At 59.7% G+C, this 113,148-nt stretch carries 105 protein-coding genes and 1 pseudogene; 60 read left to right on the top strand and 46 right to left on the bottom strand.

Annotated elements, in window-relative coordinates:
• The first annotated feature begins 574 nt into the window (after window positions 1–574).
• The 4 genes from rhtA to AC1DQM_RS26370 all read left to right on the top strand — a co-directional run bounded on the left by rhtA (window position 575) and on the right by AC1DQM_RS26370 (window position 3,386).
• The gene (rhtA, locus tag AC1DQM_RS26355; protein ID WP_477747066.1) at window positions 575–1,462 is read left to right on the top strand and encodes a threonine/homoserine exporter RhtA; all 888 of its coding nucleotides are present in this window, start codon (window positions 575–577) and stop codon (window positions 1,460–1,462) included.
• A 170-nt stretch (window positions 1,463–1,632) separates the two neighbouring features.
• The gene (locus AC1DQM_RS26360; protein ID WP_018929955.1) at window positions 1,633–1,914 is read left to right on the top strand and encodes a hypothetical protein; all 282 of its coding nucleotides are present in this window, start codon (window positions 1,633–1,635) and stop codon (window positions 1,912–1,914) included.
• 99 nt (window positions 1,915–2,013) lie between these two features.
• Window positions 2,014–2,754, top strand: coding sequence for an SDR family oxidoreductase (locus AC1DQM_RS26365; protein ID WP_064616805.1), 741 nt, complete (start codon window positions 2,014–2,016; stop codon window positions 2,752–2,754).
• Between the two features lie 35 nt (window positions 2,755–2,789).
• Window positions 2,790–3,386, top strand: coding sequence for a 2-hydroxychromene-2-carboxylate isomerase (locus AC1DQM_RS26370; protein WP_477747067.1), 597 nt, complete (start codon window positions 2,790–2,792; stop codon window positions 3,384–3,386).
• 46 nt (window positions 3,387–3,432) lie between these two features.
• Here the strand turns inward: AC1DQM_RS26370 and AC1DQM_RS26375 are convergent, their stop codons facing one another.
• The 4 genes from AC1DQM_RS26375 to AC1DQM_RS26390 form a co-directional block, all read right to left on the bottom strand.
• On the bottom strand, window positions 3,433–5,241 hold the full coding sequence (locus AC1DQM_RS26375; RefSeq protein WP_477747068.1) for an aminopeptidase P family protein: 1,809 nt from the start codon (window positions 5,239–5,241) through the stop codon (window positions 3,433–3,435).
• A gap of 56 nt (window positions 5,242–5,297) precedes the next feature.
• Window positions 5,298–6,464 (bottom strand): cysteine desulfurase family protein, encoded by a 1,167-nt coding sequence (locus AC1DQM_RS26380; RefSeq protein WP_111454973.1) that lies wholly within the window; start codon window positions 6,462–6,464, stop codon window positions 5,298–5,300.
• A gap of 205 nt (window positions 6,465–6,669) precedes the next feature.
• On the bottom strand, window positions 6,670–7,281 hold the full coding sequence (locus AC1DQM_RS26385) for a LysE family translocator (protein ID WP_019582476.1): 612 nt from the start codon (window positions 7,279–7,281) through the stop codon (window positions 6,670–6,672).
• A gap of 101 nt (window positions 7,282–7,382) precedes the next feature.
• Window positions 7,383–7,652: a hypothetical protein gene (locus AC1DQM_RS26390; RefSeq protein WP_018929961.1), complete on the bottom strand. Its 270-nt coding sequence runs from the start codon at window positions 7,650–7,652 to the stop codon at window positions 7,383–7,385.
• A gap of 311 nt (window positions 7,653–7,963) precedes the next feature.
• Here AC1DQM_RS26390 and AC1DQM_RS26395 point away from each other — a divergent pair, with 311 nt between their 5' ends.
• The 9 genes from AC1DQM_RS26395 to AC1DQM_RS26435 all read left to right on the top strand — a co-directional run bounded on the left by AC1DQM_RS26395 (window position 7,964) and on the right by AC1DQM_RS26435 (window position 14,842).
• Window positions 7,964–8,422 (top strand): VOC family protein, encoded by a 459-nt coding sequence (locus AC1DQM_RS26395; protein ID WP_018929962.1) that lies wholly within the window; start codon window positions 7,964–7,966, stop codon window positions 8,420–8,422.
• 261 nt (window positions 8,423–8,683) lie between these two features.
• A complete protein-coding gene (locus AC1DQM_RS26400) occupies window positions 8,684–9,895 on the top strand; it encodes a PepSY-associated TM helix domain-containing protein (RefSeq protein WP_305409715.1) in 1,212 nt (403 codons plus the stop codon).
• Window positions 9,892–10,434 carry a hypothetical protein gene (locus tag AC1DQM_RS26405; protein ID WP_064616800.1) on the top strand — a complete coding sequence of 181 codons (543 nt, stop codon included), beginning with the start codon at window positions 9,892–9,894 and terminating at the stop codon, window positions 10,432–10,434. The genes AC1DQM_RS26400 and AC1DQM_RS26405 overlap by 4 nt, the downstream gene beginning before the upstream one ends.
• Window positions 10,431–10,751 carry a hypothetical protein gene (locus AC1DQM_RS26410; RefSeq protein WP_111454979.1) on the top strand — a complete coding sequence of 107 codons (321 nt, stop codon included), beginning with the start codon at window positions 10,431–10,433 and terminating at the stop codon, window positions 10,749–10,751. Before AC1DQM_RS26405 ends, AC1DQM_RS26410 begins: the two co-directional genes overlap by 4 nt.
• A 2-nt stretch (window positions 10,752–10,753) precedes the next feature.
• Window positions 10,754–11,326: a DUF6162 family protein gene (locus tag AC1DQM_RS26415; protein WP_477747069.1), complete on the top strand. Its 573-nt coding sequence runs from the start codon at window positions 10,754–10,756 to the stop codon at window positions 11,324–11,326.
• A gap of 35 nt (window positions 11,327–11,361) precedes the next feature.
• Window positions 11,362–12,288, top strand: coding sequence for a metal ABC transporter substrate-binding protein (locus AC1DQM_RS26420; RefSeq protein ID WP_477747070.1), 927 nt, complete (start codon window positions 11,362–11,364; stop codon window positions 12,286–12,288).
• A complete protein-coding gene (locus AC1DQM_RS26425) occupies window positions 12,285–13,028 on the top strand; it encodes a metal ABC transporter ATP-binding protein (RefSeq protein WP_477747071.1) in 744 nt (247 codons plus the stop codon). The genes AC1DQM_RS26420 and AC1DQM_RS26425 overlap by 4 nt, the downstream gene beginning before the upstream one ends.
• Complete coding sequence (locus AC1DQM_RS26430; RefSeq protein WP_018929969.1) at window positions 13,028–13,927, top strand: metal ABC transporter permease; 900 nt, start codon at window positions 13,028–13,030, stop codon at window positions 13,925–13,927. The genes AC1DQM_RS26425 and AC1DQM_RS26430 overlap by 1 nt, the downstream gene beginning before the upstream one ends.
• Window positions 13,928–14,842: a metal ABC transporter substrate-binding protein gene (locus AC1DQM_RS26435; RefSeq protein WP_064616792.1), complete on the top strand. Its 915-nt coding sequence runs from the start codon at window positions 13,928–13,930 to the stop codon at window positions 14,840–14,842.
• 104 nt (window positions 14,843–14,946) lie between these two features.
• Here the strand turns inward: AC1DQM_RS26435 and AC1DQM_RS26440 are convergent, their stop codons facing one another.
• From AC1DQM_RS26440 to AC1DQM_RS26460, 5 genes are all read right to left on the bottom strand, one after another.
• Entirely contained in the window at window positions 14,947–15,174 is a 228-nt protein-coding gene (locus AC1DQM_RS26440) for an MbtH family protein (RefSeq protein WP_007934245.1), read from the bottom strand.
• A gap of 80 nt (window positions 15,175–15,254) precedes the next feature.
• On the bottom strand, window positions 15,255–16,667 hold the full coding sequence (locus AC1DQM_RS26445; RefSeq protein ID WP_111454986.1) for an aspartate aminotransferase family protein: 1,413 nt from the start codon (window positions 16,665–16,667) through the stop codon (window positions 15,255–15,257).
• A 134-nt stretch (window positions 16,668–16,801) separates the two neighbouring features.
• Window positions 16,802–17,287 (bottom strand): GNAT family N-acetyltransferase, encoded by a 486-nt coding sequence (locus tag AC1DQM_RS26450; RefSeq protein ID WP_018929972.1) that lies wholly within the window; start codon window positions 17,285–17,287, stop codon window positions 16,802–16,804.
• Between the two features lie 128 nt (window positions 17,288–17,415).
• Window positions 17,416–18,741: an ATP-binding protein gene (locus tag AC1DQM_RS26455; RefSeq protein WP_019582488.1), complete on the bottom strand. Its 1,326-nt coding sequence runs from the start codon at window positions 18,739–18,741 to the stop codon at window positions 17,416–17,418.
• A complete protein-coding gene (locus AC1DQM_RS26460) occupies window positions 18,738–19,418 on the bottom strand; it encodes a response regulator (RefSeq protein WP_018929974.1) in 681 nt (226 codons plus the stop codon). The genes AC1DQM_RS26455 and AC1DQM_RS26460 overlap by 4 nt, the downstream gene beginning before the upstream one ends.
• 326 nt (window positions 19,419–19,744) lie before the next feature.
• Here AC1DQM_RS26460 and AC1DQM_RS26465 point away from each other — a divergent pair, with 326 nt between their 5' ends.
• The 4 genes from AC1DQM_RS26465 to dsbG all read left to right on the top strand — a co-directional run bounded on the left by AC1DQM_RS26465 (window position 19,745) and on the right by dsbG (window position 23,982).
• Window positions 19,745–20,518, top strand: coding sequence for a hypothetical protein (locus tag AC1DQM_RS26465; protein WP_086944684.1), 774 nt, complete (start codon window positions 19,745–19,747; stop codon window positions 20,516–20,518).
• 121 nt (window positions 20,519–20,639) lie between these two features.
• Window positions 20,640–22,373 (top strand): protein-disulfide reductase DsbD, encoded by a 1,734-nt coding sequence (dsbD, locus tag AC1DQM_RS26470; RefSeq protein ID WP_477747072.1) that lies wholly within the window; start codon window positions 20,640–20,642, stop codon window positions 22,371–22,373.
• Window positions 22,373–23,239: a TlpA disulfide reductase family protein gene (locus AC1DQM_RS26475; protein WP_111454993.1), complete on the top strand. Its 867-nt coding sequence runs from the start codon at window positions 22,373–22,375 to the stop codon at window positions 23,237–23,239. The genes dsbD and AC1DQM_RS26475 overlap by 1 nt, the downstream gene beginning before the upstream one ends.
• Window positions 23,215–23,982, top strand: coding sequence for a thiol:disulfide interchange protein DsbG (gene dsbG, locus AC1DQM_RS26480; RefSeq protein ID WP_018929978.1), 768 nt, complete (start codon window positions 23,215–23,217; stop codon window positions 23,980–23,982). The genes AC1DQM_RS26475 and dsbG overlap by 25 nt, the downstream gene beginning before the upstream one ends.
• A gap of 67 nt (window positions 23,983–24,049) precedes the next feature.
• On the opposite strand, the gene AC1DQM_RS26485 is transcribed toward dsbG, so the two are convergent.
• Together AC1DQM_RS26485 and AC1DQM_RS26490 are read right to left on the bottom strand one after the other, a co-directional pair.
• Window positions 24,050–24,874, bottom strand: a complete 825-nt coding sequence (locus AC1DQM_RS26485) for an alpha/beta fold hydrolase (protein ID WP_477747073.1) — start codon at window positions 24,872–24,874, stop codon at window positions 24,050–24,052.
• Window positions 24,875–24,955: 81 nt separating this feature from the next.
• A complete protein-coding gene (locus AC1DQM_RS26490) occupies window positions 24,956–37,939 on the bottom strand; it encodes a non-ribosomal peptide synthetase (RefSeq protein ID WP_477747074.1) in 12,984 nt (4,327 codons plus the stop codon).
• A gap of 380 nt (window positions 37,940–38,319) precedes the next feature.
• Here AC1DQM_RS26490 and AC1DQM_RS26495 point away from each other — a divergent pair, with 380 nt between their 5' ends.
• Window positions 38,320–38,868, top strand: coding sequence for an RNA polymerase factor sigma-70 (locus AC1DQM_RS26495; RefSeq protein WP_007894994.1), 549 nt, complete (start codon window positions 38,320–38,322; stop codon window positions 38,866–38,868).
• A gap of 93 nt (window positions 38,869–38,961) precedes the next feature.
• Here AC1DQM_RS26495 and AC1DQM_RS26500 read toward each other — a convergent pair whose 3' ends face one another.
• The 4 genes from AC1DQM_RS26500 to AC1DQM_RS26515 form a co-directional block, all read right to left on the bottom strand.
• A complete protein-coding gene (locus tag AC1DQM_RS26500) occupies window positions 38,962–39,975 on the bottom strand; it encodes a GNAT family N-acetyltransferase (RefSeq protein ID WP_477747075.1) in 1,014 nt (337 codons plus the stop codon).
• A gap of 149 nt (window positions 39,976–40,124) precedes the next feature.
• A complete protein-coding gene (locus AC1DQM_RS26505; protein WP_018929983.1) occupies window positions 40,125–40,964 on the bottom strand; it encodes a hypothetical protein in 840 nt (279 codons plus the stop codon).
• A gap of 172 nt (window positions 40,965–41,136) precedes the next feature.
• On the bottom strand, window positions 41,137–41,931 hold the full coding sequence (locus tag AC1DQM_RS26510) for a substrate-binding periplasmic protein (RefSeq protein ID WP_192379599.1): 795 nt from the start codon (window positions 41,929–41,931) through the stop codon (window positions 41,137–41,139).
• A 94-nt stretch (window positions 41,932–42,025) separates the two neighbouring features.
• On the bottom strand, window positions 42,026–42,649 hold the full coding sequence (locus tag AC1DQM_RS26515; protein ID WP_138867054.1) for a TetR/AcrR family transcriptional regulator: 624 nt from the start codon (window positions 42,647–42,649) through the stop codon (window positions 42,026–42,028).
• 190 nt (window positions 42,650–42,839) lie between these two features.
• Here AC1DQM_RS26515 and AC1DQM_RS26520 point away from each other — a divergent pair, with 190 nt between their 5' ends.
• The 8 genes from AC1DQM_RS26520 (at window position 42,840) to ppnP (ending at window position 52,130) form a co-directional block, all read left to right on the top strand.
• On the top strand, window positions 42,840–44,630 hold the full coding sequence (locus AC1DQM_RS26520) for an acyclic terpene utilization AtuA family protein (protein WP_477747076.1): 1,791 nt from the start codon (window positions 42,840–42,842) through the stop codon (window positions 44,628–44,630).
• Window positions 44,631–44,642: 12 nt separating this feature from the next.
• Window positions 44,643–45,542, top strand: a complete 900-nt coding sequence (locus AC1DQM_RS26525; protein WP_477743433.1) for an SDR family oxidoreductase — start codon at window positions 44,643–44,645, stop codon at window positions 45,540–45,542.
• Window positions 45,543–45,544: 2 nt separating this feature from the next.
• Window positions 45,545–47,161, top strand: coding sequence for a geranyl-CoA carboxylase subunit beta (atuC, locus tag AC1DQM_RS26530; RefSeq protein ID WP_477747077.1), 1,617 nt, complete (start codon window positions 45,545–45,547; stop codon window positions 47,159–47,161).
• A gap of 23 nt (window positions 47,162–47,184) precedes the next feature.
• On the top strand, window positions 47,185–48,342 hold the full coding sequence (gene atuD, locus AC1DQM_RS26535) for a citronellyl-CoA dehydrogenase (protein WP_413694740.1): 1,158 nt from the start codon (window positions 47,185–47,187) through the stop codon (window positions 48,340–48,342).
• The gene (locus tag AC1DQM_RS26540; protein WP_477747078.1) at window positions 48,339–49,136 is read left to right on the top strand and encodes an enoyl-CoA hydratase/isomerase family protein; all 798 of its coding nucleotides are present in this window, start codon (window positions 48,339–48,341) and stop codon (window positions 49,134–49,136) included. Before atuD ends, AC1DQM_RS26540 begins: the two co-directional genes overlap by 4 nt.
• Window positions 49,137–49,189: 53 nt before the next feature.
• On the top strand, window positions 49,190–51,151 hold the full coding sequence (locus AC1DQM_RS26545) for an acetyl/propionyl/methylcrotonyl-CoA carboxylase subunit alpha (RefSeq protein ID WP_477747079.1): 1,962 nt from the start codon (window positions 49,190–49,192) through the stop codon (window positions 51,149–51,151).
• 71 nt (window positions 51,152–51,222) lie between these two features.
• On the top strand, window positions 51,223–51,771 hold the full coding sequence (locus tag AC1DQM_RS26550; protein ID WP_086944671.1) for a 3'-5' exonuclease: 549 nt from the start codon (window positions 51,223–51,225) through the stop codon (window positions 51,769–51,771).
• A 74-nt stretch (window positions 51,772–51,845) separates the two neighbouring features.
• Window positions 51,846–52,130 (top strand): pyrimidine/purine nucleoside phosphorylase, encoded by a 285-nt coding sequence (gene ppnP / locus AC1DQM_RS26555; RefSeq protein ID WP_018929993.1) that lies wholly within the window; start codon window positions 51,846–51,848, stop codon window positions 52,128–52,130.
• Between the two features lie 68 nt (window positions 52,131–52,198).
• Here the strand turns inward: ppnP and AC1DQM_RS26560 are convergent, their stop codons facing one another.
• Window positions 52,199–53,002, bottom strand: coding sequence for an MOSC domain-containing protein (locus tag AC1DQM_RS26560; RefSeq protein WP_019582506.1), 804 nt, complete (start codon window positions 53,000–53,002; stop codon window positions 52,199–52,201).
• Between the two features lie 140 nt (window positions 53,003–53,142).
• A complete protein-coding gene (locus tag AC1DQM_RS26565; protein WP_018929995.1) occupies window positions 53,143–54,078 on the bottom strand; it encodes a chemotaxis protein CheV in 936 nt (311 codons plus the stop codon).
• A gap of 462 nt (window positions 54,079–54,540) precedes the next feature.
• Between AC1DQM_RS26565 and AC1DQM_RS26570 the strand changes: the two genes are divergently transcribed.
• From AC1DQM_RS26570 to AC1DQM_RS26580, 3 genes are all read left to right on the top strand, one after another.
• Entirely contained in the window at window positions 54,541–55,011 is a 471-nt protein-coding gene (locus AC1DQM_RS26570) for a hypothetical protein (RefSeq protein ID WP_019582507.1), read from the top strand.
• A gap of 497 nt (window positions 55,012–55,508) precedes the next feature.
• Window positions 55,509–56,402 (top strand): sensor histidine kinase, encoded by an 894-nt coding sequence (locus AC1DQM_RS26575; RefSeq protein ID WP_192379618.1) that lies wholly within the window; start codon window positions 55,509–55,511, stop codon window positions 56,400–56,402.
• A complete protein-coding gene (locus AC1DQM_RS26580) occupies window positions 56,399–57,058 on the top strand; it encodes a response regulator (protein WP_019582509.1) in 660 nt (219 codons plus the stop codon). The genes AC1DQM_RS26575 and AC1DQM_RS26580 overlap by 4 nt, the downstream gene beginning before the upstream one ends.
• Here the strand turns inward: AC1DQM_RS26580 and yegS are convergent.
• Window positions 57,042–57,959 carry a lipid kinase YegS gene (gene yegS / locus AC1DQM_RS26585; protein ID WP_192351006.1) on the bottom strand — a complete coding sequence of 306 codons (918 nt, stop codon included), beginning with the start codon at window positions 57,957–57,959 and terminating at the stop codon, window positions 57,042–57,044. The two genes, AC1DQM_RS26580 and yegS, sit on opposite strands and share 17 nt — an antisense overlap.
• 324 nt (window positions 57,960–58,283) lie before the next feature.
• Here yegS and AC1DQM_RS26590 point away from each other — a divergent pair, with 324 nt between their 5' ends.
• Entirely contained in the window at window positions 58,284–58,592 is a 309-nt protein-coding gene (locus AC1DQM_RS26590) for a hypothetical protein (RefSeq protein ID WP_477747080.1), read from the top strand.
• Between the two features lie 66 nt (window positions 58,593–58,658).
• Here the strand turns inward: AC1DQM_RS26590 and AC1DQM_RS26595 are convergent, their stop codons facing one another.
• Window positions 58,659–59,885: a molybdopterin molybdotransferase MoeA gene (locus AC1DQM_RS26595; RefSeq protein WP_436275221.1), complete on the bottom strand. Its 1,227-nt coding sequence runs from the start codon at window positions 59,883–59,885 to the stop codon at window positions 58,659–58,661.
• Window positions 59,869–60,408 carry a molybdenum cofactor biosynthesis protein B gene (gene moaB, locus AC1DQM_RS26600; RefSeq protein WP_007940044.1) on the bottom strand — a complete coding sequence of 180 codons (540 nt, stop codon included), beginning with the start codon at window positions 60,406–60,408 and terminating at the stop codon, window positions 59,869–59,871. Before moaB ends, AC1DQM_RS26595 begins: the two co-directional genes overlap by 17 nt.
• Window positions 60,409–60,489: 81 nt before the next feature.
• On the opposite strand from moaB, the gene mobA reads away from it, so the two are divergent.
• The gene (gene mobA / locus AC1DQM_RS26605; RefSeq protein WP_064616757.1) at window positions 60,490–61,092 is read left to right on the top strand and encodes a molybdenum cofactor guanylyltransferase MobA; all 603 of its coding nucleotides are present in this window, start codon (window positions 60,490–60,492) and stop codon (window positions 61,090–61,092) included.
• A gap of 76 nt (window positions 61,093–61,168) precedes the next feature.
• Entirely contained in the window at window positions 61,169–61,390 is a 222-nt protein-coding gene (locus tag AC1DQM_RS26610; protein WP_064616755.1) for a YgdI/YgdR family lipoprotein, read from the top strand.
• 84 nt (window positions 61,391–61,474) lie between these two features.
• Here the strand turns inward: AC1DQM_RS26610 and AC1DQM_RS26615 are convergent, their stop codons facing one another.
• The 3 genes from AC1DQM_RS26615 to AC1DQM_RS26625 form a co-directional block, all read right to left on the bottom strand.
• A complete protein-coding gene (locus AC1DQM_RS26615) occupies window positions 61,475–62,365 on the bottom strand; it encodes a pseudouridine synthase (protein ID WP_477747081.1) in 891 nt (296 codons plus the stop codon).
• 72 nt (window positions 62,366–62,437) lie between these two features.
• Window positions 62,438–62,758 (bottom strand): hypothetical protein, encoded by a 321-nt coding sequence (locus AC1DQM_RS26620; protein WP_007895054.1) that lies wholly within the window; start codon window positions 62,756–62,758, stop codon window positions 62,438–62,440.
• Window positions 62,759–62,918: 160 nt separating this feature from the next.
• Window positions 62,919–63,161 carry a glutaredoxin family protein gene (locus AC1DQM_RS26625; RefSeq protein ID WP_019582515.1) on the bottom strand — a complete coding sequence of 81 codons (243 nt, stop codon included), beginning with the start codon at window positions 63,159–63,161 and terminating at the stop codon, window positions 62,919–62,921.
• A 199-nt stretch (window positions 63,162–63,360) separates the two neighbouring features.
• Here AC1DQM_RS26625 and AC1DQM_RS26630 point away from each other — a divergent pair, with 199 nt between their 5' ends.
• On the top strand, window positions 63,361–65,073 hold the full coding sequence (locus AC1DQM_RS26630; protein ID WP_477747082.1) for a cation:proton antiporter: 1,713 nt from the start codon (window positions 63,361–63,363) through the stop codon (window positions 65,071–65,073).
• 1 nt (window position 65,074) lies between these two features.
• On the opposite strand, the gene AC1DQM_RS26635 is transcribed toward AC1DQM_RS26630, so the two are convergent.
• Window positions 65,075–66,283 carry an ammonium transporter gene (locus AC1DQM_RS26635; RefSeq protein WP_064621209.1) on the bottom strand — a complete coding sequence of 403 codons (1,209 nt, stop codon included), beginning with the start codon at window positions 66,281–66,283 and terminating at the stop codon, window positions 65,075–65,077.
• Between the two features lie 305 nt (window positions 66,284–66,588).
• Here AC1DQM_RS26635 and AC1DQM_RS26640 point away from each other — a divergent pair, with 305 nt between their 5' ends.
• The 9 genes from AC1DQM_RS26640 to AC1DQM_RS26680 all read left to right on the top strand — a co-directional run bounded on the left by AC1DQM_RS26640 (window position 66,589) and on the right by AC1DQM_RS26680 (window position 78,024).
• Window positions 66,589–66,903: an ElaB/YgaM/YqjD family protein gene (locus AC1DQM_RS26640; protein WP_477747083.1), complete on the top strand. Its 315-nt coding sequence runs from the start codon at window positions 66,589–66,591 to the stop codon at window positions 66,901–66,903.
• Between the two features lies 1 nt (window position 66,904).
• Complete coding sequence (locus tag AC1DQM_RS26645) at window positions 66,905–67,294, top strand: phage holin family protein (RefSeq protein WP_018930007.1); 390 nt, start codon at window positions 66,905–66,907, stop codon at window positions 67,292–67,294.
• Window positions 67,291–67,632, top strand: a complete 342-nt coding sequence (locus tag AC1DQM_RS26650; protein ID WP_064616749.1) for a hypothetical protein — start codon at window positions 67,291–67,293, stop codon at window positions 67,630–67,632. The genes AC1DQM_RS26645 and AC1DQM_RS26650 overlap by 4 nt, the downstream gene beginning before the upstream one ends.
• Window positions 67,633–67,756: 124 nt before the next feature.
• Window positions 67,757–68,920, top strand: coding sequence for an EAL domain-containing protein (locus AC1DQM_RS26655; protein ID WP_477747084.1), 1,164 nt, complete (start codon window positions 67,757–67,759; stop codon window positions 68,918–68,920).
• A gap of 67 nt (window positions 68,921–68,987) precedes the next feature.
• Window positions 68,988–70,319 carry a deoxyguanosinetriphosphate triphosphohydrolase gene (locus AC1DQM_RS26660; RefSeq protein WP_477743440.1) on the top strand — a complete coding sequence of 444 codons (1,332 nt, stop codon included), beginning with the start codon at window positions 68,988–68,990 and terminating at the stop codon, window positions 70,317–70,319.
• Between the two features lie 171 nt (window positions 70,320–70,490).
• Complete coding sequence (locus tag AC1DQM_RS26665; protein WP_018930010.1) at window positions 70,491–70,895, top strand: response regulator; 405 nt, start codon at window positions 70,491–70,493, stop codon at window positions 70,893–70,895.
• 255 nt (window positions 70,896–71,150) lie between these two features.
• Window positions 71,151–71,777 (top strand): response regulator transcription factor, encoded by a 627-nt coding sequence (locus AC1DQM_RS26670; RefSeq protein WP_007940027.1) that lies wholly within the window; start codon window positions 71,151–71,153, stop codon window positions 71,775–71,777.
• 8 nt (window positions 71,778–71,785) lie between these two features.
• A complete protein-coding gene (locus AC1DQM_RS26675; RefSeq protein WP_477747085.1) occupies window positions 71,786–75,046 on the top strand; it encodes a transporter substrate-binding domain-containing protein in 3,261 nt (1,086 codons plus the stop codon).
• Window positions 75,047–75,078: 32 nt separating this feature from the next.
• Window positions 75,079–78,024 carry an HD domain-containing phosphohydrolase gene (locus tag AC1DQM_RS26680; protein WP_477747086.1) on the top strand — a complete coding sequence of 982 codons (2,946 nt, stop codon included), beginning with the start codon at window positions 75,079–75,081 and terminating at the stop codon, window positions 78,022–78,024.
• Here AC1DQM_RS26680 and AC1DQM_RS26685 read toward each other — a convergent pair whose 3' ends face one another.
• Window positions 78,025–78,507 (bottom strand): GAF domain-containing protein, encoded by a 483-nt coding sequence (locus AC1DQM_RS26685; RefSeq protein WP_111455020.1) that lies wholly within the window; start codon window positions 78,505–78,507, stop codon window positions 78,025–78,027.
• Window positions 78,504–79,394, bottom strand: coding sequence for an ATP-binding protein (locus AC1DQM_RS26690; protein ID WP_019650558.1), 891 nt, complete (start codon window positions 79,392–79,394; stop codon window positions 78,504–78,506). Before AC1DQM_RS26690 ends, AC1DQM_RS26685 begins: the two co-directional genes overlap by 4 nt.
• Before the next feature lie 166 nt (window positions 79,395–79,560).
• Here AC1DQM_RS26690 and AC1DQM_RS26695 point away from each other — a divergent pair, with 166 nt between their 5' ends.
• Window positions 79,561–81,882 (top strand): hybrid sensor histidine kinase/response regulator, encoded by a 2,322-nt coding sequence (locus tag AC1DQM_RS26695; protein WP_018930015.1) that lies wholly within the window; start codon window positions 79,561–79,563, stop codon window positions 81,880–81,882.
• On the opposite strand, the gene AC1DQM_RS26700 is transcribed toward AC1DQM_RS26695, so the two are convergent.
• From AC1DQM_RS26700 to msrB, 3 genes are all read right to left on the bottom strand, one after another.
• Complete coding sequence (locus AC1DQM_RS26700) at window positions 81,866–82,327, bottom strand: MarR family winged helix-turn-helix transcriptional regulator (RefSeq protein ID WP_007940020.1); 462 nt, start codon at window positions 82,325–82,327, stop codon at window positions 81,866–81,868. The genes AC1DQM_RS26695 and AC1DQM_RS26700 overlap by 17 nt on opposite strands.
• Entirely contained in the window at window positions 82,324–82,809 is a 486-nt protein-coding gene (locus tag AC1DQM_RS26705; protein ID WP_018930016.1) for a glutathione peroxidase, read from the bottom strand. Before AC1DQM_RS26705 ends, AC1DQM_RS26700 begins: the two co-directional genes overlap by 4 nt.
• A gap of 154 nt (window positions 82,810–82,963) precedes the next feature.
• On the bottom strand, window positions 82,964–83,359 hold the full coding sequence (gene msrB / locus AC1DQM_RS26710) for a peptide-methionine (R)-S-oxide reductase MsrB (RefSeq protein WP_007940018.1): 396 nt from the start codon (window positions 83,357–83,359) through the stop codon (window positions 82,964–82,966).
• Window positions 83,360–83,585: 226 nt separating this feature from the next.
• Between msrB and AC1DQM_RS26715 the strand changes: the two genes are divergently transcribed.
• Both AC1DQM_RS26715 and htpX read left to right on the top strand, forming a co-directional pair.
• Window positions 83,586–84,797 (top strand): pyridoxal phosphate-dependent aminotransferase, encoded by a 1,212-nt coding sequence (locus AC1DQM_RS26715; RefSeq protein WP_007940017.1) that lies wholly within the window; start codon window positions 83,586–83,588, stop codon window positions 84,795–84,797.
• Between the two features lie 317 nt (window positions 84,798–85,114).
• Entirely contained in the window at window positions 85,115–86,002 is an 888-nt protein-coding gene (htpX, locus tag AC1DQM_RS26720; RefSeq protein WP_008075669.1) for a protease HtpX, read from the top strand.
• Window positions 86,003–86,135: 133 nt separating this feature from the next.
• On the opposite strand, the gene AC1DQM_RS26725 is transcribed toward htpX, so the two are convergent.
• A complete protein-coding gene (locus AC1DQM_RS26725; RefSeq protein ID WP_138867044.1) occupies window positions 86,136–86,789 on the bottom strand; it encodes a thiopurine S-methyltransferase in 654 nt (217 codons plus the stop codon).
• Between the two features lie 103 nt (window positions 86,790–86,892).
• On the opposite strand from AC1DQM_RS26725, the gene AC1DQM_RS26730 reads away from it, so the two are divergent.
• The gene (locus AC1DQM_RS26730) at window positions 86,893–87,660 is read left to right on the top strand and encodes a DODA-type extradiol aromatic ring-opening family dioxygenase (protein WP_477747087.1); all 768 of its coding nucleotides are present in this window, start codon (window positions 86,893–86,895) and stop codon (window positions 87,658–87,660) included.
• Window positions 87,661–87,769: 109 nt separating this feature from the next.
• Here the strand turns inward: AC1DQM_RS26730 and AC1DQM_RS26735 are convergent, their stop codons facing one another.
• Window positions 87,770–89,443, bottom strand: coding sequence for a DEAD/DEAH box helicase (locus AC1DQM_RS26735; protein ID WP_007940012.1), 1,674 nt, complete (start codon window positions 89,441–89,443; stop codon window positions 87,770–87,772).
• Window positions 89,444–89,864: 421 nt separating this feature from the next.
• Between AC1DQM_RS26735 and AC1DQM_RS26740 the strand changes: the two genes are divergently transcribed.
• Window positions 89,865–90,656, top strand: a complete 792-nt coding sequence (locus AC1DQM_RS26740) for a crotonase/enoyl-CoA hydratase family protein (RefSeq protein WP_086944665.1) — start codon at window positions 89,865–89,867, stop codon at window positions 90,654–90,656.
• A 57-nt stretch (window positions 90,657–90,713) separates the two neighbouring features.
• Here AC1DQM_RS26740 and AC1DQM_RS26745 read toward each other — a convergent pair whose 3' ends face one another.
• Window positions 90,714–91,469 (bottom strand): spermidine synthase, encoded by a 756-nt coding sequence (locus AC1DQM_RS26745; RefSeq protein ID WP_007940010.1) that lies wholly within the window; start codon window positions 91,467–91,469, stop codon window positions 90,714–90,716.
• 148 nt (window positions 91,470–91,617) lie between these two features.
• Between AC1DQM_RS26745 and AC1DQM_RS26750 the strand changes: the two genes are divergently transcribed.
• The gene (locus tag AC1DQM_RS26750) at window positions 91,618–92,964 is read left to right on the top strand and encodes a class II 3-deoxy-7-phosphoheptulonate synthase (RefSeq protein ID WP_258672889.1); all 1,347 of its coding nucleotides are present in this window, start codon (window positions 91,618–91,620) and stop codon (window positions 92,962–92,964) included.
• A 114-nt stretch (window positions 92,965–93,078) separates the two neighbouring features.
• Here the strand turns inward: AC1DQM_RS26750 and AC1DQM_RS26755 are convergent, their stop codons facing one another.
• Window positions 93,079–94,308 (bottom strand): winged helix-turn-helix domain-containing protein, encoded by a 1,230-nt coding sequence (locus AC1DQM_RS26755; RefSeq protein WP_477747088.1) that lies wholly within the window; start codon window positions 94,306–94,308, stop codon window positions 93,079–93,081.
• 64 nt (window positions 94,309–94,372) lie between these two features.
• Window positions 94,373–94,588 (bottom strand): DUF1127 domain-containing protein, encoded by a 216-nt coding sequence (locus AC1DQM_RS26760; RefSeq protein WP_018930023.1) that lies wholly within the window; start codon window positions 94,586–94,588, stop codon window positions 94,373–94,375.
• A gap of 96 nt (window positions 94,589–94,684) precedes the next feature.
• Here AC1DQM_RS26760 and AC1DQM_RS26765 point away from each other — a divergent pair, with 96 nt between their 5' ends.
• Entirely contained in the window at window positions 94,685–95,539 is an 855-nt protein-coding gene (locus AC1DQM_RS26765) for a LysR substrate-binding domain-containing protein (RefSeq protein WP_018930024.1), read from the top strand.
• Here AC1DQM_RS26765 and AC1DQM_RS26770 read toward each other — a convergent pair.
• Window positions 95,529–96,278, bottom strand: coding sequence for a sulfite exporter TauE/SafE family protein (locus tag AC1DQM_RS26770; RefSeq protein WP_477743446.1), 750 nt, complete (start codon window positions 96,276–96,278; stop codon window positions 95,529–95,531). The two genes, AC1DQM_RS26765 and AC1DQM_RS26770, sit on opposite strands and share 11 nt — an antisense overlap.
• Before the next feature lie 109 nt (window positions 96,279–96,387).
• Between AC1DQM_RS26770 and AC1DQM_RS26775 the strand changes: the two genes are divergently transcribed.
• The 3 genes from AC1DQM_RS26775 (at window position 96,388) to AC1DQM_RS26785 (ending at window position 98,562) form a co-directional block, all read left to right on the top strand.
• Window positions 96,388–97,344 (top strand): LysR family transcriptional regulator, encoded by a 957-nt coding sequence (locus AC1DQM_RS26775; protein ID WP_086944663.1) that lies wholly within the window; start codon window positions 96,388–96,390, stop codon window positions 97,342–97,344.
• A gap of 69 nt (window positions 97,345–97,413) precedes the next feature.
• Window positions 97,414–97,875, top strand: a complete 462-nt coding sequence (locus AC1DQM_RS26780; protein ID WP_026286713.1) for a MarR family winged helix-turn-helix transcriptional regulator — start codon at window positions 97,414–97,416, stop codon at window positions 97,873–97,875.
• Window positions 97,876–98,142: 267 nt separating this feature from the next.
• Entirely contained in the window at window positions 98,143–98,562 is a 420-nt protein-coding gene (locus AC1DQM_RS26785) for an organic hydroperoxide resistance protein (RefSeq protein ID WP_477747089.1), read from the top strand.
• Window positions 98,563–98,635: 73 nt separating this feature from the next.
• On the opposite strand, the gene AC1DQM_RS26790 is transcribed toward AC1DQM_RS26785, so the two are convergent.
• Entirely contained in the window at window positions 98,636–99,205 is a 570-nt protein-coding gene (locus AC1DQM_RS26790; protein WP_007940000.1) for an elongation factor P, read from the bottom strand.
• Window positions 99,206–99,253: 48 nt separating this feature from the next.
• Window positions 99,254–100,396 carry an elongation factor P maturation arginine rhamnosyltransferase EarP gene (gene earP / locus AC1DQM_RS26795; RefSeq protein ID WP_032834260.1) on the bottom strand — a complete coding sequence of 381 codons (1,143 nt, stop codon included), beginning with the start codon at window positions 100,394–100,396 and terminating at the stop codon, window positions 99,254–99,256.
• Window positions 100,397–100,520: 124 nt separating this feature from the next.
• On the opposite strand from earP, the gene AC1DQM_RS26800 reads away from it, so the two are divergent.
• Window positions 100,521–100,919: a hypothetical protein gene (locus AC1DQM_RS26800; RefSeq protein WP_007939998.1), complete on the top strand. Its 399-nt coding sequence runs from the start codon at window positions 100,521–100,523 to the stop codon at window positions 100,917–100,919.
• Window positions 100,920–100,933: 14 nt separating this feature from the next.
• Window positions 100,934–101,416: a GreA/GreB family elongation factor gene (locus AC1DQM_RS26805; RefSeq protein ID WP_018929794.1), complete on the top strand. Its 483-nt coding sequence runs from the start codon at window positions 100,934–100,936 to the stop codon at window positions 101,414–101,416.
• Between the two features lie 13 nt (window positions 101,417–101,429).
• On the opposite strand, the gene cysB is transcribed toward AC1DQM_RS26805, so the two are convergent.
• The 5 genes from cysB to AC1DQM_RS26830 form a co-directional block, all read right to left on the bottom strand.
• Window positions 101,430–102,404 carry an HTH-type transcriptional regulator CysB gene (cysB, locus tag AC1DQM_RS26810; protein ID WP_007899921.1) on the bottom strand — a complete coding sequence of 325 codons (975 nt, stop codon included), beginning with the start codon at window positions 102,402–102,404 and terminating at the stop codon, window positions 101,430–101,432.
• Window positions 102,405–102,517: 113 nt separating this feature from the next.
• Window positions 102,518–103,021, bottom strand: coding sequence for a universal stress protein (locus AC1DQM_RS26815; protein ID WP_007939995.1), 504 nt, complete (start codon window positions 103,019–103,021; stop codon window positions 102,518–102,520).
• A 96-nt stretch (window positions 103,022–103,117) separates the two neighbouring features.
• Window positions 103,118–104,023 (bottom strand): 5'-nucleotidase, encoded by a 906-nt coding sequence (locus AC1DQM_RS26820; protein ID WP_018929795.1) that lies wholly within the window; start codon window positions 104,021–104,023, stop codon window positions 103,118–103,120.
• Window positions 104,024–104,046: 23 nt separating this feature from the next.
• Window positions 104,047–105,003, bottom strand: coding sequence for a putative 2-dehydropantoate 2-reductase (locus AC1DQM_RS26825; protein ID WP_064616717.1), 957 nt, complete (start codon window positions 105,001–105,003; stop codon window positions 104,047–104,049).
• Window positions 105,000–105,386, bottom strand: a complete 387-nt coding sequence (locus AC1DQM_RS26830) for a thioredoxin family protein (RefSeq protein WP_026286693.1) — start codon at window positions 105,384–105,386, stop codon at window positions 105,000–105,002. Before AC1DQM_RS26830 ends, AC1DQM_RS26825 begins: the two co-directional genes overlap by 4 nt.
• On the opposite strand from AC1DQM_RS26830, the gene AC1DQM_RS26835 reads away from it, so the two are divergent.
• Window positions 105,385–105,828 (top strand): PilZ domain-containing protein, encoded by a 444-nt coding sequence (locus AC1DQM_RS26835; RefSeq protein WP_081625788.1) that lies wholly within the window; start codon window positions 105,385–105,387, stop codon window positions 105,826–105,828. The genes AC1DQM_RS26830 and AC1DQM_RS26835 overlap by 2 nt on opposite strands.
• Window positions 105,829–106,017: 189 nt before the next feature.
• Entirely contained in the window at window positions 106,018–107,094 is a 1,077-nt protein-coding gene (locus AC1DQM_RS26840) for a 3-deoxy-7-phosphoheptulonate synthase (protein WP_018929799.1), read from the top strand.
• 65 nt (window positions 107,095–107,159) lie between these two features.
• Here AC1DQM_RS26840 and AC1DQM_RS26845 read toward each other — a convergent pair whose 3' ends face one another.
• Window positions 107,160–107,441: a GNAT family N-acetyltransferase gene (locus AC1DQM_RS26845; protein ID WP_007939987.1), complete on the bottom strand. Its 282-nt coding sequence runs from the start codon at window positions 107,439–107,441 to the stop codon at window positions 107,160–107,162.
• A gap of 629 nt (window positions 107,442–108,070) precedes the next feature.
• Between AC1DQM_RS26845 and oprI the strand changes: the two genes are divergently transcribed.
• The gene (gene oprI, locus AC1DQM_RS26850; protein ID WP_003172710.1) at window positions 108,071–108,322 is read left to right on the top strand and encodes an outer membrane lipoprotei OprI; all 252 of its coding nucleotides are present in this window, start codon (window positions 108,071–108,073) and stop codon (window positions 108,320–108,322) included.
• A gap of 123 nt (window positions 108,323–108,445) precedes the next feature.
• Here oprI and AC1DQM_RS26855 read toward each other — a convergent pair whose 3' ends face one another.
• The 3 genes and pseudogenes from AC1DQM_RS26855 to AC1DQM_RS26865 form a co-directional block, all read right to left on the bottom strand.
• A complete protein-coding gene (locus AC1DQM_RS26855) occupies window positions 108,446–109,417 on the bottom strand; it encodes a L,D-transpeptidase family protein (RefSeq protein ID WP_018929800.1) in 972 nt (323 codons plus the stop codon).
• A 132-nt stretch (window positions 109,418–109,549) separates the two neighbouring features.
• Window positions 109,550–109,843 (bottom strand): hypothetical protein, encoded by a 294-nt coding sequence (locus tag AC1DQM_RS26860; protein ID WP_007899882.1) that lies wholly within the window; start codon window positions 109,841–109,843, stop codon window positions 109,550–109,552.
• Between the two features lie 56 nt (window positions 109,844–109,899).
• A pseudogene (locus AC1DQM_RS26865) lies at window positions 109,900–110,187 on the bottom strand (SGNH/GDSL hydrolase family protein); the annotation flags it as partial.
• A 46-nt stretch (window positions 110,188–110,233) separates the two neighbouring features.
• Between AC1DQM_RS26865 and AC1DQM_RS26870 the strand changes: the two are divergent.
• The 3 genes from AC1DQM_RS26870 to AC1DQM_RS26880 all read left to right on the top strand — a co-directional run bounded on the left by AC1DQM_RS26870 (window position 110,234) and on the right by AC1DQM_RS26880 (window position 113,016).
• Window positions 110,234–111,685, top strand: a complete 1,452-nt coding sequence (locus AC1DQM_RS26870) for a tyrosine-type recombinase/integrase (protein WP_477747090.1) — start codon at window positions 110,234–110,236, stop codon at window positions 111,683–111,685.
• An 82-nt stretch (window positions 111,686–111,767) separates the two neighbouring features.
• Entirely contained in the window at window positions 111,768–112,274 is a 507-nt protein-coding gene (locus AC1DQM_RS26875; RefSeq protein ID WP_477747091.1) for a BRO-N domain-containing protein, read from the top strand.
• A 223-nt stretch (window positions 112,275–112,497) separates the two neighbouring features.
• Complete coding sequence (locus AC1DQM_RS26880; protein ID WP_477747092.1) at window positions 112,498–113,016, top strand: hypothetical protein; 519 nt, start codon at window positions 112,498–112,500, stop codon at window positions 113,014–113,016.
• Window positions 113,017–113,148: the final 132 nt, after the last annotated feature.

A 113,148-nucleotide genomic window follows, 5' to 3' on the forward strand; every position in this document is an offset into this window, starting at 1 on the left:
CAGTCTGACTCCACAAGCACCCACACGAATTGCTTGATTCAGTTGTTAAAGAGCGGTTGGTTAAGATCTTTCGTCTCAACCGAGGCGCGCATTCTACAGCAGCCTCTGTTGCTGTCAAGCGGTTATTTTCAGAAGTTTTCAAAGTTTCCCGTAAGAAACATCAGCAACTTCAACCACTTGCGCTTCCGATCTCTCGTTAGCGGGAGGCGAATTCTACAGCGTTAGTCGCTGCTGTCAACACCTCTTTTTCTCCGCTTTCGACCGAGAAGATCGAACCGTCAATAAGGCGACAACATCATGCCCTACCAACTCCTTCTGGCTTCGATGAACTGAAGCGTAACCGCTCTCGAAAACTGCGTAACTCGTTGTTTACCAAGGAGTTTTCCGTTTCGACTGCGCCGGAAGTGGGGCGAATTATAGACGTCCAGAATCTGCCGTCAACCCCTAATTACGCTTTTCTATCAGGATGTTCAAAATCCCTGCTTATATATAGACGCAACCGCAACGAATGCGCAGTATATTGCCCAACACATTACACACTACTCTCGTTTCTCACCTCGGACGATGCCACGCAATGAATGACCACCCCCGCAGCCTTGCCTCGACCCTGTTCTCGGTAGGCCTGCTCTTGATAGCCATGGCATCGATCCAGTCCGGAGCCTCCCTGGCCAAAAGCATGTTCCCGGTTATCGGCGCTCAAGGGACCACCACCCTGCGGCTGATCTTCGCCAGCGTGATCATGCTGCTGCTATTGCGCCCATGGCGAGCGAAGCTCACCGCAAAATCCCTGCGCACGGTAATTGTCTATGGGATGGCGCTGGGCGGCATGAACTTCCTCTTCTATATGTCCTTGAACACTGTCCCTCTGGGTATCGCGGTAGCCCTGGAGTTCACCGGCCCATTAGCGGTCGCTATTTATGCCTCACGTCGGGCGATCGACTTTCTGTGGATCGCTCTGGCGGCAGTGGGTTTACTGCTGTTGATTCCAACTGGCGCCGCGAGCGCAGGTATTGATCTGATTGGCGCAGGTTATGCCCTTGGCGCCGGTGTCTGCTGGGCGTTGTACATTCTGTTCGGCCAGAAGGCCGGTGCCGACAATGGCGTGCAGACCGCCGCATTGGGCGTGATGATTGCTGCACTGTTCGTAGCCCCCATCGGTATCGTCCATGCTGGTGCTGCGCTGCTGACACCCTCGCTGATTCCCGTGGCCATCGGGGTCGCGATTCTGTCCACTGCCCTGCCCTACACCCTGGAGATGGTCGCCCTCACACGGCTGCCGGCCCGGACCTTCGGCACATTGATGAGTATCGAGCCCGCGTTCGGTGCACTGTCCGGCCTGTTGTTCCTCCATGAATACCTTTCCCTGTCTCAGTGGATGGCAATCCTGTGCATCATTCTGGCGTCCGTCGGCGCAACCATGACCATGGGGAGCACCGCCAAGCCCGCAGTTGCGGCGGATTGATACGAGATTTGACGAGGGTCTAGTATTTACCGCTCATTTAGGCCATGTTTAGGCCACGTAACTCAGTGTCAGACATGGATTTTTTCAGATAGGGATATCAGAACGCTTCAAGCAAAAGCGAATGCAGGCAGACCCGGGCACAAAGATCCGGGGCCTCAATAAGGACAGCAATGAAACGAATTTTGATACTGATCGCCGTGCTTGCAGTTGCGGGCTGCGCGGCGACCTCGAAAACCCAGATCAAACACGGCAAGAAAGGGCTGCATATCAACTGTTCCGGGCTGTCGTCCTCCTGGGACCAGTGCTACACCAGCGCTGCCAACTCGTGCGCGCCCAAGGGTTACAAGGTGATTGCCAAGTCTGGGGATGCGGTCGAAGAGCCCGGAGATTATCCGTTTGGCCTTAACCCGGCCGGCTATACCAGCCGCAGCATGATCGTCATCTGCAAGTAATCCTCCAACCCTATTGGGCTTGCGTAGCCCGATAGGCGCCTCGCCCGGGATGCTGCTAACGTTCGTCAGTCACTGACCGTTCAGCAAAGGGCGACATCCATGACCACCGCTATCAATAGCAAGAAAATCGTATTGGTCGTCGGCGCAGGCGATGCCACCGGCGGCGCCATCGCCAAGCGTTTTGCCCAGGAAGGCTACGTCGCCTGCGTCACACGTCGCAGCGCAGACAAACTTCAGCCACTGGTAGATGCCATCACGATCAGCGGCGGCGAGGCTCATGGTTTTGCCTGCGATGCGCGCAAAGAAGAGGACGTGATTGCGCTCGTCGAGCAGATCGAAACCGCGATCGGCCCCATCGAAGCGTTCGTCTTCAATATCGGCGCCAATGTGCCCTGCAGTATTCTCGAAGAAACCGCCCGCAAGTATTTCAAGATCTGGGAAATGGCCTGTTTCTCAGGGTTTCTCAATGCTCGCGAAGTGGCCAAACGCATGGTCACCCGCCAACGGGGCACGATCCTGTTCACCGGGGCCACCGCCGGTTTGCGCGGTGCCGCAGGTTTTGCTGCCTTCGCCGGCGCCAAGCACGGGATTCGCGCCCTGGCCCAAAGCATGGCCCGCGAACTGGGGCCGATGAACATCCACGTCGCCCATGTGGTGGTCGATGGTGCCATCGACACCGACTTTATCCGCGACAGATTTCCGGAAAAATACGCGACCAAGGATCAGGACGGCATCCTCAATCCCGAGCATATCGCCGAAAACTATTGGTACTTACACAGCCAGCCACGGGACGCCTGGACGTTCGAGCTGGATCTGCGCCCCTGGAGCGAACGCTGGTAAGCCTTCCCCTACGACAAAAAGAAGAGCACATCGACATGAGTAAAACCGTGGAGTTCTTTTTCGACCTCGGCAGCCCCGCCACCTACCTGGCCTACACCCAACTGCCGAAAATCTGCGCGCAGACCGATAGTCAGCTGATCTACAAACCGATGCTGCTGGGCGGCGTCTTCAAAGCCACCGGCAACGCCTCCCCGGTGACCATTCCGGCCAAGGGTCGCTACATGTTTCAGGATCTGGACCGCTATGCCAAACGTTACGGTGTACCGCTGAAGTTCAACCCGCACTTCCCCATCAATACCCTGATGTTGATGCGCGCGGTCACGGGCATGCAATTAAGTCATCCCGAACGCTTTCAGGCGTTTATCGATTGCCTGTTTCATGCCCTGTGGGTGGAAGGGCGCAGCCTCGATGATCCCGCGACCGTTGCCGCCGTGCTGACGCAAAACGTTTTCGATCCGAATGAAGTGCTGGCACTGACCGCCGATGAGAACGTCAAAGCCGCCCTCAAGAAAAACACCGAGGAAGCAGTACAACGCGGTGTATTCGGCGCACCGAGCATGTTTGTCGGGAATCAACTGTTCTTCGGCCAGGATCGGCTGGACTTCGTCCTTGAAGCCCTGCGGGCACAATAGCCAGGCATGAGCCAGGCACTGTTTCCAGCGCCTGAACTCAAGCCGATCAAATAACCGCGGTCCGGGTGTTCAACCACTCAAGGGCCGCGCCATCGAGCAACGGGCTCAGGCGCTCGCGCACTTCGGCATGGTAGCCGTTGAACCACTGCTTTTCGTCTTCGGTCAGCAACGACGGTTCCAGGCAGCGGGTGTCGATCGGGCACAGGGTCAGGGTTTCGAACTTCAGGAATTCACCGAACTCGCTCTTGCCCGCCTCGCGGTTCAACACCAGGTTCTCGATCCGCACGCCCCAGCGGCCCGGACGGTAGGTGCCCGGTTCGATGGAAGTGATCATCCCTGGCTGCATTGCAGTTTGTGGCGCGGCTGCCGCCTGATAGGCGATCACTTGCGGGCCTTCGTGAACGTTGAGGAAGTAGCCGACGCCGTGACCGGTGCCATGACCGTAGTCGACACTTTCGGCCCAGATCGGTGCGCGGGCAATGGCGTCCAGCAACGGCGACAGAATGCCCCGCGGGAACTGCGCGCGGGAGAGTGCAATCACGCCTTTGAGTACGCGGGTGCAATCGCGCTTCTGCTCGTCAGTCGGCGTCCCCACCGGCACCATCCGCGTAATGTCGGTAGTGCCGCCCAAGTATTGGCCGCCGGAGTCGATCAGCAACAGGCCGTCACCCTCGATGACCGCATGCTCTTCTTCGGTGGCGTGGTAATGCGGCATCGCACCGTTGGCGTTAAACGCAGCAATGGTGTTGAAGCTCAGCGACACATAATCCGGACGCCGGGTGCGGGCCGCGGTCAGGTGTTCGTCGATGGTCAGCTCGGTGATGCGCTCACGCCCCCATGCCGCCTCCAGCCAGGCGAAGAATTCGCACAGCGCCGCGCCATCCTGCTCCATGGCCCGACGGATGTGCTCGGCATCGGCCAGGCTTTTTTGTGACTTGGCCAGGGTGGTCGGGTTCAAGCCTTCGACCAGTTTCACATCACTGTTCAAGTTATCCAGCAGACCTGCCGTGACCCGCGCCGGATCGACTTGCAGGCTCGCGCCGCTTGGTATGGCGCGCAAGGCGGCGGCCACTTCGCTGTAATCGCGCAGGGTCACGCCGTCCTGTTCAAGGATGGCACGCAGCTCGGCGCTGACTTTACTCAGGGCGACGAACAAGGTGGCCTGTTGCTGGCTAATGAGCGCGAAGGACACAAACACCGGGTTGAACGACACATCGCCGCCGCGCAAGTTGAACAGCCAGGCGATGTCATCGAGGGTGGCGATGAAATGCCAGTCGGCACCGCGCTCTTTCAACACGTCACGCAGCTGGGCGAGTTTTTCGCCACGGCTGACGGTCGCCTGAGGCGGTAAGTGCTGATAAATCGGCTCGTTCGGCAAGCTCGGGCGATCACTCCAGACTTCGCTCAGCAAATCGATGTCAGTGCGCAGACGTGCGCCGCGTTCTTGGAGTTTGCTGCTCAGGGTACGCGCCGACGCCACGGCCATCACCGCGCCATCGACTGCAACGACACCGCCTTCAGGCGTTTGCTCGGCCAGCCAATCAAGCGGGCCGGGTTGACCCGGTTGCAGCTTGACCAGCTCGATACCGCTGCCCTTGAGTTCCTTGCTCGCTTGTTCCCAATAGCGGCTGTCGGCCCAGACGCCGGCGAAATCCGGTGTGACGATCAGCGTGCCGACCGAGCCATGGAAACCCGACAGCCACTGCCGCCCCTGCCAATAGCCCGGCAGGTATTCCGACAGGTGCGGGTCGGCCGACGGCACCAACAGAGCATGAATGCCCTCCCGGCTCATCAGCTCGCGGGTTTGCGCCAGGCGCCGGGGTACCAATCCATTGATCGAAGGCTGCGTACTCATCGTGTCTCCTGCTAACCACTTCATCATTATTGTTTGGTGCCGATCAGAGTCGGCGCTTAAGGACCTGTCGCCCAGAATGCCGGAGCACTGGCGGTGGCCGTTTTGATCAGGTGCGCAGCCTGGTCGATATCTTGCTCGGTGGTGAAACGCCCCAGGCTCAGGCGAATGGTGCGACTGGCCGAGCGCGCGTCATGCCCCAGCGCCAGCAGCACATGAGATGGCGCATTACTGGCGGAGTTGCAGGCCGACGTCGCGGAAAACGCGATCGAAGTGCTCAACGCCGCGGAGTTGAACTCACCTTCGTTGAAGGTCAGGCTCAGGGTATGGGGAATGCGTTGGGTCGGACTGCCATTGACGCGAATACCGGAAATGCTCAGCAGCTGATCGAGCAAGCGTTCACGCAGGCGCACGATGGTGGCTTTTTCTTCATCGAACAAAGCGGCCGCCAGTGCGAAAGCGGCGCCCATGGCTGCGATCTGGTGCGTCGCCAGAGTACCGGAACGCAACCCGCCCTCATGGCCGCCACCGTGGATCTGCGCCTGCAGGCGCTGTTGCGCACGAGGCCCGACGTACAGCGCACCGATGCCTTTGGGGCCGTAGACCTTATGCGCCGAGAACGACATCAGATCCACCGGCCACCGGGCCAGGTCGATCGCTACTTTGCCCGCGCCCTGAGCCGCGTCAACGTGGAACAACGCATCGCGATCACGCACCACCTGGCCGATGGCCGGGATGTCGTTGACGGTGCCCAGTTCGTTATTGACCAGCATCAGCGACACCAAAAAGGTGTCTTCGCGCATCGCCTCGCTGACTGCTTGCGGAGTTATCAGGCCTTCGGCATCGGGCACCAGATACGTCACGGCTACGCCGGCATCCTGCAATTGTTTGGCGGTGTCGAGAATTGCCTTGTGTTCAATCTGGCTGGTGATGATATGGCCGCCGGACACACCGCGGGCCTGGGTAACGCCCTTGAGTGCCAGGTTGTTGGATTCGGTGGCTCCGGAGGTCCAGACGATCTGCTCGGCCTGGGCGCCCACCAGTTCGGCGACCTGGCGCCGTGCGTGCTCGACCGATTGCCGGGCCTGTTGACCGAAGGCATGGGAGCTGGACGCTGGATTGCCGAAGTTACCCGTGAAGCCCAGACACTCAACCATCACCTTGATGACCCGCTCATCCACCGGCGTGGTGGCGGCGTAGTCGAAATACAACGGACGTTTATTCATAGAAGACTCGCAGAGCGTGTTCCGGGATCAGGAAGCTCGTCACTGGAAATATCAAAGCGCCGCCTTATGAGCGGCGCCGAATTTGCAGAACGATAGCAATACCTGATCGGAGGCCATTAAAGAAGAACAACTTCATTTAAAAGTGCGTAGGAACGCTCCTGAAGTCGAGCTTAACAGGCATCGGGCAACCGGTTGAAGCAATGCGTCAGCTAAAACTTTCAAGCAACAACGGATACATGGAAGCCACCAGCAACAAGGCCATGCCCCAGTTGAACAGGCGTAGCCAGCGGCGATCGCGCAGCACATTGCGCAACAGCGTGCCACAACCGGCCCACACACCGACGCTCGGCAGGTTGATCAGAGCGAAGACCGCGGCAATCACAATCACATTGGTGAAATAGCCCTGCATCGGCGTGTAGGTGCTGATGGCACCGATGGCCATGATCCAGGCCTTGGGGTTGACCCATTGAAACGCCGCCGCGCCCAAATAACTGATCGGCTTGCCCTCGCCCTGCTCCCCCTCGGCGACCGGCCCGGAATGCGCAATCTTCCAGGCCAGGTACAGCAAATACGCCGCGCCGACATAACGCAGCACGGTGTAAAGCAGTGGATAGGTTTGAAACACGGTGCCCAGGCCGAAACCAACGGCCACCACCAACACGAAGAAGCCGCAGGTAATGCCCAGCATGTGAGGGATGGTGCGGCTAAAGCCGAAATTCACGCCCGAGGCCAGCAACATGGTGTTGTTCGGGCCGGGGGTGATCGAGGTGACAAGGGCGAACAGGGCAAAGCCCAGCAGAAGGTCGAGTGAGAGCATGGGGGGCAGTCCATCAGAGTCAGTCAGGTGTTGACCCTATCGCACGCCTTGAGGGAAACCCATGGACAGTTGCGTGAAAGTTAGAGCAGTACAGTTGTCGCTCAGCTTTGGCGACCGTGCATCTGTACTGTGCGCTCGGCGTTCATCTCGCCTTGCTTGTCAAAACTGATCGATTTGGTCGGCTGGCCGAGCAATTCGGCTTTCTTCGCGTGGTACTCCTCGAAGGACAAGCCCCGACGGTTCAAGGCTTCCAGCGCCAGTTCCCGGGTTTCTTCAGCGGTGTAGGGGCGTAGTTCCGGTGAAACATGACTGGCACATCCGGCGAGGACGGAAACGGCGAGCAACAGAAAAGTGGTGAGTAGAGTTTTCATTTCGAAAGTCCGGATAGCTGGGTTCGGGGCAATGAACACAGGCTACCGACGCGCCCCGACGGGCAGAAATCAATGCTCTCGATAGTGGGTATCGGGAATTGGTGAACTGGCAGTGAACAAGCGTCGCGCCACAGAGAACCTGTCGATCCAGGTTCTTACCGCTGATGCACCAAAATTGCAGTGCGGCGCGTTGTCGTGACTGCGGCTACTCGTCGGGCACTCAGTTGTAGCGAAGGGGTTGACCTATAGTTATCCGACCGGAAAACGGCGAAGGAACACCTTAACTCCACAACAATAAAGGGAGAACCGTCATGAGCGTCAAACCTATTCCAGAGGGTTATCACAGCATCACCCCTTATCTGGGCATTCAGAAAGCTGCCGAAGCCATCGACTTCTACAAGAAAGCCTTTGGCGCCACCGAAGTCATGCGCCTGGCCATGCCCGACGGCGGCATCGGGCACGCCGAACTGCGTATCGGCGATAGCCCGATCATGCTGGGCACACCCTGTGACCAAGGGCCCTTGAGCAACCCGGACAAATCGCCGTCCGTGGGCCTGCATTTGTATGTGAACGATGTGGACAAGTCCTATAAACAGGCCATCAATGCCGGTGCCACGGTGGTGTCCGAGGTCAAGGATCAGTTTTATGGCGACCGCACGGGGACCTTGAAGGATCCCTATGGGCATGTGTGGTTTCTGGCCACGCGCAAGGAGGATCTGACGCAGGAACAGATCGAACAGCGGGCGAAGGAGATGTTCAAGCAGGGTTGATAGCTTCGGTATGTGATCAGCCCCCATCGCGAGCAGGCTCGCGATGGGGGCATCACATTCAACATCAATATTGGCTGTTCCCACACAGCGCAGAAACACGAAACATTTACTTTCATATCCCCTTTCGGGATTTCCGATGCTCATACGTCTTATTTAGATGCAGCCGGTCGCGTAGGCAAAAGCCACGACCGGGCCTTTCATGGACCTCAACGCTGGGAAGCCCGCAGCAGAGGTCCTCTCATCGAAACAAGACCTTTAATCATGTCGAAGAAATCCCGCTCAAAACTCTGGTTTCTGGTCCATAGCTGGCTGGCCCTGCCCATCTGGTTCTTTGTATTGATCGTCTGTGTGACCGGCACATTGGCGGTGGTCAGTCAGGAAATCGTCTGGCTGGCCAACCCGCAAATGCGCGCCAGCCCGCCTTCGGACGACGCGCCGCTGCTCAGCTATGACCAGATCATCGCCGCCATCAAAAAGGCCGAGCCCCAAACGCTGGTCGAAAGTATCAACCGTCCCGACGAGTCGCATTTTGCCCTGGATGTGAAGGTCAGCTACCCGGACGGACGCTCGGTGACGGTCTATGTGAACCCCTACAGCGGGGCGATTCAGGGCACCGCTCCACCCTTCAACTTCCAGGCCTTCACTCGCGCGCTGCATGGCTGGTGGCTGGTGCCATTCACCAACGGCTACAGCTGGGGCTGGTATCTGGTGTCGTTCCTCGGCTTGCCGATGCTGGCTTCACTGGTGACGGGGCTCGTGGTCTACAAACGGTTCTGGAAAGGCTTCTTGCGACCGACCCTGCGCATTCGTCATGGCGCGCGGATTTTCTGGGGCGACTTTCACCGGCTCAGCGGCATCTGGTCAATCTGGTTCATTGCGGTGATTTCCGTCACCAGCACCTGGTTCATGATTGAAGCGATCCTGTTCGATAACCATATTTCGATTTCCACCGCGCCGGTCGCCCCCGTCGTCCCGCGTGAGAGCGTGCCGCTCACCGTCGATGGCGCACCGGCGCCGATGATCAGCCTGGAAAGCGCGATCCGCGAGGCCAAGGAGCGCATTCCTGGCCTGGAAGACAGTTCCGTCAGCCTGCCCGCCAATGCCTATAGCCATCTTTTGGTGAGCGGGCGCAGTTGGTACCCGTTGATCTACCAGAGCGCCGAGGTCAACCCTTACACCGGTGACATTTCCACCACGCGCCTGCTGTCGGATCGTTCGGGTCTGGAGCTGGTGACCGAATCCATGCGTCCGCTGCACACCGGCGATTTCGGCGGTATCTGGATCAAGCTGATCTGGTTCTTCTTTGGTCTGATCCTGAGCATGATGGTCCTCAGCGGCCTGTTGATCTGGACCAAACGCACCGCCCTGGCCACGGCCAATGCGCTCAAGCGCAGCAACAAGCGTCCACGGGCTGCGCTGACCGGCCAGCCGGCCCCGGCCATGAGCCGCGAAGCCACGGAGGGCAGCCGATGAGCCAGGTCGCAGCAGAAAAACCACGCTCGCCGCTAAGCCGCTTCTGGCACACATGGCGTTTCCACATCAACGTGCTGCTGTTGCTGGTGCCGCTGGGATTCATGCCCAAATACTTCGCCGACGCAGCGCTGTTTCGCGGAGACACCGGCCTGGGTGAGCGTGAAGTCGGAGAAGTTCAGGTCGGCCCCTGGAGCCTGCGCCTGGCTGAATTACGCAACGCTGCCCCGGTATCCGATGGCCCTGCCGGCTACTTGAAGTCCTTCAATGCTGCGCTCTGCGACAGCTGTCGCGATCAGGTCAAGGCGACTTACCTGCGCATTGGCAAACCGCGCAGCCTGCGCGCCGCCGGGGTGATTTTCTTTGGCACGCCCTACCACATGGGCGCCGCGCTACCGGTACCCGAAAAGACCAAAAACGACGCTGAACTGTGGATCACCATGGAAGGCTGGGACGGCGCCATGCATCAAGCCTCCATCCCCCTGAGCCAGGCGTCGCCGGCCACCGTCGCATGGCTGAACAGACAAGGAGGCAAACCATGACCAGCGTTTTTCGCCCCGTTTTACTGGTGCTCTGCACCGTCTTCAGCACCAGCGCTCTGGCCCACAACCCGATGTGCGAGTGCAAGGCCATCGACGCCGAACAGATCCGTTGCACCGGTGGTTTCTCCGACGGCAGCGGCGCGCCGGGCGTGACTCTGGATGTGATCGGCTACGATGAAACCATTCTGGTGCCAGGCAAGCTCGGCACCGATTCGACCCTGACGTTCAAGAAGCCCGGCGCTGAATTCTACGTGCTGTTCGACGCCGGTCCCGGCCACGTGGTCGAGATCGACCAAGCCGACATCGAGGCGCCCTGAGCATGAGCACGCCAACCACCCAAGTGGTGCGCCCGGCCGGAGCCGGCCATGAAACCCTCTATGTGTTGCTGTTGTGCCTGATGATCCTGGCGGTGGCCGGCTCGGTAGTCGCCTGGCGCGGCGAGTCCCGGGAAGTGAGCAACGTCGGCAGCCATCAACTGGATGCCCGCCGCGACCTGAGCGCATCCGAGCAAGGTATTTACGCAGACCTGCGGGTCACGCTGGATGAAATCCATCTGTTGCGCGAGGAACAGCAAGCGCTGCCCACACCCGCCACCCTCGCCGAGGAAGGTTTCGCGCCGTTTGCCCAAGACGCCAGTTCTGTCAGTCGAGGCGGTCATGCCTGGCAATTGCTGGACGCCAAGGCGTACTTCGGCCAGAGCCAGGCACCCACCGTGGCCGGCTCATTCCTGATGCGTTTGACTGCTGACGACGATGCGCCAGACATCTGGCTCAACCGCTCCAAAGCCCTCGCGCCCCCGGCTGATCTGACTGACGCCGCGCTGGAAAGCGCTGGCTGGCAGCAGATCGTCGCGCAATTCGATGCTGGGGTCACCCGCCAGCATCGGCACTGAACCCTCGCCCTCACCCGAGAGAAGACCGCTTTCCCATGCCTAGTTCATCTCAACGTCGTTTTTTGCGCCTGCTGCTGGTCGGCCTGCTTGCCTGTTTGCTGACGCCTCTGGCCAGTGCCGACGAAGCCAAGCGCCTGCGCATCGGCATCACCCTGCACCCTTATTACAGCTACGTGGCCAATATCGTCGGCGACAAGGCCGAAGTGGTGCCGTTGATCCCGGCCGGTTTCAACCCGCACGCCTATGAGCCCCGCGCCGAGGACATCAAACGCATCAGCAGGCTCGACGTGATCGTGCTCAACGGTGTGGGCCATGACGACTTCGCCGACCGCATGATCGCCGCCAGCGAAACCCCGAATATCAAAGTGATCGAAGCCAACGAAAACGTGCCGCTGCTGGCCGCCACCGGTGTCGCCGCTCGCGGTGCCGGTAAAGTGGTCAACCCGCACACGTTCTTGTCGATCAGCGCTTCGATTGCCCAGGTCAACAACATTGCCCGCGAGTTGGGCAAGCTCGACCCGGCCAACGCTAAAACCTACACCCAGAATGCCCGCGCCTACGGTAAGCGCCTGCGGCAGATGCGCGCCGATGCCCTGGCCAAACTGACCCAGGCGCCGAACGCCGAGCTGCGCGTGGCCACGGTCCATGCCGCCTACGACTATCTGCTGCGCGAGTTCGGCCTGGAAGTCACCGCCGTGGTCGAGCCCGCCCACGGCATCGAACCCAGCCCCAGCCAGCTGAAAAAAACCATCGATCAACTGCGGGAGCTGGACGTGAAAGTGATCTTCTCGGAGATGGATTTCCCGTCCACTTACGTCGAAACCATCCAGCGCGAATCGGGGGTGAAGCTGTATCCGCTGTCGCACATTTCCTATGGCGAATACACCGCCGACAAATACGAAAAGGAAATGACCGGCAACCTCAACACCGTGGTTCGGGCGATTCAGGAGTCTGGCGCATGACCGCTCAAGAAACCCTGACCGTACAAAGCGCCGGCCCGACCCTCGACTTCGCCGAAGTCAGCCTGACGCTGGGGCGCACGACCATCCTCGACAACGTAACTTTTCAGGTCCGGCCCGGCAGCGTGCATGCCCTGGTCGGCCCCAACGGTGGCGGCAAGAGTTCGCTGATCAAGACCCTGCTCGGGCAGATGCCGCATCGGGGTCGCTTGAGCCTGCAATGGCCCGGCGAACCGGGGACTATCGGCTACGTGCCGCAAGCGCTGGAGTTTGATCGCGGTTTGCCGATGACCGTCGACGACTTCATGGCGGCCATGTGTCAGCGACGTCCGGCGTTCCTCGGTTTGAGCAAGCATTACGCAACAGCCATTGGCGAGGCGCTGGAACGGGTCGGCATGCAGGACAAACGCAAACGGCGCATGGGCGCGCTGTCCGGCGGTGAGCGCCAGCGGGTTTTGTTGGCCCAAGGGCTGATTCCGGCGCCACAGTTGCTGGTGCTCGATGAACCGATGTCGGCGCTCGATGAGGCCGGTATCCAAGTGTTCGAACGGCTGCTGGGCGATTGGCGCCAGAGCGGCATCACCGTGCTGTGGATCGAACATGATCTGGAAGCGGTCGGGCGTCTGGCGGACCGGGTCACCGGGCTCAATCGCCGGGTGCTGTTCGATGCCACGCCGAAACAGGCGCTGACCCCGGAGCGACTGCTGACCTTGTTCTCGACCCATCCCCGGAGCGCTGCCTGATGAGCTACGAAGCCTTTCGTTTGATGGTCCAGGGTTGGGCCTCGTCGGGTTACCTGCCGGAAGCGCTGGCCTATGGATTTGTGGTCAACGCCCTGCTCGCTGGATTGCTGATCGGCCCGGTGCTGGGCGGTTTGGGCACGCTGGTGGTGGTCAAGCGCTTCGCATTTTTCTCCGAAGCGGTGGGTCACGCGGCGTTGACTGGCGTGGCCATCGGCATTCTGCTCGGTGAACCTTACACCGGGCCTTATGGCAGCCTGTTCGGTTACTGCCTGCTGTTCGGGATTTTGCTGAACTACCTGCGCAACCGCACGGGTCTGGCGCCGGATACATTGATCGGCGTGTTTCTGTCGGTGTCGTTGGCGCTGGGCGCGAGCCTGCTGTTGATTCTGGCGGGCAAGATCAATGTGCACATTCTGGAAAACGTGCTGTTCGGCTCGGTACTGACGGTCAACGGCAACGACCTGCTGGTGTTGGCCATCGTCGGCTCGCTGGTCATGGCACTGGCCCTGCCGCTGTACAACCGCATCATGCTCGCCAGTTTCAACCCGCAACTGGCGGCGGTACGTGGCGTGGCGGTGAAAACCCTGGACTACCTGTTCGTGATCCTGGTGACGCTGATCACGGTGGCTGCGGTGAAAGTCATCGGCGCGATTCTGGTCGGCGCCCTACTGGTGATTCCAGCGGCGGCCGCGCGCTTGCTCAGCCAGTCGTTGAAGGGTTTTTTCTGGTGTTCGGTGCTGATTGCCACGGTGAGCACCTTGTGCGGAATTCTCGCGCCGATTGTCTTTGACCTGCCCATCCCGTCCGGTGCCGCGATCATTCTGGTGGCCGGCATCGCCTTCGCCCTGGCCGCGATCGCTCGCGGCATCCTCCCCAGCCTGAAAGGGAACCTCGGATAAATGTGCTTTTCTCTGCGTCAACTGACCCTGGCATTGACCTTCACATTGCCCCTGTGCGGTCTGGCCAATACTTGCGCTGCGGCGGACAGCGCCAAACCGCTGCACGTGCTGGCGTCCTTGCCGATCACCTATGGTCTGGGCGAAGTGTTGCTCAAAGGCACCGAAATCAAACTGGAACGGGCCGCTCCAGAGAATCTGCCCGGCAGCCGACAGACCGCCTATTTCACCGGTCGTGGCGCTCCGGCGCTGGCCAAGCTGGCGACCGACGCCGATGCCGTGATTGGTCTGCGTTCCCTGTGGGCGGATGATCCGCTGTACCCGATATCCCGGCGCAGCAATATTCGTATCGTCGAAGTCGATGCCGCCCGCCCGGTGGACGGCGCCCTTCCCGGCATCGCCGTGCAGCCCGGCAGCAAGGTCGACGGGTTGAACAGCCAGCCGTGGCTTTCCAGCAACAACATGGGGCGCATGGCAGACGTGATGGCGGCGGACCTCGTGCGCCTGGCGCCGGCGGCCAAACCGACCATCGAGGCCAATCTGGCAGCGCTCAAGCAGCGCCTGCTCAAGCTCAGTGCCGACAGCGAAGCGCGGCTGGCCAGTGCCGATAACCTGAGCGTGATGAGCCTGAGCGATCATTTCGGCTACCTGATCGGCGGCCTCAACCTGGAGCTGATCGGCCTCGATGCACGGCCGGATGCCGAGTGGACGCCTGAAGCGCTCAAGCAGTTGAGTGCGACGCTCAAGGACCATGACGTGGCGGTGGTGTTGCATCATCGACAGCCGTCGGAGGCGGTGAAAGCGGCGATCTCGCAGGCAGGCAGTCGGTTGGTGGTGTTGAGTGTCGATGCGGCGGATCCGGTGGCCGAGCTGGAAGGGAATGTGGATCAAGTGATCAAGGGGTTGAGCGGGGCATAACGTCGGTTAAACCCGCGATGGCAGCCGCGCAGACAACAGAGATTTCAAACGTGAAAAACCCGCTGACCGTCACCGGTTCAGCGGGTTTCTTTTTGCGCGGCGACTCAGTGAGCCACGGCCGCCTGCTCTTCCATTTTCTGGCGCAGGCTCAGTGGACGCATGTCAGTCCAGACCTCTTCGATGTAGGCCAGGCATTCCTTTTTCAGGCCGCTCTTGCCCACGGTGCGCCAGCCTTGTGGCACGGCTTTGTAGTCGGGCCAGATCGAGTATTGCTCTTCGTGGTTGACCACGACCTGAAAGAGGATGTCCTCGCGGTCGAATACTGACGTCATGCTGTCTCTCCATCGCTATAGGGTGGCTGCACACCGCGCGCAGCTGTTATGTAGAAGGAACGTTAAAGGCGCTGAAAAATTTAGAGGCTGGCGACGGCTGCGGCCATGGCCCTGCCGAAAATGTCGGCTACCCGATCGATTTCGGCAGCGGTGATCACCAACGGCGGCAGGAAACGCACGACACCGCCATGACGCCCGCCCAGCTCGAGGATTAACCCACGCTTGAGACATTCGCGCTGCACCAACGACGCCAGACGACCGAATACCGGTGGATGGCCTTGAGCGTCCGGCGCACCAGCCGGGTCGACCAATTCGACACCCAGCATCAAGCCACGTCCGCGAATGTCGCCCAGCTGCGGGAAGTCCCGCTGCAGGATGTGCAGGTGTTCGCTCAAGCGCTCGCCCATGGTGGCGGCGTGCTCGCAAACCTTGTGCTCGGTCAGGTAGCGCATCACCGCAGAGCCTGCGGCCATGGCCATCTGATTACCGCGGAAGGTTCCGGCATGGGCGCCCGGCAGCCAGGTGTCGAGCCATTCGCGATAGACCACCACCGCCAGCGGCAGGCTGCCGCCGATGGCCTTGGACATCACCACCACGTCCGGAATGATTCCGGCGTGCTCGAAGGCGAACATCTTGCCGGTGCGGGCAAAGCCGCTCTGAATCTCATCGACGATCAGCGCCACGCCGGCCTGCTCGGTGATGCGCCGCAAACCGCGCAGCCAGTCGAGATCGGCCGGAATCACCCCGCCCTCGCCCTGCACCACTTCGACGATCACCGCAGCCGGCAGTTGCACGCCAGCCTCTGGATCGTTCAGCAGGTTCTCCAGGTAATTCAGGTTGACCTGCACTCCCTGCACACCACCGAGCCCGAACGGGCAACGGTAATCGTAGGGATACGGCATGAACTGCACGCCATTGCCGAGCAAGGCACCCAACGGCTTTTTCGGTCCCAGACTGCCCATCAGGCTCAGCGCGCCCTGACTCATGCCGTGGTAACCGCCCTGGAACGACAAGACGGTGCTGCGCCCGGTGGCGGTACGCACCAGCTTCAGCGCGGCTTCCACGGCATCGGTGCCAGTGGGGCCACAGAACTGAATCTTCGCTTCAGCGGCCAATGCCGGCGGCAGCAGGCCGAACAGGTCCTGGACAAACCGGTCCTTGACCGGCGTGGTCAGGTCGAGGGTGTGCAGCGGCAGTTCATCGCTCAGCACTTGCTGGATCGCTTCGATCACCACCGGATGGTTGTGCCCCAGGGCCAGGGTTCCGGCACCGGCCAGGCAATCGATGAAACAGCGGCCTTCGACGTCTTCGACATAAATGCCCTTGGCACGCTTGAGTGCCAGGGGTATGCGTCGCGGGTAGCTGCGGGCGTTCGATTCCTGTTGGCTCTGACGGGCCAGCAGCGGCGATTCGTTGAACTGATAAAGCGTCTCGGCAGGCGTCGGGGCAATCCGGGCCGGCTGATCTTCGATAAGGCTGGTAGCGACTGACATCTCTCGACCCCTGTTGATAGTGACCAAAACTGCACACCGGGCAGGTGCGCATTCCGTTCACGGGGCGCACTTGCAGGTTTTCCTGTTCTGGAAACGCATCAAGGGCTCGAGGATTTAGACCCTCGATCAGCTTTCTATGAAGGTGGTGGCAGCGCCTTGTGCATGGGAATGGCGTGGAGCCCCGCCACCGTGAAAGCTTCAGCGCAAGCCCGGTAACCCAGGCGGTGGTAAAACGCTTCGCCGGTGCGCGTGCTGTTGAGACGTGCCTGGGGCAAACCCTGAGCGATCAACCACGTCTCCAGATCATGCACCAGCGCTTGTCCGGCGCCCCGTCGAAACCATTCCGGTTGCACGTAACAAAACGCAACCTTGCCGCTGATCGCTGCCATGGCGACGCCGACCGGTTTGTCTTGCAACAGGGCGATGTTCAGGTACAACCGCGGGTCGTTCAGCCAGGGCTGCACGTGTTCGATGGTTTTGTTGTGGGTCCAGGTGGCGACGGTTCGCGGGTCGTTACGGTGGTCGAGCGCGCAGCCGACGCGAATGGAGCGCTCGACGATCCGGCTGATGATGCCGGCGTCCGCAGACGTTGCCTTGCAGATGTGTATCGATGCAGTCATGGCGCTGTTACCTCAATCCATTGAGTCAAAGCTGCCGGGGACGATAACGCCGTGGGGGCCGGGAGGCCAACGGAGAGACGTTACATTTGGTGTGCGACAACATAGACACCCTGTGGGAGCGGTGTCTGTTAGACAGGTTGCAACGGCATCGTCAATTCAACCCGCAGGCCATCCGGCCGGCTGTCGAAATGCAGGGTACAGCCGCAGCGCTGGACAATGGCCTGGACAATCGCCAGGCCGAGGCCGCAACCGGTGCTCTGGCCGTTGCGCCAGAAGCGTTGGGTCAGGTGTTGCAAGTCGTCTTCGGCAATTCCCGGACCGTGGTCGCGCACCAGAAAGTGCACGCGATTGCCATTGGTTTCCAGACTCAGCTCCACCGCCCCATCGCCCGGTGTATGGCGCAGGGCGTTGTCGAGCAAGTTGCGTAATGCAGCAATCGACAGCACTGCGGGCATTTGCAGCGGCGCATCGGAGAATCTGGCCGGCACCTGAAACTTGATCCGCTGACGATCGCCGCTGGCCGCATCCTGAATCGCCAGTTTCGCCACCTGCTCAGCGCTGCACTGCACGCCATCATCGAACGACAAGCTGCCCTCGACACGCGCCAGCAGTAGCAATTGTTCAAGGGTACGGTGCAGGCGGTCGGCGCCCTCTTCGGCCCGGGCCAGGGACTGATCCCGTGCGGCACCGTCGGTCATGCGCGCCACTTGCAGGTGGGTTTTGATCGCAGTCAGCGGGCTACGCAATTCGTGCGCCGCATCACCGGTCAGGCGCCGCTCGCGCTCGATGGTCTTGCCGATGCGCTGGAACAACTGATTCTGGGTTTCCAGCAGCGGTTGCAATTCGCTGGGCAACGGCTGGATCTGCAATGGTTCCAGAGAATCGGCGCTACGCCGCATCAACGCATCGCGCATACGATTGAGCGGTGCCAGCCCCTGACCGATGCCGAGCCACAACAGGCACAGGCAGCCAAGCAGCGCCACGCCGACCGGCACCGAAGCCGCCAGCAGAATGGACATGTTCAGCGCTTCACGCTCGATCTGCCGGTCGGCGGTGGTGATGCGCACATCGCCCCGCGCCAGGGTGAAGCTGCGCCATGGCGCGCCGTCGATAATCTGATCGTGGAAGCCCATTTTCTCGGCTTCCAGCGCTTGCTCGGGGTTGCTGTGGCTGCGGGCCAGAATCTCGCCGCGCAACGAGCTGACCTGACAGGCCATGCCGCCGGGGATATTCAGTTGTTCAGCGCTGAAATGGGTGCCCTCGCCCTTGCTCGGCAATGCCGGCAGTTGCTCCAGTAACCCGGCGACCATCCGCGCCGAGGCAACCAGCCGCTGGTCGAGGGAAAACATCATCTGGTTGCGCAGATCGCTGAGCATCCAGGCGGCGGCCAGGGCCCAGATCAGCGCAAATGCGGCGCCGAGGGTCAGGCTCAGACGCAAACGCAGGCTCATCACTTCGATTCTTCTCCGCCATCGGCCGGCCCCAGGCGATAGCCCAGGCCACGCACCGTCTCGACAATGCCATTGCCGAGTTTACGCCGCAGGTGATGGATATGGACGTTAAGGGCGTTGCTTTCCAGCTCATCGTTGAAACCGTAGACGCTGTCTTTCAGTTGCTCGGTTGAGAGTACGCGACCACGGTTGTGCAGCAAGGCTTGCAACAGCGATTGCTCGCGACGGGAAAGGTCCACCGGCTGACCGCCCAGCATGGTTTCGCGGCTGCTCGGATCGTAGGTCAAACGACCGTGCTCGATCAGGTTGACGCTGCGCCCCGCCACTCGTCGCAGCAAGGTGTGCAGGCGCGCTGCCAGTTCGCGCAGGTCAAAAGGCTTGAGCAAATAATCGTCGGCCCCGGCCTGCAAACCGTCGACGCGATCGGTGACCGAATCCCGCGCCGTGAGAATCAACACCGGAATCTCCAGGCCACTGTGACGCAACTGCTGCAACAGCTTCAGGCCATCCTCATCGGGAAGGCCAAGGTCGAGCACCATGACATCGAACTCAGCCACCTTGAGCATCGCCCGGGCAGCCGACGCGGTGGCGACGTGCTCGACGGTCAGGCCTTGCGCGGTCAGGCCGGCAACAATACCGCTGGCGATCAGCTCATCGTCTTCGCAAACCAGTACATGCATGGGAGCCCCCAGGACAAAAAAGCGAGTGAAGCAGCTGAGGATTAAGCCGCAATTATGGCAAGGCCCGCCGCTGACGAGAAGCAGCGCTTCCCACGCAGGCGTCGCGACCGCTAAGCGACGAAGTTGAAAGTGAAGTTCGCTGTTAATGCATGGCCGAACGCCTGCGCACATGTCGTTTCAAACCGAAACATATTCCATCCTGAAAACAGGACCACAGCGTAAAACATCACGCTACCCTAGCACGGCTCCACTCCAGGCCAATCATTACCTGGAAGAAAGTCATTTAAGACCCGAACCATACTTAATTATCTGAAAGGAATCAGATCATGCCGACACTTAAAAACATCGTGACCGTCGATTGGCGTTCAGGAAAAGACAAGATCTACTTCATCTTCAAAGACACCGATACTTATTCCCGCTTTGATATTCCCGATAACAAGGTCTCTGATGGATACCCCTGGCCGATTAAAGGAAACTGGGGGACGTTGGAAAACCACATGAAAAACCTGCGGTTTGGATTTACGACCACGGGCATAACGCTTGATCGTCCCATGGACTCTTCTGACCTCGATATCCTTTGGCTTTTCTATTACGAGCGCACTACGCCGATGGTCTGCGCCTACAATCAGGATACCGATGCGGTAATGCAGACCCGCAAGGTTGAAGACACTAAATGGAAGCTGCTGTTGCCTCACTTTGATCGAATCGTTGCAGGGACATGGTGGCAAGTAAGTCGCCCCTCACTCTTTCGATTCATCATGAATGACGGGAACTCCCTCTATCTGGATTTGGACGAGGATCCCAACCGGGACCGCGGCTATATCGGTGGCAAACTTGACGACGACCTCCCTCCTCCTGTTGTGACCCCGGTCCAGTCACTGAGGACAGAGCCCATTACAGAAGCTACCTGGCCCGGTCTTGCTCCCTATAAAGACCGGATCATTACAGCGGTGCAAAACGATCGGACTTTCGCTGACAGTTATTACTATATCTTTCTGACTGACAATCAGTTTCTGACTTATAACATTCCGAAAAATCGCCTGGTTTCCGGTCCGCATGCGGTTGATAGCCAATCCTGGCCAGGCCTGTTGCGCAACTGAAGTTTCAAGCCGTAGTGGCTACCTCCTGACGGGTCGAGCAGGCGGTACCGGCGGCGGTTAATCATCGGTTAATCGCCGCCACCCATTGTGCAGTCAACTTGCACAGGGATAAGGCTTACCCATGCGTCGACTGTTTCTATTTTTTGTTCTCTTGATCTCGGGTGTGGCCCAGGCAGGGATAAATCCGTTCGACACCAAACCTGAATTCTTGCCAGTGGAAAAGGCCTTTGCCTTTACCTCCGAACGCCTCGAATCAGGTGAAACACAGCTCTATTGGCAGATTACCGACGGTTATTACCTTTATCAGAAACGACTGAATTTCGAAGGTTTGTCTGCGCAACAGCACCCGGTACTACCTGACGGCGAAGCACACAGCGATGAGTTCTTCGGCGAACAAGAGGTTTATCGCCAAGGCCTGGAGCTGAAGATTCCGGCGGGAGCCACCGGTCAGATCAAGGTGGGTTTCCAGGGGTGTGCCGATGCCGGTTTGTGTTATCCGCCGCAAACCCAGATCGTGGACCTGGGCGGCAAGGCTACTGCATCTGCGGCCAGCGAAGCGCCGGACCAAGCCTTGGCCAGCGGCCTGCAACAACGTGCGCTGGGCTGGAGCTTGTTGGTGTTCTTTGGTCTGGGCCTGTTGCTGGCCTTCACCCCTTGCTCGTTGCCGATGCTGCCGATTCTGGCGGGGTTGATCGTTGGCAGTGGTGCCACGCCCAAACGCGGTTTTGCCCTCGCCGGCAGTTATGTGATCAGCATGGCGCTGGTGTATGCGGCGATGGGTGTTCTGGCGGCGTCGCTTGGCGCGAACCTTCAAGCGCTGTTGCAGAATCCATGGCTGTTAGGCAGCTTTGCGGCGGTGTTCGTGCTGCTGGCCTTGCCGATGTTCGGTTTTTTTGAACTGCAATTGCCGGTGGCCGTGCGGGATCGGCTGGAACATGTTTCACGCAGCCAGCGCGGTGGCAACCTGATGGGCGCCGGTGTGCTGGGGGCCTTGTCCGGTCTGTTGGTGGGGCCGTGCATGACTGCCCCATTGGCCGGCGCCCTGCTCTATATCGCCCAGAGCGGAAATGCGCTGCACGGCGGGTTGATTCTGTTCGCCCTGGGCATCGGCATCGGTGTGCCGCTGTTGCTGCTGGTCACCGTCGGCAATCGCTTCCTGCCTAAACCTGGCGCCTGGATGAACCTGCTCAAGGGTGTGTTCGGTTTCCTGTTTCTCGCCACGGCTTTGCTGATGCTGCGTCCGGTGCTGGATGAATCGCTGTGGCTCGGTTTGTGTGGCGGTTTGCTGCTGATCGCCGCCTACAGCGCCTGGCAGCAGTCCCAGGGATTTGGCCGCGTTGCCCACCTGTTCGGCGCCAGTTCGCTGCTGCTGGGGTTATGGGGCAGCCTGCTGGTGGTCGGTGCGGCGGGCGGCAGTGACGATCCGTATCAGCCGTTGCAGGTGTACAGCGCCGGTCGTACCGGCGCTGTCTCGCCGAGCGCTCACGATGCATTCACTACGATCAAGGAGCCCGCGTCCCTGCAACGTGAGCTCGACGCCGCCAAGGCCCAGGGCCAATGGGTGCTGCTGGACTACTACGCCGACTGGTGTGTGTCGTGCAAAGTCATGGAAAAACAGGTCTTCGGCAAACCCCAGGTACTGGATGCGCTGAGCGATGTGCGCTTGCTACGGCTGGACGTCACCGCCGACAATGCCGCCAGCCGCGAACTGCTCGGCCGTTATAAAGTGCCGGGGCCGCCGAGCCTGTTGTGGATCGGCACCGACGGCGAAGAGCGTCGCAGCCAGCGCATCACCGGCGAGGTCGATGCCGGCACTTTCCTGCAACGCTGGACCACCACCCGAGACGCTCGTTAATGCTGACCTTTACCCTCGGCACCTTTGCCATCGCGCTTAACCATTTGCTGCTGATCAGTGCCCTGGCGCTGGCGACGTTTGTCGGCTGGCGGGTGGCCAAGCGTGGCGGCGAGAACCCGGAATCGGTGCTGTTCAGCCTGTTCCTGCTGGGCATGCTGGCGGCCCGGGTCGGCTTCGTGATTGCCTACTGGGCACAGTATCGCAACGATCCGTGGCAGATCATCGACCTGCGCGACGGTGGTTTTCTCGCCTGGCCGGGGGTGGTCGTGCTCTTGCTGGCGGCGTTGTACCGCGGCTGGCGTCAACCGGGCCTGCGTCGGCCATTGGGCTTTGGCGTGGCCAGCGGTCTGGTGTTCTGGCTGCTGGCGAGTTTCTCCCTGAGTATTTACGAACAAGGCACGCGCCTGCCGCAGATCACCTTGCGCAATGCTGCCGGCCAGACCATCCAACTCAGCGACTACCAGGGTGGCCCGTTGGTCATCAACCTCTGGGCCACCTGGTGCCCGCCGTGCCGCCGGGAAATGCCGGTGCTGGAGAACGCCCAGCAACAGCGCCCGGACCTGACCTTCCTGTTCGTCAACCAGAGCGAAAGCATGCAGAGCGTCGCCACTTTCCTCGAAACCCAGGGCCTGAGCCTGACCAACGTGCTGTTCGATGGCAGCGGTCGATTGAGCCATGCCGTGGGTTCCATGGCATTGCCGACTACGCTGTTCTATAGCCCCAACGGGTATCTGTTGGGCAGTCACCTGGGTGAGTTGTCGGAAGCCAGCCTGGCCCGCGCCCTGGAACACTTCGACACCCCGAACCCGGCCACCTCGGCCACGCCTTCAAGGAAATTGCCATGCTCCGCCTCCGCCACCTGCTGACACTGACCCTGGGTGCTGCCCTGCTACACCTGCCGTCGGTACAGGCCGAAGAACTGCCTGAAGCGATCAAGAAGATCGAAGCCAAGGGCGCCAAAATCGTCGGTACCTTCGACGCGCCCGACGGCCTGCGCGGTTACGCGGCGCAGTACCAGAACCGCGGTATGACGCTGTACCTGACCCCGGACGGCAAACATGTGCTGCTCGGCAATCTGTACGACGCCGACGGCAATGACCTGAGCAGCGCACCGTTGCAGAAACTGGTCTACGCGCCGATGGCCAAGGAAGTCTGGGGCAAGATGGAAGCAAGCAGCTGGATCGGTGACGGCAATAAGGACGCACCACGGGTCGTCTACCTGTTCAGCGACCCGAACTGCCCGTACTGCAACATGTTCTGGGAACAGGCACGGCCGTGGGTCCAGGCCGGCAAGGTGCAGCTGCGGCACATCATGGTCGGTATCATTCGCGAAGACAGCCCCGGCAAATCCGCCGCGCTGCTGGCCGCCAAGGACCCGCAGAAAGCCCTGGAAGAACACGAGAAATCCGGCAAGGGCAGCTCGCTCAAGGCCTTGAAGGACGTACCACCGGCGGTTCAGGCGAAACTGGCGGCGAACATGAAGTTGATGGAAGACCTGGAACTGGCCGCCACCCCGGCGATTTTCTACATGGATGAAAAGGGCCAGTTGCAACAACAGCAAGGCGCGCCGTCGCCGGACAAGTTGCTGAAGATTCTCGGGCCCAAATAAAGATCAAAAAATCGCAGCCTTCGCCCTACGCGCCTGTGGGCACTACCGAAGGCTGCGATCTTTTTAATCAAGCGCTACACGGATTTCTGTCGGCCAGAAACTTCAGCAGCGCCTCAGTGACAAACTCGGGGTTCTCCAGACTGGAGATATGCCCCGCCTCCGGCACCAGCACATACGGGCAACCGATCAACTCGGCCATTTCTCTGGTTTCCGACGGCGGCCGCGGCTTGTCCTGGTCGCCGCACATCAACAGTGTGGTTTCAGGGTTCAGCTTAGCCAGGCGCGGCAACAAATCATCACGACTAAACGTGATCCGTCCCATCGGCACAATGCTTTCACGCAGCCGGCTGACTGGTAATGCCGCCAGCCTGGCGCGGAAATCCTGATACAAAGCCGACTGCGGATCGATGCCCGGACGGAAGAAGATCGGCACAATAATGTCGAGCAGTTGCGGCGAGATCTCACCGCTGTCTTCGATCTGCTTGAACAGCGAGAAGTAATACTGACGAGTCGGTTCCGGTTCGACACCAACGTAAGTATCCATCAGCACCAGCCCGTTGAGCCGCTGCGGCGCCGACAGTGCCAGGCGAACGCCCCACATGCCACCGACCGAAAGACCGACCAGCGTGACGCGATCGATGTCCAGATGATCGAGTAATGCCAGTGCCTGACGCGCCACGTCATCCAGCGACGTCATGCCCTCGGGTATCCGCCCGGATTCGCCATGGCCCCAGAGGTCCAGTGCAATGACCCGATAGCGCTGCGACAGCGCCGCAATCTGCGGTGCCCACATGGCCTGGTCCCACAGGTAGCTCCCGGCCAGCAATACCGCCGGGCCCGTACCTTGATCTATGTAGTGAAGCGCTTGTCCATCAACCGTTACGAAGGGCATCGACTGTCTCCCTGGTGAAGATAGGATCCATTAAAAAACCACGGGAAGCCTGAGCCGCGTGGGCTCGGCAGTCAACCCGGATTAAAGGCCCTCCAGCTCCGCCATCAGGTCATTCAACCGATCCACCTTCTCCTCGGTAATGTCGCTCGCCGCCAACCCGTCGATGTACTCGGCCAACTCCGCCACCGTGCTGCACTCGAACATCGCCCGCAGCGGCACGTCGCGTTGCAGGGCTTTTTGTACCCGCGAGGCAATTTGCGTGGCCAGCAGCGAATGCCCACCCAGCTCGAAGAAGTTGTCACGCACGCCAACCTTCTCGACCTTCAACACTTCGGCCCAGATATCCGCCAAGGTCTGCTCCAGCTCATTGCCCGGCGCCTGATAGTCCTGGCTCTGCAACTGGCCGATCTCCAGTGCCGGCAAGGCCTTGCGATCGAGTTTGCCGTTGGCGTTGAGCGGCAGCTTGTCGAGCCACAACCAATGCAGCGGCACCATGTATTCCGGCAACTCAGCACGCAGGCGCTGCTTGATCCGCTCCAGTCGTTCGTTCGGATTGAGCACCGAATCCGCTGCCACCAGATAGCCGACCAGATGCTTGCCGTTGACGCCCTCCTGCACCCCGACCGCCGCGTCGCGGACTTCCGGCTGTTCATGCAGACGCGCCTCGATTTCACCCAGTTCGATGCGGTAACCGCGAATCTTCACCTGATGGTCGATACGTCCGACGTACTCCAGCACGCCGTCACTGCGACGACGGGCCAGGTCACCCGTGCGATACAAACGATCACCCGGTGCGCCGAACGGATTCGGCACAAACACCTGCGCCGTGCGCAACGGATCGCTCACATAACCGCGCCCGACCCCGGTGCCGGCCACACACAACTCACCCACCGCCCCCAACGGCACCAGCTCCAGCGCGCCATCGAGCAAGTACAAACGGTTGTTGTCGGTCGGCGTACCGATCGGCAAATAGCTGCCACGGGTCGAGGCCAGGTCGATGCGGAAGAACGCCACATCGTCCGAGCATTCCGCCGGGCCATAAGCGTTCACCAGACCCATCTGCGGGTAACGCAGCAACCATTGATGCGCCAGTTCCGGCGGCATCGCTTCACCGGTCGGCAACATCCAGCGCAGGCCATCGAGGCTCATGCAGTCCTGGGCGAGCATGCCCTGAATCAGCGACGGCACGCTTTCCAGCACGCTAATGCCCTGGCTCTGGACGTGGGCCAGCAAGCCTTGGGGATCATGGGCGATGCTGTTCGGCACGATGTCCACCCGAGCACCGAACAACAGCGCCGCGAGGAACTGCCAGACCGAAATATCGAAGCTTTGCGAAGCGGTCTGGGCGATCACATCGGCGTCGCTCAGCTTCAGGTACGGCACCTTGCTCAACTGGTTATTGAGCATGCCGCGCTGCTCGACCATCACGCCCTTCGGCAGGCCTGTGGAGCCCGAGGTGTAGATCACGTAGGCGAGGTTGTCCGGGCCACTGTAGATACCCGGATTGGCCACCGAAACGTCGCTCGCCTGCACGTCTTCCCAGACCAGCAATCGAGGCCGGTTGGCACATCCGAATTCCTCCAGCAGCGCGACGGCTTGTTCACGGCACGCCTGGGTGCAGACCAGCAACGGCGTGCGGCTCAGGTCAATGATCCGGCTCAGGCGCTGACTCGGCAGGCCCGGGTCCAGCGGCAGGTAACCGGCACCGGCCTTGAAGCTGCCGATAATCATGCCCAGCAGATCGAGATTACGCTCGGCGAGCAGCGCCACCGGTTGATCGAGGCCGACGCCTGCAGCGATCAAGGCATGGCCGAGACGGTTGCTGCGCTGGTTCAACTCAACATAGCTGTGTTGCTGATCGAGATAACTGGCGGCAATCCGCTGCGGATGCCGGGCAACCTGCGCTTCGAACAATGAGACATAGCTCTGCTCCAGCGGATAGTCGTGTTCGCTCTGGTTGCAGCCATGGATCAGGAAGTCCTGTTCCTCGGCGCCCAACAGCGGCAAATCGGCCATGTCCCCGTGGAAGCCCTCGACCAGCGCCAGCAACAGGCGCTTGAACTCACCGAGCATGCGCTCGACGGTGGATTCGTCGAAATAACGCTGGTCGTAGGACAGGTGCAAACCCAGGTCATCCCCCGGATAGCAGACCGCCGTCAACGGGAAGTTAGTGTGGGTGCGGCCCGAATCCGAAGTGGCATTGAGGCTTTGCGCACGGTCCAGCACCGAGACTTCCACCGGGGCGTTTTCGAACACGAACAGGCTGTCGAACAGCGGCTGGCCTTTCGGCAGTTCGCTGGTTTCCTGGATGCTCACCAGCGGCAGGTACTCGTATTCGCGCAGTTGCATGTTGCTGTCGAGCAAACCACTGAGCCACTGACGAACGCTGCAGCGCTGATCGTCCTCGGGCATTTTCACCCGCAGGGCGATGCTGTTGATGAACAGCCCGACGGTGCGTTGCATCTCTGGCATGTCCACCGGACGCCCGGCCACGGTGACGCCGAACAGCACGTCGCGCTCACCGCTCAAGCGACGCAGCACCAACGCCCACGCCGCCTGGGCGAAGGTGTTGACGGTCAACTGATGGGCCTGGGCCAGTTCGCGCAATTGTGCGCCATCCCGGGGATCAAGCCTTGTGTAACGGTCGCCGACGATCATGCCGCCGCTGTCGCCGGCATGTTCACGCAGGAACGGCCGGTCGCTCGGAATCGGCGTGGTGCGCTCGAAACCTTGCAGGTTCTGCCGCCACCACTGCCGCGCCTCGGCCAGACTCTGGCGTTGCAGCCAGCCGATGTAATCGCGATAACGCGGCGGCACCGCCAGTTGCGCTTGCCGGCCTTCGCCGAGGGCGGTGTAGATTTCGAAGAAGTCGTTCATCAGCAGCGAACGGCACCAAGCATCGATGAGGATGTGGTGGTTGCTCATCATGAACCAGTAGCGCGCCGCGCCGACGCGGATCAAACGCAGATAGAACGGTGCCTGGTTGAGCAGATCGAACCCGGCCTCGCGCTCGCTTTTCAGCAGCGCCTGCAGCTTCGGTTCTTGCTCGGTTTCGGCAACCGCGCTCCAGTCCAGATACTCGATCGGCGTGCTGCCCGGCTTATGGATCACTTGCAGCATGTCTTCGCCGACGTTCCAGCAGAACGAGGCGCGCAAGGCTTCGTGACGGGCGATCACCGTTTGCCAGGCCAGGGTGAAACGCTCGGGGGCGAGCTCGCTGTTGATGCGGTAGCGGTCCTGCATGTAATAGAGGCCCGTGCCCGGTTCGAGCAAGGTGTGCAGTAGCATGCCTTCCTGCATCGGGGTCAGCGGGTAGACGTCTTCGATCATCGCCGCCGGCACGGGCAGTGCATCGAGTTGCGGCTGAGTCAGTTTGGCCAGCGGGAAGTCCGACGGCGTCAGGCCGCCCGCATGGTCGCTCAAGCAATGCTGGATCAGGCTGTGCAATTCATCCAGATACGCCTGCGCCAGGTCGGCGATGGTTTGCCGGTCGTGGCGTTCGGCGCTGAAGGTCCAGCGCAGCACCAGTTCACCACCGTACACCTGACTGTCGATGCTCAGTTCGTTGGGCAGCGGCGCATGCGAATCATGGGCCGCACCCACCGGCTCATCGAGCGGACGGAACAGCGCATCGCTGCCGAAGCTCTGGTCGAACTGGCCGAGGTAGTTGAAGGTGATCGGCGCCACCGGCAGCGCGGCCATGGTCTGCCGACACAGGCCATCGGCCAGGTAACGCAGCACGCCATACCCCAGGCCTTTATGCGGCACCCCGCGCAGTTGCTCCTTGATCGCCTTGATCGACGCACCCTGTTCACTCACCGGCGTGAGGCGCAGTGGATAAGCACTGGTGAACCAGCCGACGGTGCGGGTCAGGTCGATCTCGTCGAACAGGGTTTCGCGGCCGTGGCCTTCGAGTTGAATCAACGCCGACCCATGACCGCTCCAGCGGCACAACACACGGGCCAACGCAGTCAGCAGTAAATCGTTGACTTGGGTGCGATAGGCCGCCGGCGCCTGTTGCAACAGTTGCCGGGTGCGCTCGCTATCGAGGCGCACGCTGACGGTTTGTGCGTGACGATTCTGCTGCCCGCCCCGAGGCCGATCACACGGCAATTCAGCGCTTGGGCCGGCCAGTTGCGCCTGCCACCAGCTCAATTCTTCCCGCAAGGATTCGCTGCCGGCATAAGCCTGCAACCGTGCGGCCCAGTCCCTGAAGGCACTGGTTTTCGCTGGCAGTTTTACTGACTGCTCTGCGTCCAGTTGACGATAAACCGTTTGCAGATCGTCCAGCAGCACCCGCCACGACACCCCGTCCACCACCAAGTGGTGAACGGCAATGAACAACCGTTGTTGCCCCTCGGGATCGTCGACCAACAGCGCCCGCATCAATGGCCCCTGTTCAAGGTCGAGGCTGCGCTGGGCTTCGGCGAACAGTGCCGCGCATGTGTCCATCGTCGGCACCTGCACTTGCCACAGCACGGCAGCGTCGGAAACTGCCTGATGCTCGGCCTGCCAATGACCGGCGACTTCGGTGAAGCGCAGGCGCAAGGCATCGTGCTGTTCGATCACCGCCAACAGCGCTTGCTCCAGGCGATGCGGCTCCAGCGCCACGGTCGGTTCCAGCAGCAACGCCTGGTTCCAGTGTTGACGTTGTGGAATATCGGTATCGAAGAACCAGTGCTGGATCGGCGTCAGTCGCGATTCGCCCGTGAGCAGACCTTGCTCGGCAGTGACTTGCTCGGTGCGGGTCGCGACGGCAGCCAGGGTCTGCACCGTCTGGTGCTGGAACAGGTCGCGCGGGCTGAAGTGGATACCCTGCTGCCGCGCCCGGCTGACCACCTGGATCGACAGGATCGAATCGCCGCCCAGTTCGAAGAAGTTGTCGTTGAGGCCGACCTGTTGAACGTTGAGCACTTCACACCAGATGCCGGCCAGGATCATCTCAAGTTCGTTGCTCGGCGCCACGTATTGCTGACGATTCAACTCCGGGTCCGGTGCCGGCAGTGCGCGACGGTCGAGTTTGCCGTTGGCGGTCAGCGGCATGCTGGCCAGCAGGATCAAGTGCGTCGGCACCATGTAATCCGGCAACTGAGATTTGAGGTGCGCCTTCAACGCTTCGCGCAGTGCAGTTTGCTGCGCTTCATCCTGCTCGGCCACGTTTGTAACCAGATAGCCCACCAGTTGCTTGCCGCTCGGCGCATCGAGCGCCAGCACGACCGCTTCACGGATCGATTCATGTTCCAGCAGACGGGTTTCGATCTCGCCCAGTTCGATGCGGAAACCACGGATCTTCACTTGATGGTCGATACGGCCGAGGTACTCGACCAGACCATCGGCGCGCTGACGGACAAGGTCGCCGGTGCGGTACAAGCGTCCGCCGTTCGCGGCAAAAGGATCAGCGACAAAGCGTTCGGCGGTCATCCCCGGACGTTGGTGATAACCCTGCGCCAGACCGGCGCCGCCGACATACAACTCGCCGGTCGCGCCTTGCGGCAGCAACGCCAGGTCGGCGTCGAGAATGTACGCCACCCGAGCGCCGATCACGCTGCCAATCGGCACACTGCCCAGCCCTTCTTCCAATTGCTCGGGGGCCAGGCTGGCGAGCGGCATGACCACAGTTTCGGTCGGGCCGTACGCGTTGAAAAACAGGCTCGGTTTGAACGCCGCGCGAATCCGCTGCAAGTGTTCGCCAGTCAGGGCTTCGCCACCGGTGATGCACATGCGCACCGGCAGGGTTTCGCCCTGGGTCGCCAGCCATTGCGCCAACTGGCTGCCGTAGCTTGGGGTGAAGCCGAGGATGTTGATGTGGTGGCGACGGATCAGCCCGCAGATTTCTTGCGCATCCCACTGGCCTTGAGCGCGAAGGACCACTTGCGCACCGCTCAATAACGGCACCAGCAGACGCTCGGTCGCGGCATCGAAGTTGATCGAATAGAAGTGCAACTCGCAATCATCGGGGCGCATGCCGAAACGTTCGATCACCGCGCGGCAATGCATGGCGATTTCACCGTGGGACACCACCACGCCTTTCGGTTTGCCGGTGGAGCCCGAGGTGTAAATCAGGTACGCCTGATGCTGCGGCAAGCTGATAAACGGCAGCTCGCTGGCCGGGTAATTGGCCAGGTCCGCGGCATCGTCTTCCAGGCACCAACGACCGACGCTGGCCGGCAATTCACCGAGTGCCGCGAACATCGCCGCATCGCTGAGCAACAAACCGATGCCGCTGTCTTCGATCATGTAGTGCAGGCGATCCAGCGGGTATTCCGGGTCCAGCGGCACATAGGCGCCGCCCGCCTTGAGGATTGCCAGCAAGCCGATGACCATCTCCAGCGAACGTTCCAACGCCAAGCCGACCCGCACTTGCGGCCCGACACCGCGCTCACGGAGCATCCAGGCCAGACGATTGGCGCGGCTATCGAGCTCGGCGTAGCTCAGGGTTTGCCCGGCGAACGTCAGCGCCGGTGCGCCCATGCGCACCAGTGCCTGCTCAGCGAACAGCTGGTGGATGCATTGATCGAGGCGATGCTCACCCGGCTCGATGCCGAGGTTGTCGAGCAGGTTTTGCTGTTCAGTGGCGTCGAGCAACGGCAGTTCACTCAAGCGCTGTTGCGGATCGGCCAGCAACGCTTCCAGCAGATTGCGCCAGTGCCCGGCCATGCACGCAATGCGCGGCTCATCGAACAGATCGGTGCTGTAAGTCAGGCAGCAACCCAGGCGATGGTCGAGGTCGGTGACTTCCAGGTTGAGGTCGAACTTGGTCGCGCGCGCATCGTTGGCCAGGTACTCGACGGTCATCCCGGACAGGGTGCGGCGCTGCTGGAATTCCCAGCGCTGCACGTTGCACATCACCTGGAACAGCGGGTTGTACGCGGCGCTGCGCGGTGGCTGCAGGGCTTCGACCAAGTGATCGAACGGCAGGTCCTGATGGGACTGGCCTTCGATCACCGTGTGGCGAACCTGCTCGAACAACTCGCCCACGGACATCTGCCCGTCGAGCTGGCAACGCAGCACTTGAGTGTTGAGGAACGCGCCGATCAGCCCTTCGCTTTCCGGGCGGATGCGGTTGGCCACCGGCGCACCAATGCGCAGGTCGGTCTGGCCGCTGTAGCGGTAAAGCAGCACGGCCAGGGCGGCGGTCATGGTCATGAACAGGGTCAGGCCGTTGTCTGCGTTGAAGGCACGAACCCGTGCCGCGAGGTCATCACTGAGGTCGAAGCGGAACAGTTCGCCCTGATGACTTTGCACCGGCGGACGCGGACGATCGGCGGGCAATTCCAGCAGCGGATGTTCGCGGCCCAGTTGCGCGGTCCAGTAATCGAGCTGGCGCTGACGTTCGCCGGATTCCAGCCACTGACGCTGCCACACGCTGTAATCCAGGTACTGCACCGGCAAGGGTTGCAGTGGCGATTCGCGGTCATCGACGAAGGCTTCGTAGAGCGCGCTGAGTTCCCGGGCGAAGATGTCCATCGCCCAGCCTTCGGTGACGATGTGGTGCAGGGTCAGCACCAGGTAATGTTCCTGCTCGGCGGTCTTGACCAGGCAGGCGCGCAGCAACGGTCCGGTTTCCAGATCGAAAGGCGTGTGCGCCTCGCTGTCGGCCAGTTGCTGGACTCGCTGCTCACGGGTATCGGCCGCCAGTGCGGAGAAATCCTTCCAGTCCATGCGTAGGCCGGTGTCCGGATGCACCTGTTGCCGGGCCACGCCGTCGATGCTCGGGAACGTCGTGCGCAAGGTTTCATGACGCATGATCAGCGCTTGCAGCGCCGCTTCGAAACGCCCGACATCCAGCACGCCGCGCAACCGCGCCATGCCGCCGACGTTGTAGGCCGGGCTGTCCGGTTCCATCTGCCACAAGAACCACATGCGTTGCTGGGAATAGGACAAGGGCACCGGTTGGCGGCGGTCGACCTTCTCGATCGGTGGCTGCCGGTTGGTTTTGCCGCTGACCTGAATCAAGCGAACCTGTTCGGCAAACGCGCCCAGCTCACTGGCCTCGAACAGCGCCCGCAACGGTAACTCGACGTCGCAGGCCTGACGGGTACGGGAGATGATTTGCGTGGCCAGCAGCGAGTGGCCACCAAGGGCGAAGAAGTCGTCGCGCAGACCGATCTGCGTCTGGCCCAGCACTTCGCGCCAGATGCCGGCGATTTGTTGCTCAAGCGCCGTGACCGGTTCAACGTGCTCGCGGACGTGCCACTGAGGTTCCGGCAAGGCGCGGCGATCGAGTTTGCCGCTCGGGCTCAGGGGCATTTGGTCCAGACGCATCAGCTGCGCCGGGACCATGTATTCCGGCAACTCGGCGGCCAGCACGGCTTTCAGGCGTGCGGTTTGAGTGTCGAGGTCTTCAGTGGAATCAGTGGCGGTGTAGTAACCGATCAACTGCCCGCCGACCGCCGTTTCGTGCACCAGCACCACCGCTTGGGCGACGCCGGATTGTGCCAACAGCCGCGCTTCGATCTCTTGCGGCTCGACACGAAAGCCACGCAGTTTGACCTGCTGATCGAGACGACCGAGGTATTCGATTACGCCATCGGCGGTCCAGCGCGCACGGTCGCCGGTGCGGTACAGACGCGCGCCCTGCTCGCCCAGTGGATCGACCACGAAACGCTCAGCGGTCAGCCCCGGACGGCCCAGATAGCCCCGAGCCAAACCGATACCGCTGATGCACAGTTCACCCGGCACGCCGGCCGGCACCGGGTTGAGGTCACTGTCGAGCACCCGGCACAGCACGTTGCCCAATGGCCGGCCAATCGGCGAGCGCTCGCCATCGGCGGTTGTGCAGTGCCAGTGGGTGACGTTGATCGCGGTTTCGGTGGGGCCGTAGCGGTTGTGCAGTTGCACCGCCGGCAATTGCGTCAGCACGCGGTTGCGCAGTTCGACGGGCAAGGCTTCGCCGCCGGAAAACACCCGGCGCAGGCTGGTGCATTCGGCGGTCAGCGGTTCGTTGATGAACAGCGAAAGCAGCGGCGGCACAAAGTGCAGCGTGGTCACACCGTACTGCTTGACCAGTTGTGCGATGCGGTGTGGATCGCGGTGTTCGCCGGGACCGGCGATCAGCAAGCGGCACCCGGTGATCAGCGGCCAGAAACACTCCCACACCGACACGTCAAAACTGATCGGGGCTTTTTGCATCAGCACGTCGGTATCGTTCAGGCGATAAGTGCTCTGCATCCATTGCAGACGTTCAGCGAGCGCTGCGTGAGTGTTGCCAACGCCCTTGGGCAGGCCGGTGGAACCCGAGGTATAAATCACGTAGGCCAGGTTGTCGCCGTGCAGGTGCAGACCCGGTGCATGGCTTGGCCAGTTCTCCAGGTGCAGGGCGTCCATGGCAATCACGCAGACGCCATCAGTGGCCGGCAAGCGGTCGAGCAATTCGGTTTGGGTCAGCAATAACTCGACGCCACTGTCGCTGAGCATGTAGGACAGGCGCTCGGCCGGGTAATCCGGGTCGAGCGGCACATAAGCGCCGCCGGCCTTGATGATCGCCAGCAAGCCGATCAGCAACTGCGGCGAACGCTCGGCGGCGATGGCCACGCACACGTCCGGGCCGACGCCTTTGTCGCGCAGGTAATGCGCCAAGCGGTTGGCCTGAGTATGCAGTTCAGCGAAGTCCAGGCTGCCGCCGTCCCACAGCAACGCGGTGCGCTCCGGGGTCTGGTGTACTTGTTCGTTGAGCAGTTCCGGCAACCACTGCTGCGCCGGACTGCATGGGGCAACGCTCCAGTCATTTTGCTGAGTGTGTTCGGCGGTAGTCAGTAGTTGCAGGTCACCGATCGCTTGTTGCGGGCGTTCACAGATGGCTCGCAGCATGTTGCTGAAGTGCTCGGCCAGACGCTCGATGGTCGCCGCGTCGAACAGTTCACTGGCGTAGTCGAACGACAGGCTCAAGCGTCCGTTGCGGTCTTCTTCGCTGTGCAGTTGCAGGTCGAACTTGGCTTCGCGGCTGTACCACGGCAGCTCTTCGGCGAGCAGCCCCGGCAGACGACGCAGAGCGCCGAGATCCCGTTGTTGATGGTTGAACATGACCTGGAACAGACCTTGTTCGCGGGCCTGCGGGAAAGCTTCGAGCAGTTGTTCGAACGGCAGGTCCTGATGCGCTTGCGCCCCCAATGAGGCTTGCCGGGTTTGCGCCAGCAACTCCACGAATGGCAGTCGCGAGTCCACTTCGGCACGCAACACTTGGGTGTTGATGAAGAAGCCGATCAGCCCTTGGGTTTCCAGGCGTGGACGGTTGGCATTCGGCACGCCGATGCGGATGTCGCGCTGGCCGCTGTAGCGATGCAACAGGCTCTGGAACGCTGCGAGCAACAGCATGAACGGTGTCGATTCATGGGCCTGGGCGGTCTGGCGAATGGCGTTGCTCAGGCTCGCGTCCAATCGCAGCGTGTGGCGGGCAGCGCTGTAAGTGTGCTGCGCCGAACGTGGGTGGTCGGTGGCCAGGCTCAGGGTCGGATGCTCATCACCCAACTGCTCTTTCCAGTAAGCGAGTTGCCGTTCGCCCTCCCCTTGCGCCAGCCACTGGCGCTGCCAACTGCCGTAGTCGGCGTATTGGGTCGGCAAGGCCGGGAGGCTGGCGGTCTGGCCTTGAGAGGCTGCCGCATACAGGCGCGAGAACTCCTCGATCAGCACGTTCAGCGACCAGCCGTCAGCGATGATGTGGTGCATCGTCACCAGCAGTTGATGGTCTTCATCATCGAGGCGCACCAGGGTCACCCACAGCAGCGGGCCGTTCTCCAGATCGAACTGGGTGCGCGCTTCGTCCTCGCGGATTTGTTGCGCGCGGGCTTCACGCTCAGCGGCCGGCACATCGTTGATGTCGATCACTCGAAGATTGAACTCACCGGCAGCATCGACCCGTTGCAGGGCCACACCGTCGCGCTCGAAAAACCGCGTGCGCAGGGATTCGTGACGTTCGATCAGTTGCTGGAAACTGGCGCGCAAGGCGTCTTCGTCCAGTTCGCCGCGCAGGCGCAAGGCGCCGGGAATGTTGTAGGCGCTGCTCTGCGGGTCGAGTTGCCAGGTGATCCACAAACGGTTTTGCGCCAGGGATTGCGGCATGGCTTCGTTGCGCGACAGCTGAGTGATCGCGCCTTGGGCGAGGCCGCCATCCTGTAGTTGCCGGGCGACGGCGGCGGCGAACGCGCCGAGGGTTGGCGCTTCGAACAGCAGACGCAGATTCAGCTCCAGAGCCAACGTTTCACGCAGGCGAGCAACCACTTGAGTGGCGGCGATGGAGTTACCGCCGAGCAGGAAGAAGTGATCGTCGGCGTTGACTTGCTTGACCTGCAATTGCTCGCACCAGATCTGGCCGATCAGGGTTTGCAGTTCGGAACCCGACTCGCTGCTGCCTTCACTTTCGTTCGCTGCCGACGGGAAAACCGCATAGCTGTCGAGGCTGCCATCGGCCAGGCGATTGCGGCAGGCCGAACGTTGCAACTTGCCGCTGGAGGTCTTGGGCAGTGCCCCCGGATTGAGCAACACCACCACGCGCGGCGCTTGCTGATACGCCTCGGCCACCGCTTGGCGAATGGCTTTGATCAGCGCCTCGGACGGCAGGATCTTCTGCACGCTGCGGCTGATTTCCGCGGCAATGCCGATGCCTTCCTGACCCTCGAGGTTGACCGCGAACGCGGCCACACGCCCCTTGCGCACCACCTCCACTTCGCGCTCGATGGTCTGCTCGATGTCCTGCGGATAGAGGTTGTGACCACGAACGATCAGCATGTCTTTCAGGCGCCCGGTGATGAACAGTTCACCGTCACGCAAAAAGCCCAGATCGCCGGTGCGCAGCCAGGTGCGACCCGCGTGCTGGACGAAGGTCTTGGCCGTGGCTTCAGGGTTGCGCCAGTAGCCATGGGCGATGCTCGGCCCGGCGGCCCAGACTTCACCGACTGCGTTGTCGGCGAGTTCTTCAAGCGATACCGAATCGACAATCAGCACCGCGTGATCCGGCTGGCCGATGCCGCAACTCATGATCGGACTACCGTCGCCCGGTTCGGCGCAGTTTTGCGCCAAGGCCTGATCGTCCACGCGCAATGCCGGAATGCCCCGACCGCGCGGAGTGCCGGCAACGAACAGTGTGGCTTCCGCGAGACCGTAAGAGGCCATGAAGCTGTCTGGCGTAAAACCACAGGCCGCGAATTTCTCGGCGAAGCGTTCCAGGGTGTCGAGGCGAATCGGTTCGGAACCGGAATACGCCACGCGCCAGCCGCTCAAATCAAGGCGTTCCAGAGCCGATTCGCTGACGCGCTCGCTGCACAGTCGATAGGCGAAGTCCGGCCCGCCGCTGATGGTGCCGCCGTATTCGCTGATCGCTTCCAGCCAGCGCAACGGGCGACCGAGGAAGTACGCCGGCGACATCAACACGCACGGCACACCACTGAAAATCGGCTGCAGCAAACCACCGATCAGGCCCATGTCGTGGTACAGCGGTAGCCAGCTGACAATCACGTCATCAGGATTGAGGTCGATGCCAAAGCCGTGACGAATCAATCGTTCGTTGGCCACCAGGTTGCCGTGGCTGACTTGCACACCTTTAGGCAACGCGGTGGAGCCGGAGGTGTATTGCAGGAAAGCGATGTGCTCGCCTTGCAGGTCCGGTGCAACCCAGCGTTCAGCCAGGGCGTTGTCGAGGGTGTCGACACATAGCAGCGGCGGCGCCCCGTTGATTTGCAACAAGGCGTCGCGCAGGTCGGCGCTGGTCAACAGCAGGCGCGGCTCGGCATCGCTGATGATCGACAGCAGGCGTTCCTGATGATGACGACGGGTCGATTCCGGCGGATAGGCCGGCACCGCGATCACCCCGGCGTACAGGCAACCAAAGAACGCCGCGACGTAATCCGGGCCGCTGGGAAACAACAGCACCGCGCGATCGCCGAACGACGCCTGGGCCTGCAACGCGCCGGCAATGGTTCGCGCCCGTTGGTCCAGCTCACGATAACTGAGCACCACAGCCTGATCCTGGGTTTCGGCGAGAAAACGCAAGGCCACCCGGTCCGGCGTCAGGGCCGCGCGGCGCTGGAGGGCTTGGACCAGTGTGCTGGGGAGTTCGAACGCGTCGGTCATGAGGTTTCCTGCCTGAATTCGGCTTGCAAGTGGAATCGGTTTTCATATTTCACGCCCGTTCACGGGCATGCAGGACGCGGTCTTCGCCGACCGCGCAAGGCTTGGGAATGCTGTTTTGGCCGGGGTTTGCGCCCGCAGCCATTCACCAATGAGAACGGATGAGGTCTTGGAATAATTAGTCGCCGGGCTTGAGCGCCGGCAGGCTTGTGGCCGGTGGGTGAGTCAGCGTGTCGCCGTTCTCGGTCCGCACCGCAACGGAGCATTAATTCTCTTTCTCAATTGACAATAATTATCATTCAACATAATTTGTCGCTCGATATGTAGGACGGCTCCGACCCCCTTGTCGTCCCACGACCCTATTTGCAGCAAGGTGATTTCCAATGACGGAACAAGTATCCACAAGCAGGTGCGATTCACCGCTACTTCAGGCCTTCGTCGACAACCGACTGATTCTGGTCAAGATCGCCGCCCGCATTACCGGCTGCCGATCCCGCGCCGAAGACGTGGTGCAGGATGCGTTCTTCCGGTTGCAATCGGCGCCGCAGATCACCTCGTCCATCAAGGCGCAGCTCAGTTACCTGTTCCAGATCGTGCGCAACCTGGCGATCGATCACTACCGCAAGCAGGCGCTGGAGCAGAAGTATTCGGGCCCGGAAGAAGAAGGCCTGAACGTGGTGATCCAGGGCGCTTCGCCGGAAACCTCGCACATGAATTTCTCGACCCTGGAAAACATTGCCGATGCACTGACGGAGCTGCCCAGCCGCACCCGTTACGCCTTCGAGATGTACCGCCTGCACGGCGTGCCGCAAAAAGACATCGCCAAGGAACTGGGCGTCTCGCCGACCCTGGTGAACTTCATGATTCGTGATGCGCTGGTGCATTGCCGCAAGGTGTCGGGCAATCGTGCGGACACCTTCGCCCGTCGTTAAACGCTTCGCGGGCAAACCTCGCTCTACAGGGAATATTGCCTGTCACTGTAGGAGCGAGCGGTGCGGCGATCCGACTTGCCCGCGAAGACTGACTCAAGCCAACGAACACCGATCAAAAAACCGCTCACGCCCCAGCACCATCAGCGCCGCGCGCTTGTGCGGGAAGTCGAACTCTTTCTCGCAGTGAAAACACTGATTATGCAGATGCCCGATCATCTTCGCGTTGTCGGCGCGAGGTTCGGCGACCACCCGTTGAGTGCGCGGATCATCGAGAAACAGGTAGTGCACCAGCGCCGATAACCAACTCGCCACCTTGTGCGGGCCACGGTGATCTTCCTCACCCACCAGCATGTGAATGCCACGGTCGTAATCGCCGGCGTCATAGAACGGCGCAATGCGATCTTCCTTGGCCCAGTAGGCTTCAAAGTAGGCAAACGGCTGATCATCGAAGCAACCGATCAGGGTCAAGGTGTGCGGGTCGGCTTCGAGTTTGCCGAGGTATTCCCGATGCTTCTCGAGGCTGCCCTCCTCCTGCCAGAAACTCGCGACCCGCGGGCTGTTCTGCCAGCGGTTGAAACGCGCCAGGTCATGCTCAATTTCTACCGTGCGCAAGGAGACCCACGCACCGAGCCGCGCATCGAAGCGTCGATAGACCTCACCACGGGGTTTCACCGCACGCAGGGGATGGCGCTTGCCGTCACTGATGACCATCTGCTGCGGATAGCTATCGGTCAACGACTCACCCAGCCAAGGCTGAGGCAATTGCCAGAACAGTGTGCGTTCACAGCGATATTGACCTTTGACATCGGTCGCGATCAGCAACCCGCTGAGCAAGGCTTCAGTGGGCACTTGATCGAGGTGCCAGGTCAGACGCTGACACTGCGCATCACGGGCAAACAGCCAATAACAGGCCGCCCAGAATGCTTGACCGTCAGGACGGCCGAAGCGCTCCTCCAGCCGCAGATTCAGCTCAGGCTCGCGGGTCAGCCGCAGTTCGATCAGCGGCTGCCCTTCCAGACTGAGGCTCAGGCGACTTGCGGTTTCATCGGCTACAAGACGGTTGCCTGACGGCAAGGCCAGGGCGGTCAGGTCATTCAGATTGGACATGGGTCGGGCTCACGGTAATCGTCGACAGTTAACTGAGGTGACGTGAGCCGGGCATGGAAATTTAACGAAAAACACCGCAAACCTTAATCAGCATTCGCGGTGGCATGCACAGCCTGGATCAGTTCCAGTCCATTGACGTTACGCAGGTGCTAGATCGACCTGACCCAGATTTCGCGGAAGGCATAGTCATTGCCGTTTCCGGTGGCGACATGGTTAACGATCTGCAACTCCATCTGTGATGCACTCGCGGTAAACGTGCCTTTGAGCGGAGCCCAGGCCATTGACGAAATTTCCGTCGCGGGGGCAATGACTTGCGCTCCGCTGTTGAGTGACAGCACCGGAACCGAATAGCTGTTGTTCCACCTGCGCACGGTCACCCCGAACTCATAGGACCGACCCACTTCCAGCCCCTGAAAGGTCTTTTTCAACACCGTGCCGGCAGAGTTGTTGGTGTAGGTGTTGTCGAATAATACGTAGATATCTCCATCTTTGGTGATGGTGAGATCCCGTGGATCAGTCGCAGCGTCGCCCCTCATCCAACCATTCCAGTTATTGGTACCGTCTGTTGCCGAGAAGGTCGTTGTATCGTCGAAAGGCGCCTGGACCTCAAGACACAATGTCGGGAACAGCACCGGGCCAGCACAACTGCCTCCATCCAGCGCCGCCTGAAAAACAAACGCGAGATGGCTCCCGTCTTTCAGATTCTGCAAAGACGCCCAGGCAATATTGCGACGCCAGCCCTCCTGGAACTCTTGTTGCGTGACGGGCTCGGCGTCGGCCACTCGCAGCATCACTGGCGAGCCGTCGGCTTGTTGACCGCAGACATGCAGCGTTGTCTTTTGATTAACCACCATGAATGGCCAACGCGCCACCTCGACCGTGACACCGGCCGAATCATCAGGTTTTTTCAGAACGAGTACATCGTTGACGGCTTGTGGCACCACAGGAGCGGGCACACAGGAGAGAGAAACCAACGCGGGGTTTGTCATGACAGAAATCCTTTCTGAATGAGCGCCAACCCCTCCATGGGGTCGGACACAGGAAAGGAGCTAAGACCACGTGAGGGGAAGCGTCTACTGTCAATTCGACCATTCGAACAGCAGAACATAAATACCAGATGAATGGTCGTCCGCCCCCCCCTGCCCCCGGAAACTCTATCTGTCAGTGCTTGCCCACCGGCACCAGGGCAATTTTGTAGGGATCGAAAATCTTCAGCATCTGGCCGTTGTTTCGCAGGCCTTGCAGCAACTTGCCGAATGCTTCCCCCGTAATCGGCGCCTCTGGACGAATCAGCGCGTAATGGTGATAGACCTGATCGATGCGTTGCGACACCAGCAACTGCTCGCCGACTTTTTCGTTGCGCAGCAGGTAATCGCTCAGATAAGAGCGTGTCACCAGGGCAATGTCCGCTCGCCCGCGCAGCACCATCAGCAGGTTGCTGTCGTGGGAATAGGTCAACGTGGCCTTGTAAGTGTCGGCCAGATACTTGGGATCGGCATTGAAATTGGCAAACTCGTAGTGATAGCCGCTGTACAGCGCCAGCCGCTTGCCCGTCAGGTCCTTGAAGTAACTCTCATCGCGACCGGGTTGCTTCTGCGCGACAAAGATTTCTGCATCTTCCAGGTCCATGTCAACGAGGGTATGCGGGATGTCCTTCCAGCCCCAGTCCGGGTTCTCGAAAATCGCCATATCGACCCGGCCTTCCTTGAAGTCATTGAAACGCCGGGGAATCGAGGTGGGCACCAGCACAAACTGATAATCGGTTTGCAGCTGATTCAACGCTTCCACCAGTTGCGGCAGCAGACCGGTGTCGGCACCGGACTCCGGGCGCACGGTATAGGGGGGAAAATGGGCGGCCCCGACCCGCACCTGTTGCGCGGCCTGAGATGGCAACACCCAGCACACTACAAGCGCCGCCAGCAAAAGCCGCGACGCAATTCGAATTGGCGAAGACATCAAAACAGCACACTCCCCAAAAAAATTTTCATCAATGCATACAAACTAGGCGGTTTCGTCAACTTAGCCAGTTTCTTGCCGAGATAGACGGCTCTTACCGTTCTTCAAGCACCAAAATCAGCGCTTCATCGGCCAATTGATCGAGGTTCATACTGCCATCGGCGCGAAACCAGGTGGTGGTCCAGGAGAGCGCGCCCGTCAGGAAGCGGCGGGTGATGAACACGTCGCCCCGGATAAAACCGGCGTCCTTGGCTTCTCCCAGCACCTGCAGCCAGATGGCTTCATAAATATCGCGCAGCGCCAGAACCTGCGCCTGACCTTCCTCAGACAGCGAACGCCACTCATACACCAGCACCGCCATGGCCTCGCCACTGCCGCCCATGATCGACTGCAATTCGCAGCGAATCAGCGCCAGCACCCGCTCACGCACACTGCCGGCCTCGGCCAGCGCTGCACGCATCAACGCGGTGTTGTAGCGGATGGTCTCCTCCATCACTGCCCGCAGGATCTCGTCCTTGCTCTTGAAGTGATGAAAAATACTGCCTGACTGAATGCCCACCGCACCGGCCAGGTCGCGCACGGTGGTGCGTTCATAACCTTTGTTGCGAAACAGGTGAGCGGCCACTTGCAGCAGTTTGCCGCGGGCGCTGTCGGGGTCGGTCAATTGGCCGCTGTCGACCAATTCGCGCATCACCCTCAGGGCTTTTTGCTCGTCCACCCGTTCTCTCCTACAGTCGATCAATCAAATGCGCCGCTGCCCGTTAAAACAGCAGGGTTGCGCGGGCAATTTAAGCTGGCGGGGGCGACCAAGCAAGCGCTCGGGAAGAAGATAATCAAGGCGTTTACAAACCAAGCGCTTGCTTGGTAGTCTCGAAGCACTTCTGTCGCAGGTGGCTATGGAGTTGACTGTGCCTAAAACAATTCGCATCGGTTGTGCCAGTGCATTCTGGGGCGACACCTCGACCGCCGCCGCACAGTTGGTGGAGGGCGGGCGACTGGACTATCTGGTGTTCGATTATCTGGCCGAAATAACAATGTCGATCATGGCCGGGGCGCGGATGAAAGACCCCGCCACCGGCTACGCCAGCGACTTCATCGAAGTCCTCAGCCCCCTCCTCGAGCAGCTCGCGAAACAACAGATCCGGGTGATCAGCAATGCCGGCGGGGTTAATCCACAGGCCTGCGCCGTTGCCCTGCAAACGGCCTGCGACAAGGCCGGGGTGGCGCTGAAAATCGCCGTGCTGTCGGGTGACGACCTGCAACCGCAGTTCAAACACCTGAGCAGTCTTGGTATCCATGAGATGTTCAGTGGCGCGCCCCTGCCGCCGATGTGCGTGTCGACCAACGCCTACCTCGGCGCACCGGGCATCGTCGAAGCCCTGCGCCTGGGCGCCGACGTTGTGATCACCGGGCGCGTGGTCGACAGTGCCGTGGTCAGCGCCGCGCTGGTGCATGAATTCGGCTGGTCGTGGCACGACTACGACAAACTCGCCCAAGCCGCATTGGCCGGGCATCTGATCGAATGTGGCGCCCAGTGCACCGGCGGCAATTTCACCGATTGGCACGACGTACCCGACTACGAACACATCGGTTTTCCGATCGTCGAAGTCGGCGCCGACAGCCAGTTCATCGTCAGCAAACCCGACGGCTCCGGCGGCCTGGTCACACCGCTGACGGTTGGCGAGCAGATGCTCTATGAGATCGGCGACCCACAGGCCTATTTGCTGCCCGATGTAGTGTGCGATTTCAGCCAGGTCAAACTCGTGCAACAAGGCAAAAACGCGGTTCAGGTGCATCGCGCGAAAGGCTTGCCGCCAACCGCTCAGTACAAGGTCAGCGCAACGTACCCGGACGGTTTCCGCTGCACCGCCAGTTGCCTGATCGCCGGGATCGATGCCGTGGCCAAGGCCCGACGGGTCAGCCAGGCGATCATCAACAAGACCTCGGAAATGTTTAACCAGCGCGGCTGGGCGCCCTACAGCGAGGTGAACATCGAACTGCTGGGCAGCGAAGCCACTTACGGCCCCCACGGCCAGCGCCAGGACAGCCGTGAGGTGGTGATCAAACTCGCCGTGCGCCATCCAAGCAAACAGGCCTTGATTCTGTTCTCCCGGGAAATCGCTCAGGCTGCCACCGGTATGGCGCCCGGGCTGACGGGAATCGTCGGCGGACGGCCGACGGTGTATCCGTTGATCCGGCTGTTTTCGTTCCTGATCGACAAAACCGCCTGCACCTTGGAGATCGACCTTGCCGGTGAGCGCCATCCGTGTGCCCTGCCCGCCCTCGATGCGCTCGACCCAGCTGACTTGCCGCTGCCGTTCGACCCACCCAAAACCACAGAGCGTGCCGACGCCAGCGTGGCCTTGATCAAACTCGCCGTGGCGCGCTCCGGCGACAAGGGTAACCACAGCAACATCGGCGTCATGGCCCGCCACCCCGACTACCTGCCGTGGATCGCCGAAGCACTGACACCCGAGGTGATGGTCGACTGGATGAGCCATGTCCTCGACCCGATTCACGGACGCGTCGAACGCTGGTATTTACCCGGCACTCAGAGCTTTAATTTTCTTCTGGAGAACGCACTCGGCGGCGGTGGCGTGGCCAGCCTGCGGATCGATCCGCAGGGCAAGGCGTTCGCCCAACAACTGTTGGAAATCCAGATTCCGGTGCCGCAGCGCATCGCCGATCAGGTCAACTAGAGGACTGTCGCCATGGCTTACGACTCGATTTTCAAACCCGACCTGTTCGCCGGCCAAACCATCATCGTCACCGGTGGCGGCAGCGGCATCGGTCGTTGCACCGCCCATGAGCTCGCCGCCCTCGGTGCGCACGTGCTGCTGGTGGGGCGCAATGCCGAAAAACTGAAAAAGGTCACTGCCGAAATCACCGAAGACGGTGGTAAAGCCGATTGGCAGGTCTGCGATATCCGCAATGAAGACGCCGTTACGCAGCTGGTCAGCGAGCTGATCCGCAAACACGGCCCAATCCACGGGCTGGTCAACAATGCCGGCGGGCAGTACCCCTCGCCGCTGGCGTCGATCAATCAGAAAGGTTTCGAAACCATCCTGCGCACCAATCTGGTTGGCGGTTTTCTGATGGCTCGCGAGGTGTTCAATCAGTCCATGAGCAAGCACGGCGGCGCCATCGTCAACATGCTCGCCGACATGTGGGGCGGCATGCCCGGCATGGGCCATTCGGGCGCGGCGCGCTCGGGCATGGACAACTTCACCAAGACCGCCGCGTTCGAATGGGGCCACGCCGGCGTGCGGGTCAACGCCGTCGCGCCGGGCTGGGTCGCGTCCAGCGGCATGGACACTTACGAAGGCGCGTTCCGGGCGGTAATTCCGACGCTGTGCGAACACGTGCCGCTCAAGCGCATCGGCACCGAATCGGAAATCAGCGCGGCGATTGTGTTCCTGCTCAGCCCGGCAGCGGCGTTTGTCAGCGGCAGCACGTTGCGCATCGATGGTGCCGCCAGCCTCGGCGGGCGGGCCTGGCCAATGCACAAGGCGCAGAACAGTCACTCGTACAACGGCTTTCACCGCGCCTATTTACCTGAAGTACTCAGGCCGGACGCCTCCAAACCAGACGAACCGAAGGACAAGGAATAACCATGCCGGTCATCCAGTCCCAGATAGACCCGTTCAGCGAACCGTTCGCCCGCAATCGTGCGGCCATGCTGGCCGGCATCGAGCAGGTCCGCCAGCTCGAACAGAACCTGTTGAATAAAGCCGCAGAAGCCAAACCGAGGTACGACAAGCGCGGGCAATTGCTGCCCCGGGAGCGGCTGAACCTGCTGCTTGATCCCGGCGCGCCATTCCTCGAGCTGGCGAGCCTGGCCGGCTACAAGCTGCACGACGACAAGGACGGCAGCGCGGCCGGCGGCGGTTTGATTGCCGGGATCGGTTACGTATCCGGCGTGCGGGTGCTGGTGGTGGCGAACAACAGCGCGATCAAGGGCGGCACCATTTCCCCCAGCGGCCTGAAAAAGTCCCTGCGTCTGCAACAGATCGCCATGGAAAACAAATTGCCGGTGATCACCCTCGCCGAGAGCGGAGGCGCCAACCTCAACTATGCGGCGGAAATTTTCGTCGAAGGCGCGCGCAGCTTTGCCAATCAGGCGCGGATGTCGGCGATGGGCTTGCCGCAGATCACCGTGGTCCACGGCTCGGCCACGGCGGGCGGTGCTTACCAGCCAGGGTTGTCGGATTACGTGGTGGTGGTGCGCGGCAAGGCCAAGCTGTTTCTCGCCGGCCCCCCGCTGCTCAAGGCAGCCACCGGTGAAGTCGCCACCGACGAAGAACTGGGCGGTGCCGAGATGCATGCACAAACCGCCGGCACCGCCGAATACCTGGCCGAGAACGATGCCGATGGCGTGCGCCAGGTGCGCGAGATTGTCAGTCTGTTGCCGTGGAACGATCAGTTGCCGTGGTTACCGGAACGTCGGTGGGAAGAACCGCTCTACCCCATCGACGAACTGCTGGGGCTGATCCCGGATGACCCGAAAAAACCTTACGACGTGCGTGAAATCATCGCGCGGGTTGCCGACGCTTCGAACTTCCTCGAATTCAAAAGCGAGTTCGATCAGCAGACGGTATGCGGGCATTTGCAGATCCAGGGTCGAGCCTGCGGTTTCATCGGCAACAACGGCCCGATCACCCCCAAAGGCGCGAGCAAGGCCGCGCAGTTCATTCAACTCTGCGACCAGAGCCAGACGCCGCTGCTGTTTTTCCACAACACCACCGGCTTCATGGTCGGCACCGAGTCGGAACAGCAAGGCGTGATCAAGCACGGCGCGAAAATGATTCAAGCGGTGGCCAATGCCCGGGTGCCTAAACTGACAATCGTCGTCGGCGGTTCCTACGGTGCCGGCAATTACGCGATGTGCGGCCGCGGTCTCGACCCGCGCTTCATCTTCGCCTGGCCCAACAGCCGCACCGCGGTGATGGGCGGCGCCCAGGCCGGCAAAGTGCTGCGGATCGTCACCGAAGCCAAACAACTCAAGGACGGATTGGTGCCCGACCGAAAAATGCTCGACATGCTGGAACAGGTCACCGCGCAGAAACTCGACAGCCAGTCCACCGCGCTATATGGCAGCGCCAACCTGTGGGATGACGGGCTGATCGATCCACGGGATACCCGCACGTTGCTTGGATACTTGCTGGACATCTGCCATGAGGCCGAGGTTCGGGCGCTGCAACCCAACAGCTTTGGTGTCGCCCGCTTCTAAGGGCGATCAGGAGAACAATAAAAATGATCTTCACCCAGGAACACGAAGCACTGCGCCGCACCGTCCGCCAATTCGTCGATCATGAAATCAATCCCCACGTCGAGGAATGGGAAAAGGCCGGGCGCTTTCCGATCCATGAGATCTTCCGCAAGGCTGGCGACCTCGGTCTGTTGGGAATCTCCAAACCGGAAAAATTCGGCGGCATGGGCCTCGACTACAGCTATTCGATTGTGGCGGCCGAAGAGTTCGGCACCATTCATTGCGGCGGCATTCCGATGTCCATCGGCGTGCAGACCGACATGTGCACCCCGGCCCTGGCGCGTTTCGGCTCCGATGAACTGCGCGAAGAATTCCTGCGGCCGGCGATCACCGGCGAGCAGGTCGGCTGCATCGGTGTTTCCGAAGTCGGCGCCGGTTCCGACGTCGCCGGGCTGAAAACCACCGCCCGCAAGGACGGCGACGACTACGTGATCAACGGCAGCAAGATGTGGATCACCAACTCGCCGAGCGCCGATTTCATCTGCCTGCTGGCCAACACCTCGGACGACAAACCGCACATCAACAAGTCGCTGATCATGGTGCCGATGAACAGCCCCGGGATCAGCCTCAGCTCGCACCTGGACAAGCTCGGCATGCGCAGCTCGGAAACCGCCCAGGTGTTTTTCGATAACGTGCGCGTGCCGCAACGCAACCGCATCGGCCACGAAGGCGCGGGTTTCATGATGCAGATGCTGCAGTTCCAGGAAGAACGGCTGTTCGGCGCGGCGAACATGATCAAAGGCCTGGAGTACTGCGTCGACAGCACCATCGAGTACTGCAAGGAGCGCAAAACCTTCGGCAACGCGCTGATCGACAACCAGGTCATCCACTTTCGCCTGGCCGAACTGCAAACCGAAATCGAATGCCTGCGGGCACTGGTCTACCAGGCCACCGAGCAATACATCAAAGGCCAGGACGTCACCCGCCTGGCATCGATGGCCAAACTCAAGGCCGGGCGACTGGGCCGGGAAGTCAGCGACAGTTGCCTGCAATACTGGGGCGGCATGGGCTTCATGTGGGACAACCCGGTGGCCAGGGCTTACCGCGATGTGCGGCTGGTATCGATTGGCGGCGGTGCCGACGAAATCATGCTGGGGATCATCTGCAAACTCATGGGCATCCTGCCGGGGAAAAACAAATGAGCACCCTCCCCACCTGTCAAACCCTGTTGCTCGGCCTGCATGACAGCGTGCTGCACATCACCCTCAATCGTCCCGAAAGCCGTAATGCCATGAGCTTGCAGATGGTCACCGAACTGCGTGCGGTGCTGGCGGCGGTTCGCGATGATCGGCAGATTCGTGCGCTAGTGATCGGCGGTGCCGGCGGGCATTTTTGTGCCGGTGCCGACATCAAGGACATGGCCAACGCCCGCGCTCAAGGCCAGCCCGCCTACCGCGATTTGAATCGTGCGTTCGGTGCGCTACTGCAAGAGGTGCAACACGCGCCGCAAGTGGTGATGACGGTGCTGCAAGGTGCGGTGCTTGGCGGCGGCTTCGGCCTGGCCTGCGTCAGCGACATCGCGATGGCCGATCATCAGGCGCAGTTCGGCCTACCGGAAACCAGCCTCGGCCTGTTGCCGGCGCAGATCGCGCCTTACGTGGTGCAACGCATCGGCCTGACCCAGGCCCGCCGACTGGCCCTGACCGCCGCACGCTTCGATGGCACCCAGGCGCGGCGCATGGGGCTGGTGCACTTTGTCGAACATGACCCACAAGCCTTGGCCGAACGCCTCGATGAGGTGCTGGCCCATGTGTTGTGTTGCGCACCGGGGGCGAACGCGGCGACCAAAAAGCTGTTGCTGGCGAGTGCCGGACAACCCTCGGATGATCTGCTGGATCAGGCAGCCGAGTGGTTCAGCGAAGCAGTGACCGGGGCTGAAGGGATCGAGGGGACGATGGCTTTTGTGCAGAAGCGCAAACCAGGGTGGTCCGTTTAAGAGCTTCGCGAGCAAGCCCTTACATTCACCGCAAAAAACCAAGGGAATAACCGATGCCCGCCCTCAAAAAAATCCTGATCGCCAACCGCGGTGAAATCGCCTGCCGTATCCAGCGCACCGCGCAAGAGCTGGGCTACCGCACCGTCGCCGTATTCAGCGACGCCGACGCCAATGCGCTGCATGTGCAGATGGCCGACGAAGCCGTGAACATCGGCCCGGCCCCGGTGCAGCAGTCTTATCTGAACATCCCGGCCATCATCGATGCTGCCCGGCGCACCGGTGCCGATGCAATCCATCCCGGTTACGGCTTCCTCTCGGAAAACTCAGGCTTCGCCCTCGCCTGCCAGCAGGCCGGCATCATCTTCATCGGTCCGAGCCCCGAAGCCATCGAGCTGATGGGCAGTAAACGGCTGTCGAAACTGGCCATGATCAAAGCCGGCGTGCCCTGCATCAAAGGCTATCAGGGCAGCGAACAGGACGACGCCACCCTGCGCCGCGAAGCCGAACGCATCGGCTATCCGCTGATGATCAAGGCCAGTGCCGGCGGTGGCGGTCGCGGCATGCGCCTGGTGCACAGCGCCGCCGAATTGCCGGAACAGCTCCGTAGCGCACGCTCCGAAGCGCTGCACGGGTTTGGCAGCGACGAATTGATCCTCGAACAAGCCTTGATCGATCCGCGTCATGTCGAAGTTCAGGTGTTCGGCGACCAGCATGGCAACCTGATCTACCTCGGCGAGCGCGACTGTTCGATCCAGCGCCGCCACCAGAAAATCATCGAAGAAGCACCCTGCCCGGCGATGACCACTGAGTTGCGCCAGGCCATGGGCGAGGCGGCACTCAAGGCGGGGCGCGCGGTGAATTATGTGGGGGCGGGTACCGTGGAATTCCTGCTGGATGCTCACGGCCGGTTTTACTTCCTGGAGATGAACACCCGGTTGCAAGTGGAACACCCGGTGACTGAACTGATCACCGGCCTCGATCTGGTGGCCTGGCAATTACACATCGCCGAAGGGCAACCGCTGCCGCTACGACAGGAACAGGTGCAGCTCAACGGGCATGCCATGGAAGTGCGCCTGTACGCCGAAGATCCGGCCCAGGGATTTCTGCCGCAAACCGGTCGAATCGTGGCCTGGGAGCCAGCGATCCAGGGCAGCGTACGGATCGACCATGGCCTGATCGAAGGCCAGTCTGTCAGCCCGTTCTATGACCCGCTGCTGGGCAAGCTCATCGCCCACGGTGCCACCCGTGAAGAAGCCCGACGCAAGTTGCTGCGGGCGATACAGGACAGTGTGCTGCTGGGCGTGCAGAGCAATCAGCGCTTGCTCGCCAATCTGCTGGAACACCCCCAGTTCATCAGTGGTGAGTTCAGCACCGGGTTCATACCCACGAACTTCGCCGACCATCCCTGCCTGCACCCTCATGCGCCGAGCGCCGACGAGTTGGCCATCGCCGCGGTGCTTTTTTATCAAGCATCAGCGCAGGCTCACCCCGCCCCGCTGGCCGGTTGGCGCAACAACGCCAGCGTGCCTCTGCACTATCGGATCGGCCTGGAGGATCAGGCCTGGCCGGTCGAACTGCACGCTGAACCTGGCAAGCCCTACCGTGTTCAGGTTGGCGCCCGGCCCCTCGAACTGAAGGTCATCCAGTGCGACGGACGCTGGGCCACCCTGCAAATCGACGGCATCCGCCAACGCCATGCCTACCGCCTCGAAGCCGGGCAACTCTGGTTGTTCAGGCGCCCCGGCAGCCTGCGACTGGTCGATCGGACCCGGGCGCTGGTCAGCGGCCAGGCCAGTGTCAGCTCCGGCCCGCTCAAGGCGCCGATGGACGGGGCGATCGTCGACGTATTGGTCAGTGAGGGCAGCCCGGTCAGCAAAGGGCAACTGCTGGTGGTGCTTGAAGCGATGAAAATGGAGCATCCACTCAAATCGGGTATCGACGGCGTGCTCAAGCGCTTGCAGGTCAGGGTCGGCGACCAGGTAAAAAATCGTCAGATTCTGTTGGAGGTCGAATAAGCCGCTAGGCGGATCCGCCGGGTTTGGCTACGCTCAAGCCCTATCAGGATGCGGATACCAGGAAACCTGCAATGCCTCACTGGCTGGTCATTGATCTGGAAGCCACCACCGATGAGGGCGGCTGGCCAGTAACAGAAATGGAAATCATCGAAATCGGCGCCACCCTCGTGGACCGCAAAGGCCGGGAACTGGATCACTTCCAGTGCTTCGTGCGCCCGTTGCGTCGGCCCCTGTTGACCCCGTTTTGCCGCGAATTGACCCACATCACCCAGGCCAATGTCGATGCTGCCCAGCCCCTGAGCGACGTTTGGGTTTCGTTCGAACACTGGCTCGACCAACATCTCTCGAATCTGGAAGGCTGGGCCAGTTGGGGTGACTACGACCGCAAACAGCTGCTTCAGGAATGGCAGCGGCTGCAACTCGACAGCGCCCTGAACCGGGTGCCGCACATGAATCTCAAGCAACGTTTCGCCAAGGCCTGTCGACTGGAGCGCCCGCTGGGGCTTAATGGCGCCCTGCAACTGGCGGGCCTGCAGTTCAACGGTCAGCAGCATCGGGCGCTGGAGGATGCGCGCAATACCGCGCGCCTGTTGCCGCTGATTTTCCCCGCCAATCCTTGAGTGCAGGAGGTGACGCCTATCGACACCTTGTGCATACTGGCCGGCCCTTTTTAGCCCTTTTCGAGGAATCGCCCATGTTTAAAGTCAACGAGTACTTCGACGGCACCGTCAAGTCGATCGCCTTTGGCACCGCTGAAGGTCCGGCGACCATCGGCGTCATGGCACCGGGCGAATACGAATTCGGCACCAGCCAGCGTGAAATCATGCACGTGGTGTCCGGCGCCCTGACCGTCAAACTGCCTGACAGCAGCGACTGGCAAACCTTCGCCGCCGGCAGCCAGTTCAACGTGCCCGCCAACAGCAAGTTCCAGCTGAAAGTGGCCGTCGACACCGCTTACCTGTGCGAATACCGCGGCTAACCCCCTAGGGTTTCACAGCGAAAAAAAATGCCCGTGTCCAAGAACACGGGCATTTTTTTTCAGGGCTGCTATTCGAGGATCGTCACCGGCATGCCGACTTCGAGCCGACCGTTACCGTCATTGACCAGGTTCTGCCCGAACATCGCGCCGTCCTCTTGAGCCCGATATTGCTGCAAGGTCGCCAGAGGCTCGCGGTCGTCGCTACGTTCGCCGGTCTGCGGGTCGATGGTGGTCAGAATGCAACGTGAGCAGGACTTGACCACGCGGAACTCGACATCGCCAATGCGGATGCGCTTCCAGCCATCTTCGGCGAACGCCTCGCTGCCCTCGATCACCAGATTGGGCCGAAAGCGCAGCATCTCCAGCGGTCGCCCAACCCGTTGCGACAAGTCTTCCAGCGACGCCTGGCCAATCAGCAACAACGGAAAACCGTCGGCAAAAGCCACCTGATCGTCGTCCTTGCCGTAGCCGGCCTGGGTGGTCCGCGCACGATCGAGCGGCACATGCACCAGACGCGTCGGCTTGCCGATGAACTCACTGACCCAGGCAGCCGCAGCAATGCCGGCATCGGGCACGCGCAAAGTGTCGCGCCAGATGGTCACGCCACGCAGCTCTGCATCGCTGGCGGGCAAGGCGATATCGATCGGTGAATGGCCTTGGGCACTGAGGGTCAAGCCACCGCTTGCGTTCCACAACGCCGACAGCTGACTCATTTTCGCCTCCGCGCGCTGGGTCAGAAAACGCCCGCTGGCCTCGTCGACCAGCATCCAGCGCCGGTCGCCGTCCAGCCCCAGTTTGTCCAGGCTGACCTGATTCAAGGTCTCGCCCTTGCCGGATTTCAACGGAAAACGATAAAGCGCGCTCAGATGCATGGCCACAGCTCCCTGGTGGGCAAAAACGCCACCCTATACGAGCTTGATCGCTGAATCAAAGACCCTGTGGCGAGGGGGCTTGCCCCCGTTGGGCTGCGCAGCAGCCCCAAACCCTGCCACCGCGCTTTTCCAGATTGTTATCAGGCCGGCACTTCGTCGAGCATCAGGCGCTGACGCACCACGTCGACGAGTTTGTCGGGCTGGAATTTGGAGAGGAAGTTGTCGCAGCCGACCTTCTTGACCATCGAGTCATTGAAGCTACCCGACAACGAGGTGTGCAGGACCACATAAAGGCCGCGCAAACGGGGGTCGTTGCGGATCTCGGTGGTCAGGCGATAGCCGTCCATCTCCGGCATTTCCGCATCGGTGAAGATCATCAACAGCTTGTCAGTCATGTTCACACCGGTATCAGCCCAGGCCTTGAGCATGTTCAGCGCCTTCAAGCCATCACTGGCAATATGCATTTTCACGCCCAACTGACCCAAGGTGTCGCGCAATTGCGACAGAGCCACGTTCGAGTCATCCACCAGCAGCACTTCACGGCCACGGGCGCGCTCCAGAACCGGATCGTCGAGTTTGTCGCGAGAGACCTTGGCGTTGTACGGCACGATTTCGGCCAGGACTTTTTCGACGTCGATGATTTCCACCAGCTGATCGTCGACCTTGCTGATGGCGGTCAGGTAATGCTGGCGACCGGCGCTGGTCGGCGGCGGCAGAATGGCTTCCCAGTTCATATTGACGATGCGGTCCACGCCACCGACCAGAAATGCCTGCACCGAGCGGTTGTACTCGGTGACGATGATCGTACTGGTGGGGCTTGGCACCAGCGGACGCATGCCGATGGCTTGGGACAGGTCGATCACCGGCAGCGTCTGGCCACGCAGGTTGACCACGCCACAAACAAAGGGGTGGCGCTGCGGCATCAGGGTCAGCTTCGGCAGCTGCAGCACTTCCTGGACCTTGAAGACGTTGATCGCGAACAATTGCCGTCCGGCCAGCCGGAACATGAGAATTTCCAGGCGATTCTCACCCACCAGTTGCGTGCGTTGGTCTACCGTGTCGAGAATGCCGGCCATTAATGACTCCTGGGCTTGTTCTGATGAATTCACTAAAGAGAGTTATCGGCAGTTTTTGCCGAATCTTGACCCCCGGACAAAATGCCATGCCCAAGCATTGATGTCACATTAACATCATGCTTTACTGACCCCGTGAATTCATCTGCTTCATCCCTTGCGGCGCGACCTTGGTTTGCACGTTAGGTTCCCCTGTGTAAGGGATTCCCCTAGGCACAATCAGGCCCAACCTGATATTCGCAATATCCAATAGCCATTAATGTGACGCCATTCTCATTGCATGAACGGAGTCAGGCTTTTGTGTGCGATCGCAGGTCAGTGGCCATCCACTCTCTCGAGTTCCCCAGTCGGTGCCCAAGCCTGCCAGAGCGCGATCTCACCAAGGCATGGCAGCACCGGGACACGTAAGGTTCTCGTCGACACACACGACATTCCCTCATCTGACATGACGTTGTGGAGATAAGCATGGCGAACAACCCTAAAGAGTGGGCCCAGCGAATTCCGGAGTTTCTCGTCGAGGCTGAAACACTCCTGGCCAAGTCCGAGGAGTGCCTGAGTCATTTGCAGTTGATCAGCAATGACAAGGACGCCATCGATTGCATGCTCAGTACCCTTCTCAAGCTGGCAAGCAAGGCCGATGCCTTGGCACTGGCAACGGTTTCGGAATTCTCGCTGCACATTCATGGATTGCTGAGCCACGCCCAGAATCACATGGACCTGCATGATCAGGCCCTGGATGCGCTCAAGGATTGCTTCACGTTAATGGCCTGGCAACTCGAACTCATCGACCAGACCACCGGTCAACTCGGCCTCGATGACAGTGAACAGACGTCCCTGATCGAAGCGTTTGCATTTCAAGTGGGACAAAGTCAGTTTCAGCCGCCCAGCCACTCCAAGCAGTTCAGGCTCGTTTCGTTCTCTGAACGGCAGGCTTAAATTCACCAACCCCGTGTTGCGTATTTTTTATTGTAATGATGCCGCCCTGTAACTTGAGTGTGCGCATACCGCAATTGAATATTTCATACCCGTCGATGCGATGGCAGCTCAAAACAAATAGATACCCCCGCCCCGACTTCAGATAGTGCCTGCCAATAGAAACTAAACGCCTGGCACACTCGATATCTTTCGAAGATAAAAATCAAAAAGTTTTTCCATTGTGGAACTATCGTCCAAAAACGTTATTTCCTGAAGGTGCCTACCTATGTGCCGAACGCGACCAACGGTATCTTAAGTGGTATTATGCCGCCCATTCGTTGACGTCAATTAATGACAGAGTGACCCTTGGCGCGAACAAGCTCATAACATTGAAGGCTTTATTTCGAGCATTGCACTGCCATCATTAAAGGCGACTCATACAACCTATTTTCAAACAGAGACCCGTCGGCCCTTATGACCGGTCTGCCCGCAGCGAACATCCATTGGCTCCATCCGCTATGTACGCCAGCCTCAAGTCAATCGCCCTGTGGCCACCCTCCCGAAAAAGCGCGCGCCGGTTCACGCTTTTCGTGTGCACCTGCTCGGCGCTTGGCAGCCTGTTGGTCTACAGCTTGTCGATGCCTCTGCCGGTGAGTCTGCTGGTGCTCAATACTGCGGCGCTGACCTGCGTCTGGGTGGGACATCGCCTCTCGCTCAAATCGATAAAGTTTCAGCCTCAAGAATTGGCCGACCGTCTGCTGGAAGTTCAGGAAAATGAACGTCACCGGCTCAGTCGGGAACTGCATGATGATATTGGCCAATTGCTGACCGCCGCAAAACTTCAGAGTGAATGGCTCAAACGTCGATTGCCTGAAGAACTGCAGGGTCAATGTTCGGTCCTCTGCGATACGCTGGACGAAACCCTGACCAAAGTTCGTGATGTATCAGCCATCCTGAACCCACGACAGTTGACCAGTCTCGGACTGGAAGCCAGTCTGCGTGCGCATTTACTCAGAACCCTGGCCAATACGTCCGTGAACTGGAGCCTGGAATGCCATCAACGTTTGACTGGCATACCGGAAGAAATGGCGGTGGCGGCCTTTCGCATCACTCAAGAGGCGGTTACCAATATGCTGCGCCATGCCGAAGCCAGGAATCTGTTGGTCCGCCTGCAACGTCTGCCCCAAGGCCTGACGTTGTTAATCAGTGACGATGGCCTGGGGTTCGAGCCAGCGGCAGACCCTGCTCGCGAGGGGCAACGCGGAATGGCCGGAATGTCGGAACGGATCGATCAGTTGGGCGGCACGCTGACCGTGACCAGCGAGCCGGGCAAAGGCACTCAAATCGAAGCACTCTTCCCCTGGGCGCCCCGTGCGCTGGAACGGGCCAGTACGAATAAGGTTATGCGTTGACTTGTAACTTACTTCTGGTGGACGACCACTCGCTTATCAGGGCTGGCGTGCGCGCTCTGGTGCTGGATATTCCCGGCTATGCGGTCATTGGGGAGGCCAGTGACGGCTCGCAGTTACTCGAGATGGTCGAGCAACTGTCCCCGGACATCATCCTGCTGGATATCTCCATGAGGAAAACCGGTGGCCTTGAAGCCTTGCAGCGACTCAAACGAGTACGTCCGCAGTGCAAAGTGCTCATCCTGTCGATGCACACCGACCCGGCGCTCATCATGCAAGCACTCGAATCCGGGGCTCATGGCTACCTGCTCAAAGACACCACGGCCACCGAGCTCGAACATGCCCTGGACGCCTTGCGCAATAACGAACGCTACCTGAGCCCGGCCATTGCCCACACCGTCATCAACCAGGCGCTGACCCGAACCCAGAAAAATCAGGCGCCAACCCAGGACTCGCACAACCTGACGGCACGCCAGCTGGAAATCCTGCGATTGATTGTTCGCGGAAAATCCACCCGGGAAATTGCCAATGGCTTGGGCCTGAGCATCAAGACTGTCGAAACCCACCGCTCGCAGATCATGAAACGCTTGCAGATCTACGATGTGGCCGGCCTGGTGTTGTTCGCCGTGCGCGAGCAAATCATCAGTCTGGACGATTAGCCGGATTCGAGCCGCTCAGCAGCGGCGAGCCCTCGGGCAAATGCACCCGCAATGCCGCCGGCCGTGCCGAAAACCGCAGGCTATCGCCCTCCAGAGGCTCACCATCAAGGTTGATATAAAGGCCCTCCGATACTTTGATCTCGACCCATGGCAAGCGGGCTCGCACAAACATGTTGTCGATTCCGAAGCCATCGGTCAGCAGGTCTTTCAAGGTACCGACCACTTCCTGGGGCGCGGGCAAAATGCTGATATCCAGTAGACCATCGTCAGCCAGCGCCTGCGGGCACAACATATGACCACCGCCAGCCTGTCGGCCATTGCCGATGCCTAATGCCAACAACTCACCGGCCCAGTGAAAATCCGGCCCCTGCAACTCGCCATAGGCCGCATGCAACTCACTGAAGCGCGATAAACCGGTGAAGAGATAAGCCGCGCCGCCAAGAACTTTTTTCAGTTCCTCGGAAGTATTGGCCGTGACCTGACTGCCAAAGCCGCCCGTGGCCATGTTCAGAAAAACCTGCCCACCCACCTCCCCCAGATCAATGGCATGCGGGGCGGCCTCCAAAAGCTCCAGCGCTTGAGCGGGCTCCAGGGGCACACCCGCGGCGCGTGCAAAATCGTTGGCGGTGCCCAAGGGCAAAAGCACCAGGCTGGCCTGAGTCGAATGCGCCGCCATGGCTTCGGCGATATCACGCAAGGTGCCATCGCCGCCGCCGGCAATCAGCTGCGTATAGCCCGCCGTCAACGCTTCCCCCACCAGCCGCTGCGCATCACCAGCCTCCCAGGTCAGTCGAACAGCCAGTTCCCAACCTTGTTGGCGCTTGCCTTCGACAGCTGAACGGACCTGCTCATTGAGTGCCTGCTTGCCATGCAGAATCAACAGCGCCTTGCGCTCGTTCATTTTGATCACCCCCCTTTCCGAATCCGTATGGGAGATGTTGACCTCGCAGCCCCTCATAAAAGTCGCAAGGATTTCAATTATTTCCTGGGGAAGGACACTTGAGTCCTACAGAGCGGTATTTTTTCTTACAAAACCTGAGGAATCGGCTCAATTGACCCATCAGGGCAATTGGTACACCGTTGTGTCAGCGGTTATCAGTCATCACCAGTAAATTACACAGGGATGTGCAAACAATGAATGGAACCCCTTTAAGGTCCTCAAAAATCGTAAGTAATAACCGTATCGGCCACCTGAATGGTTTTAACGCAAGGAGCCAATTATTCCATGCAAAGCCATGACCTCAGACTACCGGCAACTCCGGTTACGCCGTTCTCAGACAATCACGTCAATCAGCAGGCTGAATTCAAAAGCAGCGCAAAGCCCACCGGAGAAGTTGATATGGAACCTCGCGTCACTGAACTGGAGACACATCTCAAGTACATCCGCAGAGACCTGGATGAAGTCCGCGGCGACGTCAAATCCATCAAGCACAGGCTTGCCTATTCAGCTGGCGGAACAGCTGTGGTCCTGGGGCTTTTGAGCTGGATCTCCAATAGTCGCTTCGACCAGGTCGTGACACTTCTGGCAAATTAAGGAACGGTCATGCACGCAAGCCCCAACGCTTTCGACCGGGCTTGCGTGGCAGAACCAGGACCTGCATCAGCCCAGGACTTCACTCAACGGGATGAAGCTCACACTATCACCCTCGATCAGTGTACGGTCCTCCAGCACTTCAACCAGACCGTCCGCCCAGGCGGCACTGCGCAGTACGCCAGAGCTCTGATTCCTGTAGATGATTGCCCGGCCATTCTCCAGACGTCCGCGCAAGTACTCACGTCGGTTACCAGCCTTTGGCCAGACAAACCCTGCCGGTACCTGAAACTTCAGGGGTTCGATCTCTTTTACGCCTTGGCGGCGCAAGAGGTAGGGCCTTGCCAACAAAGCAAAAGTCACCAGGGTTGACGCCGGATTGCCGGGCAAACCAATGACAGGCACACCGCGAAAATGCCCGAACGTCAGCGGCTTGCCTGGCTTGATGGCAAGCTTCCACAGGGTCAACTCGCCCTCTTCCCGCAAGGCAATGCCCAGAAAGTCGGCTTCTCCCACCGATACGCCACCGGTGGAGAGAATCAGGTCGACATCCTTCAACTCGCCGAGACGGGCACGAGTGGTCGCTAAATCATCGGGAAGAATGCCAGCATCGATCACCTCACAGCCCAAGCGCTGCAACCAGCTGCAAAGCAACACTCGATTGCTGTTGTAGATCTGTCCCGGTCCAAGGGCCTGGCCCGGCTCAATCAGCTCATCCCCGGTAGACAAAACCGCAACACGAACCTTGCGAACCACATCCAATTCAGCGCATCCCAACGATGCCGCCAGCCCCTGTTCGATGGGCCCCAGGCGTGTACCGGCGGGCAAGATCAACTCACCGGCGGTGGTTTCCTGGCCTTGTGGACGGATGTTCTGCCCCGGCGTCATGGTCTCGGTGAAACGTACCCGCTCATCCGCCTGAACCTCGGCGTTCTCCTGCATCTCGACACAGTCAGCACCCGCGGGCACAGGCGCGCCGGTGAAGATCCGCGCACAGGTCCCAGGCTTCAAGGGCTCCGGAGCCTGACCTGCAAAAATCTTCTGGCTGACCGGCAACGGTTCTCCCGTCCAGTCGGCGACGCGCAAGGCATACCCATCCATGGCACTGTTGGGCCAAGGCGGCAGATCAAGTGTCGAAACCAGATCAGCAGCCAGTACACGCCCCTGAACCTGCGCCAACGGCAAGCGTTGGTGCTCATGAATTCTCGAGGCGTCGGCCATTTCCAGTAGCCGCGCGAGCGCTACCTCGACAGCCATCAGGCTGCCAGTCTTGCCTGGCTTACCCGCGGGATTCACAGGGTGCCGCCTGTTTCAGATGAGTCACGAAATTGCACGGACGGTGCCGGGAATCCAGTTGTTCGGCGAGAATACCGTCCCAACCGGTGCGCACCGCATTGGTCGAACCCGGCAAGCAGCAAACCAGCGTGCCATTGGCCAGACCGGCCAAGGCCCGGGACTGAACCGTGGAAGTACCGATATCCGCCACCGATATCTGCCGGAACAGTTCACCAAAACCATCGACCTGCTTATCCAGCAGGCAACTCACCGCTTCAGGCGTGCTGTCACGACCGGTAAACCCGGTACCGCCAGTGATCAGCACCACTTGCACGACTTCATCGGCAATCCAGTTGGCCACTTGCGCACGAATTTTGTAGAGATCATCTTTGAGCAATACACGGGCCGCCAGGTTATGACCGGCAGCGCTCAAGCGGTCGACGAAGACCTGGCCTGAGGTGTCGGTTTCCAGGGTACGGGTATCGCTGACAGTCAGCACCGCGATGTTGAGCGGTGCGAAAGGTACATCAGCCTTGGCTTTCATAGGCTCGTCCAGTTGTAGGAGAAACAGCCCGGTGTTATATCACAGCGCCTCATTTTTTCGCCGCCCCCATGGAGAAGTGCAATGACCTCGGATACACCTTTGGCGCCGTGCTCCATTTTGCTCCTGGCGGGTGGGCGTGGCCAACGCATGGGCGGTCAGGACAAGGGTTTGCTGGAATGGCACGGCGAGCCACTGATCGCGCATCTGCACCGCAAGACCCGTCTGCTGAGTGATGATCTGATCATCTCCTGCAACAGAAACCTGGAGAAATATGCGCCTTATGCGGATCAGCTGGTCCATGACGATGAAGGCGACTTTCCGGGACCATTGGCGGGTATTCGCGCTGGCCTGAAGGCCGCCCGCCACACGCACCTGCTGGTATTGCCCTGCGATGTGCCATGCATCGATGCGGCGCTGCTCCAGAACATGCGTGAAACTGCCGCGCAGCATCCGGACAAACCGCTGATGCTACGCCATGGAGAACACTGGGAACCTTTGCTGTGCATGATTCCCGTCGCTCTTTCAGGGGCTTTCGAGACGGCCTGGAACGAAGGCGAGCGCAGCCCGGGCAGACTGATGCGCAAATTGGGCGCCATGGCCCTGCAGTGCCCCGAGAACGACTCTCGCCTGGCCAACCTCAACACGCCGGAACTGTTAAGCACGCATCACACTGTGTCAGACTGATAATTGAAGGAACTTGCACGTGTTGCATACGTCTCAAGCTCAGCAATCAAAAGATTTTCCATTCGGAGACACACCCATGACCCAACGGACCCTCGCCACTTTCATGCTCGCCCTGGGCCTTGCGACCCTCGCCGGTTGTGCATCGCCTTCAGTGATCACCTTGAATGACGGTCGAGAAATCCAGGCCGTCGACGCGCCTAAGTACGATAAAGAATCGGGCTTTTACGAGTTCGAACAGCTGGATGGCAAGCACACCCGCATCAACAAGGATCAGATTCGTACCGTTAAAGAGTTGTAATCTTTGCGGCGACCATCGGATACAGAAAAGCCCGCTTTTAAAGCGGGCTTTTTCGTGACAGAAGAAAAACAGGATCGCCTATGATCACCACTCCAGAGTGATTGTGCTTTCGAACTCTCTTTCCTGCCCCGTAACCGGATCGACAAATCGCAACCCCTGGGCCAGCAGCTTCAAGGGATTGGCATAGTCGTCTTCAACATCCTTGAGCACCTGCGGATAGAACGGGTCATTGCAGATACCAGCCCCCAGGGCCGCCATGTGCACTCGCAACTGATGTTTCTTGCCTGTTACCGGGTAAAGCGCATAGCGCCAGAACTCACCGTTTTTTTCCCGGACCTCGACAGCCGTCTCGGTATTGCTGACGCCCGGACCTTCCTGCATGCGAAAGAACGGTTCGCCATCGATGAGTCGACTTTTATGAACCATCGGGAAGGTCAGTTCAGGCAATGCCCGGGCGATTGCTTCGTAGCGTTTTTCGATCTGGCGTGTAGGAAACAATGTCTGATACGCCGACCGACTCTGAGGATTGGCTGAGAACAGCACCAGCCCTGCCGTATGCCGGTCAATACGATGCAAAGGCACCAGATGCGGGTTATCCAGTCGCCGGATCAGTCGTCGCAGCAATGTCTGCTCCACATACTCCCCAGCCGGCGTCACCGGCAGGAAGTGCGGTTTGTCCGCCACCACCAGATGCTCGTCGGCATAGAGGATCGACTCCACCACCGGGATCGGTTTTTCGTCCGGTACTTCACGAAAATAATGAATCCGCAGACCTTCCTTGTAAGGCAGATCCAGGGCGATCGGCATGCCTTGTCCATCGAGGACACGACCGCGAGCAATTCTGTCCAGCCATTGCTCACGACCGATGGCGCTGAAGTGTTCGCACAGGCAATCGAATACGGTCTGCCACGGACCAGGCGGCAGATAGAGCGTGCTGGCCTGGTTGTGCGCAGCAGAAAACGATGAAGTGGACATACGAAAAACTCTAACCCTCAATGCAGGGCAGCATTATCCAACAGTGGCCGGAACGAACCTAGAAGAGAATCCTCAGGCCGGTATTGACTGCGTTCGAGCGGCCGCTTCGGTGAACTCCTTGAGCCAGCGCAGCACATCGACCGCTTCCCAGCGACCCGGATCATAGAGCGCATACAACAACCCCTGATAGCCCACGACATCGAGCTGCCGGTGATAACCCGCACGCTGAAACAAGGCTTCGATTTCGGCGAAACAGGTATTGAAATGCAGTTTGTTGAAAGGCGTTTTTCCTTCCGTGACCAGACCATCCAGACGCAACTCGAGAACCGCCTCGCGCACCACGTCCGCCGACATCCGGTTCACGCTGTTCTTCAATTGTTCGACATTGACCACATTTCATCCCTCTGACGTCCGGGATCATCTGCCCAAACCCGAACAGGGAGAAGCATGGCAGGCAATCCGAATAACTGTATAGACATACAGTAACCGAATAACCAACCTTTCGCCAACGAATGAAACGAGGATCGCGACAGGTGGGGCATCGCCAGCAGTGTCAGGACTCGCGCAGGAACGCCACCACCTGCTCGGCACTAAACGGCCAGCCCAGTTCAGCGCCGGTATCGACCCGACGCAACACCGGAATACGCAGGCTGTAGGCTTCGAACCAGGTTTCATCATCAGCGATATCCACCAGCTCCACCAACAGACCACGCTCGACAAACTCCATCAGCATGGCTTCGGCGACTTCACAAAGATGGCAACCAACGGTGCCGAACAGCTGACATTCAGGAGGCATGACGACAAGACCAAACGAAGTAAGCGCTCATTCTAGGCCCGCCATCAAACGCAGTCGAGCCGACGTCCGAGCAACGGTGACTTCAAGAGATTTCAGCAAAACTCTGACGCAAATCATTTGCGTCGCCGGTCATTTGCGCAATGCTCGCGTCTTTTTTGCCTCTACGCTTGAGTAGCCAGAACCCTCACCGGAGTTTTTTGTGTTTGCCAACTTGTTGATCATCCTCGCCTCCTCCCTGGTGGTGATTGCACTGTTCCAGCGCCTGCGTTTGCCACCGGTGCTGGGCTACTTGTGCGTAGGGCTGATGATCGGGCCGACAGCGTTCAACTGGGTGAATGAAAACGAAGATTTGCCCGATCTGGCCGAATTGGGCGTGGTGTTCCTGCTGTTCTCCCTGGGGCTTGAGTTTTCCCTGTCGAAGATGCTCGCACTGCGCCAGGTGGTGTTTGGCCTGGGCAGCCTGCAAGTGCTGGGGTCCGGAATCTTGCTGGGAGCATTGCTGATGCTGTTCGGCATGCCGATCACACCAGCCCTGTTACTCGGCGCCGGTCTGGCGCTGTCGTCTACCGCCATTGTCAGCAAGGAGTTGAGCAGCCTCGGCGAAATATTCAGCCATCACGGCCAGAATGCCATCGCCGTGCTGTTGTTCCAGGACGTGGTTGCGGTGTTGCTGCTGACGCTTGTGCCGGTGTTCGCCGGCAGCAGTGACCAGGCCTGGTATTGGGCGCTGCCGCTGACGCTGGCCAAGACCCTGGTGCTGTTCGTCGGTTTGCTGCTGGTCAGTCGCTGGTTTCTGCCACGGCTGTTCCATGAAGTCGCCGCGGCCCGGTCCGCGGAGCTGTTCGTGCTGTTGGCACTGGTGATTGTTCTGCTGACGGCCTGGCTGACTCACCTGCTCGGCCTCTCTCCTGCCCTGGGCGCCTTTCTCGCCGGCATGCTGCTGGGGGAAAGCCATTACCGACATCAGATCGAGGCCGATATCCGTCCGTTCCGCGATATTCTGCTCGGAGTATTCTTCGTCAGTATCGGCATGCTGATCGACTTGCGCCTGTTTGCCAGCCACGGCCTGCTGATTCTCGGTCTGACGTTGGGGTTGCTGCTGATCAAGGGCACCCTGGTCGCACTGCTGGTCAAATGGCGCGGCAGCGATGGCGAAACTGCATGGCGCAGCGGCCTGGCATTGGCCCAGGGGGGTGAGTTCTGTTTTGCCCTGATGGCGCAGATGCAACAGAACAAACTGATGCCCGCCGACCTCGGCGGCCTGCTGCTGGCGGCCACGTTCTGCTCAATGCTGGTAACGCCTTTACTTCTGCGCGCTGCTCCCCGCATCGCCATGCGTCTGCACCGCAAACCCAACAAAGCAGCCGAACTCGAAGAAATCAGCGCGCTCAATGCCGGCCTGCACAATCACGTGGTGATCTGTGGCTACGGCCGCGTCGGTCAATCCATCGGGCGTTTCCTGCGTCATGTTCAGCAACCGTACATCGCGTTGGACACCGATCCGGTGCGGGTCCAGGAAGCTGTGGTCAATGAAAGCAGTGTGCACTATGGCGACTCACGCCGCGGCGAGCTGCTGATCGCGATAGGGCTGGAGCGCGCAAGACTGTTGGTGGTTGCCGTGGACAAGACGGACATCGCCCTGCTGATTCTCAAGGAAGCACGGCGGTTCAACCCGACCGTGCCGATCCTGGTGCGCACCCGGGATGACAGCCAGTTGGCCGAGTTGAAGGCGGCCGGTGCCAGCGAAGTCGTACCCGAGTTGCTGGAGTCCAGCCTGATGCTCGCCTCCCACGCGCTGATCATGCTGGGCATACCCGGCCAGCAGGTGCAGGACCGGGTCGACCAGGTACGGCATGACCGCTATCGCCTGCTGCACGATTTTTACCCTGGCGCCGACGATGAGGAACGCTGATTCAGTCCTGGCTCATGGCGCCGATCTTGTGCACCGACAAATCCGCGCCGTAATACTCTTCTTCCTGGCTCAGGCGCAAGCCATGGACGGCCTTGATCGCGCCATACACGGCAAAACCACCGGCCAGCGCCACGACTACACCCAAAGAGGTGCCGATCAACTGGCTGATCAGGCTCACGCCCCCCAATCCACCCAAAGCGGTTTGCCCGAAAACGCCGCAAGCGATCCCGCCCCAGACACCACACAGCCCATGCAAAGGCCAGACACCCAGCACATCGTCGATACGCCATTTGCCTTGAGCCGCGGTAAAGCACCAGACAAACAGGCCCCCGGCGATGGCGCCGGTCACCAATGCGCCCACCGGGTGCATCAGATCCGAGCCGGCGCAGATCGCCACCAATCCAGCCAACGGGCCGTTATGCAGGAAGCCCGGGTCATTGCGCCCGACGATCAACGCCGCCACCGTGCCGCCGACCATGGCCATCAACGAATTCACCGCCACCAGCCCGCTGACCCCTTGCAGGGTCTGGGCGCTCATCACGTTGAAACCGAACCAGCCGACGATCAGGATCCACGACCCCAACGCCAGGAAGGGAATGCTCGACGGCGCGAATGCCACCAGTCGCCCGTCGCGATAACGACCTTGCCTAGGCCCCAGCAGCAACACCGCCGCGAGTGCCAGCCAGCCGCCCATGGCGTGAACCACCACGGAGCCGGCGAAGTCATGGAAACTGGCGCCGAAACGTGCCAGCAACCAGGCTTGCAGGCCGAAGTTGCCGTTCCAGACCACGCCCTCGAAGAAGGGGTAGATAAACGCCACGATCAGCGCCGTCGCGCACAACTGCGGGACGAACCGGGCGCGCTCGGCGATGCCTCCGGAAATGATCGCCGGTATCGCCGCGGCAAAGGTCAGCAGAAAGAAAAACTTCACCAACCCATAGCCATGGTCGGCGGTGATCACCGCCGCCGGTTGCATAAAACTGACCCCATAGGAAATCCAATAGCCTATAAAGAAGTAGGCCAGGGTCGAAATGGCGAAGTCACTGAGGATCTTCGACAAGGCGTTGACCTGATTCTTTTGGCGAACCGTGCCGACCTCAAGAAAGGCGAAACCGGCGTGCATGGCCAGAACCATGACCGCACCGATAAGGATGAACAACGTGTTGGAGCTATGGACCAGACTGTCCACAGCACTTTGCAGATTTTCCATGGATTGGCAGACCTGAAGGCTGAAAAAAGCACCAAAGCAGTTCGCGCAGATGGTCGGCGCACCAAGTTGCAGCCAATCCAGACCGCAACGCTGATCCGGATGAACCGCTTTGGCGCACAAGACCGCCGCCTCTGCGCGAGTTTTGATTGTTTGAGTTAGGGTTTTCCTGAAATCATGCCCGGCAACAGCGCAATAGCGCCGGCTGACGCACCACGACGTAGCAAAAGATGTACCAGTCATTTGTACTGAACCTTCGCGCAAGGCTCATACTCGAACGCTTCAGAAGCCACTTACGGAGATCACCAATGGCACGCACCAAGGCAAAGACTGCTCAAGAAATTCTGATGGAAGATTTTCAGACACTGGTCAGCGATACCGAACGGTTGCTGGAACACACCGCGTCCCTGGCCGGTGATCAGGCCGATGAGCTGCGCGAACAGATCCGCGACAGCCTGCTGCGTGCCCGGGAAACCCTGAGGCTGACCGAAGACGCCCTGCAAGAGCGCGGCAAAGCGGCTGTCGCCGCCACGGAAGATTACGTCCAGGCCAACCCATGGCAATCGGTCGGGATTGCAGCCGGCGTGGGTTTCCTGATTGGTCTGCTGGCTACTCGGCGCTAATATGGCAATCGATGAATCCGGCTCGTCCGCGACGGGCACCCGCTCTTCATCGCGGCGCCTGGGTGCCGCGTTTCTTGGATTGCTGCATAGCCATGTCGAACTGTTCGGCATCGAACTGCAGGAGCAAAAAGCACGTACCGTAAGCCTGTTGCTGTTTGCAGGCCTGACGCTGGTCTTTGCCTTGTTGTTGCTGGTGGGGTTGTCGACGCTGGTGTTGATCCTGTTCTGGGACACCTATCGCCTGGCGGCGATCATCGGGCTCTGTGTGTTCTACACCCTCGCTACGTTGTTCTGCGCGATGCGCTTGAGGGCGGCGATTTTCGATGAATCCTCACCCTTCCATGGCACCCTCGAGGAGCTGGCCAATGATCGGGAGCGTCTGTTGCCATGAGCATGCCTGAACTTCCCCGCAATAGTTCGCGAACGGAAATGCGCAAGGCACTGATCCGTCTGCGCATGGAAATGCATCGCCAGGAAATTCGCCACGAATCCCAACAACTGCTGCAGCCCCTGCAACGGGTGCGCGGCATGACACAAAGCCTGCAAGACGGCTTCGGCATCAAACACGCCCCGCTCTGGGGCATCGCCGCCGTGATCGGGTTGGGTTTTCTGACCGGCAAGGGTGCCAAGGGCGGCAGTATCGGCAGCCTGACCAAGCTGGTTAGCCTGGGCGCCGCACTAGGGCCGCTGATCAAGCTGGTCATGCAGAGCGCTTCGCGCAAACACTAATCAGTCTTGTCTGGCTGCATTCTTGCAATACCACCAGGATCAACCTCTTTATCGAGAGGTTGATCCTGCGTGCCTACCTGGGACCAGGTATTTATCCAGAACAACACCTTAATAAGGAGGCCTCGTGATCGACGGGCAACCGCTCGCCTGTTTTCAGCCATTCATCGATACCGCCACAGGCCGTATCGCGGGTGTCGAAGCGCTGGGCCGACTGCGCCAGGCCGATGGTCAACTGATCTCGGTAGGTGCGCTGTTCGCCGATCCGCGAACCCCGGCCATCGCCCTGCGACGTCTCGATCGCCAGATTCGCGACAACGCCCTGAGCCGTCTGCACGAAGCGCCCGCGGACTGGTTTCTCAGCCTGAACATCTCACCCCGCTGGATCAGCCGCTTGCGCCGGGACCAGGCACTGCCGAGCCTCAAGCAACTGAGTAGGCATGGTGTCGATGCACAGCGAATCGTCTTCGAGATCACCGAATTGGGCGGCGACAGCCAGCGTCTGGCTGAAGTCGTGGCCCGCTACCGGCAAGCCGGGGCGCGGATCGCCATCGATGATTTCGGTGCCGGTTACTCTCAACTCGATCGCGTGCTGGCCCTGCAACCGGACATTCTCAAGCTCGACATGCGGTTGTTCCAGGCCGCCGCACTGGGCGGTCCCAGCAGCGATGTGGTCAAGGCACTGGCGCAAATGGCAGAAAAAACCGGTTGCTGGATCATCGCCGAAGGCGTGGAAACCGAAGCTCAACTGAATTTTGCCCTGGAGTGCGGCTCACGCTACGTACAAGGCTTTCTGTTCGCCCGAGCGCAAGCGGATTTCTTCGCCACCGACGCCTTTGTCGAGCGCTTCGCGCAACTGCGCCAGCGTTACGTTCAGCAAAAGCTGACTGAACGCGCTCGCCTGATGATCATGCGCCAGCAACTCAGCGAACTGATGACCATCCTGCAAGCCTGGGCTCAAGCCAGCGCGCCCCTCAGCGCCTTGCCGCAGCTGGAAGCGTTTCCCTGGCTGTTGCGTTTTTATCAGTGCGACCGCCACGGCACGCAACTGACCCCCAACCTGGAATGGCGCAACAACGGCTGGGAAGCCGATAACCGCTACCTGGGTCATAACTGGTCATGGCGCCCCTATTTCTATCACTTGCTGGCCGAGGGTTGGGATGAGCGCCGTCTGACGCTTTCCAACACTTACCGCGACGCCACCAGCAATCAGTACTGCCTCACTGCGGGGCAGTTTTTCGATAACGGCGAACGGCTACTGCTCATCGATATCGACGCTGCGGGGTTGTAGTTCTCCTTGCAGGTACCGGCGCGAAACGGGAAGCTAGGGGTTCAGTCACCTGACGGAGAAACCAGCCTTGGATTGGCACACCCTGCTTACCCGCGAACGCCTCGGAAAACCTGTGCACAGCCCGGAAGAACTCGGCCGCAGTCCTTTCCATAAAGACCACGACCGGATCATTTTCTCAGGCGCGTTTCGCCGTCTCGGGCGCAAGACCCAGGTCCATCCGGTCTCCAGCAACGATCACATTCATACGCGCCTGACTCACTCGCTGGAAGTCAGCTGCGTCGGCCGTTCGCTGGGGATGCGCGTCGGTGAAACCATCCGCAGCGCGCTGCCCGACTGGTGTGAACCGAGCGACCTGGGGATGGTGGTGCAATCGGCTTGCCTGGCCCATGACATCGGCAACCCACCCTTCGGCCACTCCGGCGAAGACGCGATCCGCCACTGGTTCCAGCAGGCCGCCGGCCGTGGCTGGCTGGATGCCATGAGCGAAGCCGAACGCAACGACTTCCTCAACTTCGAAGGCAATGCCCAAGGTTTCCGGGTGCTCACCCAGCTTGAATACCATCAGTTCGAAGGAGGCACCCGGCTGACCTATGCCACCCTGGGCACCTACCTGAAGTACCCGTGGACGGCCCGGCACGCCGACTCACTGGGCTACAAGAAGCACAAGTTCGGCTGCTACCAGAGTGAACTGCCGCTGCTGGAACAGATCGCTCATAAACTCGGCCTGCCCCAACTGGAAGAACAGCGCTGGGCGCGCCATCCGCTGGTGTATCTGATGGAGGCCGCCGACGACATCTGCTACGCGCTGATCGATCTGGAAGATGGCCTGGAAATGGAGCTGCTGGAGTACGCCGAAGTCGAGTCCCTGCTGCTGGACCTGGTGGGCGACGATCTCCCGGAAACCTATCGTCAGCTCGGTCCACAGGATTCGCGGCGGCGCAAACTGGCGATTCTGCGGGGCAAAGCCATCGAACACCTGACCAACGCAGCAGCCCGAGCCTTTGTCGAGCAACAGGACGCGTTGCTGTCCGGCACGCTACCGGGGGACCTTGTCGAACACATGCATGGCCCGGCCAAACGCTGTGTCTTGAATGCCAAGGACATGGCACGCAAAAAAATCTTCCAGGACAAGCGCAAGACGCTCCACGAAATCGGTGCCTACACCACCCTGGAAATCCTGCTCAATGCTTTTTGCGGCGCAGCACTGGAGCAGCACAACGGTCGTACGCCCTCCTTCAAGAACCGGCGCATACTCGACCTGTTGGGCAACAATGCACCCGACCCGAATGGCCCGTTGCACACCTCTTTCTTGCGCATGATTGATTTCATCGCCGGCATGACCGACAGCTATGCCGGTGAAATGGCGCTGGAAATGACCGGTCGTTCAAGCCACGGATAACAGCGCATCGATCAGCCGCGTCAGCGACGTCTGAACGGCTGATCGAATGTCTCGACATTCATCTGTATTTCAACATCGACAGAATCGCCCTACACCTTGTGCAGAGCTGACTGATCGATTGTTCGACCATCTCGCGAAACAATTGCACACCCACTGCTCAACAGATGACGCATGAAAACTCCTACGTTCAAACACGATTGGCACATATTGCTGGTGGAAGATCATCCGTTTCAGCTGAGAGCGGCTCAATACCTGCTCGAGAGTTACGGCTTCACCCAACTGACCACCACTGACAGTGCCGAAGGCGCCTTGCAACAAATGCTCAAAGCTGCGCAACCGTTCGATATTCTTCTGTGCGACCAATGCCTGCCCGACCTTCCCGGTCTTGATTTGATCGAGTTCGCCAGTCACCGGGGAATGATCAGACAGGCAATACTGCTGAGCAGCCTGACATCCGCCGAACTGGAAAAACTTAAAACAGTAGCCTACGAACACGGACTTCCCTTGCTGGGTTACTTGATCAAGCCATTGAAACAATCAGATTTTAGAAACTTGTTGACCTTGGCCTCACAATAAAAAACACCAACTCTCACACACTAGAACCACATCCAAAACACAGATCAATACTTATAGCCAAACGCTTTTTAGCCTCTTGACCAAACTATCAAATTTTTAACCCTTCCTCATTCAAAACCTAGTTGACACGTAGTCCATTTCTTTTTCAGTTGTAGGACTTTTCCTATATTGCTGCTATCGGCTTGTCAGTTCATGCGCCCCCTCAACTACTGAGCTAAGGTGCGCGCTTTATTTGTGCACGTATGGGATTTGATTATGAACTCCGTTTTTATTGTCGACGATCACCCTGTCATCCGCCTTGCCGTTCGAATGCTGCTGGAACATGAAGGTTACAAAGTCGTCGGCGAAACTGACAATGGCGTCGATGCCATGCAAATGGTGCGCGAATGCATGCCCGACCTGATCATCCTCGACATCAGTATTCCCAAACTGGATGGGCTGGAAGTGCTCTCACGTTTCAACGCAATGAGCACGCCATTAAAAACACTGGTGTTGACTGCACAATGCCCAAAACTTTTTGGTATTCGCTGCATGCAGTCAGGTGCATCAGGGTATGTATGCAAACAGGAAGAGCTCAGTGAACTGGTAAGCGCGATCAAAGCAGTATTATCAGGTTACAACTACTTCCCCAGCGAGGCCTTGAACCCAGTTCGTTGTGACGACGCACAGTGGGCAGACCTGGACTTGTTCAAATCCGTAAATGATCGAGAGTTGATGGTATTACAACTTTTTGCCCAAGGTCGCACCAACAAGGAAATTGCCAAGGGCATGTTCCTCAGCAACAAGACTGTCAGCACCTATAAAAAACGACTTATGCAGAAACTCAAAGCCAAATCTCTGGTTGAACTCATCGATATGGCAAAACGTAACGCGCTAGTGTGAGGAACAGGATGCCCAGTCGTTTGAAGGATTATCTAAGACTCATGGTCACGGCTTTATGCATGAGTACCCCGGTGCTCGCGGCGCAGACAGCCAGTGAAAACTACACCCTGCTCAGTCGCTCAACGACCGGGCACATGGAAGTCCGACTGGATACCTCACAACGACAATGGGTCAAAGACAAACGTGAATTGATCCTGGGCACATCAGGCCCGGATTATCCGCCTTTCGACCTGACCCTCAGCGGCCACGACTACGAAGGTTTCACCGCCGACTACGCCGGCATCCTCGGCAAGGTTACGGGGTTGCCCGTCAAGGTTCAGCGCTTCGCGTCCCGAGGGGCTGCGATCGAGGCACTGGAAAAGGGTCAGGTCGACATGCTCGGCACCGCCAACGGGTTCGAGGCCGACAATGCCGACATTGCGCTGTCCATCCCTTACGCGGTGGATCAACCCGTGCTGGTCACACGGGAAGGAGAAACCCGATCACTGACAGATGGACTCGCCGGCCTGCGGCTTAGCATGGTCTATCACTATCTGCCCCTGGACGAAGTCAGGGCGCTGTATCCGAAGGCAATCATCACCTCCTACCCGTCCTACCAGAATGCAATCAACGCGGTTGCCTTCGACCAGGCCGACGTTTTTCTCGGTGACACCATTTCAACTCATTACATGATCAACAAGGGGTATCTGAACAACATCCGCATGGCCAACTTCGGTAAACACGAAGCCCATGGTTTCAGCTTTGCCGTACAGAAGGACAACCCGGACCTGCTCGGGATCATCAACGCGGTACTCAAGGCCATCCCCACCAGCGAACGGGAAAACATCGCCAAACGCTGGAGTGCCGGCAGCGACATTCTTCTCACCGATCAAAAACTGCAACTCACCCACCATGAAGAACGCTGGCTGGCGCAGCATCCGGTTGTGCGGGTGGTGGTTAATGAAGCATTTGCGCCGCTGACGTTTTTTGACAGCGACGGCAACTTTCGGGGTGTCACGGCTGACCTGCTCGAACTGATCAGATTGCGCACCGGTTTGCGCTTCGAGATCCAGCGCAGCCGAAGCGATGACGAGATGGTCGAGCAGATCGCCAACCAGCAGGCCGACCTGATCGCCGCCCTGCTCCCCAGCGCACAGCGTGAAACGATGTTGAACTTCAGCCGCCCGTATCTGGAAAACTCCTTTGTCCTGCTGACACGCAAAGCGGCCGACAGCCCGACCAACCTCAACCAACTGCAGGACAAACGCCTGGCCATTGCCCAGGGCAATCCACTGGTGGATTACCTGCGCAGCGAGTTTCCGCGGATCAATCTGGTCGAAACTCCAGACACATTCAGTGCCGTGGAGTTGCTCGCCGAGGGCAAGGCAGAAGGTGCGGTGAACTCATTGGTGATCGCCAATTACTTCATCTCATCGCGGATCTTCGAGCGGGCACTTCAGATCACCACCACCATCGGCACCCAGCAGGCGGCATTTTCCCTGGCGACCGGGCGCGACGCCAAAGAACTGAATGCCATCCTCGACAAGGCGCTGTTGAGCATCGCACCGGAAGAGCTGGGCATCATCAATAACCGCTGGCGTGGCTATTCGGCGGCCTCGCAAAGTACCTGGCGCAACTATCACAGAGTGTTCTATCAGATCGTTACCGGTGCTGGCGTACTGCTGCTGATCTCCGTTGCCTGGAACGCCTATATGAGACGCCAGATAAAACAGCGGCAGGCGGCGAAAGAACGTGCCGATGAAGCCAACCGGGCTAAAAGCACCTTTCTGGCAACCATGAGCCATGAGATCCGCACGCCGATGAACGCGATCATCGGCATGCTGGAGCTAACACTCAAACGCATTGATCCTGGCCATCCGGATCGACCGGCCATCGACGTCGCGTATCACTCGGCAAAAGACCTGTTGGAACTGATCGGGGACATTCTCGACATTGCGCGCATCGAATCCGGACGTCTGAGCCTGAGCCCGGAACGCGTCAATCTGGCTGAAGCCGTGGCCTCGGTGGTGAGGATCTTCGACGGGCTGGCCCGGCAAAAGAATCTCGGACTGCACCTGGCATTCAACCCTGCTAAACCTGCGACCGATGTCCTGCTGGACCCGATGCGTTTCAAGCAGGTGCTGTCCAACCTGGTCAGCAATGCAATCAAGTTTACGCAACAGGGTCAGGTCAGGATCAGCCTCGAGTTGCAACCGACCGACGAGCCCGACCGCATGCAGCTGCAGTTGCTGGTTGAGGACAGTGGCGCCGGGATCAGCGAGCAGGATCAGCAGCGACTGTTCGAGCCTTTCGTCCAGGCCAATAACTCCATCCAGTTACCCAGGGGCGGTGCGGGGCTGGGACTGGTGATCAGCCGCAATCTGTGCGAAATGATGGGCGGCAACCTGCAATTGAGCAGCCAGCCTGGGGTCGGCACTCAGGTTCGGGTTTCGCTGAATCTGGCAACCCTGCCGCCTGTACAGATGCCGGAAATTGCCGAGCCACAGATTCACCAGAGCGCTGCCCCCTTGAACGTTCTGGTGGTCGATGATCACCCGGCCAATCGCTTGCTCATGTGCCAGCAACTGGAGTTTCTGGGGCATCGGTTCAAGGTTGCAGCAGATGGCGAGGCGGGATTGGAGGCGTGGAAAGATCAGCCATTCGACCTGGTGATTGCCGATTGCAATATGCCGATCATGAATGGATATGAGATGGCTCGTGCCATTCGCCAACATGAACAGCGCGTGCAGCGCCCTGCCTGTACCGTTCTGGGTTTCACCGCTAATGCGCAACCGGAGGAAAGACAACGCTGCAAACAAGCCGGGATGGACGATTGCCTGTTCAAACCTCTCAGCCTGACAGCCTTGAGCCAATGGATCGAAGGCATTGCACCGACGGTCCGCGACCCGGCGTTCAGTCTGGAGGGGCTGCACCTGTTGACCGGTGGCAACCCGGCACTGAACCGGCGATTGTTGACCGAGCTGCTGAATAGCAACCACCTGGATCGGCAAACGCTGCTGACGTTGTCCCGGTCAAACGACCGGCAGTCACTCCTCGACATTGCCCACAAAATCAAGGGAGCGGCGCGAATCGTCCAGGCCTCCCGACTGATCGACAGTTGCGAGGCGCTCGAAAAGGCCTGCCATAACAGGCCCCACCACGATCAAGTGGCCGATTGCAGCAAGTCCATGGAGCGCGCCATGCTCGAACTGGATCACGCGTTGCGACAACAGCTCGCACGCCACGACAAACAGCAGAATGACGGAGCGTTAACTATGCTGGAAGGCTGAGCAGTGTGTTCATCGTCATGGAGAAATCTGCAATGCCCAGCCCACTGCACCCGGACCAGCGCCGATTTCCCCTGCACATCCATATCAGCGTGATGTTCACGTTCCTGCTGTTGCTGACCGGGGTGGTGCTGGGCATTTTCAACTATCGACAAACCACCCGGATCATTCTTTCCAGCAGTGAAAAGCTCTTCAATCGCATCGAGCAGGATGTCCGTCTGGACCTGCATCGCACCTATGAGCCGATTCGTCATCTGCTGAGCCTGCTGGCGGACAATCCGGCAACCCAGGCCGCCAACCTTGAGCAACGCCTGGCGTTGCTCAAGCCCTTCAGTCAATCACTCACGGACAACCCCGATCTGGCCTCGCTGTACCTGGGCTACAGCAATGGCGACTTTTTCATGGTTCGCCCCCTGCGCAGCGTCGCCCTGAAAACGCAGCTCAAGGCACCGGACACCGCGGCGTATCAGGTATGGAGCATCGAGCATCCAGGCGGCGGTCAGGTCCGCTCCCAATCCTTGTTTTTCGATCAGAACCTGGCCCTCGTCAGCCGTCTGGACAACCCCGACGAAATCTACGATCCACGCACCCGCGCCTGGTTCTCCAGCGCCCGCAGCGACCGTGATCAGATCACCACCGAGCCCTACCTGTTTTTCTCCACCCACAATGTCGGCACAACCCTGGCGCGGCGCAGTGGTGAGCAAGCGGTGATGGGGGCCGACCTTACGCTGGCGGAACTGTCAGCGACCCTGGCCAAACATGTGGTGACGCCCGGCACCGAAATTGTGCTGCTCGATGCCGAGGGTAATGCCGTCGCCTACCCCGACAGCAGCAAACTGATCGTCGACGACCAGACGGCCCGGCTGATCAAAGCCGCCGACCTGAGCCCCAGCCTCGCGGCCCTGCTCACCAGTCCCCCTGAGATCAATCGCCTGAACGCCGCGGGTCGTCAATGGATCGCGGCGCGCAGCAGCATGCAGGAGGGTGGCCCACAGGGGCTGCAACTGGCGCTGCTGGTGCCGGAAGACGAATTGCTCGTCGATGCCTACCGCATGCGCTGGCAAGGCGCGCTGATTACCCTGGCAACGCTGCTGTTGTGCCTGCCCATGGGTTGGCTGACCTCGAGGGTCCTGGTCACCCCCCTGCGCGCCCTGGTACGGGAAGCCGATGCGATTCGTAGTTTCGATTTCAATTTTCCGGCCAGCCGTCGCTCGCCGGTGCTGGAAGTCGACCAACTGAGCGTGTCGATGGCGCGCATGAAAGACACCCTGGCGAGTTTTTTCCGGATCACCGAAAGCCTGAGCGCCGAAACCCGTTTCGCCCCCTTGCTGCAACGGGTGTTGTTTGAAACCGTGCAGATCGGCCAGGCCCAGGCCGGTCTGATCTACCTGCGTGAAGGTGATGAAAATCGCGTGGAACCTCATGCGCTGGTCATCAACGGCAGTTCACAGGCCTTGCCGCCATTCGACATTCAAGGACACGTACCCCAGGATTTTCAGAGCCCTCAGTGGATGCAAACACTGTCGACCGCCGACAATGTCGTCACCTCCCTGGGCTTCGAACAGGCGGGGGATCTGCAGAAAGTCTTGCTCGCGCTGGAGTGCCCGCGGGTTCATCTGGTCGGTATTCGGCTACACAATCGTCATAACGAAACCGTGGGGCTGCTGGTCTTGCTGCTGGCCGACAGCGGCACGCAAGACGACCTGGAAAAACTGCGCCCGGATCGCATCGCGTTTCTCCAGGCGGTGTCTGGCGCGGCCGCTGTGAGTATCGAAAGTCAGCGCCTGCAAGCCAGGCAAAAACAGCTGCTGGACTCATTCATTCAGCTGCTGGCCGGCGCAATCGATGCCAAGAGTCCCTACACCGGCGGGCACTGCCAGCGAGTACCGGTACTGACGCTGATGCTGGCACAGGCGGCCGCTGCCAGTCAGGACCCGGCCTTCCGTAGCTATCAGCCCGGCGAAGATGAATGGGAGGCGCTGCACATCGCCGCCTGGCTGCATGATTGCGGCAAGGTCACCACCCCTGAATACGTGGTCGACAAAGCCACGAAACTTGAGACCCTGTACGACCGCATCCACGAAATCCGCACCCGTTTCGAAGTCCTCAAGCGTGATGCCTGGATCAATTATTGGCAGGCCATCGCCCTGGGGGGTGACGAGTCGCCTCTGGCGCAATTGCGCAATGCGAGCCTGGCGGCGCTGGATGATGATTTCGCGTTTGTGGCGCGCTGCAACCTGGGCAGCGAGGCCATGGCCGAGGCCGATCTGCAGCGGTTGAACACCATCGCCCAACGTACCTGGACCCGAACCCTGGATGATCGGCTTGGCGTTTCGTGGGAAGAGAACCGGCGCCAGGCCCGGACCCCGGTGCCGACCCTGCCGGTCAGCGAGCCACTGCTGGCGGATAAACCCGAGCATCTGCTCGAGCGCGCCGACAGCGAACTGATCCCGGACGACAATCCCTGGGGATTCAAGCTCGACGTGCCCCGATACAAGTACAACCGGGGCGAACTGTACAACCTGAGCATCGTCCGAGGCACCCTGACCCGCGAGGAGCGTTACATCATCAATCACCACATGGTGCAGACGATCCTGATGCTCAGTCACCTGCCCTTCCCCGGTCACCTCAATAACGTCGCGGAAATCGCCGGCGGCCACCACGAAAAAATGGACGGCACCGGTTATCCCAAACGCTTGAAGCGCGAAGACATGAGCCTGCCGGCGCGGATGATGGCGATTGCCGATATTTTCGAAGCGCTGACCGCCGCCGATCGCCCCTACAAGAAAACCAAGTCCTTGAGCGAAGCGCTGGGCATCATGGCCACCATGTGCCGTGACGCCCACATCGACGCTGAATTGTTCGGGCTGTTCATCAACGACGAAATCTACCTGCAGTACGCCAGCCAATTCCTTGAGCCACAGCAGATAGACACCGTTGACCCGACAAGCCTGCTGATCAAGGCTGGCTTGAAGGCCTGATCAGCAGTCGGTCAGACGCAGGAAAATCGCCGCCAGTTGCTCGATTCCGGCCTGATCGTCAGCGGTAAAACGCGCCAGCTTCGGGCTGTCGAGGTCCAGCACGCCGATCAGTCGACCGTCCTTGACCAATGGCACGACGAGCTCACTGTTCGATGCGCTGTCACAAGCGATGTGGCCGGGGAATTCATGTACGTCTTCGACCCGCTGGGTCTGCAAGGTGGCAGCGGCAGCCCCGCACACGCCGCGACCGAATGGAATCCGTACACAGGCGATCTGCCCCTGAAACGGGCCAAGCACCAGTTCTTCGTTGCGATTAAGGTAGAAACCGGCCCAGTTCAGGTCATCGAGCTGGTTGAACACAAACGCGGAAAATTGCGCGGCGTTGGCGATAAAATCACGCTCGTCCGCCAGCAACGATTCCAGCTGTGCCCATAGCATGCCGTAGCCCTCAAGGCCCTGGCCGCTCTTTTGTAAATCGATCATGCCTTTTGCTCCAACAGCTTCAGCCCGACCCAATAGCGGGCAAATTGATACGCGCAACGTCCGTTGCGATTACCCCGGCCCGTGGCCCAGCGCACCGCGAGGATGTCCAACTCTTCGTCACGCTGCCACTTGAGACCGGCCTTGTCGGCCAATTGGCCGATCCAGTGCTCGACGACGTTGAGGAAATGTTCCTGAGTAAACGGATAGAACGACAGCCACAGGCCAAAACGGTCCGACAGTGCGATCTTGTCTTCCACCGCCTCATTGGGATGGAGCTCGCCATCGACCCTTTTCCAGTTTTCGTTATCGCTTTCCTTTTCCGGCACCAGATGGCGACGGTTGGAGGTGGCGTACAGCAGAACGTTATCTGGCGCCTGCTCGAGAGAGCCATCGAGTACGCTCTTGAGCACGCGATAATCGCCCTCGCCCGACTCGAACGACAGGTCATCGCAGAACAGCACAAACCGTTGAGGCAGCTTGGCAATCTGCTCGACCACTCGCGGCAAGTCCGCCAGGTGATCGCGCTCGATCTCGATCAGCCGCAGGCCGTTTCTGGCGTGTTCGGCCAGCAAGGCGCGCACCAGCGACGATTTACCGGTGCCCCGCGAGCCCCAGAGCAAGGCGTGATTGGCAGGCATGCCGTCGAGGAACTGTTGAGTATTGCGGCCCAATTGCTCAAGTTGCCGGTCAACGCCGATCAGGTCGGACAGGCGCATGTCGAGGCTGACTTGCAGCGGCAACAGAAAACCGTTGCGACCCTCGCGTTGCCAGCGTGCGGCCAGGCAATGTGTCCAGTCGACCGTTTGCCGAGGCGCCGGCAGCAGCGGTTCGATACGGGCCAGAACGGCATCGGCGCGTTCAAGAAAAGCATTCAATCGGGAATCCACGTCTTCTCCTCGGGCACGTTCACAGTGATGATGGCGGTACAGCGACGAAACACAGCATCCGATGCCCGGCCAACACCCCGTACAGGTGTTTTGCGAGAACATCGGTATCCATTGATGATCGACTATGCTTGAGCAGCGAAGGGAAACGGAAGTGGTTCAACACCCCATGGATATCAAGTTCAGCCAGCGGCTGTCGTACAAGCAAGCCAAGCTTACGGTGCTGGTCGGTTTCATTCTGGGCACGCTGCTCAGCCTTGTGCAAATAGGCATCGATTATGCCAGCGAAGACGCCTCCATCAACCGCGAAATCCTGTCGTTGCTGGAAATCAGCCATAACCCCGCGTCTCGCATCGCCTACAACATCGATGCCGAACTCGCCCAGGAACTGATCCTGGGCCTGCTGCGCTCCCCGGCGATCATCGGCGCGAAATTGACCGACAACAACAATACCGTGCTGGCCAGCGCCAAACGCCCGGGCCTGGAAAACAATTACCGGGTGCTCAGCGACTTCCTGTTCGGCGCCAACCGACAGTTTGAAGACCGTCTTTACCTCGACCACTTGCCGGACGAGTCCCTCGGGACCTTGCACCTGGATGTCGATACCTACACCTTCGGCAGTCGTTTCCTGCGCCGGGCCGAAGTGACCCTGCTCAACGGCTTCGCGCGCAGCCTGATCCTCACGGGCATTCTGTTGGCGCTGTTTTACGTGATGCTGACCAAACCGCTGGTGCGGGTCATCCGCGAACTCAGTGGTCGGGATCCACGCAGCGCGGAGCCGACCTGGCTGGAGTATCCGGCGGGGCATGAAAACGATGAAATCGGCGTCCTGGTCAAGGTCGCCAATCAACAGTTCGATAACATTGCCACCGAGATCCAGCAGCGGCGCAATGCCGAAAACCGCCTGACCGACTACCTCTCGCAACTGGAAAATATCGTCTCGGCCCGTACGGCGGAACTCAAGGCCATCAACTCGCGGCTCAGCCAGTCCAACGAGGAACTGGAAGTCGCCCGCCGTACCGCCCTGGACATGGCCGAGGCACGCTCGGTATTCCTGGCCAACATGAGCCATGAAATCCGCACGCCTCTCAACGGTCTGCTGGGGATGATCGCGCTCTCGCTGGACGGCCCGCTCAATGCCGAGCAGCAGCAACAGCTGTCCATCGCCCATGACTCGGGCAAAGTGCTGGTGGAACTGCTCAACGATATTCTCGACCTGTCGAAATTCGATGCCGGCCAGCTGGAACTCGAACACATTCCATTCGACCTCGGCTCGCTGATCGAAGACACCGCCAACCTGCTGTCCCAGAACGCCGCGCCGAGCGTCGAGCTAACGTGCCTGATCGACCCGCAATTTCCCGCACTGGTGCTCGGTGATCCGACCCGGGTCCGGCAGATCGTCAGCAACCTGCTGTCCAACGCCCTCAAGTTCACCCGCTTCGGGCGGGTCGATGTGCGTCTTTCAACGTTCGAAGACGGCGTGCGAATCGAGGTCTGCGACACTGGCATCGGCATTGCCCAGGACGCACAGGTCAAAATCTTCCAGCCCTTTACCCAGGCCGGTGCCGGCATTACCCGGCAATTCGGCGGTACCGGGCTGGGCCTGGCGCTGACTTACAACCTCTGCGAAGCCATGCAGGGGCGGCTGACGATCAGCTCGGAAGCAGGCTTCGGCAGTCAGTTCTGCGCCGACCTGCCGCTGCCCTGCCACACCCGCGCCATCCCGCCAGCAGCTCTGCAAGGCAACATCGTCGCGATCACGGCCGCCAGCAGCGGACTGGCGGAACTGCTACAGAATCTATTGCCCGAATGGGGGCTCGGCTATCAACAACGCTCCATCGATGACCGATTGATCGGCCTGAAACCGGATGTGTTGATCACCGACTGTCCCGAATGCCTGTTTGGCCTGCGCCCAACTTTAACCGCGCCGATTCTGCTGGTGACCGCATACGGCAGTTTCCTGCCCAGCGAGCAAGCCAGCGCCCTGGCACCTTTGCAGCAACAGGCGCGACCGTTGGCGCGCAATGCGCTGTACCAGACATTGCGACGGATCCTGCAGCCGGAACTCAACACGATCAACGGTGCCCGGGTCGAAGTCCTCTCGCCCCAGCGACGCGGGCGCATCCTGCTGGTGGAGGACAACCCGGTCAATCAGTTGGTGGCCAAGGGCATGCTCGGCAAACTCGGCTGCGAGGTGAGCGTCGCGGCCCATGGCGCCGAAGCCCTGGATCAGCTCGAACACAGCGAATTCGACCTGGTGCTGATGGACTGCAACATGCCGGTGATGGACGGTTATGAAGCCAGCCGGCAGATCCGTCGCAGCGGGCGCTGGCCACAACTGCCCATCGTCGCCCTGACCGCCAACGCCATGTCCGAAGAACGCGAACGTTGCCGTGCGGCGGGCATGAGCGACTACCTGGCCAAACCCTTCCGCCGGGAAGAACTGGCGGCCCTGCTCGACTTGTGGATACCCACTACGACAGCGATTTGATTTGCCCCAACAGGTGATCAAGACCATCGCGCAGCTCATTCAGGCGATCCAGATCGACACCGCTATCGCACAACAGGCGGGCCTTGAGCGGCCCGACCTGATCGCGCAAGGCCTTGCCGGTGGACGACAGGCTCAAGTGCACCTCGCGCTCATCGCGCGCCGAACGCTGGCGCTGCACCAGTTGCAGTTGCTCAAGACGCTTGAGCAGCGGCGTCAGGGTTCCGGAATCCAGCGCCAGGCGCTCACCCAGCGCCTTGACCGTCGGTTGCTCTGGCGCCGCCTCCTGCCATTCCCACAGCACCAGCATCGCCAGGTATTGCGGGTAGGTCAGGCCCAGTTGATCGAGCATCGGCTTGTAGGCACGGATCACCGCCCGAGAAGCGGCGTACAGCTTGAAGCAGAGCTGACTGTCGAGTTTCAGCGAATCAACTGACAACGTGTTCATTTGAGCAGGGCTTCGATCTCGCGGCGCAGCGCTTGCGGCTTGGTTGCCGGAGCAAAGCGCTTGACCAGTTGACCGTCCTTGCCGATCAGGAACTTGGTGAAGTTCCATTTGATGCCCTGGGAACCCAATACACCTGGCGCGCGTTTTTTCAGCTGAACGAACAGCGGATGAGCGCCGGCACCGTTGACTTCGATCTTCTTGAACAGCGGGAAACTCACCCCGTAATTCAGCTCGCAGAACTCGGAAATCGCCCCTTCGTTGCCCGGCTCCTGCTGGCCGAACTGATTGCAGGGAAAGCCGAGTACCACCAAACCTTGATCCTTGTAGCTCTGCCAGAGCTCTTCGAGGCCTTTGTACTGCGGGGTGAAACCACATTTGCTGGCGGTGTTGACCACCAGCACCGCTTTACCGGCGAAATCGGCCAGGGTCTTTTGCTCCCCCTTGATGGTGGTGCAAGGGATGCTCAGCAGGTTGTCGCTCATGGCACGAACTCCGAATGAAGGAAGATCAAACATAGCGAGCAATTGAATTGTGTGCAATTTAATAAATCAATAGATGCCCGGCACGCGAACATCATTGCAGGAGCTGCCGGAGGCTGCTCCTGCGTATACAAATCAAGCGCGCGACATCAGCAGATTATTCGCGGGGAACGAGGTCCAGGCACACCGAGTTGATGCAATAACGCAAACCGGTTGGCGGCGGACCGTCCGGGAACACATGCCCAAGGTGCGCATCGCATTTGGCGCAGACCACTTCGGTACGGATCATGCCGTGGCTGATATCACGGATCTCGACCATCGCGCTGTCGCCGATCGGCGCATAGAAGCTCGGCCAGCCGCAGCCGGAATCGAACTTGGTTTTGGAGTCGAACAGCGGTGCGTTGCAGCAGATGCAGTGGTAAACGCCGTCGGTTTTGGTGCCGTTGTATTTACCGGAGAACGGTCGCTCGGTGCCCTTGAGGCGGCAAACGTTGTACTGCTCCGGATCAAGCATGGCCCGCCATTCTTCCAGGGTTTTTTCCAACTTTTCCATTGATACACCTCAGCAGCTGAAAAAGCCCGATCTGTACCTTTTCCACGGATCGGGCGGCACGTATGATTGCGCCTCGTCAAACGCCAGTCTGGCAGCCAGACCACGCGCATTCAAACGGATTTATGAGTGCCGCCACTCAAGGCGTCAGGCCTGTGTGAATACGCAGGATTCCCAGCACGGTCGTTCACACGCCGCCTGGATCGTTCATTTTCGGGAACACATCGCCATGCAGGTCAGCAAATCGAACAAGCTCGCCAACGTCTGCTACGACATTCGCGGCCCAGTGCTCAAGCACGCCAAACGCCTGGAGGAGGAAGGTCATCGCATCCTCAAGCTGAACATCGGCAACCCGGCGCCCTTTGGTTTCGAAGCGCCGGACGAAATCCTTCAGGACGTGATCCGCAACCTGCCGACCGCCCAGGGCTACAGCGACTCCAAAGGCCTGTTCAGCGCCCGTAAAGCCGTGATGCAGTACTACCAGCAAAAGCAGGTGGAAGGCGTCGGCATTGAAGACATTTACCTGGGCAACGGCGTTTCCGAGCTGATCGTGATGTCGATGCAGGCCCTGCTCAACAACGGCGACGAAGTGCTGGTGCCGGCCCCCGACTATCCGCTGTGGACCGCCGCAGTGAGCCTGGCGGGCGGCAACCCGGTGCATTACCTGTGCGACGAGCAGGCCAACTGGTGGCCGGACCTGGCCGACATCAAGGCCAAGATCACCCCGAACACCAAGGCCCTGGTGATCATCAACCCGAACAACCCGACTGGCGCGGTGTATTCGAAAGAAGTCCTGCTGGGCATGCTGGAACTGGCCCGTCAGCACAATCTGGTGGTGTTCTCCGACGAGATCTACGACAAGATCCTGTACGACGACGCCGTGCACATCTGCACCGCCTCGCTGGCACCGGACCTGCTGTGCCTGACCTTCAACGGCCTGTCCAAGTCCTATCGCGTGGCCGGCTTCCGCTCCGGCTGGATCGCCATTTCCGGCCCGAAACACCACGCCCAGAGCTACATCGAAGGCATCGACATGCTGGCTAATATGCGCCTGTGTGCCAACGTGCCGAGCCAGCACGCAATCCAGACCGCACTCGGTGGTTATCAGAGCATCAACGATCTGGTATTGCCCCAAGGGCGTCTGCTGGAACAGCGTAATCGTACCTGGGAACTGCTCAACGACATTCCGGGCGTGAGCTGCGTCAAGCCGATGGGTGCGCTGTATGCGTTCCCGCGGATCGATCCGAAAGTCTGCCCGATCCACAACGACGAGAAATTCGTGCTCGACCTGCTGCTCTCGGAAAAGCTGCTGGTGGTACAAGGCACGGCCTTCAACTGGCCATGGCCAGACCATTTCCGCGTGGTCACCCTGCCACGGGTCGACGACCTGGATCAGGCCATTGGCCGGATCGGCAACTTCCTCAAGTCCTATCGCCAATAAATGGCCTGTCACCGTGCGACGCGGATAAAAGTCGCACGGTGATTAATTCAGCAACACTTCTGTGCGCCCTGCCCTGCCTCGTTGTTTCAAGCGCTGACTGACGACACGCTTCATGCCCACGCCCAATAACGGCGGGGGCCTGTGAAGCTAATCGGCTGACAACCGTTTCCCATGTCGACGTCGGAAATGCCCTTCAAGCAGCTAGACTGTTGCCGTAGGACACAGTTTGAAATAGTCACCCGGTTGAATAGCCCGGCGCAGCACCTTATATACCCCGCAGTACGCTACATCTTTAGCACGAGGAGATTTCTACAACCATGATGCGCATTTTGCTGTTTTTGGCCACTAACCTGGCGGTCGTGCTGATTGCCAGCATCACCCTGAGCCTTTTCGGCTTCAACGGGTTCATGGCGGCCAACGGGGTTGATCTCAACCTCAATCAGCTGCTGATTTTCTGTGCGGTCTTTGGTTTCGCCGGTTCCCTGTTCTCGCTGTTCATCTCCAAGTGGATGGCGAAAATGAGCACCAGCACCCAGATCATCAGCCAGCCGCGCACCCGGCATGAGCAATGGCTGCTGCAAACCGTCGAGCAACTGTCCCGCGAAGCCGGGATCAAGATGCCCGAAGTCGGGATTTTCCCGGCCTATGAAGCCAACGCCTTCGCCACCGGCTGGAACAAGAACGACGCACTGGTCGCGGTCAGCCAGGGCTTGCTCGAGCGTTTCTCGCCGGATGAAGTGAAAGCCGTTCTGGCCCACGAAATCGGTCACGTGGCCAATGGCGACATGGTCACCCTGGCGCTGATCCAGGGCGTGGTGAACACCTTCGTGATGTTCTTCGCCCGGATCATCGGCAATTTTGTCGACAAGGTGATCTTCAAGAACGAAGAAGGCCAGGGTATCGCCTACTACGTGGCGACCATCTTCGCTGAACTGGTCCTGGGCATCCTGGCCAGCGCCATCGTCATGTGGTTCTCGCGCAAGCGCGAATTCCGCGCCGACGACGCCGGCGCACGCCTGGCGGGTACCAGCGCAATGATCGGTGCCCTGCAGCGCCTGCGTGCCGAACAAGGGCTGCCGGTGCACATGCCGGATACCCTGAATGCCTTCGGCATCAACGGTGGTCTCAAGCAAGGGTTCGCCCGCATGTTCATGAGCCACCCGCCGCTGGAAGAACGCATCGACGCACTGCGTCGCCGGGGCTGACAGCTTCCGCAGCACTAAAAGAAAAGGCCCGCAGTGAACGCGGGCCTTTTTTTGTCTGCGAAGTGGTGTGGTGCTCTTCAGGGCCTCATTGCGAGCAAACCCGCGATGAGGCCAGCATAACCAGCAGCTTTTATCAGCTGGAAACCCGATACACACGCTCCTCAAGCCGCGTGACACCGGCCTCGAGAAACTTCCAGCTCTCACCCAGGACATCCTGGTCTTCCAGGATCTTCAGCTCCCACGAAGCCCCCAGCAGCCGTTGCACTTCGTCATCAAGCACAGCAAATGGCGGTCCGGCCATTTGCTTCTGGTCGTAATCCAGCGTAATCAAAATCCCTAAAGAATCCTTCGGCAGAATCCGGATCAGATGAGCCGCGTATTGTTCACGCATCGCTGGCGGCAAGGCGATCAGCGCCGCGCGGTCGTACAGTGCGCTGCAATCGGCAACATCGCCTGCCGTCAACTCGAAGAAATCGCCGCACCACAGCTCGATCGACCCGGCCCGATAGACGTTGAAAGGCCCCTGGTCGCTGATTGCCGGGTCCAGTTGATGCTCATTGAAAAAGTCCTCGATGGCCTTTTCCGACAACTCGATACCCAGCACCTCATGACCGCAGTGCGCCAGCCACAACAGGTCCAGGCTCTTGCCACACAACGGCACCAGTACGCGAGAACCTTCATCAAGGCCCAGTTGCGGCCAGAACCGTTGCAGATAGGGATTTACTTCCGGCAGATGAAAGCCGATCTGATTCGACGCCCACCGTTTGTGCCAAAACTCCGGCTGCATAATTAACCCCGAAAAATTCGATCAAAAGACTCTAAAACTTATATTAGATTTAGATCAATGATCTGACTGAAGATGCTGCCATCTTACTCCCAGGAGCTCAATTATGTTCCCCAGCCTGTATATCTCTCATGGCTCCCCCATGCTGGCCCTGGAACCTGGCGCCAGTGGGCCGGCCCTCGCGGATCTGGCGGCGACAATGCCCAAGCCCAAGGCCATCGTGATCGTTTCCGCGCACTGGGAAAGCAGCGAATTGCTGGTCAGCGGCAACCCCCAACCCGAAACCTGGCACGACTTCGGCGGTTTTCCGCGGGCCTTGTTCGAGGTGCAGTACCCGGCACCCGGCAGCCCGCAACTGGCGACAGAGGTTGTCGAGCTGCTGAAGACCGATGGCCTGCCTGCGCGCATCGATACCAAGCGCCCCTTCGACCACGGCGTTTGGGTACCCTTGTCGTTGATGTACCCGCAGGCCGATGTCCCGGTGGTGCAGGTCTCGCTGCCCACCCGTGGCGGCCCGGCGCTGCAAACCCGCGTCGGCCATGCCCTGGCCAGCCTGCGCGAGCACGGCGTGCTGTTGATCGGCTCTGGCAGCATCACCCACAACCTGCGCGAACTGGACTGGCACGCCGGCCCGGAAAGCGTCGAACCCTGGGCCAAGGCGTTCCGTGACTGGATGATTGAGAAGCTCGAAGCGAACGATGAAGCTGCGCTGCACGACTATCGTCAGCAGGCGCCGAACGCGGTGCGCAACCATCCGAGTGACGAACATCTGTTGCCTCTGTACTTCGCCCGCGCGGCCGGGGGCGAGTTCAGCGTTGTGCACCAAGGGTTCACCATGGGGGCGCTGGGGATGGATATCTATCGTTTCGACTAATAAGTCGACCGCTGCCCCCGCTCAAACGCCAGACACAAAACAGCAGGCAAAAAAAATCCCCGAACCAGTCGGGGATTTTTTATGTTCGATCAATCAGCCCGAGAGCAGATCAATCTTCGCGGTAGCGACGCAGCTTCAACTGCTTACCAGCAACGCGAGTGTCCTTCAGCTTGGTCAGCAAACGCTCCAGACCATCTTCCGGCAGCTCGACGAGGCTGAAGCTGTCACGCACCTGAATGCGACCGATGGCTTCACGCGCCAGACCACCTTCGTTGAGGATGGCGCCCAGCAGGTTCTTGGCAGCGATACCGTCACGCGCACCCAGCGCGGTACGGCAACGAGCACGACCTTCAGCCAGCGGGATCGGAGCACGACGCTCGCGGTCACCACGGTCCGGACGATCACCGGAACGCTCTGGACGATCGCCACGCGGTGCATTGTTCGGCACCAGCGGACGTTCTTTCTCGATCGCGGCCAGGGTCAGCGCTTGACCGTTGGTAGCCTTGCGCAGCAGAGCTGCGGCCAGGGCACGCGGGCTGCAACCGATGTCGGCAGTCAGACGATCCAGCAGATCACCGTGAGTCGACTCGGCATCACCTACCAGCGGCGACAGGCTGTTGGTCAGTTTCTTGATGCGGGCATCGAGAACAGCTTGAGCGTCCGGCAGGCGAACTTCGGCAACTTTCTGACCGGTAACGCGCTCGATCACTTGCAGCATGCGGCGCTCACGAGGAGTGACCAGCAGCAGCGCGCGACCTTCGCGACCGGCACGGCCGGTACGGCCGATACGGTGAACGTAGGATTCCGGGTCGTACGGCATATCAACGTTGAACACGTGAGTGATACGCGGAACGTCCAGGCCACGAGCGGCAACGTCGGTCGCCACAACGATGTCCAGACGGCCATCCTTGAGGGATTCGATGACGCGCTCACGCTGGTTCTGAGCAATGTCACCGTTCAGCGCAGCGGCTTTGTAGCCTTTGGCTTCCAGGGCACTGGCCAGGTCCAGGGTCGCTTGCTTGGTGCGCACGAACATGATCAGGGCGTCGAAATCTTCCACTTCCAGCAAGCTGAGAACGGCAGAAGTCTTCTGGTCAGCGTGAACCAACAGGTGAGCCTGTTCGATCGCGGTAACGGTCTGAGTCTTGCTCTGGATCTTCACATGCTTCGGATCGCGCAGGTGGCGTTCGGCGATGGCACGGATCGATTGCGGCAGGGTGGCCGAGAACAATACGGTCTGACGGGTTTCCGGCATGGCCTTGAAGATAACTTCCAGGTCGTCCATGAAGCCCAGTTTGAGCATTTCGTCCGCTTCGTCGAGAACCAGGTGGTTCACGGTAGTCAGGACTTTTTCGTCGCGACGCAGGTGGTCGCACAGACGACCCGGAGTGGCGACAACAATCTGTGCGCCATTACGGATTGCTTTCAATTGTGGGCCCATCGGCGCGCCGCCGTAGACAGCCACAACAGTTACGCCCGGCATTTGCTTGGCGTAGGTTTCGAAAGCGGTTGCAACTTGTAGCGCCAACTCACGAGTTGGGGCCAGGATCAGAGCTTGCGGCTCGCGCTTGGACGGATCAATGCGGTGCAGGATCGGCAGGGCAAAGGCAGCGGTTTTACCGGTACCGGTTTGCGCCTGGCCAATCATATCGTGACCGGCGAGAATGATCGGGATCGACTGCTGCTGAATGGCCGAAGGCTCTTCATAGCCGGTAGCGACTACTGCAGCGACAATATTAGGGTGAAGTTCAAGAGCGGCGAAGCCGCCGATTTCCTGGGTCATGGGTCTGCCTCTAAGTGCATCCGCAAAGACCCATGCTCCAAAGCTGCGCATGCCGTGTTGAGACTCAAGAGTCGCCCTGGCAGCTTTGTCGGCGGGGATTTGCGAAAACGAATGAATGAAAAGAATCGTCAAGGAAGAGTCCGCGGGGCGGACGTGCAGCCGAAGCTGGCTTCGGGGAATTGCGCTACCTAAACGCGGCCCGGTTAAAGGCCGGCGCGCACTATACCGGAATTCGGAAAAAAAGGGAGCTTTTTTTATCGGAAAAAACCGGCATACGCCGTTGTGTCACGGGCTTTGCGGATAATCGTACAACCGTCTATTTTGCAAAGGCCCGGCCCTGCTGACGATGGCGCTAAAACGGTTCACCCTTGCGACGCAGACCTTTGGTCTGACGCCCCCTTCCCGCCCGAGGAAATGCTCCATGAATCAGCCCAGCCCCAGTCGTGTCACCCGTGAAAGACACGGTCATGTCCTGATGATCGGCCTGGATCGGGTGGCCAAGCGCAATGCCTTCGACCTCGACCTGCTCAATGCGCTCAGCCTGGCCTATGGCGAATTCGAAGCCGACAGTGAGGCGCGGGTCGCGGTGGTGTTCGGCCATGGCGAGCATTTCACTGCCGGGCTCGACCTGGTCAGCGCCGGCGCAGCCCTGGCCGAAGGCTGGCAGGCACCGCCCGGCGGCTGCGATCCCTGGGGCGTGTTCGGCGGCCCCCGGGTCAACAAACCGGTGATTGTCGCGGCGCAAGGCTACTGCCTGACCGCGGGCATCGAACTGATGCTGGCCGCCGACATCAACCTGTGCGCCAGCAATACCCGTTTTGCCCAAAAGGAAGTGCAGCGCGGACTCCTCCCGTTCGGTGGCGCCACCTTGCGCCTGCATCAGGTCGCCGGTTGGGGCAACGCCATGCGCTGGCTGCTCACCGGCGATGAATTCGATGCACATGACGCCTTGCATCTGGGCCTGGTGCAGGAAGTCATGGCCAGCGAGGACTTGCTGCCACGGGCGATCGAGTTGGCTGAGAGGATTGCGAGGCAGGCACCGCTGGGGGTTCAGGCGACGTTGATGTCTGCGCGACAGGCGCGCTACGAGGGTGAAATTGCTGCGACCCAGGCATTGCCGGCACTGGTGAAGAAACTGCTCAACAGCGAGGACGCCAAGGAGGGTGTGCGGTCGATGATCGAGAAGCGGCCAGGCGTCTTCAAAGGCTGCTGACAGATCGGCTTTTGTGGCAAGGGAGCAAGCTCCCTCGCCACAGATGACCTCATCGCATTAAGTCGCCGGCCGAATATCCTTGATCAGCGATTGCAATGAATACCCCAACCGCGGCGCCAGGCCTTCCGCGCGGGCGATCAGCCCTTCCATGTCCAACTCCTGATCCAGCTCCGATGGCACGATCAGAATCACGTTGCCCTCCTTCACCGGCAGTTCCCAGTAATGCCGGTGATAGAGACCGCGCAACAACGCTGCACCCAACGGCTTGCCGTCGTCGGTAGCCCACTGGTTGATCACCAGCCAGCCCCCCGGATTCAAGCGTTTCTGACAGTTTTCCAGAAAGCTCCAGGCCAGATGCCCGACACCCGGCCCGACATCGGTGTACAAGTCGACGAAAATCAGATCGGCCGGTTCAGCCGTATCGAGCAACTCCAGCGCATCGCCGACGCGGATGTACAGCCGCGGATCGTCATCCAGCCCCAGGTATTCGATGGCCAGGCGCGGTACGTCAGGGCGCAGCTCGATGGCTTCGACATCTTCCAGTGGCAGGAACTTCAAGCAAGCCTGGGTCAGTGTCCCAGCACCAAGGCCGAGGAACAGCGCGCTTTCCGGCTGCTCGTGGCACAGCGCACCAATCAGCATCGCGCGGGTGTAATCGTACTCGAGCCAGCTAGGGTCGGCGGTGAACACGCAGCTCTGTTCGATGGCGTCACCGAACTCCAGAAAACGGTAATCAGCCACTTCCAGCACGCGAATCACGCCGAACTCATCCTGCACCTCGGCGAGCAGATGCTCGACGCGCTCCTCAGTCATTTCGTCTCCTGATCGTTACCGGCCCCGGCAACACGATAAACCGCAACATAAAGCGGCAAAGGCGCGATTGTCCGCGAAGCGACGGGAGCAGGTCACGCACTAATTGCTGATAACATAACCGTCCGAGCGTAAAACACTAGAGACTGCGATGAGCCAACCCTGGAGCCCTGACAGCTGGCGCGCCCTGCCGATCCAGCAACAACCTCAATACCCCGACGCGACGCATTTGCTGCACGTCGAGCAAACCCTGGCGAGCTATCCGCCACTGGTGTTTGCCGGTGAAGCGCGGGAGTTGCGCCGTCAGTTTGCCGAAGTCACCCAGGGCCGGGCATTTCTGTTGCAGGGCGGCGACTGCGCCGAAAGCTTCGCCGAATTCTCCGCCGCGAAAATTCGCGACACCTTTAAAGTGTTGCTGCAAATGGCGATCGTCATGACCTTCGCCGCCGGTTGCCCGGTTGTCAAAGTCGGACGCATGGCCGGTCAGTTCGCCAAACCCCGTTCGGCCAACGATGAAACCATCAACGGCGTGACGCTGCCGGCCTACCGTGGCGACATCGTCAACGGCATCGGTTTCGACGAAAAAAGCCGCGTACCGGACCCGGATCGCCTGCTGCAGTCCTACCACCAGTCCACCGCGACCCTGAACCTGCTGCGCGCCTTTGCCCAGGGCGGCTTTGCCGATCTGCATCAGGTACACAAATGGAACCTGGACTTCATCGCCAACTCGGCACTGGCCGAGAAATACAGCCACCTGGCCGATCGCATCGATGAAACCCTGGCCTTCATGCGCGCCTGCGGCATGGACAGCTCGCCGCAACTGCGCGAAACCAGTTTCTTCACCGCCCACGAAGCGCTGCTGCTGAACTACGAAGAAGCCTTCGTGCGTCGCGACAGCCTGACCAACGACTACTACGACTGCTCGGCCCACATGCTGTGGATCGGTGACCGTACACGTCAACTGGACGGTGCTCACGTCGAATTCCTGCGCGGGGTGCATAACCCGATCGGGGTCAAGGTCGGCCCGAGCATGAACCCTGAAGACCTGATTCGCCTGATCGATGTGCTCAACCCGGACAACGACCCGGGTCGCCTGAACCTGATTGCGCGGATGGGAGCGAACAAGGTCGGCGATCACCTGCCGCAGCTGATTCGCGCGGTGCAGCGCGAAGGCAAGCAAGTGCTTTGGAGCTCCGACCCGATGCACGGCAACACCATCAAGGCCAGCAGCGGCTACAAGACCCGCGACTTCGCGCAGATCCTTGGCGAGGTGAAGCAGTTCTTCCAGGTTCACGAAGCGGAAGGCAGTTATGCCGGCGGCATACACATCGAAATGACCGGGCAGAACGTCACCGAATGCATCGGCGGCGCGCGGCCGATTACCGAAGATGGGTTGTCGGATCGTTATCACACCCATTGCGACCCGCGGATGAATGCCGATCAGTCGCTGGAACTGGCGTTTTTGATTGCAGAGACCCTGAAGCAAGTCCGCCGTTAAATCGCGTTAAGCCCTTCGCGGGCAAGCCTCGCTCCTACAGGTTTTGGGTCGTTCACATTTCCGGTGGACGACATAAAACCTGTAGGAGCGAGGCTTGCCCGCGAAGGCGTCAATTCAAACAACACTGAATTGAGCCAACGCCCCCCGCAACCGCGCCGCACTCGCCCGCGGGCAATTCAGCTGAAGCCGCTCAAGCCCCAACCAGTCCGCCATCCACCGCAGATTGACCGCCAACGCCAGCATCCCTTCATCATCCAGCCCCGGCTCTTCCTCATGCACGGCATGCACCGCCAACCGGCCTGACGCTCGTTCGGCTCGCAAGTCGACCCGCGCAGCAATCCGCTCATTGTGCAAAAACGGCAAGACGTAATAGCCGTAGACGCGTTTATGCTGCGGCGTATAAATCTCCAGCCGATAACGGAAATCGAACAATCGCTCGGTACGGCTGCGCTCCCAAATCAGCGAATCGAATGGTGAAAGCAGCGCACTGGCCTCGACCTTACGCGGCACTTTCGGCTCAGCCAGGCAATAAGCCGGTTGCCGCCAGCCTTCAACTCCACAGACCAGCAGCTTTCCGCCCTCGACCAGCTCCGCCAGACGCGGCCGGCTGTCTGCCGGGCTCAAGCGAAAATAGTCCCGCAGGTCTTTTTCCGTGCCGACGCCCAACGCCGTGGCCGCATGCAGCAATAACCCGCGCTGGGCTTCGGCTTCACTGAGCAAGGGCTGCTGCAGAAGCGCCGAAGGAATCACCCGTTCCGGCAAATCATAAAGCCGTTCGAACCCGCGCCGGCTGGCCACGGTCACTTCACCGGCGGCGAACAACCATTCAAGCGCATGCTTTTCAGCGCTCCAGTCCCACCACGGCCCTGCCCGTTCCTGACGGGTCGACAGGCTGCCCGCCCCCAGCGCACCGAGCTCCTGGACCGACGCTAAAACACGGCGAATCGTGTCCTGCTGCTCACGACCGAAACGCGCCAGTTGCTGGTAGATATCTTCGCCACGGGCTGCGCGCTGCATGCGCCAGCGCATCAAGGGGTACATCGACAATGGTAATAACGAAGCTTCGTGGCCCCAATACTCGAACAACGTGCGCCGACAGCCCTGACTCCAGGCAGCTTGATCGAGCAAGTCGGTTGAATAATTGCCAAGACGGGAAAACACGGGAAGGTAGTGCGAGCGCACCAATGCATTGACCGAATCGATCTGCAGAATGCCGAGTCGTTCGATCAGCCGGTTGAGCTGAACCGGTTTGATCGCCGCCGGCGGCTGGCGCCCGTTGAACCCTTGGGCAGCCAGCGCCAGACGCCGAGCCTGTTTGAGGGAAAAGGACAGTGTGGCGGGCATGAGCATCTCCTTGTCTGCTCGCAACCTACCTCACCCGAAAGCGGTTTGTGTAGCGATGGCATCATCATTTGTGCATCGGATCATCCCAGAACGGTCTTACTGCCTCATGCTCCACATCTGCGCGGCTCACGCCGATATCCTTCAGTGCTTCGTCGCTCAAGCTCGCCAGTAATTCACGTTCACGGTGAAGTTCGTACCAGCGACTAAACTTGTGCAGCAGATCGGATACCGCGTGGATTGAGAATTTTTGTTCCGTTACATGCTCGTTGTGACCTTTCATCGTGTAGCCCTCCTTTAGGGATGGATCCAGTCTCGCCGCAGCGCTAAGATCAATCCAACGAATGTTTCTGATGGCATACATCTCGGAGATTGATGAATGTCCGCCTACCCCAGTATCGACACCGATGTACTGCGCACCTTCGTCGCGATCGCTGATCAGGGCGGCTTTACCCGCGCCGGGGAAATGGTCAACCGCACCCAGTCGGCGGTGAGCATGCAGATGAAACGTCTGGAAGAAGACGTGTTGCAGCGCCAGCTGTTCGAACGCGACGGGCGCCAGGTCAAGCTGACCGCCGAAGGCCAGGTGTTGCTCGGCTATGCGCGGCGCATCCTCAAACTCCACAGCGAAGTCTTCAATACCCTGCGCGAGCCGCACATGGTCGGCACGGTGCGCATCGGCACACCCGACGATTACGTGATGCGCTTTCTGCCGGGCATCCTGTCGCGCTTCGCGCAGTTCTACCCGCTGATCCAGATCGAGGTTCATTGCGAATCGACCCGGCAACTGTTGCAGCGCCAGGACCTGGACCTGTCCATCGTCACCCGCGAGCCGGGTAACGAGATCGGCCAGTTGTTGCGCAAGGAGCGTTTTGTCTGGGCCGAGGCCCAATGCTTCAACGCCCACGAGCAGACGCCGCTGCCGCTGGCGATGTTCAATAGCGATTGTTTCTGCCGTGCCTGGGCGTGTAATGCGCTGGAAGCCATGGGTCGCGATTATCGCATTGCCTACAACAGCTCCAGCCTGTCGGCATTGATGGCAGTGGTCAGCGCGGGGCTTGCGATCACCGCGCAACTGGAAAGCCTGATCACGCCAGACATGCGCATCCTTGGCGCCGACGAAGACCTGCCGCTGTTGCCGGAAGCCAGCATCATGCTGATCCGCAACCTGAACAACCCTTCACCGATCACCGAATGCCTGGCCGAGCACATCGTCGAAGGCTTCAAACTTTAAAGGCGAGCATCACCGCGCAGCACACCAGAAACCCACAGAACAGCCCGCGCAACAGCCGCTCCGGCAGTGCGTGGGCGATTCTCACGCCCCAACTGATGCTCATCAATCCACCGACCGCCAATGGAATACCGATCGCCCAGTGCACCTGATGGTGCACCGCATAAGTCGCCAACGTGACGCCCGTGCTCGGCAATGCCAGTGCCAGCGACAAGCCCTGGGCAACCACTTGGCTGGTACCGAACAGACTGGTCAACACCGGCGTGGCCACCACCGCCCCACCCACGCCAAACAACCCGCCCATGGTCCCGGAAGCCGCGCCGAGCACACCCAGCCACGGCCATGAATAATGCATCTGTGAAGACGCCGGCGCAGTGGCGGCGAACATTCGCACCAGGTTGTAGGCCGACAGCGCGACCAGGAACGCGACAAACCCCACGCGCATGGTTTGCGCATCGATGCCCACCGCCCAGATCGAACCGATCCAGGCGAAGCAGAATCCCATCGAAGCCAATGGCAGCGCATGACGCAATTCGATGCGATTGCGCTGGTGATAACGCCATAGCGCCAGCATCACGTTCGGCACCACCATCACCAGCGCCGTGCCTTGGGCGACCTGCTGATCGAGACCGCACCACACGCCCAGCAGCGGAATCGCCACCAACCCGCCACCAATGCCGAAGAGCCCGCCGAGGGTGCCCATGGCGGCGCCAAAAACCAGGTACATCACGAACTCAATCACAGGCGGTTTCCTCTTGTCAGGCCGCTCATCCTACGCAGTCGGCTCTGGCAGGGAAACGCATAGCAACGCACAATGGCTGTGCCAAATTCGCATAAGCGTTAATGAAGCCATGAACCCCAATCAATTGACCGAACAACTCGGACTGTTTCTGGATGTGCTGGAGACCGGCAGTTTTTCCGCTGCATCCCGCCGTCATCCCCTGACGCCATCGGCGGTGGCGCGACGTATCGATAGCCTGGAAAGCGCCGTCGGCAGTCAGCTGTTCATTCGCAGCACCCACGCGGTGCGGGCTACCCCGGCAGGCTTGGCCTTTGCCGAGCGCGCGCGGCGGATCGTCGCGGAACTGCGGCTGGCGCGGGCGGAAGCGGTGTCCCTGAGCAACGCGCCGGAAGGCTTGATTCGGGTCGATGCGCCGGCAGCGTTCGGACGACGCCATCTGGCACCGGTGATTGCCGACTTCCTGACCCTTTACCCCGGCCTCGACGTGCAATTGCACCTGATCGACAGCTTTGTCGACATGCAGGGTTCGAACCTGGGCAAGGTCGACCTGGTACTGCGTGCCGGGCAAATGGCCGATACCCGGCTGGTGGCCACGCCGCTGGCGAGCATGGTGCGCATCGCCTGCGCCAGCCCCGATTACCTGCAACGCCGTGGCGTGCCGACCGAGCCGGCGCAATTGGTCGACCACGACGGTCTGGATTGGGACGGCCTGGCTCCGCCGTTCGCCTGGCGCTTCGAGCGGGATGGGCAGATGCATTTGCACCGGCCTGCGCGAATCCGCATGAGCGCCAATAACGCCGAGGCGCTGGTCTGCGGCGCACTGGCCGGGCTGGGTGTCGCGCATCTGCCGACCTGGTTGGCCAGTGAATATTTATTGCGCGGCGAACTGCTGCCGCTGTTCTGCGAACAAGGTCTGCCAAAACCGGAAAGCACCGGTATTTATGCGTTACGCCTGGAGCAGCAGCCCAGTTCGCGTAGCCGCTTGCTGCTGGAATACCTGAAGACCCGTTTCAGCCCCATCCCACCGTGGGATCTGGCGCTGCAAACCAACCTGGACCGCCACTAGTCCATAATTATCTGGCGCATTAAAGATTCGCCCGCTAGATTCATGACGATCACTGATCAAGGCTTTGAAATGAACACCGAGCGCGACACCCCGGACAACTGCGATAACCTGCTGCTGGATAATCAGGTCTGCTTCGCCCTGCATTCCACTTCATTGCTGATGACCAAGGTTTACAAGCCGCTGCTGCAAGCGCTGGGCCTGACGTATCCGCAGTACCTGGCAATGATGGTGTTGTGGGAAAAGGACGGATTGACGGTCGGCGAAATCAGCAGCCGACTACTGACCGACCCCGGCTCCCTCACCCCGCTGCTCAAACGCCTGGAAGCCGAAGGCCTGCTGAGCCGCACCCGCAGCCGCGAAGATGAACGGGTGGTGATTGTCGAACTCACCGAGCAAGGCCATGCGCTGCGAGACAAAGCGCGCGATATTCCGCAGTGCATCCTCGGCGCCAGCGGGCAGACGCTGGAGCAGTTGAAGAAGCTGCAAGCGGATCTCCAGGAGCTGCGCAGCCACCTGCAAGACAGCCTTTAGACCGCGTTATCGTTCTTCGCGGGCAAGTCGGATCGCCCGCGAAGGCGTCCTCCCCCGTCGCAAAAAAATTCACTTCGCATAAATCCCGCACGAAAGCCTCTATCTCAAGCATCTCCCGCCTGATCGAATCTCCAGGTGATGGGCAGGGTCAGTTTTTTTCAAAAATTTATCTTGTGCGCTAAATATTAGCGAGCTACATTCATTTCGCACTTACTTAGCGCGCAAACATTTAGCGCGAAACACCCAATCCGAAACGAGGCTCACACCATGCAATCTCTCTACACCGCAATCGCAACCTCCACCGGCGGCCGTGACGGTCGTTCGATCTCCAGCGACAACGTCCTCGACGTCAAACTCGCGACCCCGAAAGAACTCGGTGGCGCCGGCGGTGCGGCAACCAACCCTGAACAACTGTTCGCCGCCGGCTATTCCGCCTGCTTCATCGGCGCGCTGAAATTCGTCGCCAGCCAGACCAAACGCAAAATCCCCGACGACGCCTCGATCACCGCCCATGTCGGCATCGGCCAGATCCCTGGTGGTTTCGGCTTGGACATCGACCTGCACATCAGCCTGCCGGGCCTTGAACAAGCCGATGCACAAAGCCTGGTCGACGCCGCCCACCAGGTCTGCCCGTACTCCAACGCCACGCGTGGCAACGTCGATGTGCGCCTGCACGTTGCCGTTTAATCACTGATCTTGATCATTCGCCCACAAAAAAGCCCGACTCAATGGTCGGGCTTTTTCATTCCTCAAGCGGTGCTTATTTAGCACGGCCTTTGTAGGAACCGCCTTCGCGGGTATCGATCTCGATCATGTCGCCGATTTCGATGAAGTCAGCAACCGACAGCTCGGTACCGTTCTTCAGTTTGGCAGGCTTCATCACCTTGCCGGAAGTATCACCGCGAGCGGAGCCTTCGGTGTAGTCAACCTGACGCACGATAGTGGTCGGCAGTTCTACGGAAACCAGACGCTCTTCGAAGAAGATCGCTTCGCAAACATCGGTCATGCCTTCTTCAACGAAAGGCAGAACGGCTTCGATGTCTTCAGCGTTCAGCTCGTACATGGTGTAGTCAGTGGTGTCCATGAACGTGTAGGAGTCGCCGCTGATGAAGGACAGGGTCGCTTCTTTGCGGTCGAGGATCACGTCGTCCAGTTTGTCGTCGGCGCTGTAAACGGTCTCGGTCTTGTAACCGGTCAACAGGTTTTTCAGCTTGGTCTTCATGATCGCGCTGTTACGACCCGACTTGGTGAATTCAGCTTTCTGAACCAGCCAAGGATCGTTGTCGATACGGATCACCATACCGGGTTTCAGTTCTTTACCAGTTTTCATTGCGAATATCCGAATTTGGATGGGATTTACAAAAATCTAGGCCGCGTATCATATCCAATTTAGGTAAAACTGTACCAGCGCTGCGGCAAGATCTGCCTGCAAGGCTTGTTCCAGACACCACGCCTCGGCATGTTTTTCCAGTTCCGGCCAATGTTTGCGGGTTGATTTCCAGTACTCGCCCATTGTCTCACCTGCATTCCATGCCCGCCATAGACCGCTGATCGCCTCGCCAGCAGGTTTGGACAGGCCTTGGGTGTACAGGGTCAGGAAGGCGTCGAGCTTGTCCAGGTGGATATCTTCGTCCTGCCGATAGATGTGCCAGAGCATTGGCCGGCCTGCCCATTGCGCGCGAACAAAGGAATCTTCGCCGCGCACGGCGTTGAAATCGCAGCTCCACAGCAGCAGGTCATATTGATCCTGCCGGACGAACGGCAGCACTTGCACGGTCAGGGCATCGCGCACATGCACCGCGCCGGCCGTCAGCCCGTCCACTGCGAGCCAGCGTTCGACGTCGCCGAGAATCCGCCCCTCGGGCACCAACAGATGAGTGGGCGTCGAGTCGGCAGCCATGGCGTCGAGCCAACTGGCCAGCCCGTTATTCTCGTAGGCGAACAGCGAGATCAGCTGTGCATTCGGGGCGCGTTCAACCCCCAGGCCTTGCAGGAACTCTCGCTGAGCCTCGGGACTTTGCTGAAACTGCCGACGTCGTTCGAGCAACCCCCTCTCACGCAGCAAGCCACCGGTGCCCTTGCGAAAACCCGGGAAGAAAAAGAACTTCTGCACGTTCTTGTACTTCACCGACGGCAAGCCGTGACAACCGACGACCCAGTCTTCGGCGCTCAGATAATCGAGGTTCATCCACAGCGGCGGCTTTTCCCGCTCGGCCATGGCCTCCATATAAGCACTCGGCAACTGGCAGGCGAACGCGGCGATAACGACATCCGCGGCTTCGGTGGGTTGCCAGTGCGCTGACCACTGCCGCACCTCGACACCCTGCTGCCACTGCTGCGTAGCGTGGATGTCGATTTCTGGACACAACCGCTCGAAGGCCCGCAGGTCATCGACCCACAAGCGCACCGTCACTGAATGTTCGGCCACCAGTTGGCGGGCCAGACGCCAGGTCACACCGATGTCGCCGAAATTGTCGACCACGGTGCAAAAAATATCCCAGCGGGTTTTCATTTCAGGCATTCCAGGTTCCCGTTGGCAAATGCGCCGATTGTCCGCATAAATTACCCCGCGCAGAAGAGCCGACGACGATTAATCTTCGTGCGACAATCGCCACTTGCCCGCGACCACCCGCCAGGAGGCAGTCATGCCCTACCGTCCCCACCCGCGCCGCTCCATGCCGATCCAGCTCAATGCGCTGCAACTGACCGGCAGCATCGCCCTCGGTTTGTGGCTGGGATTTATCGCGATCGCACTGACTTGCTGGCTCGCCTGGCGCCTGTTGTTCAACGAGCAATTGGCACCCTTGGCCCAGGCGGTGGAGCAACTGGCCAAGCCGCCGGTGATTGAACAACCCGCTGCGCAAAACCCGATGTTCGAACAGTACGAGGAACACCTGCGCAGGAACGATCAGCAGCAAATGGTGGAACAGGCCAGAAGCAGCAAACACAATCTGGCCAATCCAAAATGTCAGTTCTGGCTGCAACAGGACCAGACCGCGCCGAGCGAAAAAAGCCGCGCCAACGTCCTGCAATTCTGCGATTGATCATGAAGCTCTCTATGCACAAGCCGACCGTCCACCAACTGATTATCGACAAGCTGCGGATCGATCTCGACATCGCCGAGCGTGCCGCGCAAACCGCTTACGAAACCGCGACCCACGAAGAAAACATAGCTGAAAACAAGTACGACACCCTGGGGCTGGAGGCGTCTTATCTGGCGGCCGGGCAGGCCAGGCGAGTGGAAGAAATCAGGCTGTCATTGACCCTTTGCCAGAACCTGACACTGCGGCCTTATGACGAGCGGCGCGGCATCGAGGTCGGCGCCCTGCTCGGCCTGGAAGACGAAAAGGGTCGCGAACAATGGCTGTTCCTGGCCCCCGACGCAGCCGGATTGAAGATTGATCTGGTGGGGCAACTGATTACCGTCATCACCCCTCGTTCGCCGCTGGGTAAAAGCCTGCTGGGCAAGTTCGAAGGGGATGAAGTGGAGATTCTGGTGGCGGGCGCTCGGCAACAGTTTGCTGTCACCGAGGTGGTCTAGCGTCTGTTGACGCTTAATGGACCGGCAGTTCGACGCCGTCGAACAGCTCTTCCAGTTCCTGTTTGTTGTGGCACTGAATGGCCTTGGCCATCACTTCGCGGGTCAGGTGCGGAGCGAACTTCTCGATGAAGTCGCACATGAAGCCACGCAGGAAAGTGCCGCGACGGAAACCGATTTTGGTAATACTGGATTCGAACAACTCGCTGGCATCGAGCACCACCAGATCGCTATCGAGCTTGGTATCGACTGCCATTTTCGCCACGATACCCACGCCCAGCCCCAGGCGAACGTACGTCTTGATCACGTCGGCGTCAGCGGCGGTGAACACCACTTTCGGTGTCAGGCCACGGTGGCTGAAGGCTTCGTCGAGTTTCGAACGGCCGGTGAAACCGAATACGTACGTCACGATCGGGTATTCGGCCAGGGCTTCGAGGGTCAGCTTCGACAGCTTGGTCAGCGGGTGGCCCTGAGGCACGACCACGCAGCGGTTCCAGCGATAGCACGGCATCATCACCAGATCACCGAACAGCTCCAGGGCTTCGGTGGCGATGGCGAAATCGACGGTGCCGTCCGCAGCCATCTCGGCGATCTGCATCGGCGAACCCTGGTGCATGTGCAGGGCAACGTCCGGGTATTGCTTGATGAAATTGCTGATCACCGGTGGCAATGCATAACGCGCCTGGGTGTGGGTGGTGGCGATCGACAGGGTGCCTTTTTTCTCGTTGGAGAATTCCTGGGCGATCTGTTTGATGCTTTCAACTTTGCGCAGGATCTCACCGGCAGTGGTGATGATGCGCTCGCCAGCCGGGGTAACGCGGGTCAGATGCTTGCCGCTGCGGGCGAAAACCTCGACCCCCAATTCGTCTTCCAGCAGACGAATCTGTTTGCTGATGCCCGGTTGCGAGGTGTAGAGGCTTTGGGCTGTAGCAGAAACGTTGAGGTCGTGGTGCGCCACTTCCCAGATGTAGCGCAATTGTTGAAGCTTCATATGAATCCCTCAAAGCAGGTAGACGCCACGGGCATCAGCGACGGTATATAACTATATTAATGGTTAGACCAATAAATCTAGAACTTTTTTGTCAAAATGCCATTATTCGTGTTCTAGCGATCCTCTTTGCGGCGACGCTCTACCAGCGGCACCAAATAGACCGGCACCCTGGCCAGTTGCAACACGCGCGCAGCGGTTCGACCCAACGGCGTTTCCGCGCCAGCACCATGGCTGTGACTCCCTACGATCAGTAAATCGACAGAGAGTTTCTGCGCCTGGTCGAGAATCACCTGCGACGGATCGCCCTGCAGCACCCGCACTGCCTGAATCCGCTGCAAATCCTGCTCTCCTTCATCCCCCAGCTCTTCGCGAAAGTTGTCGAGCACCCGTTGCTGAATATTGGCGATCACATTGTTCAGACCTTGACTGTGAAATTCGTTCAAGGCCTTCTCGTCGAGATAGCTTTGCAACACGGATTCGGCAAACAGCCCCATGGGCTCTACCGCGTGCACCACATACAAGTCGGCATTGAATGTTCGAGCCAGTTCCAAGGCATGCTGCATCACCAATGGTGCGTACAGACCCAAGTCAGTGGCATACAGCATCGAACGAATCATATGACCTCCTCAAATGCCAACATGGCGGAGATTGATTCAGCTTAGCAGTGCCGTGGCGAGTGCGGCGCCCGGCGCAACGTATTGAACCGCCGGGCTTTAAACCGACGGCTCGTTACTGATGCCATGGGGCACGTGCCCGGTGGCGACCACTTCGCGGGCCAGTTCGCAATGGCCTGCCTGATCGTCGAAAAATACGTCGGCGGCAAAGGCTTCGAGAAAAGCTGATTTGGTCAAGCCGCCAAGAAACAGCGATTCGTCCAGACGAATGTCCCATTCGCGCAAGGTACGGATCACCCGTTCATGGGCCGGCGCCGATCGCGCGGTCACCAGCGCGGTACGGATCGGACAGGCATCATCCGGAAACTCGCGCTGCAACAGATTGAGCGCCGCGAGGAAACCTTTGAACGGCCCGCCACGCAAAGGCTCGCGGGCCGCCTCACGCTCGCTGGCCTGAAACGCCGCCAGGCCTCCCGACTGATAGACCCGCTCCGACTCGTCGGAAAACAGCACCGCGTCACCGTCGAAGGCAATGCGCAATTCATCGCTGGCGGCGCGACTGGCACCGCCCGATAGAATAGTCGCTGCGGCGAATCCGGCCTCCAGCGCATTGCGCACATCTTCGGCATGGGTCGAGAGAAACAGGTCGCAACCAAAAGCCTTGAGGTACGGATAAGGACTGCGCCCGCCGACGAACGCCGCACGCGAGATCGACAGGCCATAGTGATGAATCGAGTTGAAAACCCGCAGGCCGGTGTCGGCGCTGTTACGCGACACAAGGATCACCTCGACCCGGGCACGGCCGAGACGGGTATTCAGGTTCAGGAGTTTTTCCACCAACGGGAATGCATCGCCGGGCTCGAGAATTTCGTCTTCGTGTTCGATCTGGTACTGCCGATAAGCCTCGACGCCGCTCGACAGATAGACCTTGTGGCTCTCGCTCAAGTCGAACAGCGCTCGCGAAGAAATCGCCAGCACCAGTTTGTCGTCTATGACATTTGCCATGCCCTTCCCCCTTCTTGACCGACTCAGTGGTTACGTCGGTCGATAAAACTCAAGCTGCGATACAAGGCCTCGATTCGCGGCAACTCACATCCCGCCGCCTTCGCCGCTGCCAGTGGCCGAGTGTAGATGGCGTCCAGTTCCAGCGGCCGCTTGTGCAGAAAATCGTGATGCATGCTCGGCCAGTAGTCGGGCATTTTCTCGGTCATCATGAACAGATAATCGGCGTAACCCGGCGGCATGTCATGACCGCAAGCCTTGGCCCCCTGAACCACTTCGGCCATCAAGGCCTGAATCAGCGCGCGGCTGTCGGCATCCGCCATCAACGGTGTGGTGCTGGCCCCGAGCAGCACCGACAGACCGTTGTAGGGAATATTCCAGACCAGTTTCTGCCAGCGCGCCTGCTGCAGATTCGGCATGGCCTGGGCGTCGATACCGGCCGTGCGGAACAATCCGGCGCCCTCCTCGACGATGTTCATGCGTACCTGTGCATCGGCGGCGGGGCCACTGTGGTAGCCGACATTCACCGCCCCCAGCGCTTGATGGGTGATGACCCCGGGGCCGGCGCGATGGACGCAGATCAGACAAAGCCCGCCCAGCAGGTGCAGCGAATCGGGGAGCAACTCGCGCAGATGGTCTTCGACGTCCAGGCCATTTTGCAGCAACAGCACTTTGGCATCAGGTGCCGCGGCTTGAATAATGGCCGGTGCCAGGTCCGCGTTGCTGGTGGTCTTGGCGCCCACCAGCAGCCAGTCACAGGGCGGCATGTCGGCAGCCGACGAATAGGCCTGGACCGGGTTCAGGGTCAGCGGGCCCAACGACGCATGGTCAAGATGCAAGCCGCGTTCGGCCACCGCTGAAAACTCGCTGCGCAACAGAAAATGCACATCGAAGCCGGCACGCGCCAGCATCAGCCCGTAGAAACCACCGATCGCGCCGGTCCCGATAATGCCGATTGTCGGCTTGGCCACTGTGCCTGTCATGGCAGCTCCTCTGCTGGTCGATTCAACGCCTGCTCCACAGCCTCGTTGAGCGCTGTGCGGGTCAGGCGCGACTGTAGCGCCCCGAAATACTCACCGTCGCGCACCACAAACAGTGCCGGCAAATGAAAGACCCGATAGCGCTCAACCACCCCGCCATTGCTTCCGGCATCGATCCAGCACAGCCGATCGACCGCCAGTTCGAGCCTGGGCAACTGCTCGCGGGCAAAACGACAACTGGCACAGCCGACGCTGGTAAATATCACCAGTGAAATGCCGCTCATTGCCAGCAACCGTTGGTCGGCGTCGAAATCGGTCAGTTCCGATTCGACCACTATACTGGGAGAAACAGTGTCAAGTGGCCGACACAGGGAGTCCGTGTTCATGAGACGTTATCTTCCTCATCCTGACGATGTGCCCGTCGAATTAACGTTGCTCAAACATGAGTGTATTTCGCGGCAAGAGCTGCACACTATCAGCCTCGGCGGCATGGCTTGCAATTACCACCGCGCGTGGCGCCACGGTACGGCGCTGGAAATACGCATGCCGACCCTGAACCCGGACTTGCGTTTCCTGGGTTATGTGGCGTGGTGCTTGCGACGCAAACGCGGCTATCTGGTGGGGATCGCCTTCGTCGACGAACAGACGCTGTTTTGCGCGCGGATGGGTGAGCAGATCTGCCAGATCGAACGTTACTGCCGTCAGCATGAACCCCAAAGCCAACAGCAGAACAATGAGACCCTGGCCCTCGAGTGGGTCCAGCAGCACGCCGACGAGTTCTCCCACGATACGGTCAGCAAGGCATTTGCGCAGCCAATGGCCGGTTAGGGTGCATTCCCCATCAGTTTCCCCGCCACGGTGGGGGAAACTGATGGGGAATGCCCATTAAACCGGTGTCTGCCCATTGTCGAGCCACGGTGTAACGCGCTAAGGTTCTGCTCCCCGACGCGCTTAATTTGCTGTGCTCCGCCGCGCGGGTTCGCTGGCGGCCGGCACCCGTGACCTGACGAGTAAACGATGGCTGATTTACCGATCAACGACCTAAACGTCGCCTCCAACGAGACCCTGATCACTCCCGATCAGCTCAAGCGTGATATCCCTCTGAGCGACGCTGCCCTGCGCACCGTCACCAAGGGCCGCGAAGTCATTCGCAACATTCTTGATGGCACCGACCACCGCCTGTTCGTCGTGATCGGGCCGTGCTCGATCCATGACATCAAGGCTGCCCACGAATACGCCGAGCGCCTGAAAGTGCTCGCGGCCGAAGTGTCCGATACCCTGTATCTGGTCATGCGCGTGTATTTCGAGAAGCCACGCACCACCGTTGGCTGGAAAGGCTTGATCAACGATCCGTACCTGGACGACTCGTTCAAGATTCAGGATGGCCTGCACATCGGTCGTCAGTTGCTGCTGGACCTGGCCGAGATGGGCCTGCCGACCGCAACCGAAGCCCTCGACCCGATCTCCCCGCAATACTTGCAGGACCTGATCAGCTGGTCGGCGATCGGCGCACGCACCACCGAATCCCAGACGCACCGTGAAATGGCTTCCGGCCTGTCTTCGGCCGTCGGCTTCAAGAACGGCACTGATGGCGGCCTGACGGTGGCCATCAACGCCCTGCAATCGGTTTCCAGCCCGCACCGTTTCCTGGGCATCAACCAGGAAGGTGGCGTATCGATCGTCACCACCAAGGGCAACGCCTATGGTCACGTGGTACTGCGCGGCGGCAACGGCAAGCCGAACTACGATTCGGTCAGCGTCGCGCTCTGCGAGCAAGCGCTGAAAAAGGCCAACATCAAGCCGAACATCATGGTCGATTGCAGCCACGCCAACTCCAACAAGGATCCGGCCCTGCAACCGCTGGTGATGGAGAACGTCGCCAACCAGATCCTCGAAGGCAACCAGTCAATCATCGGCCTGATGGTCGAGAGCCACTTGAACTGGGGCTGCCAGGCAATCCCGAAAGACCTCGCCGACCTGCAATACGGCGTGTCGATCACCGATGCCTGTATCGATTGGACTGCCACTGAAAACACCTTGCGCAGCATGCATGCCAAGCTCAAGGACGTGTTGCCTAAACGCAATCGCAGCTGATCGCCGTTTCGCGCATAAAAAAACGCCAGGTTTGAACCTGGCGTTTTTTTATGCGTTGGTTTTGCTCACAGCTTGGCGGCATGCCGCTGATGACGCTCCATATAGCGCTCCACGTAGGAGCACGATGGAATCACCGTGTAGCCCATTTCATCAGCATATTGCAGCGCCTGCTCGGTCAAAGCCGCCGCAATGCCGCGACCGCGCAACGCGTTGGGCACAAAAGTGCGATAAATATCCAGGGTCTGTTTTCCCAGATCCATATAGGTCAGGTAGGCACGATAACCGTCCACAGTGGTCTCGAACTGATGACCAGCCTGGTCATGGTGGATGGACAACGCCTCGCTCATCACTACTCCTCGCGGGTCTTTAATTCTGACCCCTACCTTACCGATGTTTTTCCGGCGAAGGAACAACTACGCCACCCCGTGCCTGAATGGACACCGAGAGAGCCGCACCAATCTCGCGCAACCGAGCACGTATCAAATAGTAGGCACCATTGGCAAAAATGCTCAAGGGACGCTCGTCATTGTGCATCGGGTGGCGGGTGTTGCCGCGGATTACGCAGGAACGGCTCGACCGAACGGGTCAAAGCCTGAACATTGCCGGATATTGAGACTTAAGACGAGCGCCCTTTGTTTAAGTCACCTCAACATGGATAAAGATATGCGAGCGGCTGCGCAAAATTCGAACACAAGTGTAGACAAACCCATCTAGACGGACTTTGGACAAGACCAAAAAACAGCCGCCGGGCCAGGGAACTTTTTCCCAACGGCTCGCTCAGTTCGGGCCTCGTAGCTGGATATTTTTTATACAACGCAGTTAAAAGTTGCTCGAAAAAGAATCAACGCCTACAATTTTTTTTGCTTCTTGCGCTACGTCAGTTTACTTACTACAAGTAATGGGTAGTATGTACGCCGGCTATTTCCTCACTCTGAGGAGACAGCTACTTAATAGAAAGTCCTTGAAGGGGAACACGATGAACAACGTTCTGAAATTCTCTGCTCTGGCTCTGGCCGCAGTTCTGGCTACCGGTTGCAGCAGCGTATCGAAAGAAACTGAAGCACGTCTGACTGCTACTGAAGACGCAGCAGCTCGCTCCCAAGCTCGTGCAGACGAAGCTTACCGTAAAGCTGATGAAGCTCTGGCTGCTGCTCAAAAAGCACAACAGACTGCTGACGAAGCTAACGAGCGTGCTCTGCGCATGCTGGAAAAAGCTAGCCGCAAGTAATAATCCTTCGGGATTGTTATCAAGCCGATCCATTTTTTGGGTCGGCTTTTTTATTGCCTGAGGTTTCTGCAGGCCATAAAAAACCCGCCGATGCGGCCTGCATCGGCGGGTTGCTTTAACGCGTTACTGCTGCAGGTCGATCGGCGCACTCGAGACCATCGGTGCCGACGTATTCGGCACGGCGATTTCCACCGGCAGGCCATCCTCAGCGGCGACCACGTCGCGCACTACATCCCAGTTCATGCGCAAGTTGTTGGTGATGTCCTCACGCTTGAGCATCGCATTGATCACGGCGGTGTGCTTGTCGACCACCGAAGGGTTGCCCTTGTCATCCAGCGGCGTGTGCGCTTCCAGATAAACCTTGCCGCCACTGAGGCCGAACTTGTACGGATCGTTGAGGATGCGAACCGACGTCCCTACCGGCACCATGCTGGCCATTTCCAGCACGTTGTTGTTGAACATGCGGAAGCAACCGTGGCTGGTACGCATGCCAATGCCGAACTTCTTGTTCGAACCGTGGATAAGGTACCCCGGAGTGCCCAGGGTGAATTTGAATGGCCCCAGCGGGTTATCCGGGCCGGCCGGCACTACGTTCGGCAGTGGGTCGCCGTCGGCGGCGTGCTCGGCCTTGATCGACGCTGGAGGGGTCCAGGTCGGGTTCGGCGTCTTGGCGACGATGCTGGTGTGGGCAATCGGCGAACCCCAGCCTTCACGGCCGATACCCAGCGGGAAGGTGTACACCACGTTCCGGCCTTTCGGGTAGTAGTAGAGGCGGTATTCAGCCAGGTTGATGACGATGCCTTCACGCGGGCCAGGTGGCAGGATGAAGCGCGTCGGCAGGACGATTTCGGTACCGGCGCCCGGCAGCCATGGATCGACGCCAGGGTTGGCCGCGACCATTTCCAAATAGCCCAGGTCGTAGGTGGTGCCAAGGTCGGCGAAGGTGTCTTCGTATTTGGCCTTGATCACTTGCACCTGGCCGACAATGTCTTCACCGGGTGGTGGCAGGGGCAACTCCAATGCTGCAACGGGACCCGCCACGCAGAGCGCAGCAAGAGACAGGCAGCGGGTGACGGCGGGAAAGCGCGGCAACATCCGGAAAATCCTTCGCATGATCGACAAGGGTATAAAAACCCGATTGTACACCGCCGCCCGTTATTTCGGGGAGATGCAAGACCTGCGGCGAGGGGGATTACCTGTGGTGGAAGCTTTCCTGTGGCAAGGGAGCTACAGCTCGAACCGCAACTCAGGCCAGATCGGCGAGGTGCCGCGTTTTTGCGATTCCAGAATGGCCCGGCACAGCGAGCACAGGCGCTGGTCCTGGAACACCGTGCGATCGACGCTCGACCAGCGTGGTTGCGCTGGCAACAGGCTGCCGCACAAGGTTCGGTCCGCCGAGCCGCCCAGTTCCAGCTGACGGGTCACCAGATGCACCCGCACTTCCTGGCAGGCGAACAGATCCAGCTGTTCGTCAGGCTCGATCAGTTGATAGGCAAAAAGGGACCAGGCGGGACGCGGCATCGGGGGCTCCAAATCGGGGGCGCCACCTTAGCCGAAACGCCGCCGCTAGAAAAGCGTCAAAGCAGCGGTTTCAGTGTCGGCCAGACATTTTCCAGCAACTTGCCCTGAGCCCCCGCCGCCGGGTGCAGGCCGTCGGATTGCATCAGGTCTGGATGACCGCCCACGCCGTCGAGAAAAAACGGCACCAACGGGATTTTTTTCTCGTCGGCCACCTTGGTGAAAGCCTCGGCAAATGCCTGGGTGTAACGCGCACCGTAGTTGGGCGGCAACTGCATGCCCAGCAGCAGTACCTTGGCACCACTGGCGCGGGAGCTGTCGATCATCGATGCAAGATTTTGTTGCAATCCCGACCTGAGGACAGGAACCCAATAAACTCAAGGGTTCCGACTAATGACCACCTCTCAGCATCCTCAAAGTGGAACAAACCTGTTACAAACCGCCCTCGCCAAGCCGTACCACTATCGTCGGTCAGGTCGCTATTACCTTCGGCTCCGACCTCAAGGCACCGTTAAGGGCTTCTTCACGCTATCGCTCAGAACTACCGACAAGGCCACCGCAATGACCATCTCCCAAGAAATCCTCCAGACCCTCAAGGCGTTCCACTTCGACAACCCTGAGGCGACTTGGGACGAACTCCGTGAGCGTCTAATAGACATCGCTGAGTCCTGCCTGACGATGGCGCATGGTGATAGCTCTTTGGTGGCCTACGAGATGATCCACGATGAACAGCATGTTGCCCTTCGTGAGGCGAGCGCCAAGCTACCGCTGAGCGTCAATCAGCAACGGGCCGTGAGCAAGGCATTAGAGATCCTTGAGGCCGCTCAGGAGCGCTTGGAGGGCAGGCCGGGAAAGCTGGTCGAGATCGTAAGGGACCTCAAGGGTGAGGCTTGTAGCACGCCTGTAGCCCCTTCCCTGTCTCTATCTGTATTACCGTCTGGAGGCCCCCTGACGTGGGACTTCCTGTCCAACAAGTATCTAAGCGCGCACACCATCAACATCAAGGAGTCCACCAAGGCGAGCATGTTGGTCAATTACAAGGCCATCAAGGGCGCCTTTGAGGAAATCGGATTGACTGACCTCAGGACCCACACCCATGACCACATGGTGGCAATCAGGACGGCCTTGCTTGTGGGTCGTGAACGCTCAACTGTGAACAACATCCTTACCAAGATGATGACCGTCATGGACTGGGCAGTTAACAACGACTATCTGACCAAGGCCTACACCTCCAAGCTCAAGCTGACCAAAGGGACAGACAGCAAGCGTGAAGGCTTCACCAAGGACCAAGTGGTTGCCCTAATGAACCATTCCGCAGAACTGCCAGCCGACTCATGGGAGCGCTGGGGTCTGTCCCTTCTGGCAATCACTGGGGCTCGTGTCGGTGAAATCGCTTATCTGACCAAGAAGGACATCAAGCAGGTCGATGGCCTCTGGTGCATCCATATCAATGAAGATGGCCCTAACAAGTCAATCAAGAACAAGCACAGTGACCGGACCATTCCATTGATCGACGGTGCGTTCAATACGTTTGACCTGAGCGAGTTCCTCAAGGCTGTCGAGTCGGGCGCCCTACCCTCTGACCATGGCGTCAACCCAATGAAGGCCAGCAGGAACCTTGGCACTCTGATGAAGACAATCCTCGGGGAGACCCGTGAGACAACCCAGACGTTGCACTCACTGAGGCACTTCATGGCGTCCTCTCTGCAAGCTGAAGGGGTTCCTGTGGCTTACGCTCAAGCCATCACTGGGCACTCATCCCGCACCATCACCTTTGACAACTATGGTTCTGCCATCCCTGTAGGGAAGCTCGCTGAGGAACTCAAGAAGGTGCTCAAGGCATAGGCCCCGAAAAGCGATGTTTGACGGCAAAATGTCCACTTGGCATATTGAGTGGACACAAGAGCCACTTGCATAAGGAGTCACAGTGAAAGCTACCCTCGATAATTTGAAGTTCACGTCGTTTCGCGCCCCCGGACTTGACCTCATTGCCATTGAAGGACATCCAGAGCTTGGCCTTCTTTTCATCGCCACTCATGTGATGCAGAAGATGGGCCTCAAGGATGCTAAGCGGCAGGTCCAACGGTACAAGGACAGGAAAGGAATGTTCCACGTTCGGGACATCATGGAAGTGGAAATCGACCAAGACCCTTACGGGAATGGAGTGGTCTTCGAGGCATTGCTTATTCAAGCCCTTGGGTCACGCTGGAAGGACGCATGGCTTTGCACTGAAGCTGTCCTGTATCAGGTGCTATTGCAAGGAGATAACCCGATGTCTGATCTCTTCCGAGGCTGGGTAACAGAGGAAGTCCTCCCATCCTTGAAGGGGAATGGTCCCGAGTCCTACTTTTATGAACAGCCTATTTCCAGCTACAGCCTTGACGTCAAGTGGGAGCGCTTTCAGGCGTTGCTGGGCGGCAGCGCTAACGTCTAACCGCATTAGACGTCCCGTGGATCAGAAAGGGGCTTTCGGGCCCACTCCTACGTGAAATCCAATCGACTCGCTGGGTCCTGGCCTTGCTCCGTGGACGTAGGAGCGTGCTCGTAGAAAACCTCAAGATGCCCTGAAGCCCTGTGTTTGCTGGTCGAAAGTCTGATGACGTTAATAAACCCTCACTGTTGCGAGACACCCACTCACAGCACAGGAGAACGACATCATGACCAGCTTCAACCCAGCTCAATCAGGGGCCATCGCTGCAACTGCCAAGCGTGGCCGAGGCCGCCCCACCAAGATAATCGCTAATCCCTTCGAGGGCTTCATTGGACCCACCTCCGACTACGGCCAGTACCCTTACTTCGCATCGGACATCATTGAGGGTATCGCAAGGCTGGACTGGCACGACCGACCAATCGGCAAGGGCGGGTCATCCAAGCCACTGTCCGTGAAGCATCTTTTCGGCATCCTTGCGCAGCTCCCAGAGATCACCGCTGCATCCGTTGAGGACTTTCTGAGCATCGGCGTGCGACAAGCTCAGCGATACGTGAAGGCCATCGAACTGGCAATGCCGTATCTGATGAAGTCACGACCAAGCTGCCTTGCTTCTGAGATGGACCATGAGGTCATCCTTCCGATGCGACGCAACGACTGGACCGACACCCTGCCTGCACCAGACCCCGCGACACTCGCAAAGCTGCACTACGACCTACGGGACCTTGGGAACCGGTACGCTGATTAAACGCCGCATACTTTAAAGAACCTCAACGAGACCTCAACGACCCTGAGCTATCGACCAGCTCATCGACCAGACCCAGAGGGAGAGGGGTAATTGTAATTACAACCCCTCCTCGAAAAGCCATCTTAAAGAACA

The sequence above is a fragment of the Pseudomonas sp. 01L34 genome, from assembly GCF_056400265.1.

Excerpts from the sequence above, each read along its gene's own strand:
- AC1DQM_RS26705 (WP_018930016.1), bottom strand. The coding sequence starts at position 82,809 with ATGAGCGACAACCTGCTGAGCATCCCTTGCACCACCATCAAGGGGGAG.
- AC1DQM_RS26665 (WP_018930010.1), top strand. The coding sequence starts at position 70,491 with ATGAAAACTCCTACGTTCAAACACGATTGGCACATATTGCTGGTGGAA.
- AC1DQM_RS26780 (WP_026286713.1), top strand. The coding sequence starts at position 97,414 with ATGAACACCGAGCGCGACACCCCGGACAACTGCGATAACCTGCTGCTG.
- AC1DQM_RS26840 (WP_018929799.1), top strand. The coding sequence starts at position 106,018 with ATGGCTGATTTACCGATCAACGACCTAAACGTCGCCTCCAACGAGACC.
- AC1DQM_RS26570 (WP_019582507.1), top strand. The coding sequence starts at position 54,541 with ATGGCGAACAACCCTAAAGAGTGGGCCCAGCGAATTCCGGAGTTTCTC.
- AC1DQM_RS26635 (WP_064621209.1), bottom strand. The coding sequence starts at position 66,283 with ATGGAAAATCTGCAAAGTGCTGTGGACAGTCTGGTCCATAGCTCCAAC.
- cysB (WP_007899921.1), bottom strand. The coding sequence starts at position 102,404 with ATGAAGCTTCAACAATTGCGCTACATCTGGGAAGTGGCGCACCACGAC.
- AC1DQM_RS26545 (WP_477747079.1), top strand. The coding sequence starts at position 49,190 with ATGCCCGCCCTCAAAAAAATCCTGATCGCCAACCGCGGTGAAATCGCC.
- moaB (WP_007940044.1), bottom strand. The coding sequence starts at position 60,408 with ATGAAAGCCAAGGCTGATGTACCTTTCGCACCGCTCAACATCGCGGTG.
- AC1DQM_RS26745 (WP_007940010.1), bottom strand. The coding sequence starts at position 91,469 with ATGACTGAGGAGCGCGTCGAGCATCTGCTCGCCGAGGTGCAGGATGAG.
- AC1DQM_RS26445 (WP_111454986.1), bottom strand. The coding sequence starts at position 16,667 with ATGTCAGTCGCTACCAGCCTTATCGAAGATCAGCCGGCCCGGATTGCC.
- AC1DQM_RS26790 (WP_007940000.1), bottom strand. The coding sequence starts at position 99,205 with ATGAAAACTGGTAAAGAACTGAAACCCGGTATGGTGATCCGTATCGAC.
- AC1DQM_RS26615 (WP_477747081.1), bottom strand. The coding sequence starts at position 62,365 with ATGTCCACTTCATCGTTTTCTGCTGCGCACAACCAGGCCAGCACGCTC.
- AC1DQM_RS26405 (WP_064616800.1), top strand. The coding sequence starts at position 9,892 with ATGAGCCAGGTCGCAGCAGAAAAACCACGCTCGCCGCTAAGCCGCTTC.
- AC1DQM_RS26510 (WP_192379599.1), bottom strand. The coding sequence starts at position 41,931 with ATGTCTTCGCCAATTCGAATTGCGTCGCGGCTTTTGCTGGCGGCGCTT.
- AC1DQM_RS26815 (WP_007939995.1), bottom strand. The coding sequence starts at position 103,021 with ATGATTCGTTCGATGCTGTATGCCACTGACTTGGGTCTGTACGCACCA.
- AC1DQM_RS26830 (WP_026286693.1), bottom strand. The coding sequence starts at position 105,386 with ATGAACACGGACTCCCTGTGTCGGCCACTTGACACTGTTTCTCCCAGT.
- AC1DQM_RS26420 (WP_477747070.1), top strand. The coding sequence starts at position 11,362 with ATGCCTAGTTCATCTCAACGTCGTTTTTTGCGCCTGCTGCTGGTCGGC.
- AC1DQM_RS26500 (WP_477747075.1), bottom strand. The coding sequence starts at position 39,975 with ATGTCCAATCTGAATGACCTGACCGCCCTGGCCTTGCCGTCAGGCAAC.
- yegS (WP_192351006.1), bottom strand. The coding sequence starts at position 57,959 with ATGAACGAGCGCAAGGCGCTGTTGATTCTGCATGGCAAGCAGGCACTC.
- atuC (WP_477747077.1), top strand. The coding sequence starts at position 45,545 with ATGCCGGTCATCCAGTCCCAGATAGACCCGTTCAGCGAACCGTTCGCC.
- AC1DQM_RS26730 (WP_477747087.1), top strand. The coding sequence starts at position 86,893 with ATGTTCCCCAGCCTGTATATCTCTCATGGCTCCCCCATGCTGGCCCTG.
- AC1DQM_RS26550 (WP_086944671.1), top strand. The coding sequence starts at position 51,223 with ATGCCTCACTGGCTGGTCATTGATCTGGAAGCCACCACCGATGAGGGC.
- AC1DQM_RS26670 (WP_007940027.1), top strand. The coding sequence starts at position 71,151 with ATGAACTCCGTTTTTATTGTCGACGATCACCCTGTCATCCGCCTTGCC.
- AC1DQM_RS26715 (WP_007940017.1), top strand. The coding sequence starts at position 83,586 with ATGCAGGTCAGCAAATCGAACAAGCTCGCCAACGTCTGCTACGACATT.
- AC1DQM_RS26725 (WP_138867044.1), bottom strand. The coding sequence starts at position 86,789 with ATGCAGCCGGAGTTTTGGCACAAACGGTGGGCGTCGAATCAGATCGGC.
- oprI (WP_003172710.1), top strand. The coding sequence starts at position 108,071 with ATGAACAACGTTCTGAAATTCTCTGCTCTGGCTCTGGCCGCAGTTCTG.
- AC1DQM_RS26700 (WP_007940020.1), bottom strand. The coding sequence starts at position 82,327 with ATGAACACGTTGTCAGTTGATTCGCTGAAACTCGACAGTCAGCTCTGC.
- rhtA (WP_477747066.1), top strand. The coding sequence starts at position 575 with ATGAATGACCACCCCCGCAGCCTTGCCTCGACCCTGTTCTCGGTAGGC.
- AC1DQM_RS26640 (WP_477747083.1), top strand. The coding sequence starts at position 66,589 with ATGGCACGCACCAAGGCAAAGACTGCTCAAGAAATTCTGATGGAAGAT.
- AC1DQM_RS26410 (WP_111454979.1), top strand. The coding sequence starts at position 10,431 with ATGACCAGCGTTTTTCGCCCCGTTTTACTGGTGCTCTGCACCGTCTTC.
- AC1DQM_RS26750 (WP_258672889.1), top strand. The coding sequence starts at position 91,618 with ATGAGCCAACCCTGGAGCCCTGACAGCTGGCGCGCCCTGCCGATCCAG.
- AC1DQM_RS26370 (WP_477747067.1), top strand. The coding sequence starts at position 2,790 with ATGAGTAAAACCGTGGAGTTCTTTTTCGACCTCGGCAGCCCCGCCACC.
- AC1DQM_RS26435 (WP_064616792.1), top strand. The coding sequence starts at position 13,928 with ATGTGCTTTTCTCTGCGTCAACTGACCCTGGCATTGACCTTCACATTG.
- AC1DQM_RS26870 (WP_477747090.1), top strand. The coding sequence starts at position 110,234 with ATGACCACCTCTCAGCATCCTCAAAGTGGAACAAACCTGTTACAAACC.
- AC1DQM_RS26590 (WP_477747080.1), top strand. The coding sequence starts at position 58,284 with ATGCAAAGCCATGACCTCAGACTACCGGCAACTCCGGTTACGCCGTTC.
- AC1DQM_RS26575 (WP_192379618.1), top strand. The coding sequence starts at position 55,509 with ATGTACGCCAGCCTCAAGTCAATCGCCCTGTGGCCACCCTCCCGAAAA.
- msrB (WP_007940018.1), bottom strand. The coding sequence starts at position 83,359 with ATGGAAAAGTTGGAAAAAACCCTGGAAGAATGGCGGGCCATGCTTGAT.
- AC1DQM_RS26775 (WP_086944663.1), top strand. The coding sequence starts at position 96,388 with ATGAACCCCAATCAATTGACCGAACAACTCGGACTGTTTCTGGATGTG.
- AC1DQM_RS26880 (WP_477747092.1), top strand. The coding sequence starts at position 112,498 with ATGACCAGCTTCAACCCAGCTCAATCAGGGGCCATCGCTGCAACTGCC.
- AC1DQM_RS26685 (WP_111455020.1), bottom strand. The coding sequence starts at position 78,507 with ATGATCGATTTACAAAAGAGCGGCCAGGGCCTTGAGGGCTACGGCATG.
- atuD (WP_413694740.1), top strand. The coding sequence starts at position 47,185 with ATGATCTTCACCCAGGAACACGAAGCACTGCGCCGCACCGTCCGCCAA.
- AC1DQM_RS26400 (WP_305409715.1), top strand. The coding sequence starts at position 8,684 with ATGTCGAAGAAATCCCGCTCAAAACTCTGGTTTCTGGTCCATAGCTGG.
- AC1DQM_RS26460 (WP_018929974.1), bottom strand. The coding sequence starts at position 19,418 with ATGCATGTACTGGTTTGCGAAGACGATGAGCTGATCGCCAGCGGTATT.
- AC1DQM_RS26650 (WP_064616749.1), top strand. The coding sequence starts at position 67,291 with ATGAGCATGCCTGAACTTCCCCGCAATAGTTCGCGAACGGAAATGCGC.
- AC1DQM_RS26695 (WP_018930015.1), top strand. The coding sequence starts at position 79,561 with ATGGATATCAAGTTCAGCCAGCGGCTGTCGTACAAGCAAGCCAAGCTT.
- AC1DQM_RS26735 (WP_007940012.1), bottom strand. The coding sequence starts at position 89,443 with ATGACCCAGGAAATCGGCGGCTTCGCCGCTCTTGAACTTCACCCTAAT.
- AC1DQM_RS26465 (WP_086944684.1), top strand. The coding sequence starts at position 19,745 with ATGCCGACACTTAAAAACATCGTGACCGTCGATTGGCGTTCAGGAAAA.
- AC1DQM_RS26765 (WP_018930024.1), top strand. The coding sequence starts at position 94,685 with ATGTCCGCCTACCCCAGTATCGACACCGATGTACTGCGCACCTTCGTC.
- AC1DQM_RS26485 (WP_477747073.1), bottom strand. The coding sequence starts at position 24,874 with ATGCCCTTCGTAACGGTTGATGGACAAGCGCTTCACTACATAGATCAA.
- AC1DQM_RS26740 (WP_086944665.1), top strand. The coding sequence starts at position 89,865 with ATGAATCAGCCCAGCCCCAGTCGTGTCACCCGTGAAAGACACGGTCAT.
- dsbG (WP_018929978.1), top strand. The coding sequence starts at position 23,215 with ATGCTCCGCCTCCGCCACCTGCTGACACTGACCCTGGGTGCTGCCCTG.
- AC1DQM_RS26835 (WP_081625788.1), top strand. The coding sequence starts at position 105,385 with ATGAGACGTTATCTTCCTCATCCTGACGATGTGCCCGTCGAATTAACG.
- dsbD (WP_477747072.1), top strand. The coding sequence starts at position 20,640 with ATGCGTCGACTGTTTCTATTTTTTGTTCTCTTGATCTCGGGTGTGGCC.
- AC1DQM_RS26385 (WP_019582476.1), bottom strand. The coding sequence starts at position 7,281 with ATGCTCTCACTCGACCTTCTGCTGGGCTTTGCCCTGTTCGCCCTTGTC.
- htpX (WP_008075669.1), top strand. The coding sequence starts at position 85,115 with ATGATGCGCATTTTGCTGTTTTTGGCCACTAACCTGGCGGTCGTGCTG.
- AC1DQM_RS26565 (WP_018929995.1), bottom strand. The coding sequence starts at position 54,078 with ATGGCCGGCATTCTCGACACGGTAGACCAACGCACGCAACTGGTGGGT.
- AC1DQM_RS26375 (WP_477747068.1), bottom strand. The coding sequence starts at position 5,241 with ATGAGTACGCAGCCTTCGATCAATGGATTGGTACCCCGGCGCCTGGCG.
- ppnP (WP_018929993.1), top strand. The coding sequence starts at position 51,846 with ATGTTTAAAGTCAACGAGTACTTCGACGGCACCGTCAAGTCGATCGCC.
- AC1DQM_RS26390 (WP_018929961.1), bottom strand. The coding sequence starts at position 7,652 with ATGAAAACTCTACTCACCACTTTTCTGTTGCTCGCCGTTTCCGTCCTC.
- AC1DQM_RS26490 (WP_477747074.1), bottom strand. The coding sequence starts at position 37,939 with ATGACCGACGCGTTCGAACTCCCCAGCACACTGGTCCAAGCCCTCCAG.
- AC1DQM_RS26395 (WP_018929962.1), top strand. The coding sequence starts at position 7,964 with ATGAGCGTCAAACCTATTCCAGAGGGTTATCACAGCATCACCCCTTAT.
- AC1DQM_RS26380 (WP_111454973.1), bottom strand. The coding sequence starts at position 6,464 with ATGAATAAACGTCCGTTGTATTTCGACTACGCCGCCACCACGCCGGTG.
- AC1DQM_RS26430 (WP_018929969.1), top strand. The coding sequence starts at position 13,028 with ATGAGCTACGAAGCCTTTCGTTTGATGGTCCAGGGTTGGGCCTCGTCG.
- AC1DQM_RS26760 (WP_018930023.1), bottom strand. The coding sequence starts at position 94,588 with ATGAAAGGTCACAACGAGCATGTAACGGAACAAAAATTCTCAATCCAC.
- AC1DQM_RS26825 (WP_064616717.1), bottom strand. The coding sequence starts at position 105,003 with ATGACAGGCACAGTGGCCAAGCCGACAATCGGCATTATCGGGACCGGC.
- AC1DQM_RS26450 (WP_018929972.1), bottom strand. The coding sequence starts at position 17,287 with ATGACTGCATCGATACACATCTGCAAGGCAACGTCTGCGGACGCCGGC.
- AC1DQM_RS26540 (WP_477747078.1), top strand. The coding sequence starts at position 48,339 with ATGAGCACCCTCCCCACCTGTCAAACCCTGTTGCTCGGCCTGCATGAC.
- AC1DQM_RS26675 (WP_477747085.1), top strand. The coding sequence starts at position 71,786 with ATGCCCAGTCGTTTGAAGGATTATCTAAGACTCATGGTCACGGCTTTA.
- AC1DQM_RS26645 (WP_018930007.1), top strand. The coding sequence starts at position 66,905 with ATGGCAATCGATGAATCCGGCTCGTCCGCGACGGGCACCCGCTCTTCA.
- AC1DQM_RS26860 (WP_007899882.1), bottom strand. The coding sequence starts at position 109,843 with ATGCCGCGTCCCGCCTGGTCCCTTTTTGCCTATCAACTGATCGAGCCT.
- AC1DQM_RS26820 (WP_018929795.1), bottom strand. The coding sequence starts at position 104,023 with ATGGCAAATGTCATAGACGACAAACTGGTGCTGGCGATTTCTTCGCGA.
- AC1DQM_RS26610 (WP_064616755.1), top strand. The coding sequence starts at position 61,169 with ATGACCCAACGGACCCTCGCCACTTTCATGCTCGCCCTGGGCCTTGCG.
- AC1DQM_RS26845 (WP_007939987.1), bottom strand. The coding sequence starts at position 107,441 with ATGAGCGAGGCGTTGTCCATCCACCATGACCAGGCTGGTCATCAGTTC.
- earP (WP_032834260.1), bottom strand. The coding sequence starts at position 100,396 with ATGCCTGAAATGAAAACCCGCTGGGATATTTTTTGCACCGTGGTCGAC.
- AC1DQM_RS26425 (WP_477747071.1), top strand. The coding sequence starts at position 12,285 with ATGACCGCTCAAGAAACCCTGACCGTACAAAGCGCCGGCCCGACCCTC.
- AC1DQM_RS26365 (WP_064616805.1), top strand. The coding sequence starts at position 2,014 with ATGACCACCGCTATCAATAGCAAGAAAATCGTATTGGTCGTCGGCGCA.
- AC1DQM_RS26415 (WP_477747069.1), top strand. The coding sequence starts at position 10,754 with ATGAGCACGCCAACCACCCAAGTGGTGCGCCCGGCCGGAGCCGGCCAT.
- AC1DQM_RS26805 (WP_018929794.1), top strand. The coding sequence starts at position 100,934 with ATGCACAAGCCGACCGTCCACCAACTGATTATCGACAAGCTGCGGATC.
- AC1DQM_RS26755 (WP_477747088.1), bottom strand. The coding sequence starts at position 94,308 with ATGCCCGCCACACTGTCCTTTTCCCTCAAACAGGCTCGGCGTCTGGCG.
- AC1DQM_RS26855 (WP_018929800.1), bottom strand. The coding sequence starts at position 109,417 with ATGTTGCCGCGCTTTCCCGCCGTCACCCGCTGCCTGTCTCTTGCTGCG.
- mobA (WP_064616757.1), top strand. The coding sequence starts at position 60,490 with ATGACCTCGGATACACCTTTGGCGCCGTGCTCCATTTTGCTCCTGGCG.
- AC1DQM_RS26625 (WP_019582515.1), bottom strand. The coding sequence starts at position 63,161 with ATGCCTCCTGAATGTCAGCTGTTCGGCACCGTTGGTTGCCATCTTTGT.
- AC1DQM_RS26360 (WP_018929955.1), top strand. The coding sequence starts at position 1,633 with ATGAAACGAATTTTGATACTGATCGCCGTGCTTGCAGTTGCGGGCTGC.
- AC1DQM_RS26440 (WP_007934245.1), bottom strand. The coding sequence starts at position 15,174 with ATGACGTCAGTATTCGACCGCGAGGACATCCTCTTTCAGGTCGTGGTC.
- AC1DQM_RS26560 (WP_019582506.1), bottom strand. The coding sequence starts at position 53,002 with ATGCATCTGAGCGCGCTTTATCGTTTTCCGTTGAAATCCGGCAAGGGC.
- AC1DQM_RS26800 (WP_007939998.1), top strand. The coding sequence starts at position 100,521 with ATGCCCTACCGTCCCCACCCGCGCCGCTCCATGCCGATCCAGCTCAAT.
- AC1DQM_RS26505 (WP_018929983.1), bottom strand. The coding sequence starts at position 40,964 with ATGACAAACCCCGCGTTGGTTTCTCTCTCCTGTGTGCCCGCTCCTGTG.
- AC1DQM_RS26525 (WP_477743433.1), top strand. The coding sequence starts at position 44,643 with ATGGCTTACGACTCGATTTTCAAACCCGACCTGTTCGCCGGCCAAACC.
- AC1DQM_RS26785 (WP_477747089.1), top strand. The coding sequence starts at position 98,143 with ATGCAATCTCTCTACACCGCAATCGCAACCTCCACCGGCGGCCGTGAC.
- AC1DQM_RS26680 (WP_477747086.1), top strand. The coding sequence starts at position 75,079 with ATGCCCAGCCCACTGCACCCGGACCAGCGCCGATTTCCCCTGCACATC.
- AC1DQM_RS26495 (WP_007894994.1), top strand. The coding sequence starts at position 38,320 with ATGACGGAACAAGTATCCACAAGCAGGTGCGATTCACCGCTACTTCAG.
- AC1DQM_RS26475 (WP_111454993.1), top strand. The coding sequence starts at position 22,373 with ATGCTGACCTTTACCCTCGGCACCTTTGCCATCGCGCTTAACCATTTG.